Origin of the sequence: Bifidobacterium coryneforme, from assembly GCF_000737865.1 — a bacterium.
In the GTDB taxonomy this organism is placed as follows: Bacteria; Actinomycetota; Actinomycetes; order Actinomycetales; family Bifidobacteriaceae; genus Bombiscardovia; species Bombiscardovia coryneformis.
In genome coordinates this window covers 115,343-230,685 of sequence record NZ_CP007287.1, presented here as the reverse complement: position 1 = coordinate 230,685, position 115,343 = coordinate 115,343, and the positions used below count along the sequence as shown (strand labels likewise).

Annotated in this window: 72 protein-coding genes, 2 tRNA genes and 6 rRNA genes (2 of these 80 running past the window's edge); 21 read left to right on the top strand and 59 right to left on the bottom strand. The window is 61.4% G+C overall.

What is annotated here, in order from left to right; genetic code table 11:
* From bcor_RS00815 to bcor_RS07700, 4 genes are all read left to right on the top strand, one after another.
* On the top strand, positions 1 to 863 hold the 3' portion of the coding sequence (locus tag bcor_RS00815; RefSeq protein WP_033498161.1) for a glucose-6-phosphate dehydrogenase assembly protein OpcA. 169 nt of this gene lie to the left of the window's left edge; 863 of the gene's 1,032 nt are visible here — the last part of the coding sequence; its start codon lies off the left edge, out of view; the stop codon is at positions 861 to 863.
* 56 nt (positions 864 to 919) lie between these two features.
* A complete protein-coding gene (gene pgl, locus bcor_RS00810; RefSeq protein WP_033498142.1) occupies positions 920 to 1,720 on the top strand; it encodes a 6-phosphogluconolactonase in 801 nt (266 codons plus the stop codon).
* Between the two features lie 332 nt (positions 1,721 to 2,052).
* Positions 2,053 to 7,389 (top strand): RCC1 domain-containing protein, encoded by a 5,337-nt coding sequence (locus bcor_RS00800; protein ID WP_081870295.1) that lies wholly within the window; start codon positions 2,053 to 2,055, stop codon positions 7,387 to 7,389.
* A gap of 358 nt (positions 7,390 to 7,747) precedes the next feature.
* Positions 7,748 to 12,970 carry an RCC1 domain-containing protein gene (locus bcor_RS07700; RefSeq protein ID WP_038459056.1) on the top strand — a complete coding sequence of 1,741 codons (5,223 nt, stop codon included), beginning with the start codon at positions 7,748 to 7,750 and terminating at the stop codon, positions 12,968 to 12,970.
* Between the two features lie 127 nt (positions 12,971 to 13,097).
* Here bcor_RS07700 and bcor_RS00790 read toward each other — a convergent pair whose 3' ends face one another.
* On the bottom strand, positions 13,098 to 13,640 hold the full coding sequence (locus tag bcor_RS00790) for a FadR/GntR family transcriptional regulator (RefSeq protein ID WP_206537940.1): 543 nt from the start codon (positions 13,638 to 13,640) through the stop codon (positions 13,098 to 13,100).
* A gap of 339 nt (positions 13,641 to 13,979) precedes the next feature.
* Here bcor_RS00790 and bcor_RS00785 point away from each other — a divergent pair, with 339 nt between their 5' ends.
* From bcor_RS00785 to gnd, 3 genes are read left to right on the top strand one after another with little or no spacing between them, the layout of a single operon-like run.
* On the top strand, positions 13,980 to 15,446 hold the full coding sequence (locus bcor_RS00785; protein WP_238548559.1) for a GntP family permease: 1,467 nt from the start codon (positions 13,980 to 13,982) through the stop codon (positions 15,444 to 15,446).
* 36 nt (positions 15,447 to 15,482) lie between these two features.
* Positions 15,483 to 16,157 carry a gluconokinase gene (locus bcor_RS00780; protein WP_081870294.1) on the top strand — a complete coding sequence of 225 codons (675 nt, stop codon included), beginning with the start codon at positions 15,483 to 15,485 and terminating at the stop codon, positions 16,155 to 16,157.
* 24 nt (positions 16,158 to 16,181) lie between these two features.
* The gene (gene gnd, locus bcor_RS00775) at positions 16,182 to 17,060 is read left to right on the top strand and encodes a phosphogluconate dehydrogenase (NAD(+)-dependent, decarboxylating) (RefSeq protein ID WP_033498726.1); all 879 of its coding nucleotides are present in this window, start codon (positions 16,182 to 16,184) and stop codon (positions 17,058 to 17,060) included.
* A 7-nt stretch (positions 17,061 to 17,067) separates the two neighbouring features.
* Here gnd and bcor_RS00770 read toward each other — a convergent pair whose 3' ends face one another.
* From bcor_RS00770 to bcor_RS00755, 4 genes are all read right to left on the bottom strand, one after another.
* On the bottom strand, positions 17,068 to 17,994 hold the full coding sequence (locus bcor_RS00770) for a family 43 glycosylhydrolase (protein ID WP_051875568.1): 927 nt from the start codon (positions 17,992 to 17,994) through the stop codon (positions 17,068 to 17,070).
* A 101-nt stretch (positions 17,995 to 18,095) separates the two neighbouring features.
* Entirely contained in the window at positions 18,096 to 18,974 is an 879-nt protein-coding gene (locus tag bcor_RS00765; RefSeq protein ID WP_045920986.1) for a carbohydrate ABC transporter permease, read from the bottom strand.
* Complete coding sequence (locus tag bcor_RS00760; protein ID WP_081870293.1) at positions 18,971 to 19,948, bottom strand: carbohydrate ABC transporter permease; 978 nt, start codon at positions 19,946 to 19,948, stop codon at positions 18,971 to 18,973. Before bcor_RS00760 ends, bcor_RS00765 begins: the two co-directional genes overlap by 4 nt.
* A 47-nt stretch (positions 19,949 to 19,995) precedes the next feature.
* Complete coding sequence (locus tag bcor_RS00755; protein WP_033498725.1) at positions 19,996 to 21,249, bottom strand: ABC transporter substrate-binding protein; 1,254 nt, start codon at positions 21,247 to 21,249, stop codon at positions 19,996 to 19,998.
* A 217-nt stretch (positions 21,250 to 21,466) separates the two neighbouring features.
* Here bcor_RS00755 and bcor_RS00750 point away from each other — a divergent pair, with 217 nt between their 5' ends.
* Complete coding sequence (locus tag bcor_RS00750) at positions 21,467 to 22,501, top strand: LacI family DNA-binding transcriptional regulator (RefSeq protein WP_033498724.1); 1,035 nt, start codon at positions 21,467 to 21,469, stop codon at positions 22,499 to 22,501.
* 51 nt (positions 22,502 to 22,552) lie between these two features.
* Here the strand turns inward: bcor_RS00750 and gndA are convergent, their stop codons facing one another.
* The 3 genes from gndA to bcor_RS00735 all read right to left on the bottom strand — a co-directional run bounded on the left by gndA (position 22,553) and on the right by bcor_RS00735 (position 27,784).
* The gene (gndA, locus tag bcor_RS00745; protein ID WP_033498723.1) at positions 22,553 to 24,019 is read right to left on the bottom strand and encodes an NADP-dependent phosphogluconate dehydrogenase; all 1,467 of its coding nucleotides are present in this window, start codon (positions 24,017 to 24,019) and stop codon (positions 22,553 to 22,555) included.
* Between the two features lie 140 nt (positions 24,020 to 24,159).
* Entirely contained in the window at positions 24,160 to 26,520 is a 2,361-nt protein-coding gene (locus bcor_RS00740) for a KUP/HAK/KT family potassium transporter (RefSeq protein WP_420796640.1), read from the bottom strand.
* A 307-nt stretch (positions 26,521 to 26,827) separates the two neighbouring features.
* Positions 26,828 to 27,784 carry a TatD family hydrolase gene (locus tag bcor_RS00735; protein ID WP_033498722.1) on the bottom strand — a complete coding sequence of 319 codons (957 nt, stop codon included), beginning with the start codon at positions 27,782 to 27,784 and terminating at the stop codon, positions 26,828 to 26,830.
* Between the two features lie 116 nt (positions 27,785 to 27,900).
* Here bcor_RS00735 and bcor_RS00730 point away from each other — a divergent pair, with 116 nt between their 5' ends.
* Positions 27,901 to 28,947, top strand: a complete 1,047-nt coding sequence (locus bcor_RS00730; RefSeq protein WP_033498721.1) for an alpha-arabinofuranosidase — start codon at positions 27,901 to 27,903, stop codon at positions 28,945 to 28,947.
* Positions 28,948 to 29,023: 76 nt separating this feature from the next.
* Here the strand turns inward: bcor_RS00730 and bcor_RS00725 are convergent, their stop codons facing one another.
* A complete protein-coding gene (locus tag bcor_RS00725; RefSeq protein WP_051875567.1) occupies positions 29,024 to 32,044 on the bottom strand; it encodes an HAD-IA family hydrolase in 3,021 nt (1,006 codons plus the stop codon).
* A gap of 335 nt (positions 32,045 to 32,379) precedes the next feature.
* Positions 32,380 to 34,254, bottom strand: coding sequence for a methionine--tRNA ligase (metG, locus tag bcor_RS00720; RefSeq protein WP_033498720.1), 1,875 nt, complete (start codon positions 34,252 to 34,254; stop codon positions 32,380 to 32,382).
* Positions 34,255 to 34,443: 189 nt separating this feature from the next.
* Between metG and bcor_RS07155 the strand changes: the two genes are divergently transcribed.
* Both bcor_RS07155 and bcor_RS07605 read left to right on the top strand, forming a co-directional pair.
* A complete protein-coding gene (locus bcor_RS07155) occupies positions 34,444 to 35,166 on the top strand; it encodes a hypothetical protein (protein ID WP_148303924.1) in 723 nt (240 codons plus the stop codon).
* Complete coding sequence (locus tag bcor_RS07605) at positions 35,166 to 35,555, top strand: variant leucine-rich repeat-containing protein (protein WP_238548558.1); 390 nt, start codon at positions 35,166 to 35,168, stop codon at positions 35,553 to 35,555. The genes bcor_RS07155 and bcor_RS07605 overlap by 1 nt, the downstream gene beginning before the upstream one ends.
* A gap of 62 nt (positions 35,556 to 35,617) precedes the next feature.
* Here the strand turns inward: bcor_RS07605 and rsmI are convergent, their stop codons facing one another.
* Positions 35,618 to 36,604 carry a 16S rRNA (cytidine(1402)-2'-O)-methyltransferase gene (gene rsmI / locus bcor_RS00705; RefSeq protein ID WP_051875759.1) on the bottom strand — a complete coding sequence of 329 codons (987 nt, stop codon included), beginning with the start codon at positions 36,602 to 36,604 and terminating at the stop codon, positions 35,618 to 35,620.
* Between the two features lie 202 nt (positions 36,605 to 36,806).
* On the opposite strand from rsmI, the gene bcor_RS00700 reads away from it, so the two are divergent.
* Complete coding sequence (locus bcor_RS00700; RefSeq protein WP_033498729.1) at positions 36,807 to 38,366, top strand: dolichyl-phosphate-mannose--protein mannosyltransferase; 1,560 nt, start codon at positions 36,807 to 36,809, stop codon at positions 38,364 to 38,366.
* An 87-nt stretch (positions 38,367 to 38,453) separates the two neighbouring features.
* On the opposite strand, the gene bcor_RS00695 is transcribed toward bcor_RS00700, so the two are convergent.
* Entirely contained in the window at positions 38,454 to 39,893 is a 1,440-nt protein-coding gene (locus bcor_RS00695) for a glycoside hydrolase family 1 protein (protein WP_033498718.1), read from the bottom strand.
* A gap of 308 nt (positions 39,894 to 40,201) precedes the next feature.
* On the opposite strand from bcor_RS00695, the gene bcor_RS00690 reads away from it, so the two are divergent.
* Together bcor_RS00690 and bcor_RS00685 are read left to right on the top strand one after the other, a co-directional pair.
* Positions 40,202 to 40,909 (top strand): DedA family protein, encoded by a 708-nt coding sequence (locus bcor_RS00690; RefSeq protein ID WP_033498717.1) that lies wholly within the window; start codon positions 40,202 to 40,204, stop codon positions 40,907 to 40,909.
* A 165-nt stretch (positions 40,910 to 41,074) separates the two neighbouring features.
* Positions 41,075 to 41,147, top strand: a tRNA-Ala gene (locus tag bcor_RS00685).
* A 98-nt stretch (positions 41,148 to 41,245) separates the two neighbouring features.
* Here bcor_RS00685 and bcor_RS07475 read toward each other — a convergent pair.
* The 7 genes from bcor_RS07475 to dnaK all read right to left on the bottom strand — a co-directional run bounded on the left by bcor_RS07475 (position 41,246) and on the right by dnaK (position 50,052).
* Positions 41,246 to 42,286, bottom strand: a complete 1,041-nt coding sequence (locus tag bcor_RS07475; RefSeq protein WP_148303923.1) for a hypothetical protein — start codon at positions 42,284 to 42,286, stop codon at positions 41,246 to 41,248.
* A 360-nt stretch (positions 42,287 to 42,646) separates the two neighbouring features.
* On the bottom strand, positions 42,647 to 43,495 hold the full coding sequence (locus bcor_RS07150) for a DUF4190 domain-containing protein (protein WP_148303922.1): 849 nt from the start codon (positions 43,493 to 43,495) through the stop codon (positions 42,647 to 42,649).
* A gap of 146 nt (positions 43,496 to 43,641) precedes the next feature.
* Positions 43,642 to 45,336 carry a DEAD/DEAH box helicase gene (locus bcor_RS00665; RefSeq protein ID WP_033498715.1) on the bottom strand — a complete coding sequence of 565 codons (1,695 nt, stop codon included), beginning with the start codon at positions 45,334 to 45,336 and terminating at the stop codon, positions 43,642 to 43,644.
* Positions 45,337 to 45,546: 210 nt separating this feature from the next.
* Positions 45,547 to 46,116, bottom strand: a complete 570-nt coding sequence (locus bcor_RS00660; protein WP_033498727.1) for a heat shock protein transcriptional repressor HspR — start codon at positions 46,114 to 46,116, stop codon at positions 45,547 to 45,549.
* Between the two features lie 120 nt (positions 46,117 to 46,236).
* Positions 46,237 to 47,256: a DnaJ C-terminal domain-containing protein gene (locus bcor_RS00655; protein WP_033498714.1), complete on the bottom strand. Its 1,020-nt coding sequence runs from the start codon at positions 47,254 to 47,256 to the stop codon at positions 46,237 to 46,239.
* A gap of 143 nt (positions 47,257 to 47,399) precedes the next feature.
* A complete protein-coding gene (gene grpE, locus bcor_RS00650; protein ID WP_033498713.1) occupies positions 47,400 to 48,176 on the bottom strand; it encodes a nucleotide exchange factor GrpE in 777 nt (258 codons plus the stop codon).
* 1 nt (position 48,177) lies between these two features.
* Complete coding sequence (gene dnaK, locus bcor_RS00645; protein WP_033491733.1) at positions 48,178 to 50,052, bottom strand: molecular chaperone DnaK; 1,875 nt, start codon at positions 50,050 to 50,052, stop codon at positions 48,178 to 48,180.
* A 447-nt stretch (positions 50,053 to 50,499) separates the two neighbouring features.
* Here dnaK and bcor_RS00640 point away from each other — a divergent pair, with 447 nt between their 5' ends.
* The gene (locus tag bcor_RS00640; RefSeq protein WP_033491734.1) at positions 50,500 to 52,275 is read left to right on the top strand and encodes a glycoside hydrolase family 13 protein; all 1,776 of its coding nucleotides are present in this window, start codon (positions 50,500 to 50,502) and stop codon (positions 52,273 to 52,275) included.
* A gap of 87 nt (positions 52,276 to 52,362) precedes the next feature.
* Here bcor_RS00640 and bcor_RS00635 read toward each other — a convergent pair whose 3' ends face one another.
* The 8 genes from bcor_RS00635 to bcor_RS00600 all read right to left on the bottom strand — a co-directional run bounded on the left by bcor_RS00635 (position 52,363) and on the right by bcor_RS00600 (position 60,789).
* Positions 52,363 to 53,199 carry a carbohydrate ABC transporter permease gene (locus tag bcor_RS00635; RefSeq protein WP_038459051.1) on the bottom strand — a complete coding sequence of 279 codons (837 nt, stop codon included), beginning with the start codon at positions 53,197 to 53,199 and terminating at the stop codon, positions 52,363 to 52,365.
* Positions 53,196 to 54,050 carry a carbohydrate ABC transporter permease gene (locus bcor_RS00630; RefSeq protein WP_038459048.1) on the bottom strand — a complete coding sequence of 285 codons (855 nt, stop codon included), beginning with the start codon at positions 54,048 to 54,050 and terminating at the stop codon, positions 53,196 to 53,198. Before bcor_RS00630 ends, bcor_RS00635 begins: the two co-directional genes overlap by 4 nt.
* Positions 54,051 to 54,147: 97 nt before the next feature.
* Positions 54,148 to 55,461 (bottom strand): ABC transporter substrate-binding protein, encoded by a 1,314-nt coding sequence (locus bcor_RS00625; protein ID WP_081870290.1) that lies wholly within the window; start codon positions 55,459 to 55,461, stop codon positions 54,148 to 54,150.
* Positions 55,462 to 55,639: 178 nt separating this feature from the next.
* Positions 55,640 to 57,034, bottom strand: coding sequence for a glycoside hydrolase family protein (locus bcor_RS00620; protein WP_033498781.1), 1,395 nt, complete (start codon positions 57,032 to 57,034; stop codon positions 55,640 to 55,642).
* Positions 57,035 to 57,210: 176 nt separating this feature from the next.
* Complete coding sequence (locus bcor_RS00615) at positions 57,211 to 58,263, bottom strand: LacI family DNA-binding transcriptional regulator (RefSeq protein ID WP_033498780.1); 1,053 nt, start codon at positions 58,261 to 58,263, stop codon at positions 57,211 to 57,213.
* Between the two features lie 11 nt (positions 58,264 to 58,274).
* Entirely contained in the window at positions 58,275 to 58,949 is a 675-nt protein-coding gene (locus bcor_RS00610; protein ID WP_051875563.1) for a DUF624 domain-containing protein, read from the bottom strand.
* 152 nt (positions 58,950 to 59,101) lie between these two features.
* A complete protein-coding gene (locus tag bcor_RS00605) occupies positions 59,102 to 59,938 on the bottom strand; it encodes a carbohydrate ABC transporter permease (protein ID WP_038459044.1) in 837 nt (278 codons plus the stop codon).
* Positions 59,935 to 60,789 carry a carbohydrate ABC transporter permease gene (locus bcor_RS00600; RefSeq protein ID WP_033491750.1) on the bottom strand — a complete coding sequence of 285 codons (855 nt, stop codon included), beginning with the start codon at positions 60,787 to 60,789 and terminating at the stop codon, positions 59,935 to 59,937. The genes bcor_RS00605 and bcor_RS00600 overlap by 4 nt, the downstream gene beginning before the upstream one ends.
* Before the next feature lie 266 nt (positions 60,790 to 61,055).
* Between bcor_RS00600 and bcor_RS00595 the strand changes: the two genes are divergently transcribed.
* Positions 61,056 to 62,069 (top strand): LacI family DNA-binding transcriptional regulator, encoded by a 1,014-nt coding sequence (locus bcor_RS00595; RefSeq protein WP_033491755.1) that lies wholly within the window; start codon positions 61,056 to 61,058, stop codon positions 62,067 to 62,069.
* Positions 62,070 to 62,083: 14 nt separating this feature from the next.
* On the opposite strand, the gene bcor_RS00590 is transcribed toward bcor_RS00595, so the two are convergent.
* Together bcor_RS00590 and bcor_RS00585 are read right to left on the bottom strand one after the other, a co-directional pair.
* Positions 62,084 to 63,421, bottom strand: coding sequence for an ABC transporter substrate-binding protein (locus bcor_RS00590; RefSeq protein WP_033498740.1), 1,338 nt, complete (start codon positions 63,419 to 63,421; stop codon positions 62,084 to 62,086).
* Between the two features lie 280 nt (positions 63,422 to 63,701).
* On the bottom strand, positions 63,702 to 64,403 hold the full coding sequence (locus tag bcor_RS00585) for a histidine phosphatase family protein (protein WP_033498741.1): 702 nt from the start codon (positions 64,401 to 64,403) through the stop codon (positions 63,702 to 63,704).
* A gap of 63 nt (positions 64,404 to 64,466) precedes the next feature.
* Here bcor_RS00585 and bcor_RS00580 point away from each other — a divergent pair, with 63 nt between their 5' ends.
* Both bcor_RS00580 and bcor_RS00575 read left to right on the top strand, forming a co-directional pair.
* Positions 64,467 to 64,829, top strand: a complete 363-nt coding sequence (locus bcor_RS00580; RefSeq protein ID WP_052109111.1) for a DUF4235 domain-containing protein — start codon at positions 64,467 to 64,469, stop codon at positions 64,827 to 64,829.
* Positions 64,830 to 65,041: 212 nt separating this feature from the next.
* Positions 65,042 to 65,887 (top strand): nitroreductase family protein, encoded by an 846-nt coding sequence (locus bcor_RS00575; RefSeq protein WP_081830725.1) that lies wholly within the window; start codon positions 65,042 to 65,044, stop codon positions 65,885 to 65,887.
* Between the two features lie 37 nt (positions 65,888 to 65,924).
* Here the strand turns inward: bcor_RS00575 and bcor_RS07365 are convergent, their stop codons facing one another.
* From bcor_RS07365 to bcor_RS00505, 14 genes are all read right to left on the bottom strand, one after another.
* On the bottom strand, positions 65,925 to 66,170 hold the full coding sequence (locus bcor_RS07365) for a hypothetical protein (RefSeq protein ID WP_033491753.1): 246 nt from the start codon (positions 66,168 to 66,170) through the stop codon (positions 65,925 to 65,927).
* Positions 66,171 to 66,213: 43 nt separating this feature from the next.
* Positions 66,214 to 67,152 (bottom strand): aldo/keto reductase, encoded by a 939-nt coding sequence (locus bcor_RS00565; protein ID WP_033498742.1) that lies wholly within the window; start codon positions 67,150 to 67,152, stop codon positions 66,214 to 66,216.
* A 10-nt stretch (positions 67,153 to 67,162) separates the two neighbouring features.
* Positions 67,163 to 71,260 carry an Ig-like domain-containing protein gene (locus bcor_RS00560; protein ID WP_051875562.1) on the bottom strand — a complete coding sequence of 1,366 codons (4,098 nt, stop codon included), beginning with the start codon at positions 71,258 to 71,260 and terminating at the stop codon, positions 67,163 to 67,165.
* Between the two features lie 456 nt (positions 71,261 to 71,716).
* Entirely contained in the window at positions 71,717 to 73,741 is a 2,025-nt protein-coding gene (locus tag bcor_RS00555) for a glycoside hydrolase family 36 protein (RefSeq protein ID WP_158332613.1), read from the bottom strand.
* A gap of 138 nt (positions 73,742 to 73,879) precedes the next feature.
* Positions 73,880 to 74,947, bottom strand: a complete 1,068-nt coding sequence (locus bcor_RS00550) for a LacI family DNA-binding transcriptional regulator (protein WP_033498744.1) — start codon at positions 74,945 to 74,947, stop codon at positions 73,880 to 73,882.
* 80 nt (positions 74,948 to 75,027) lie between these two features.
* Complete coding sequence (locus bcor_RS00545) at positions 75,028 to 75,921, bottom strand: carbohydrate ABC transporter permease (protein WP_081870288.1); 894 nt, start codon at positions 75,919 to 75,921, stop codon at positions 75,028 to 75,030.
* Positions 75,921 to 76,808: a carbohydrate ABC transporter permease gene (locus bcor_RS00540; protein WP_179943878.1), complete on the bottom strand. Its 888-nt coding sequence runs from the start codon at positions 76,806 to 76,808 to the stop codon at positions 75,921 to 75,923. Before bcor_RS00540 ends, bcor_RS00545 begins: the two co-directional genes overlap by 1 nt.
* Positions 76,809 to 76,894: 86 nt before the next feature.
* Positions 76,895 to 78,040, bottom strand: a complete 1,146-nt coding sequence (locus tag bcor_RS00535) for an ABC transporter substrate-binding protein (RefSeq protein ID WP_238548557.1) — start codon at positions 78,038 to 78,040, stop codon at positions 76,895 to 76,897.
* A gap of 648 nt (positions 78,041 to 78,688) precedes the next feature.
* A 5S ribosomal RNA gene (gene rrf, locus bcor_RS00530) occupies positions 78,689 to 78,805 on the bottom strand.
* A gap of 172 nt (positions 78,806 to 78,977) precedes the next feature.
* Positions 78,978 to 82,041: ribosomal RNA gene (locus tag bcor_RS00525) — 23S ribosomal RNA — on the bottom strand.
* A 410-nt stretch (positions 82,042 to 82,451) separates the two neighbouring features.
* A 16S ribosomal RNA gene (locus bcor_RS00520) occupies positions 82,452 to 83,976 on the bottom strand.
* A gap of 1,049 nt (positions 83,977 to 85,025) precedes the next feature.
* A 5S ribosomal RNA gene (gene rrf, locus bcor_RS00515) occupies positions 85,026 to 85,142 on the bottom strand.
* Between the two features lie 172 nt (positions 85,143 to 85,314).
* Positions 85,315 to 88,378, bottom strand: a 23S ribosomal RNA gene (locus tag bcor_RS00510).
* A gap of 410 nt (positions 88,379 to 88,788) precedes the next feature.
* Positions 88,789 to 90,313 (bottom strand): 16S ribosomal RNA (locus bcor_RS00505).
* The 16S, 23S and 5S rRNA genes sit together here, the layout of an rRNA operon.
* Positions 90,314 to 90,979: 666 nt before the next feature.
* On the opposite strand from bcor_RS00505, the gene bcor_RS00500 reads away from it, so the two are divergent.
* Entirely contained in the window at positions 90,980 to 91,741 is a 762-nt protein-coding gene (locus tag bcor_RS00500; RefSeq protein ID WP_033498583.1) for a Sir2 family NAD-dependent protein deacetylase, read from the top strand.
* Here the strand turns inward: bcor_RS00500 and ilvA are convergent.
* The 6 genes from ilvA to bcor_RS00470 all read right to left on the bottom strand — a co-directional run bounded on the left by ilvA (position 91,735) and on the right by bcor_RS00470 (position 101,012).
* Positions 91,735 to 93,000 (bottom strand): threonine ammonia-lyase, encoded by a 1,266-nt coding sequence (gene ilvA / locus bcor_RS00495; protein WP_033498584.1) that lies wholly within the window; start codon positions 92,998 to 93,000, stop codon positions 91,735 to 91,737. The two genes, bcor_RS00500 and ilvA, sit on opposite strands and share 7 nt — an antisense overlap.
* Positions 93,001 to 93,179: 179 nt before the next feature.
* A complete protein-coding gene (locus bcor_RS00490; protein WP_051875561.1) occupies positions 93,180 to 95,630 on the bottom strand; it encodes a bifunctional alpha,alpha-trehalose-phosphate synthase (UDP-forming)/trehalose-phosphatase in 2,451 nt (816 codons plus the stop codon).
* Between the two features lie 175 nt (positions 95,631 to 95,805).
* Positions 95,806 to 97,716 (bottom strand): alpha-glucosidase, encoded by a 1,911-nt coding sequence (locus tag bcor_RS00485; protein ID WP_033498585.1) that lies wholly within the window; start codon positions 97,714 to 97,716, stop codon positions 95,806 to 95,808.
* 161 nt (positions 97,717 to 97,877) lie between these two features.
* Positions 97,878 to 98,771 carry a carbohydrate ABC transporter permease gene (locus bcor_RS00480; RefSeq protein WP_033498586.1) on the bottom strand — a complete coding sequence of 298 codons (894 nt, stop codon included), beginning with the start codon at positions 98,769 to 98,771 and terminating at the stop codon, positions 97,878 to 97,880.
* A gap of 1 nt (position 98,772) precedes the next feature.
* Positions 98,773 to 99,690, bottom strand: coding sequence for a carbohydrate ABC transporter permease (locus bcor_RS00475; protein WP_051875560.1), 918 nt, complete (start codon positions 99,688 to 99,690; stop codon positions 98,773 to 98,775).
* Positions 99,687 to 101,012, bottom strand: a complete 1,326-nt coding sequence (locus bcor_RS00470) for an ABC transporter substrate-binding protein (RefSeq protein ID WP_420796637.1) — start codon at positions 101,010 to 101,012, stop codon at positions 99,687 to 99,689. The genes bcor_RS00475 and bcor_RS00470 overlap by 4 nt, the downstream gene beginning before the upstream one ends.
* 195 nt (positions 101,013 to 101,207) lie before the next feature.
* Here bcor_RS00470 and bcor_RS00465 point away from each other — a divergent pair, with 195 nt between their 5' ends.
* Positions 101,208 to 102,503 (top strand): ROK family protein, encoded by a 1,296-nt coding sequence (locus bcor_RS00465; protein ID WP_158332612.1) that lies wholly within the window; start codon positions 101,208 to 101,210, stop codon positions 102,501 to 102,503.
* Between the two features lie 77 nt (positions 102,504 to 102,580).
* Here bcor_RS00465 and bcor_RS00460 read toward each other — a convergent pair whose 3' ends face one another.
* From bcor_RS00460 to bcor_RS00445, 4 genes are all read right to left on the bottom strand, one after another.
* Positions 102,581 to 104,872: an alpha-galactosidase gene (locus bcor_RS00460; RefSeq protein WP_033498587.1), complete on the bottom strand. Its 2,292-nt coding sequence runs from the start codon at positions 104,870 to 104,872 to the stop codon at positions 102,581 to 102,583.
* Between the two features lie 169 nt (positions 104,873 to 105,041).
* Positions 105,042 to 106,019: a ketopantoate reductase family protein gene (locus bcor_RS00455; protein ID WP_162472398.1), complete on the bottom strand. Its 978-nt coding sequence runs from the start codon at positions 106,017 to 106,019 to the stop codon at positions 105,042 to 105,044.
* A gap of 191 nt (positions 106,020 to 106,210) precedes the next feature.
* Positions 106,211 to 106,702, bottom strand: coding sequence for a nucleoside deaminase (locus bcor_RS00450; RefSeq protein ID WP_274518302.1), 492 nt, complete (start codon positions 106,700 to 106,702; stop codon positions 106,211 to 106,213).
* 60 nt (positions 106,703 to 106,762) lie between these two features.
* On the bottom strand, positions 106,763 to 109,561 hold the full coding sequence (locus bcor_RS00445; protein ID WP_051875558.1) for a cation-translocating P-type ATPase: 2,799 nt from the start codon (positions 109,559 to 109,561) through the stop codon (positions 106,763 to 106,765).
* A gap of 567 nt (positions 109,562 to 110,128) precedes the next feature.
* Here bcor_RS00445 and bcor_RS07145 point away from each other — a divergent pair.
* Positions 110,129 to 112,570, top strand: coding sequence for a cation:proton antiporter domain-containing protein (locus tag bcor_RS07145; RefSeq protein WP_420796636.1), 2,442 nt, complete (start codon positions 110,129 to 110,131; stop codon positions 112,568 to 112,570).
* Here the strand turns inward: bcor_RS07145 and bcor_RS00435 are convergent, their stop codons facing one another.
* The 6 genes from bcor_RS00435 to htpX all read right to left on the bottom strand — a co-directional run.
* The gene (locus tag bcor_RS00435; protein WP_051875556.1) at positions 112,571 to 113,353 is read right to left on the bottom strand and encodes an alpha/beta hydrolase; all 783 of its coding nucleotides are present in this window, start codon (positions 113,351 to 113,353) and stop codon (positions 112,571 to 112,573) included.
* A gap of 226 nt (positions 113,354 to 113,579) precedes the next feature.
* Positions 113,580 to 114,059: a hypothetical protein gene (locus bcor_RS00430; RefSeq protein WP_148303921.1), complete on the bottom strand. Its 480-nt coding sequence runs from the start codon at positions 114,057 to 114,059 to the stop codon at positions 113,580 to 113,582.
* A complete protein-coding gene (locus tag bcor_RS00425) occupies positions 113,969 to 114,400 on the bottom strand; it encodes a hypothetical protein (RefSeq protein ID WP_038459032.1) in 432 nt (143 codons plus the stop codon). The genes bcor_RS00430 and bcor_RS00425 overlap by 91 nt, the downstream gene beginning before the upstream one ends.
* Positions 114,401 to 114,534: 134 nt before the next feature.
* Entirely contained in the window at positions 114,535 to 114,768 is a 234-nt protein-coding gene (locus bcor_RS00420) for a DUF2188 domain-containing protein (protein ID WP_033491456.1), read from the bottom strand.
* Positions 114,769 to 115,047: 279 nt separating this feature from the next.
* Positions 115,048 to 115,118 (bottom strand) — tRNA-Gly (locus bcor_RS00410).
* A 90-nt stretch (positions 115,119 to 115,208) separates the two neighbouring features.
* Positions 115,209 to 115,343: the end of a zinc metalloprotease HtpX gene (gene htpX / locus bcor_RS00405; RefSeq protein ID WP_033498592.1), read on the bottom strand. 810 nt of this gene lie beyond the right edge of the window; 135 of the gene's 945 nt are visible here — the last part of the coding sequence; its start codon lies beyond the right edge, outside the window; it ends in the stop codon at positions 115,209 to 115,211.

Below are 115,343 nucleotides of genomic sequence, written 5' to 3'. Positions count from 1 at the left end.
AACACCCCTGCCGGGTGATTGCCATGGTGACCGATGCCGAGGGGCACACGGCCACCGAGCCGGGCCCCGAGGAATCCGCGCCTGCCCGTCAGATCGACCCGGATGACGAGTGCATCTCCTACAAGGCCACCGAGCACGGGGGTGAGCACACCCTGGATGCCGAAATACGGTTCGGCTCGGACGCCGGGGCGGGCGAAGTGGTGGTGCTGAAGCCGGTCACAGCGCTCCTGGACCACTCCGATGCCCTGGTCATCCCCCTCCTGGTTCCTGATGCACCCCTGGTGGTCTGGTGGCCCGGAAACCCGCCACAGGACCCATCCAAGGACCCCATTGGAGCCATGGCAACCAGCCGCATCACCGATGTCATGGGATCCGATGACCGCCAGGCCGCCTTCGCCTCGCTTCTGGAGCACTCCGGCGCGGAAGACGTGGACCTTTCCTGGACAAGAACCACCATCTGGCGGGCTCTGCTCGCCTCCATGGTCGACCAGCCGCCCCACCTGCCCATCACCTCCGCACGGGTGACCGGCCAGTCCCACTACCTGCCCTTGGAGCTCCTGGCCTCATGGCTGGCCCTGAAACTCCATGTGCCGGTAAGTGTGGAACGGGACTCTGAAGCCCGTGCCATCACAGGCGTGTACTTCGAGCGCAGCGACGGGACCATGAGCATGGAACGACACAAGACGGACCAGGCCAGGATCAACCAGCCAGGCCAGGCAAGCCAGGCCATCTCCATGCCTCTGCGCACGGCCGTGGACTGCATGAGCGAGGAACTTGGCCGTCTCGACCCCGACGAGGTCTATCAGGACGTGATTCGGCAGGGCTGGCCCATGGTCGACCACAACAGCCAGGACCAACCCTGATTCATTCAGGCAGCCGGAACCCGCGCACGGTCGGTAATGACCATAAGGAGAATCGTATGAACGAGCGTCAAGTCATCGTCTATAAGGACACCTATGCGATGAACAGTGCCGTGGCCTACCGGGCGGTGCTGGAAATGGGCGATGTCATCGCCAGGAGGGGACGGGTCGACGTGGCCCTGACCGGCGGGCGAGACTCCGTGGACATATACCTCAAGATGGCCTCATTCCCCCAGAAGGACCTGCTGGATTGGAGCAAGGTCCACTTATGGTGGAGCGATGAGCGGTTCATCAGCGCAGAGGATGGCGAACGCAATTCCCTGCAGGCCCGACAGTGCTTCGACAAGGACGTCTTCAGTGAGGGCAACGCACTTGCCGAGGAGCATATTCACGAGATGCCCGCCGACCCCCGCACCCCCGAGCAGGTTGCCGCCGCGACCGACGAGGAAAACGAGGAGTACCTGATTCGGGCCGCCCATTCCTACCAGGACGAGATCATCAAGGAAATCGGCCCTGACGGACACATGGACCTTGCCGTCTTCGGGGTGGGCCCCGATGGCCACTACGCTTCGCTCTTCCCTGACCGACCCGAGGTCCTGATCACCGACGAGAGCAAGCTGGTGGTCGGAGTGAGCCACTCCCCCAAGCTCCCCCCGCTCCGGCTGACCATGACCAACCCCTTCATCCGCCGAACACCCAAGGTCTGGCTTTTCACCTCTACCAAGGAAAAGGCCCGGGCTGTGAGCCAGGCCCTGGCAGGCGTGGATAATCCGCACGTCCCCTCTTCCTTCGCACGGGGCACCGAACAAACACTCTGGCTCCTGGACAAGGATGCCGCTGACGAACTGCAGCACGTGTAGGCCTACCACCGGTTCCGCCGATACGGGAATACCGGCCAGACCGGGGCCGCTCGACCCTCACTCGGTATTACGACGTGGCTCCGGCTACAACCACTCGTTCTGGCGGCATCATTCAGCCCTACTCACCGTCGACAGGGCTGGTGCACCTACAATTCACTACCAGCGTGAAACAATTTGTTTCATCCTGCGGGTCGACCGCAGGGTGCAATGGTACGGTATACCTCTAATCTGATGTTGGGATAGCCCTTGATCCGGTCCTGATTCGCCACGGGGGAGGCGAATCTGTCACCGTTGATCGGACGGGGGTGTGAATTGATGAGGAATCAACACGCATGCGTATGTGGAACGTGTTCCAGAGCCGTCGTCGTTTGGCTCGCCCGGTGGTTGCCGTCGTGTCGGTGATGACGGTCTTGAGTGCCGGCCTGGTGTCCATTGCGCAGGCGGTTGATTCCCCGGTGTCCGCTGGGGCGGCACCCGGGGTCCTGGCCCCTGCCGACGGCGGCCAGGCTCGCCCCATCCAGGTGGATGGTCCGGATCGGGTCCCTTCCCCGTCGCCCGATGCCTCGTCGTCCTCTTCTTCCGATGCCTCGTCGTCTTCGTCCGGTGGCTCCCTGTCTTCCGGCGTGTCCTCGTCGGGTGGCCCCACTGTTTCGGGTGTGTCCTCTTTGTCGGCTGCCGGCCGGTCCCGTGTGGTATTGCCTTCGGGTCCGGCAGGGTTGGCGACGTCGAGCCCCTTGTCGTCCCACGCCGCGGACGCCCCTTCCGTGCAGACGGCGGTGGGTGTGGTGCATACGGTGTCGTTCTCGTCGGAGGCAGACAGCACGGGCGTGCCGGGGGCGCAGTCGGTGCCGGACGGCGGCACGGCATCCTGGCCGCGTGAGGACCCGTCCCGGCCGGGGTGGACGTTCAACGGGTGGTTCCTGGGCGACGCCGCGTACGACTTCTCCGCGCCCGTGACCGGCGACGTGACGCTGACCGCCCGGTGGGGACGCCGGTCCGTGACCCCCGACCGGGGCCCCTGGCAGGGCGGCACCGACGTCAGGATCTCCGACGCGGCCGACGGGGTGAGGTTCGCCCAGGTCGCCGCCGGGGCCGGGTTCTCCGTCGCGCTCGGCAGCGACGGCAAGGCCTACACCTGGGGCGGCAACACCACCGGCCAGCTCGGCGCCGGCGACGACGCGGGAGCCCACCGCGCCGCCCCGGCCATGGCCGCCATGCCCGACGGGGTCGGATTCACCGCCGTCGCCGCCGGCGCCTCCCACGCCATCGCCATCGCCCGCGACGGCACCGTCTGGACCTGGGGCGACAACACCACCGGCCAGCTCGGCCGCGGCACCACCGGCGGCACCTCCACCCGGCCCGCTCCCGCCGCCACGCCCGCGGGCGTGAGGTTCGCCGCCGTCAGCGCCGGATCCCACCACTCCATGGCCCTCGACACCGACGGCGGGGTATGGACCTGGGGCGACGCCAACCTCGGCCGCTCCGGCGACGGCGCCACCCCCGGCAGAGTCCCCACGCCAGCGGGCACCGCCTTCACCGCCGTCAGCGCCGGATCCCACCACTCCATGGCCCTCGACACCGACGGCGGGGTATGGACCTGGGGCGACGCCGCCGGCCCCGTCGGCCACGACGGCCCCCGGGACACCCCCGCCCGCGTCGACACCACCCAGCGCTTCACCGCCGTCAGCAGCGGCAACGACCACGCCATGGCCATCGCCCGCGACGGCACCGTCTGGACCTGGGGCGGCAACGACCACGGCCAGCTCGGCCGCACCCCCGACACCGCCAACCCCGCCAACCGGCCCGGACAGGTCCCCGGACCCGCCGGCGCCACCCGCGTCAACGCCGGCACCGGCGTCTCCACCGCCATCACCCCCGACACCGCATGGGCATGGGGCCTCAACAGCCACGGCCAGCTCGGCGACAACACCACCGACGACAACACCGCACCCGCACGCACCCCCGCACCCGGCGGCGCCGCACCCGGCTTCCGCTACACCGCCGCCGCACCCGCCACCGGCACCCCGGGCCACACCCTCCTCCTCGGCAACGACGGCCGCACCTACGCCTGCGGCGACAACACCACCGGCCAGCTCGGCGACAACACCCGGAACCCCGCCAACCGGCCCACCACCACCTGGCAGCCCACCCACCTGCAACCCACCGATGTCCTCTTCGGCCAGTCGCACAACCTTGCCACACCCCACCGCGAAGCCGACGGATGGCACACCACCTCGCCCAGACACCCCATCGGCACCACCACCCTCACCATCAGACACACCCGCAACGGCACACCCCAACCCGACGACACCAGCCAGCGCTTCACCTACACCGGCGACACCGCCACCATCACCTACCAGACCGACCACGGCACACCCCCACCACCCCAGACCGTCGCCAAAGGCGACACCGCCCCACGACCCGACGACCCACCCACCCACGACGGATGGACCTTCAACGGCTGGTTCCAGGCAGACACCGCCTACGACTTCTCCCAACCCGTCACCCACGACCTCACCCTCACCGCCAAATGGGCACAATGGACCACCACACCCACACAAGGACCATGGCAAGGCGGCACCGAAGTGCACCTTAGCCGAAGCACCTCCGAGGTACGATACGCCCAAATAACTGCAGGCAGGAACTGCTCTCTGGCCGTCGGCAGCGACGGCAACGTATACGGATGGGGTTACAACCACTACTCGCAAGTAGCCGAATATGAAAAAAACGACCTGCCTGCCCCGATACCGGTCTTCACGCCTGAGGGAGCGAAAATCATTCAGGTATCCGCCGGTTTTTATCACGTCATGGCTCTCGACAGCGAAGGCAGAATCTGGACCTGGGGATTCGACTCGGACGGACAGCTGGGCCGCACTCCCACCGCGGCAACCCCTGCAAGACGACCAGGCCTGGTCGCCGCACCCAAGAACGTAGGTTTCATCGCTGTCAGCGCCGGGCGGACACACTCTGCAGCCTTGGACCAGGATGGCAACATCTGGACCTGGGGAAATAACGCCTACAAACAGCTGGGGCGCGACACCAGCGGTACCAACGATGCAACACCTGAGAAAATAAGGCCATCGAGGGGAACCGCATTCACTATGGTCAGTGCCGGCTTCACGCACTCCATAGGCCTATCTGCAGACGGAACCGCATGGTCCTGGGGTGGCGGCATCGACAACAGCTACATCAGCACCGACACCGTACTCGGTCACGCCGGCGGCACCGATCTCGCCCCGGTAGATACCGACCTACGATTCACAACCGTCAGCGCCGGCTACTACCACTCCCTGGCAGTTGCTCAGGACGGCACCGTTCAGTCTTGGGGAACCTGGTCGACCAGGCAGCTGGGCCGATCCCCAACCACCACCACACCCGCCAACCGGCCCGGACGGGTCCCCGGCCTCACCGGAGCAACCGGCATCAGGGCCGGCCGCAGGTACTCTATCGCCATCACCGGCACCGACGTTTGGGGATGGGGCCTCAACGCCCAGGGCCAGCTGGGCACCGGTACCAACAACGGATCCAGCAGCGGTGTCGACACCCCCGAACGCATACCGGCACCAGAGGGGACACCCGCGGGGTTCGTGTATACCAACGCCGTCGCCAGCATGACGGGCGAGCACACACTGACCATCGGTTCCAACGGCGAAGCATATGCGTTCGGAAGTAACGCCAGCGGGCAGCTCGGAGACAACACCATCAATAAAGCGACTGTTGGCCTGGCAGGGGCAAATAAACCGACGATGGTCTGGCATCCAGTGGGCGCCTCAATCACGAGTGTTCTGTTCGGCACCAAACCGAATATGGGTAAAGTGGAGCGCACCGCGAGCGGGTGGCTTGCCGTCTCGCCCCGGCACAGGCCTGAGACCGTCTCGCTGACCGTCAAGTCCTCCACCGGCATTCGCTCAGCCCCAGTCAGAACCGAGGACACTGGTCTGACGTTCACTTTCACGGGCAACATCGTTACTCTGAGCTTCGTGTCCGATCACGGCGCCCCCACACCCGCGCAGCAGGTTGCCGCGGGAGAGCCCACCCAACGCCCCGCGGACCCGTCCGAGGAGGGGTGGACCTTCGACGGGTGGTTCAACGGGGACGTGGCCTACGATTTCGCCGCGCCCCTGGAGCACGACCTGACCGTGACCGGACGCTGGCACCGCACCGGCCGGTGGGTCCTGAGCCCGGACCACGGCAGTGAACACGGTGGTGACACGCTTACCCTGACCGCACCCGCAGCACCCGGCCTCCGTCTGGCATCCGTGGACACGGGCGGATCGTCCTCCCTGGGCGTCGGATCCGACGGCAACTTGTACGCATGGGGAGACAACACCCAAGGCCAGCTCGGCGACGGAACCCGCATCCGACGCACCACACCCACCCTGATTCCCCGCCCAGACGGCACCGACACCGGGTTCTTCTGGGTGCAGGCCACGGCCGGACGCACCCACAGCGCCGCCGTCGGATCCGACGGCAACTTGTACGCATGGGGAGACAACACCTGCGGGCAACTCGGAGACGGCACCAACACCCAACGCACCACACCCGTCAAGGTCATACGCCCTGCCGGGAACGGGTTCACCTGGATTCGGGTCGCAGCCGGCGACGGATACACCTTGGCGATCGGGTCAGACGACAACCTGTATATCTGGGGCAGTCTGCCCGGTGGACTCGGTGACACCAACGGCACCACCGCCAGCACCCGACCCGTCATGGTCGCCCTGCCTCAAGGCGTGCCACCCACGTTCCGCTTCGAGAAAATCGCTGCCGGTGACAGGCATGCTACGGCGATCGGGTCGGATGAGAACCTGTATACCTGGGGATCGAACACACATGGGCAGCTCGGCCACGCCGACACCGGAGTACCTGCCGCCGCAGCCACACCCACCGTGGCCGCCTGGGACGACCCGCAGCAGCCCGTAGGCTACGTTCAGGCCAGCGCCGCAGGCGACCACACTATGGCCATCGACCTGCGGGGACGCCTCTGGGTCTGGGGCGATCTCGCCGACGGCACCGACACTGCAACACCCGCACGCATTTGGCCCGCAGGCACGAACGATACGTACCGGTTCACCCACACGTCCACCGGGCGCGCCCACTACACCGCCACCGGAGAAGACCACCGCACCTGGACCTGGGGCGACAACACCAATGGACAGCTCGGGCACGCCACCAGCACCCCAACACAGCCCACGACCATACCCGGTCTGAATACCACCGTCACCGCCAGCATGGCCGACACCACCATCGCCATCGACACCAACGGCAACACCCAGGCATGGGGCGACAACTCCAACGGGCAGGGCGGACACGGAGACACCGGCGAAACCCCCACGCCATGCACCTCCGCCATTCCCTCTCACCCAACACCCACCGACCTGACCATCGACTCCACCACGCTCCCCCTGCACCGGACCGGACCGAACACCTGGGAGGCGACCACCACGGCCCACGACCCCGGGGCTGTGCCCGTGCGCGTCAGATGGACCCTCGCCGGACAGGCCCAGCCCGATGACACCTCCAACACGTACACCTATCTGCACATCTTCACCCTGCCCAATGCCGGAGGCACAGGCATCATCCTCCTGATCATCGCAGGCACCCTTATCCTTGCCGCCACCACAGCCAACCGGCAGCGGCGCATCCCCAAACACCACCAGTACTTCACATGAGTAAGAGGCCACACCAAAAGGGGTCCCAACCCCCTGGCCACCGGAGGCGGTCCGCCCCCACACCCCAACAACGGACCGCCTCCACCCCCTCCACATCAAACCGACCCACGACTCGCAGCTGAGCGTGTATACCTTTGGCCGGGCTGTTCCGCGTCGTGAGCGCCCACGTTCGCTTGTTTTGACTTGCCTGGTTGTGTCAGCCCATGGTCCGTGTTGCGTGTGGGGACTGGGGGATGGTAGGGTCAAGTAAGTTTACTTTTGAAGGGGTGATCCTCGGTCCGGGCTGTTCCGGTTTCGTCATGGGGGCGATTCGGCGGCTGTCATCCGGGCGGGGATATGAGTTGGTGAGGTTTGTCGTATGCACACTTGGAACACGTTCCATGGTCGTCGTTTCGCGCGCCCTGCCGTCGCGGTCCTGGCGGCCCTGTCCATCATGGGCGGCGGCCTGGCCGCGGGCGCTCAGGCCGCCGACACCCTCCAGACGACCGCCGCCCCCTACTCCCAAATCAACGGGGGGGGGGGTCAACCCGCAGCCGCGGATGACGGCCTGACCACACCCACAGGAACCACCACACCGGCCGCGACCCCGTCACCCTCGGCCACACCGCAGTCCCCGGCAGCAGCGACGCAGCCCACGACAACCACCGCGACACCCACCACCCTGGCCACACCCAACCCGCTCACCACCAGGCAGACCACCACACCAGCACCCGCCGGAGCGCAGGCCCCCGGACCGCAGGCCAGGACCGGCAGCCACACGGTCACCTTCACCTCACAGCCCGACACCCAGGGCATGCCGGCAGGCCAGACCATCCCCGACGGCAAGACCGCCACATGGCCACACGACGACCCCACCAGGCCAGGATGGACCTTCAACGGATGGTTCCAAGGCGACCTCGCCTACGACTTCAACAAGCCCGTCACCCAGGACCTGACCCTCACCGCCAAATGGGGCAAATGGACCACCAGCACCGACACAGGGCCCTGGCAGGGCGGCACCAACGTCAAAATCGACACCCCCACAGACCAGGTACGCTTCAGCCAGGTATCCGCAGGCCGCAACTTCTCCCTGGCCTTGGGCAGCGACGGCAACGCATACGCATGGGGGTCCAATGGTTCCGGGCAGCTCGGACAGACTATCCGTGGTGATTCGGTGGCTCCACGGATAGTCGCCATGCCGGAAGGTGTGAAGTTCACCCAGGTGTCCGCCGGATATAACCACTGCGTGGCCCTGGACCGGGACGGCAGAATCTGGACCTGGGGCAACAACTTCGGCGGCACTCTCGGCCGCCCCACCACCGATCTCCTATCTAATCCCCAACCCGGTCTGGCCGTAGTGCCGGAGGGCGTGAAGTTCACCGCCGTCTCCGCAGGCGATGAGAGTTCCATGGCCCTCGACAGCAATGGACAGGCTTGGACTTGGGGATACATAGACGCAGAGACACCCCACAAGCTGGATATGGACGGAGGGACCGTCTTCACCGCCATCTACACCGCATTAAATTGGTGGACAAACGGATATACGGCCCTCGACACGGACGGCAGAATCTGGACCTGGCATTCCACCTACAAACCCACCACCGTCGATACCGATGTCAGGTTCAAGGCCTACAGCGTCGACAGGTGGGGTTTTCATCTCATCGCCATCGCGCGGGACGGGACCGTCTGGACCTGGGGCAAAAACGAAAGCGGACAGCTGGGACGCACCCCCGACAACGCCAACCCCGCCGACAAGCCTGGCCGGGTCCCCGGCCTGACCGGAGCCACCCAAGTCGATGCCGCTACCACTGGATCAGTCACAGAATACACTTCCTTCGCCATCACCGACACCGGCACATGGGCGTGGGGAAAGAACCCGTACGGCCAGCTCGGAACCGGAACAGGCGAGATCACGGCCACCCCAGCCCGGGTCGCAAACCCCGCCGGGGCCCCCACAGACTTCCGCTACACCAGCATCGCAGCCAGCAATCAGCACACGGTGTTCCTCGGTTCGGACGGTGAAACATACGCGTGCGGAGACAACGCGAGCGGCCAACTCGGCAACGGCAGGAGCAGCATCGCCAGCAACACCGCCCCCAGCATCGAACGCAGCCCCTTGCCTGTCATGACGTTGAGACCCGTCGTCACGGAGGTCACGAAGGTCCTGTTCGGTGAGGCCCGCAACATCGGCGGCCCCTACCGAAGGTCCGACAGGTGGCACGCCACCTCGCCCAGGCACGGCCTCGGCACCGTCACCCTCACCATCCAATCCACATACAAGGGCGTCCCCCAGCCCGACGGCACCAGCCAGCGGTTCACCTACACGGGCGACACCGCCACCGTGTCCTTCAAAACGGAACACGGCTCCCCCGTCCCGTCCCAGCAGGTCATCGTCGGCGACACCGCCCGACGGCCCGACGACCCGACGGCGGACGACGGGTGGACCTTCAACGGATGGTTCCAGGGCGACAAGCCCTACGACTTCACCAAGCCCGTAAGCGGGGACACGGTCCTGACCGCACGCTGGGGCCGGTGGAAGGCCGACCCGGCCCAGGGGCCCTCGCGGGGCGGCACCGACGTGCACCTCGACACCCCCACCTCCCGGGTACGGTTCGCCCAGGTATCCGCCGGACAGTCCCACTCCCTCGCCGTCGGCAGCGACGGCAACCTATACGCATGGGGCAACAATAAGGACGGCCAGCTCGGCGACGGCACCACCACAAACCGGACCGCACCAATCATGGCCGCCGCACCCGCGGGGGTGAAGTTCGTCCAGGTGTCCGCCGGGGACAGCCACTCCATGGCCCTGGACCGGGACGGCCACTCCATGGCCCTGGACCGGGACGGCAACATCTGGACCTGGGGAAACAACCGCTCCCGGCAACTCGGACGCAGCACAAGCAGCAACCCCGCCAACAGGCCCGGCAAGGCAGACACGCCCGCCGGCATGACGTTCATCGCCGTCAGCGCCGGGGCCGACCACAGCATGGCCCTGGACCGGGACGGCAACATCTGGACCTGGGGATACGACACATACAAGCAGCTGGGTTCTTCCTCCTATTCCACACCGACGCCTACGGGTGTGGGTGTGCCCGAGGCAGCCTTCGCCTCCGTCAGCGCGGGCCCCAGGCACTCCATCGGCCTGGACGCGAACGGGACCGCCTGGACCTGGGGCGGCAGCAAATCCGCCGGAAACGACGATGACCTGCTCGGCCATGCCGGCTACAAGCCCGCCCCCGCGGACACCACCCAGCGGTTCACGGCCCTCAGCGCCGGGGCCGACCACAGCATGGGCATCGCCCGGGACGGCACCGTCTACACGTGGGGGCACAACGAGAACGGCCAGCTAGGCCGCACCCCCACCGGCGCCGAGCCCGCGGGCAGGCCGGGCCCGGTCCCCGGCCCGTCCGGCGCCACCGGCGTCAGCGCCGGACGCACCCACTCCACCGCCATCACCGGCTCCGGGGCCTGGGCGTGGGGCGGCAACCAGTACGGCCAGCTCGGCACCAGCGACGGCGTGGCCCCTGCCCGTATGCCCAACCCCAAGGGCGCACCCTCGGGGTTCGCATACACCGGTGCCGTCGCGGGCACAGACATTACGCTGGCCGTCGGCTCGGACGGAGACGTGTATGCGGTCGGTACCAACAGTGCCGGTCAGCTCGGCGACGGCACCACGTCCACCACAGCCCACCCGGACCCGACCATGGTGTGGCGGCCTGTGAGTTCCCCCGTCACCGGGGTCCTGTTCGGCGCCAAGCCGAGCGCGGGAGAGGTGCGGCGCCGGGCGGACGGGTGGCACGCCGCCTCCCCCAGGCACCGGCCCGAGACCGTGCCCCTGACCATCCGGTCCGCCACCGGGCAGGCACGGGACGAGGACACCAGCCTGCGGTTCATGTACACCGGCGACACGGCCACCCTCACCTTCACCACCCAACACGGCCATGCCCCCGATGCGCAGCAGGTCCCCGCGGGCGAGCCCACCAGGAGGCCCGCCGACCCGTCCGAAAACGGGTGGACGTTCGACGGATGGTTCGACGGGGATGTCGCCTACGACTTCACCCGGCCTCTGGAGCATGACCTGACCGTGACGGCCCGCTGGCACCGGACCGGCAGGTGGACCCTGAGCCCGGACCACGGCAGCGAATACGGCAAGGACACCGTCACCCTCACCGCACCCGCCGCACCCGACATCCGCCTCGCCTCCATCGACACCGGCGGCACCACCAGCCTCGGCATCGGATCCGACGGCGGCCTGTACGCCTGGGGAGACAACACCCAAGGCCAACTCGGCGACGGCACCACCACCCGACGCACCACCCCAACCCGGGTCGCCAAGCCCGACGGCACCGGTGACGGATTCACCTGGGTGCAGGCCGCGGCGGGACGCAACCACAGCGCCGCCGTCGGCAGCGACGGGCAGCTCTACACCTGGGGAGACAACACCCAGGGCCAGCTCGGCGACGGCACCACCAGCCAGCACACCAGACCCGTCAAGGCCGCCCGCCCCGACGGCACCGACACCGGGTTCACCTGGATACGGGCCGCAGCCGGTGACGGCTACACCATGGCCCTCGGCTCCGACGACAACCTGTACGCGTGGGGCAGCCTGCCCGGCGGGCTCGGCGACACCGGCCGCACCGCCAGCAGCAGCCGGCCCCTGCCCGTACGCATCCCCGACGGGACACCCCCCGCGTTCCGGTACGAGCAGATCACGGCGGGCGACACGCACGCCGCGGCGATCGGATCGGACGGCAACCTGTACACGTGGGGAGACAACACCCACGGCCAGCTCGGCCACGACCCCACCGGCACACCCGCAGCCGCAGCCGACCCGCAGCAGCCCGCAGGCTACGTCCAGGCCAGCGCCGGAGGCGACCACACGCTCGCCATCGACCGGCAGGGACGACTCTGGGCCTGGGGCAGGCTCGCCGACGGCACCGACACCGCCACACCCGCGCGCATATGGACGGCGGGCACGGCCGACACGTACCGGTTCACCCACGTCTCCACCGGACGCAACCACAGCGTCGCCACCGGACAGGACCACCGCACCTGGGCATGGGGAGACAACACCAGCGGCCAGCTCGGCCACAACACCGGAACCCCCGGCACACCCACCGTCATAGCCGGCCTGAACACCACCCTCACCGCCAGCGGCGGCGACACCACCATCGCCATCGACACCAACGGCGACACCCAGGCCTGGGGAGACAACACCAACGGACAGGCAGGACACGGCGACACCAACCCGGTGCCAGGGCCGCGCGCGGCCACCATCCCCCCACAACCCACACCGGCCGGCCTCACCATCGACAACGACACACTCCCCCTCAGGCAGACCGGCGCGGGCACCTGGCAGGCCACAACCACCGCCCACGCCCCCGGAACCATGCCCGTACGCGTCCAATGGGCCCTCGCCGGACAGGACCAGCCCGACGACACCAGCAACACCTACACCTACCGGCACACCGGCAGCCTGCCCAACGCCGGAGGCGCAGGCATCATCCTCCTCATCACCGCCGGCATGCTCGGCATCGCAACATCCGACGCCAACCGACAACGACGCGTACCACCCACAACCACCAATACTTCACACGAGTAAGAGGCCACATAAGGGGGTCCCCAACCCCTGGCCACCCGGAGGCGGCCCACCCAACATCCCAATATCGGGCCGCCTCCACCCAACACCATAAACCGGCACTACAACAATCCGGCTGTTTCTGAACCGTTCAGTCCCGACTCCCTGGCGCGCGCGAGCACAGACGACGCGCCATGGCCCGATCCGATTCATCGACGATTCGTGTCATGGCCTGGCGGGCCGCCTCACCGTCACCCTGGCGTATCAAGGCCGCCACGTCGCCATGAAGTCTCAGAGCCTGTTCATTGGCCTCATGGGGCATGAGTTCGTGCCGGGTACGACCGGCCAGCACGGATGCAACCACGTCGCCCAGAGCGGCGAACATAGCATTGCCCGAGGCCTCCAGGAGTGCCCGGTGGAAACGCTCGTCGGCCTGCAGATAATCCGCCTGGTCGGCATGGTTGGCGTGGGCCACCATGTCGATGGCGGCCTGGGTCAGGGCCGCCCACTGCCCGGGCCTGGCCCTGGTGGCGGCCAGGCGTGCGGCCATGGGTTCCACGCTGGCCCTTAATTCCGAGAGCTCATGGAGGACCCGGTCCCTGTCGGGGCCACGCAGCCGCCACTCAATCACCCTGGGGTCATAGATGTTCCAGGCGGTCATCGGGTTCACGGTGGCCCCAGCCTTCCGCCTCACGGTCACCATTCCCATGGATTCCAATACCCGTGTCACCTCGCGGGTTACCGTACGCGATGGCACTTCATGATCCAGGGGCGGGACCGACAGACGCTCCCCCCTCGCTGATTTCCCCTGTGACGATGCCCATACCCCATTGTTCCAGGAGCCTATCGTGCAGCGAAGGTTCTGTACTCATAAATCCCACTCTAGCAATGCACAAGGGCGGGAATTGTCTGTAACCTCACTGCCCACACGGCAGGGGAACCCCAATCGGAAGGTCATCCCGTGTACACTTGTATACGTATAAGACATACGTAATATCACACTGCCGATATTATGCCATGCAAAATAGGAGCCATGGGCGTACGTCCTGACTTCGTTCCTATCCTCAGAGAAGAGGCAGCCATGCATACAGCACTGCTCGCGGCAGGAGAGGCCGTACAGCTCAACAGCACCCGACTGGGCATCAGTCTTGTTCTCAGCCTGGTGGTGCTCATCTTCCTGGTCACCGTCGTTAAACTCCACCCCTTCGTGTCCCTACTGGCAGCCGGCATGGTGGTCGGCATCGGGTCGGGTTACGGACCAGTGGCCACACTGACCAGCTTCACCGGTGAATTCGGCTCCACCATGGGGTCGGTCGGCATTCTGATTGGTCTCGGAGCCATGATTGGCAAGGTTCTGATGGACACCGGGGCCACCGATCAGGTGGTCAACACCCTGGTATCCAAATCGTCACCGGCCACCATTCCATGGATCATGGCCCTGATAGGAGCCCTGATAGGCCTGCCCATGTTCTTTGAGGTGGGGCTGGTCATTCTGGTTCCGGTCATCATCCTGGTAGCGCGCAAGACCGAGCTTCCCCTGATGAGGGTGGCCATCCCCACCCTGGCAGGCCTCTCCATCATGCACGCCTGCGTGCCGCCACATCCCGGCCCCCTCGCCGCCCTGAGCCAGTTCAAGGAAACCGGCAATGTGGGTCTCACCATGATGTTCGGCATACCCATAGCCCTGATCACCCTGGTGATTGTCGGCCCTCTCTTCTCCAAGGTGGCGGCTCGCTGGGTCCCCATCGAGGCCCCGGCGGACTTCGCGGCCAAAAGCGAAGAGGCCGCCAAGGAGGAGGCCAGGCTCCCCTCCTTCGGGCTCTCGGTCTTCTGCATCATCCTCCCGGCGATCCTCATGCTCCTCACCTCCGTTTTCGAGATAACCTCACCCGACTTCCGTACCCGGACCGACGGGCTCGCCCAGACCATCAACTTCATCGGCAACCCGGTCATGGCCCTGGCCATAGCCCTGATTGTCTCCATGCTGCTCCTCAAGGCCGCCTCGGGCATCTCCTGGAAGACGGTCAACGACTCCCTGGGCGCTTCACTCCCTGCCGTGGCGGGCATCCTCCTGATCGTCGGCGCAGGTGGAGGTTTCAAAGGCGTCCTGGTCTCCACCGGCATCGGCAAGATCATCGGCACCTTCGTCGAGACCTCCAACGTCTCCATCTTCCTGCTGGGCTGGCTCATCGCCGTCTTCGTCCGCGTCGCCACCGGCTCGGCCACGGTCTCCATCCTGACCACGGCCGGCATTCTCAGCAACGCCATGACCATGATGCACGCTACCCCCATGGCCACCACACTGCTGGTCATCGCCATCGGGGCTGGGTCCATCTTCCTCTCCCACCTCAACGATGCCGGCTTCTGGCTGATCAAGGAGTACTTCGGCATGAGCGTGGGCGACACCCTGAAGACCTGGTCTGTGTTGGAGTGCCTCCTCTCGGTGGTGGTGCTGATTCTGGTCATGATCGCCAGCATCTTCGTCCCCATCGCAGGCTGAGCCCCAACACGGCGCACTCATTCAGAAAGGAAACGCATGGTAGACACACTGTCAACGAACGCCAAGGGGTTCGATGAACACTCCATTCCCTCGGCGGTGGAGAATACGGTTCCCGCGGATTACCTCAAGGACCACACGCCAATCCTGGTCATCATGGGCGTCTCCGGCTGCGGCAAGACCACGATGAACACCCACTTGAGCGAAAAGCTGGGCTGGGACATGGCTGAGGCCGATGACTTCCACCCCCAGGCCAACATCGACAAGATGGCCCACGGAATTCCCCTGAATGATGAGGACCGCTGGCCCTGGCTCGACAAGATTCACGACTGGATTCAGGACCACATGGACAGGAAGGTACCCGGCACCGTTACCTGCTCGGCCCTGAAGAGGGCCTACCGGGACAGGATTCGAATGCCCGGGGTGGTGTTCATCCACCTGAGCGGTGACTACGACTCCATCATGGAACGGCTCTCGCACCGCCAGGGGCACTTCATGAAACCCCGGATGCTCAAGTCGCAGTTCGAGACCCTGGAGCCTCTAGGCAAGGACGAGATTCACATGACCATCGACGTGGGCCTGCGCATGGCCCCCGAAATCGAGGCCGAGGAGGTCATCGACACCCTGGGATTGCAGTGCGACGTCAAGGCCCACACCACGCAGGTCAAGGCCGAGCGGGCCCGTCAGGCCGCCAGGAAAACCGAACAAGACTGAACGAAGCAGGAAGGAACCAACATCATGAAGATCGGAATGATAGGCCTAGGCCGCATGGGCAAGAACATGGCCGACCGCCTGCGCACAGGCGGTCACCAGGTCGTCGGGTACGACATATCGCCCGAGTCGGGCAGGGACGTGGACAGCCTCCAGGCCCTGGTCGACTCCCTGGAGGCACCCCGGGCCATCTGGGTCATGGTGCCCGCAGGCAAACCCATCGAGTCCACCCTTGACCAGCTGGGCGACCTGCTGGACCGCGGCGACCTGGTCATCGATGGGGGCAACACCCGATTCACCCAGGACCAGGCACATGCCAAGGCCCTGGGGGCGAAGGGCATCGGCCTGGTCGACGTGGGCACCTCCAATGGCATCTGGGGCAGGGAGAACGGCTACGCCCTGATGGTCGGTGGATCGGACGAGGATGTTGCCCCGATTCAGCCCATACTCGACACCCTCAAGCCCGAGGGCGATTTTGGCCTGGTCCACGCAGGCGGCACCGGGGCCGGCCACTATGCCAAGATGGTCCATAACGGCATCGAGTACGGAATGATGCAGTCTCTGGCCGAGGGCTATGCCGTCCTGGAGGCCTCCGATCTGATTCAGGACCCCGGCGAGGTCGTCCAGTCCTGGCGAAAGGGGTCGGTCATCCAATCCTGGCTCCTGGACCTCCTGGCCAAGTCCCTCCAGGAGGACCCCCACCTGGCACACATCGCCGGTAAGGCCGAGGAGACCGGTGAGACCAAGTGGATGGTTGATGATGCCCTGGAGCTCGGCATCCCCACCCCGGCCATCACCTCGGCCCTGTACGCCCGCCAGTCCTCGCAGATTCAGGACCCCATGACCATGAAGGCGGTCTCGGCCCTGCGCAACGCCTTTGGCGGTCACCCCATCGTCAAGGAGTGACCTCCCCCTATCGTTGCGTTGATGGTGCCGGGCACCAATACGACCCGACCTGCGGATGGACCTGCTCCATACCCCCTTCATCATCGAAGGCCAGCGGGGCACAGACGATCTCGCGATGGCAGCCATCACCGTGCCCGTCCATGGCGAACCGATGGTAGGCGATGATCCACTGGTCCGTGCCGGGCACCTGCAGGATGCAATGATGACCGGTACCCAGGATTCCCTTGCCCTCATCCTTCTCGACCAGCACCTGCGGCTGCCCCCATGGTCCGTCCAGGGAGTCGGAGACCGCATACCGGACCCGGTATTCAGGATCCCTGGTGTCGTTTTCGGACCAGGAGGCGTAGTACCTCCCCCCGTGTCTGCTGATGGTTATGGCCTCGCGGAAGTTGTCGGGAACCCAGGTTTTCAAGGTCGCATCCACTATGGCCGTACCGTCGTCGCTCAGGGCCGCCATGTAGACCCTTCCGTTCCCCCACAGTAGGTAGGTGGTACCGTCCTCGTCCACGAATATCGAGGGATCGATTGTCTGGCAGTCATATGCATCCGCACGGATCAGGGGGGTTGCGGCCGGCGTGAAGGGGCCGGTGGGGGTCGGGGAGGTCGCCAGACCTATCTGCCCGTCCGCCACGAAGTAGAGCACGAACCCGTGCGCGGTCTCCAGCATGCACGGCGCCCAGGCGCCCTGTTTGCCCTCCCACCAGGGAACGTCGTGCAGGTCGAGAATCCTGTGCTCCTGCCAGTTGCAAAGGTCAGTGGATTCGTAGACGCTCATCACCGTGGACGACCAGCCGGGCAGACCGTCCTGGGTGCAGTACATATACCACCGTCCGTCCACCATCTTGAGATCGGGATCGGCACAGTACCCGCGAAGGGGATTGGTGGGAACCTGGATCCTCTGACCCTCCGTCTCTCCCTTACATCCCTTATCCATACAATCGACTCCAGTTCTCTTGTCAAGGGCGTTGCGAGGCCGCACCTGGCAGCCGCGCAACGCCGTATTCCTTCAAGCCGGCAAGGCCCGACGCGTATCCGTCATCCCTTCACGGCACCGGCAACCAGGCCGGAGACGATCCACTTCTGGCAGAAGATGAAGAAGACGAAGACCGGTATAAGCGCCAGGACCGTGATGGTCATGAAGCTCGGCCAATCCGTGGTGAACTGACCGACCGCGTTGTAGACCTGGAGCACGATGGTCCGCAGGTCCGAACTGCTGATGAAGACGTTGGCCGTCATGAAGTCATTCCATGTGGTCATGGTCTGGAAGACGATCACCGTGGTCAGGATGGGCCTGATCAGGGGCAAAACGATGTTCCAGAATATCCTCAAGGGCCCTGCCCCATCGATGCGGGCGGCCTCTATCACCTCGAAGGGGAGGGACTGCATGTACCCGACGATGAGGAAGTAGCAGAACACCGCGCCGCCCAGGTACATGACAATCAGGCCCAGCAGGGTATTGACCAGGCCGACCGCCGACTCCATCCGGTACAGGGGAATCAGCGTCGACTGGGCTGGGATGACGAAGGCGATCATCAGGACGACCCCGACGGTCGATGTGAACAGGGACTTGCGCAGAATCATGCCGTAGGCGGCCAGGGCTCCGATCAGCACCTGGAAGAGCACCCCGAAGAAGGTGACGATCAGGGTGTTGACCAGGCTGCGCACAATGGGCACGGTGGCAAAGGCATGGCTGTAGTTCTTCAGGGTCCATTCCTTCGGCAGACCCAGTGGATTGGTGGCCATGTCCGGCACGGTCTTGAAGGTGTTGATCAGGATGTACCAGAGGGGCACGGCGCAGATGAGCGCTATGACCAGCACCACGATGCTTCTGACGATGGAACGACGCCGCTCGCGCTGCTCCAGGGTCGGGCCGTTCCCCGCTCCCGATACCACTTGCTGACTGCTGGCACTCATTGGAACCTCCTCGAAATCAGACCGGCCACGCCCATCTGGGTGAAGACCACCAGGGCCGTCGCCAGGGTGAAGAGGACGGCCAGGGCCGAACCCAACCCGTACTGGGACTGACCTATGCCCTGCTGGATAATCGACTGGGTCACCGTATAGGTCGAGTAACCGGGCCCTCCCTTGGTCATCGTGTATGGCAGGTCATACACCTTCAGCCCTCCCGACATGAGCAGGAAGCTGGATGTGACGATGCCCGGAATCAGCTGGGGCAGGGTGATGTGGATGAACTGCTGCCGCCTGGTGGCACCATCCACGGTGGCCTGCTCGTAAAGGTCACCGGGAATGGACTGCAGGAAGGCCAGGTAAAGGGTGGCGTGCCAACCGATCTGGGCCCAGACCGCTATGAAGATCACACAGCACCGGGCCAGAATCGAGTTGGAGAGCCAGGGCAGCGGGCCGAGCCCGAAGGCACCCAGGACCGTATTGACCACGCCCGACTTCATGGGCGAGAAGATGTACTTCCAGACCATGCCCATGATGGCCAGCGAGGGCACGCTGAAGAAGAAGAACAGGGAGCGCGCGAAGTTCCTCCCCCAGAACTTCCTGTTCAGGGTCACCGCCAGGGGTATGGCGAAGACGGTGACCAGTATGGTCTGGGCGAGCGCGTACACGATGGTGAACACGAGACCCTGCATGGTTGAGGGGTCCGTGAACACGCTACGGTAGTTGCTCCACCCCACATAGTGCATGTCCATGCTGTACCCGTTGAAGTCCGTCACCGAGTAGATGGCGGTCTGCACCAACGGCACCGCGAAAAGGATGACGAAGACGGCCAGAATCGGCAGGAGAAACCAGAACGAGGTCAGGTCCTCCCTCAGCCCCCGAAGGCGCTTGCGACGGGCGTATTCACGCTCTTCCGGTTCATTTGCCTTCGACCTATCGGCCACGGCACGCACCCCTTGCACTCCACTGTCAACAGCCATATGTCACCTCTTCCGACCCATCAGGTCCGACGTTCCCTGTCCGACCCTCATTTCACCGAAGCCATCTTGTCGTCGATGGCCTTGGCCCACTGGTCCACGGATACAGAGCCCTGCACCAGTTGCTGCGTCTCCGACTGCCGGACCGTGGTCAGCACATCGGGCTTGGCGTAGAAGTTCATGACCAGGAAGTAATGGCCCGTCCTGACGTTCTCCTCATACACGGTCTTGTACTCGTCCTTGACCTTGGACTTGAAGCCCTCGACGGTGATGGCGTCACCGTTCTCCGTGCTCTTCTGGAGCGCCCACTCGCTATCCATAAAGGTCAGGAACTTCTGAGCCGCCTTGAGCTTGTCCCCCTTGAGCTTGGAGTAGATGGCGTAGGCGGGCGAGGGTGATCCCTGGGCGTAGTTGACCTGACCCTTGCTGAGCACAGGCATCGGGGCCATGCCCCATTCGAGGGAGGACTCGGAGAAGGAGGGAAGATCCCATGGACCGGTGCAGATCATCGCCACCTGCCCGTTGATGAACTGGGTCTTCATGTCATCCCCGCTGATGCCCACCGTGTCCCTGGTGACCAGGTCCTCGTCGTAGAGCCGCATCCAGGCCTTGACGGCCTCTTTCTGATCGGTGCCCGGGGTCTGGGGGCGCTTGTCCACCAGGGTGGTGACATCGACCTTGTCCTGCTCGAACTGCGAGCCCAGGAAGGCATCGGGGATTCGGCTGGGGCCATCGGCCACGGTCTCCAGGAACGGGGTCACACCGGCTTTCTTGAGCTTCGCACAGAGTTTGAGGAAGTCGTCCCAGTTGTCCGGAACGCTCTTGGCACCGACCTTGGCCAGGAGGTCCTTGTTGTAGATGATGCCCGAGGCCCAGGAGGAGACGGACATGCCGTAGACCTTCCCGTCACGGCTGACGAAGTCCTTGTTGGCCTGCGAGATGTTCTTCATGAAGGGTTCATCGGTCAGGTCACGCACGTACTGGTTTGTGATCAGGTCCGCCTTGTTTTCGGAGGTGATGATGAACACGTCGGGTGCCTGGTTGCCAACCAGCCTGGTCTGCAGGGTCTGGATGTACTCGGGGGTCGGCGGCGAATAGCTGAAGTCGACCTGGATGTCGGGGTTCTCCTTCTCGAACTCGTCCAGATAGGGCTTCATGGTCTGCTCGTTGTTCCAAGAGAGGAAGGTCAGCTTGGTCTTGTCGGCATTGGCGCCGCTTCCCCCGCCACAGGCCCCCATGGCCACAACCATGGCTCCGGCCATGGCCGCAACCGCCGCCTTCTTCAGTGTTTTGTTCAGCTTCATGACTCCTCCTTGTAATCAATCCTCTGAATTCCTTGCGGTATTCAACATCGAAACCGACACAGTTGACACGATTCAATTCAACCGTATTCAGATATAGCACCCCATTTGAATCGTGTCAAACCGAGCGATGTACTACCATCGAGTTGTGACCTGACACGATTCACTTTTCTTCACGGCCACAGAATCCACGGGCAGGAAGATTGGAGCGAGGCACGATATGGTGACAATGAGCGACGTGGCCAGAGAGGCCGATGTTTCACGGGCCACCGCCTCGTATGCCCTCAGGGGGGATACCCGCATCGCCGAAAAAACCAGATCGAAGGTCTTGGCAGCTGCGAAGAGGCTCAACTACTCCGCCAACCTCTCGGCCAGGAGCCTCAGGTCCGGGCGGAACGGGGTCATCGGGGTGGCGATCTTCGAATTGGACAAACCCTACCCCTCCCAGATGAGCGCGGCAATCTCCAGGGAGATCAACGCCCACGGCATGCAGGCCATCATCCAGCAGACCATGAACTCCCGAGAGGACGAGGTCTCGATTCTGCGGCGGGTCACCAGCCAGCTCTGCGACGGGACCATTTTCAGCCCGGGCAATGTCTCCAACGAGGAGATGAAGGCCCTCACCCACGGCAAGCCGATCGTCCTGCTTGATGACCCCTCGGTCCGGCCGGTCTTCGACAGCGTCATGACCGCAAGTCGGGAGGGGGCCAGAACGGCCGTTGCCCATCTGCTCGCCCAAGGGTGCCGCCGCATCGGGGTTGTCGGATCCGACCTGGCCATCCTCGACGAACCTTCCATGAAGAACTCCGTCGCAGCCAGGAGATTGAGCGGATGCCTGGAGGCCCTTGAAGAGGGCAAGAGGACCCTGTCTCCGGACTCCTTCATAGGGCTGGAACCCTGGGATGAGGATTCCGCCCGGTCACTGGCCCACTCCCTGGCCGCCCAGGGGGACTTCCCCTTCGACGGGGTGTTCTGCATCACGGATTCCATGGCCCTGGGCATGATTCGCGGGTTGCATGAGTGCGGAATCTCCGTCCCCCGGGACGTGGCCGTCATCGGTTTCGACGGCATCAACGAAAGCGCCTCGTACATCCCCTCACTGACGACCATCAGCACCGATCGCGAAGACCTGGCCCACAAGGCCGTCTCCATCCTGCTGGGTGATCTCAACCAACCCGACAGGCACCCCAGGCCCCGGCGGCAGACAGCCAAGTTCAGACTGGACGTGCGGGAATCCACCATGCTTGGCCGATAGGCCGCAGGAGGCCGGCACGACCCGGCCGTCAGGGGTTCCGGGACTGGCTGCTCAGTCCTGCTTGATCTCGGACTTGTCTCCGGCCCAGAGCGTGTGGAAGACGCCGGGCTGGTCCACGCGCCCATAGGTGTGGGCACCGAAGAGGTCGCGCTGGCCCTGGATCAGGGCCGCGGGCAGCCGCTTGGAGCGCAAACCATCGTAGTAGGAGAGGGAGCTGGCGAAGACCGGAATCGGAATGCCGGCCTGGGTGGCCCGGACCACCACGCGACGCCAGGCATCCTGGGCATCCTCCACGGCCTTCTTGAAGAAGGGGTCGAAGAGGAGGGACCCGAACTCATCACCGGAGGCGTAGGCATCCGAGATTCTGTTCAGGAACTTGGCCCTGATAATGCAACCGCCGCGCCAGATGCGGGCGATGGCGCCCATGTCGAGCTTCCATCCGTAGACATCGGCCCCCTCCTGCATCTCGTTGAAGCCCTGGGCATAGGCCACGATCTTGGAGGCGTAGAGGGCCTGGCGCACGTCCTCGATGAAGGCCTTGCGCTGGTCGGGATCGGCCGCCAGATCACCCAGGATGGCCTGGGGCTCGGGGCCGGACAGCCCCTTCTGTTCGGCTTCCTTGCGCAGCTCGGGCGATGAGGAGAGTCCGCGGGCGAAGACGGCCTCACCTATGCCGGTAACGGGCACGGCCAGATCCAGGGCGGTCTGGACGGTCCAGGTGCCGGTCCCCTTCATGCCGGCCTGGTCGGTCACGATGTCGATGAAGGGCTTGCCGGTGGCGGCATCGGTGTGGTGGAGCACCTCGGCGGTGATTTGCACCAGGTAGGAGTTCAGGTCGCCCTGGTTCCACTCGTCGAACACGTCGGCTATCTGCTGGGGCTCCATGCCCAGGCCGCGGCGCATAAGGTCGTAGGACTCGGCGATGACCTGCATATCCGAGTACTCGATGCCGTTGTGGACCATCTTGACGAAGTGGCCCGCCCCATCACTGCCGATGTGGGTCACGCAGGGTTCGCCCTCCGCCTGGGCGGCAATGGTCTTGAGAATGGGCCCCAGGGTCTGCCAGGACTCATCGGTGCCACCGGGCATCATGGAGGGCCCCAGGAGGGCCCCCTCCTCGCCACCGGAAACGCCGCAGCCCACAAAGTGCAGACCACGGGCGCGAATCGCCTTCTCGCGGCGGATGGTGTCCTTGAAGTAGGCGTTGCCGGCATCGACGATGATGTCGCCGGGCTCCATCAGGTCGGCCAGGTCGTCGATCATCTGGTCGGTCGGCTCGCCCGCCTTGACCATGATGATGGCAGTGCGGGGCCTGGTCAGGGAACCGACGAACTCCTGAAGGGTCTTGGCGGGAACGAACTTCCCCTCGTCGCCGTGCTCCCCGATCAGGGTCTCGGTGCGTGAGTAGTGCCGGTTGTATACGGCCACGGTGTTGCCGTGCCGGGCCAGGTTCCTGGAGAGGCTGGCGCCCATGGCGGCCAGGCCCACAACACCGATATTGGCTTGAGCTTCTGTCATCACTTCACCTTTCGAACGACCTCCCGGACATGGCCGGGTCTGGGTTCTTCACCAGGCCAATTCTATGGCTCAACCCCGATATGGGCGGGCTTGTTTCCATACCGGGGAGGCCGTGTCGGAAGGTCAGGCAGTGATTTTGCTCACTCCTCGGGCTGCTGGGCCTGGGGTTGCTCCGTGTGCTGGGCATGGTCGGAGGCCTTGGTTTTGCGCGGATGCAACCTGACCCTGGTCAGCTTGGGTACCGACCGGGTGGAGACGAAGAGGGGCTGGACCTCGACGATCGGATTGTAGGGGGCCAGACCGAACCATTTGATGGGCGAACCGGCCAGCTTCCTGATCGCATACTTGACCTTCAGCGACAGGGCGCCACGGGAATCGATCTTGGACTCGGGCATCAGGGCCTTGTGGACCAGGACGTAGGTGATGGTCCCAATCTGGGGATCCTCGTCCACCTTGGGGTAGATCGAGGGCTGCTTGGGCAGCTCCCCACTGTCGATCAGCTCGTGCATGATCTGGTGGAGGTAGGTGGCCACGTTCTGATCCACCTTGAAGCCCAACTTCATCCGCACCCTGAACAGGTAGTTGGTACCGAAGTTCTCAACCGAGTACTTGCGGGTGTATGGCGCATCGGTGGTCTGCACCGACACGGCCCACCAGGCCCGGGCCCGCTTGGGGTGGTTGGCGAAGATCGAGAAGAAGATGTCCGTATCCAAGCGCCGCATCTCCGCATCCGAGGTCAGATAGACCAGGTTGTCGGCGAAGTAGGGGATGCGGAAGTCGTTGTGGAGCATATCCAGGGCGGGCAGGCACTCCTTGGCCGTCATATGCCGACGCTGAGAACGCTCCACCTTGGTGCCCTGGTCCCAGGTGTACATGATGTACAGGATGGCCGCGGTCAGGAGCATGGTGAACCAGCCGCCGTGCATGAACTTGGCCATGGAGGCCATGAAGAAGAGAATCTGGATGGCTAGGAAGATTACCGCGAAGACAACCGCCCCCACCCGCTTCTTGTCGTGCCAGAGGTAGTCCGCCAGGAGCACCGTGGTGGTGATCATGGTCACCGTCAGGGCCAGACCGTAGGCGGCCGAGATGTGCTCGGAGTCCTTGAAGAGGACCAGGACGGTCAGGGTGGCCACGCAGAGTACCCAGTTGATGGTCGGGATGTAAAGCTGGCCCCTGGTCCTGGCAGGGTAGCGCACCTGGAGATGGGGCATCCAGTTCAGACCGGTCGCCTCGGAGACCATGGTGACTGCACCGGTAATCAGGGCCTGGGAGGCGATGACACCGGCCGTCACCGAAAGGATGACCGCCACGTACCGCACGGTGGTGGGCATCATCTGGAAGAAGGGGTTGAGCCCGTCCACACCCTGCAGGGCCGGGTTGTTCTTGTTGCGCAGAATCCAGGCGCCCTGCCCGAAGTAGTTGCAGACCAGGGCGATGTTGATGAAGGGCCAGGTCGCGTAGATGTTGCCACGGCCCACATGCCCCATATCGGAATAGAGGGCCTCGGCTCCGGTGGTCGAAAGGAAGACCGTGCCCATGATGGTCAGCCCGACCGGATTCTGGGGGCTGAAGAGGAAGCGGATGCCGTAGACCGGGTTCAGGGCCTCGAAGATGGACCAGTCATTGCCGATGCAGTACAGGCCCATCACCGCCAGGAAGGCGAACCAGACCATGACCACACTGCCGAAGACCTTGCCGATTCGCTCGGTTCCACGCGACTGGACGGCGAAGAGGACCAGGATGATCACGAAGGTGATGACCATGGTCAGGTTCCCGTTTTCACGGAAGACCGGCTCCAGTACGGGTATGGTCTTCAGACCCTCCACTGCGGAGGATATGGAGACCGCCGGGGTCAGCACCGAATCGGCCAGGAAGGCGGCCCCACCCAGCATGGCGGGGATGGCCAGCCACTTTCCGTAGCGACGGACCAGGGTGTAGAGAGCGAAGATGCCGCCCTCCCCCTTGTTATCGATCCGTAGGGCCACCAGAACGTACTTGACCGTGGTGATCAGGGTGATGGACCAGAAGACCAGGGAGAGCATGCCCAGAACCGCAGCCCGGTCCACGCGCTGGATGCCGCCCTGCCCGGCCACGAAGGTCTGGAAGGTGTAGAGGGGGGAGGTACCGATATCGCCGTATACCACTCCCAAGGCCACGATGCACATGCCCAGGCTGATCCGGTCGGGCGATGCCTGGACCTTGCGCCACCAGCGCCCCAGGGGACCACGCGGCGGGGTGTGCTGACGGGCGGCCTCACGCTGTGCCTCACGCCGGGCACGCTTGAGCTCGTCCTCCTCCTCGCGGGTGCGGGCCTTGGCCGAAATTCTGGGGGCCTTGGTGAAGCTCTCCTGGGGAAGGATGGAATCCTGTTCGAAAGCCAGCCGGGTGCCACCGGCCCTGTCGGACTCCGTCTCGTGCTCCGTGCCCGTCTCGTTCCCCTCGCCGGACCTGGAAGGTGTCCGGGATGTCACATCCCCGGTTTCCTCCCTCTCCAACATCCGATCCGACCGGCCGTCACGCTCGGGCGATCCGGATAAGCCAGAGGTCTCTTCAGTCCCCTCGGCCCCATCCTCGATCGACATCTCATGCCGCTCACTAGCCATACAGCCCTCCATAGGCCAAAGCCTTCTTCTCGAACGCACGCGGGCAACACTGGGCTCCCGCGCATACCGCGACGACTACCGTAGCACCTTTTGCCTCGCTTGGCGCAACTTCCACGACGGTTTCAGCTCAGGTGTCAGCGAGCGCCCCACAGGTCGGGCCCGACCTCCACCCCTGGATGCCGTTTCGCCGTCCGGCCGCCGGTCAGATCCCGTAAACCCGCCTGGTGGTTTCCCTCGTGGCCCGGGCGACCTCCTCCACGGGCAGGTCCAGGGCGTCGGCCATGGCGCGGAGGGTGTAGGGAACCATGTAGGGGGCATTGGTCCGGCCCCTGTATGGCATCGGGGTCAGGTAGGGGGCGTCGGTTTCGACCATGATGTGGTCAAGCCCCACGACGGACAGTGCCCGGCGGATGCCCTCGTTCCCCTTGTAGGAAACCGTTCCCGAGAAGCTCAGATACCAGCCGTGCTCGGCCGCCACCCGGGCCATGGCCTCATCGCCGGAATAGGAGTGGAAGACGGTCCGCTCGGGTGCCCCGTCAGCCAGGAGGGTTTCGATGACCTCCTGATGGGCATCCCGGTCATGAATCTGCATGGGCAGGCCGAGTTCCTTGGCCAGGGCCATATGGTCACGCAGGGCCTGGCGTTGGATATCCATGGCGTCCCGCCCCGTGCGGAAAAGGTCCATACCGGTCTCGCCGATGGCCACCACCTGGTCCGGGTTGCCCTTGGCCAGGCGGCGCACCTCCTCCATGGCCTCCTCGAAGGAGGTGTCGTGCCAGGGCCTGTAGGTCACGGGCAACCCGTCCGGCCCCGGCACCCCACGATGACCGTGGAGCACGGCCTCGTTCGGGTGGATGGCCAGGGCGGCATGGACCACACCCGGATGGGCCTTGGCCAGGTCGACCGCCGCCTGCAGGTTGGGCAGCTCGCACCCCACTTCGATCGCCCCGACCACACCCACGGCCCGGGCCTGCTCCAGCTGTTCGTCCACCCCATAGACCGGGACCGGGGCCTGTCCCCGCTCCCGGGCCTCCCGGTCCATCCTCCTGGCGAAGGGAATCACCGCGGACATGTGCGTATGGTCATCGATGACGCCGACTCCCTGGGGAAGTGCCTCAGGTGCCGGTGCCCAGCTGCGATTACGATGATGCTTGCTCATGGTTCACAGTCTAGGAACCGCCCCGGCCAGTCGGGCGAACCACAAGTCGTGGTTTAGAATCATGACGTGCAGCGATGCACGGATACATGCGCAGCCAACAAGTCGGAGAGACAGTGATGGTCACAGGAAATCCCGATTGCCGAACCGAGGCCTACCTATTCGTTCATTTCACAGGAGATGAAGAGGCGGCCACGGATGAACAGCTGTATTTCGCCCTCAGCCGTGACGGCATCCATTGGACCGATCTTCGCCGCCGTGGGGACCCCATCCTGACCTGGACCCAGGGCGAGCGGGGCGTTCGAGACCCCTTCATCACCCGGGGACCCGACGGGATCTTCCACATTCTGGCCACCGACCTGTCCATATATCATCGCGGTGGGTGGAGCGAGCAGGCCTCAGTGGACGGGTCCACAGGGCTGGTCATATGGGAGTCAAGCGATCTGATCCACTGGGAGGAGCCCCGCCTGGTGGATGTCGCCTCCACCATCCCCGGCGCAGGCATGGCCTGGGCACCGGAGGCCAGCTGGGACAGCCTGCAACAACAGTGGATTGTCTATTGGTCCACCCGTGCAGCATCGGACCCGCCGGACCACCCCCTCGCCAACAGCCTGGGTGAAGCGGTCAACATGTACTATGCGGTCTCGAAGGACCTGCGGACCTTCAGCGCCCCGGTCAAGTGGATCGACCGCAGGGCCGACATCATCGACACCACCATGATCCAGACCGAGGACGGCTGGTGGTACAGGGCCTCGAAGGACGATCAGATCAGCATCGAAAGGACACGGAACCCCTATGCCGTCAGCGGCGAGGTGGTCCGCACGGACGATTCGGAACAGTGGTCGTATGTGGGTTCGCTGACCGACATACTCGGTCGCGGCAGATATTCCTCCCGCTACCTGGAGGGTCCGGAACTCTTCCTGTACAACGAACGGGATGCGGCCGACCCCGACCGGGGCCCCATGCCCTTCGGTCTCATGTGCGACCAGTTCGAGGAGGCGCGCGGGTATCTGACTTTCAGGTCAGCGAACCTGGCCTCAACCGATTCCCGAGACTGGCAGGTGCTGGATGGAATCGACTACGGCAACCTGAAGAAACGCCACGGGGCCATCATGCCCATCACCACCGCCGAATACCAGGCCCTGGAGGCGGCATTCCGGCGCTGATAAACGGAGGTAATCCGGTAAGGCAAGGCGGTTTCAAGAAGTTCACCGCCTTGTACTGACCTCCTTTTTCCTAATCTCACACCGTCCGCGGGTGGCCCTGCACCTTGACGACGAGTTCAGGTCCGGAGAGCCTTTCCAGGTCCACGCCCTGCCTGGTTATGGAGACCCTGAACCGGGTATCGCCCACGGCCAGTTGGTAGGACAGGGAATCCCAGTCCTCGGGCAGGTGGGGATCGATGCTCAGGCTGGTTCCACCGGTGTCGCGCAGGCCGCCGAAGCCGCAGACCAGGCTGGACCATACCCCACCGCAGGCCGCCAGGTGAATCCCGTCGGCAGTATTGGCGTGGAGGTTGGACACGTCGGTGAACAGGGACTCACGGAAGTAACGCATGGCCAGGTCATCCCTGCCCACCTCGGCGGCCACTATGGACTGCGAGGCGGCGGAAAGGGTGGAATCCCCGGTGGTCAGCGGATCGTAGTAGTCAAAATCGGCCCGCTTCTGTTCCGGCGTAAACCAGGAGCTGAGCAGGTAGAGGGCCATGACCACGTCGGTCTGCTTGAGCACCTTGTGCCGGTATATGACCAACGGGTGATAGTAGAGCAGGAGAGGGCGGGCCGTGAACCGGTCGAAGTGCCAGATGGGGCGCTCCATGAACTGGGCGTCCTGGGCGTGCACCCCCTCGTTGTTGTCGTAGGGAACGAACATGGCCTCGGCCGCACGGAGCCACTCCTGGGCGTCCTCGTCGGTGAAGTGCAGACGGGCGCGGATGGAACCGATCATCTCCACCCGGCTCCTGCGCAGGTACTCGTAGGCCCGGTAGGCGGCCATGAGATTGAACTTGGCCATCGCATTGGTGTACAGATTGTCATCCACCAGGACGGTGTACTCATCCGGTCCGGTAACACAGTGGATATGGAAGCGCCCATCGGCCTTGTAGCGCCCCAGGCTCATCCAGAGACGGGCGGTCTCAACCAGGATGTCGATTCCCTCGGTCTCCAGGAAGTCCTGGTCATCGCACACCTGCACATACTGGGCCACCGCATAAGCCACGTCGGCATCGATATGGTACTGGGCCGTACCGGTCGGGAAGTAGGCCGAGGATTCCTCCCCGTTTATGGTCCTCCACGGGAAGAGCCCACCGCCCAGGTTCAGCGCGGCGGCCCTGCGACGTGCCGCCGGCAGCATCAGGTAGCGGTAGTGGAGCACCTCCCTGGCCCTTTGGGGGTCCGAGTAAATCAGGAAGGGAAGAATGTAGATCTCGGTATCCCAGAAGTAGTGTCCGCTGTATCCGGATCCGCTCAGCCCCTTGGCCCCGACACCATTGGTTATATGGGCGGTGGACTGGGCGAGCTGGAAAAGTTCCCAGTGCACCAGCTGCTGGGTGCGGCCCTGGTCCCCGGCACCCACGCGGATGTCCTCACGCTCCCAGAACCTGTCGAGCCACTCGCGCTGGCGGTCCTTCATCTCCTGAAGGTCCAGGCCTGCAACCCTGTCGAGGCTGTCGCGGCACTCCTCGACCAGATTCCGGGTGCCCTCCCCGCGCGTCTGAACAACCAGACCGTTGCCGATGGTGCCCTGGGGCAGGATGGGATGGCTCTGGTAGACGGCGTATCGGACCAGACTGGCCGAGCCGCCCCTGCCTATGTCCAGCCGCCAGGACTGGCCATCGACCGGCTGCCCGTTCTGGGTCTGCCGGACACCCAGGGCCACACTCAGGCGGGAGTTGTTGCAGCGGTAAACCCGGCAGTCCCCGTCCGCTTCCGGGTACACCTCATTGTCGAGGACCTCATGCACACCGCACCCGTCGACGATTTGGGACTTGCGGGGGTCGTCGGTTACCGAACGCCGGGGCATGTCGGCATTGATGGCTCCATCCACCACCACGGTCATGTCACGATCGGGGGAATCCACCTTGACCGTGTACACGGCCAGGTTCCTGTCGAAGAGACAGGCCATCCGGTCCAGATCAACCTTGAGACGGGTGCCGTCGTCCAACCGGTAAAGGTGGGTGGTGGTGCAGATGCCGGCGCGGAAGTCCAGGCGCTGCCTGGTCTCCTCGGGGTGGGGCAGGGGAATCCCGTCGACCTTCAGGGTGAAGTCGGAGGCATCCGGCACACCCTGGATCAGCTGACCCACCTTGGCATACCCGTATCCTCCCTCGGGATGGTTGATGTCGAAGGTGTCGTGGAAGCCGCTCAGAAAGGTGCCGTTGCCCAGACAACGGGTGTCGTCGCCCTGCCCGCGTACGCCGATGTTGCCGTTGGTCACCGAAAAGTTGGTGGCGCTGACCGCATCAGGGTCGCCCACCTCGGTGAAGCTCCACTCGTCAATGGGGTACCGGTCCGGGTCCAGGTCGGGGTTTTCCTTGAGCCTGCGCTCACCCCCGTCATCCTCAACCAGCTCGATCAGGTTGTCGATAACGGTATCGGCCCCCGCTTCCAGCAGGTCCTGATGACCAGCCCCCCGGTCAACACCCACCACCAGACCGAACCGGCCGGCATGGCCCGCGGCCACTCCTGACAGGGCATCCTCCACGACAATGGCATCCTGGTTACGCAGGCCGAGTAGCTTGGCCGCATAGGCATAGGTATCGGGGGCGGGCTTGCCCTTGAGTCCCAACTCAGCCTTGGTGTTCCCGTCCACCACGGTGCTGAAGAACCCGGCAATGCCCGCGGCCTCCAGAACGGTGGCCGTGTTTTTGGAACTGGAGACCACGGCCAGGCGCTTTCCCCCGGTGGTCAGGTGGCGCAGGACATCCACCGTGTCAGGGTAGGGCTGGATGCCTTCTTCATTGAGAAGACGTTCGAAAGTCGTGTTCTTCCGGTTGCCGTACCCGCAGACCGTCTTGGCATCGGGGCCGTCATCCGGGCTGCCCCATTCCAGGTTCACACCCCGGCTTTTCAGCAGGGCATCAACGCCGTCATAGCGGGGCTTGCCGTCCACATAGGTGTAGTAGTCCTGCTCGGTGTAGGGCTCGGATCCAGCAGGCAGGACCGCATCGAAGAGCTGCTTCCACGCTTCTTTGTGGAGCTTCGTGGTGGGAACGAGCACCCCATCCAGGTCGAAGAGGACACAGGCGAATCGGGTGGTTTTCATAAGGCTCAATCCTATTGCTCGCATGTGACGAGCAATAGCCCACAAAACAGGATCTGGACCCCGCCAGGCAAAAAAGAACCTGGCGACCGGGGAAGACCGCCAGGTGAGAAGAGAGAAGAAGGGATTCAATTATGGGGCCTGCAGTAACCCCATCGGCCAGTACTTCAACCGACAGTTCTTATATAAGCAGCCCTACCTTAAGGGAAGACCCCTAAAACCTAAAAGTTACCTGTGAATCTGCGGTTGAGCCTTGACTGCAAGACCAAATGGCGTGCAGAGCCAGTACAGGCCTCAGCCGAATGCCCTCGTCCGAGGCCCGAAACAGGGATGCCCGATCAGCCTTCGGATTGCTCCTTGAGCTTGGCCTGCTCGGCTTCGAATCTGGCCTGTTCCTTCGCCTTGCGCTCATCCAGCTGGTTTTGGAAGCGGTCCAACTCCTCCTGAACGGCCTCCTTGGGAATCTTGGCGAAAATCGGGGTGGGCTTGGCGATTGGAGTACCGTCCTTGATGTCCTCGCGGGACCAGGGATGCACATTCTCGCCCAATATATAGGTGCCGGTGATGATCGGGTAGGTGAAGCCCGGCTTATCCAGGTCCTCCACCTCTTCCAACCGGGGCAGGGGCGAAAAGGTACCGGTGCCGCCCATGGCCTCGTAGACCTTCTGGGAAGCATGGGGCAGGAAGGGGGCCAGCATGGTGTTGGCATCGCAGACGACCTGGGCGGCGGTATGCAACACCGTAGCCAGACGGTCGGGGTCGTCCTTGATCTTCCAGGGTTCCTGGGCCGAAATGTACTTGTTGATGTCACCCACCAGGCCCATGGCCTCACCCAGAGCCGCCTTCTGGCGGTGGCGTTCAATCAGCCCGCCGACCGTATCGAAGGCTTGCAGACCCTTGTCAAGGAGGGCCCGGTCCTCCTCCGTCAGCCAGGAATCCTGAATCTCGGGGATGCAGCCGAAGTCCTTGTTGAGCAGGTTGGCAACACGGTTGACCAGGTTCCCCCAGGAAGCCGCCAGCTCCTCGTTGTTGTGGCGCACGAATTCCGACCAGGTGAAGTCGGAGTCCGAGGTTTCAGGCCCTGCCACCGAGATGTAGTAGCGGACCGCATCCACCGGATAGCGGTCCAGGATGTCCTTGACGTAAATCACGATGCCGCGGGAGGAGCTGAACTTCTTGCCCTCCATGGTCATGAACTCGCTGGCCACCACCTGCTCCGGCAGGTTGAGGTCGCCGTACCCGCCGGCCTCGCCTCCCTTCGACCCCTTGCCGTTGTACGCCAGAAGCTCGGAGGGCCAGATCTGGGAATGGAAGGTGATGTTGTCCTTGCCCATGAAGTAGTACCCGGGGGCTTCCGGGTCGTTCCACCACTTGCGCCAGGCCTCGGGATCACCCTGGCGGCGGGCCCACTCGATGGAGGCCGACAGGTAGCCGATGACCGCATCGAACCAGACGTAGAGCTTCTTGTTGGGGTTGTCGATCCAGCCATCCACGGGTACCGGTATGCCCCAGTCGATGTCACGGGTGATGGCTCTGGGCTTGACCTCCTTGAAGAGCCCCAGGGAGAAGTTGAGGACGTTGCTCCTCCAGCCCTCCCGAGTCTTCAGCCAGGCAAGGTTGGCCTCGGCCAGGGCAGGAAGGTCCAGGAAGAAGTGCCGGCTCTCCTCGAAGCGGGGGGTCTCACCGTTGATCTTGGAAACAGGGTTGAGCAGCTCGTCCGGGTCCAGCTCGTTGCCGCAGTTGTCGCACTGGTCGCCACGGGCCCCATCGGCACCGCAGATGGGGCAGGTTCCCTCGATGTAACGGTCGGGCAGGGTACGACCGGTCGATGGCGAAATGGCGACCTTCTGGGTGCCCTCGTAGATGTATCCGTTCTCCAGGCACTGCTTGAAGAGCTCCTGGACCACATGCTCATGGTTGCCCGTGGTCGTGCGGGTGAAGAGGTCATAACTCAGACCCAGGTTGCAGAGGTCCTTGGCGATGACCCGGTTGTAACGGTCCGCGATTTCCTGGGGGCCCACACCCTCGGCATCGGCCTCGACCAGGATGGGGGTGCCGTGTTCATCGGTCCCGGAGACCATGAGGACGTCGTTGCCCTTCATGCGCTCATATCGGGCATATACATCGGAAGGTACGCCGAATCCGGCCACGTGACCGATATGACGGGGCCCGTTTGCGTAGGGCCAGGCGACGGAAACAAGAATATGACTCATAGTTGCAAGGGTATCGTTTTCGGCCTACAACCGGGCGGTCCCGACGTGGGTTTCAGCCTTTCATCCACAGGGTTTCTTCCCTGCCTCGTTCCGTACACCGCAGCCACTTTTGCCGCCGGACTTATCCACAACCGCCCTTCCCTCAAGCAACCTTCGAACCACCCTGTAATCTTCCGTAGGGTCGTGGCCATGACTCGCGAACACGTTTTCGGGGGAAACCGGACCTTGTCACCAGTCGGGGCGAATCTTGCCTCCAGCCAATCAACCGGAACGGCAACCAGGTCAGGTAGGGGGACAGGAGCACACCAGGGAACCGCAACCGGCCCTGCCGACGCGCCCCCTGATACGCCGGCTCTCCCCGCACAGCCAGGGCTGATACACATTGACGACCTGCCAGGGCGACTGAGCCTTGCCCTGCTTGTCCGGCTTGGCATCGTCACCGTCCTCGACAGGTCAACCTGCTATCTGAACGAGGCGGCAGGTGGCATCTTCGGTCGGGCCTCAATCGTCAACCCCCTACTCCCCTTCGGGGCGGCCGCCTGCGGGTCCCTGGCCCTCTGGGTCTGGATGAGCGGAGAGTTCCCGGAGGCACTCGACATCATCTCCAACTCCCACTTTCGCGCACCAGTCCTGGGACGCCCCCTCCGGCCCCACAACCGTAAGCTCAACCCCCAATACCTGATGCGGGTGGGCGAACTCTGGGTGACCTCCCCCTTATGGACCGCCTGTGACCTGGCCTGTGAGGAGGCCGACCCCCTTAACGGGTTCTCCCGCAAGGAGCGGATTCTTGAACTCATGGACCGTTACCGGATCAGCTGCCCGGAATGCCTGGACCTGTTGTCCGCCAACCCCCGATGGCCCGGCCACGCCACTGGAGTGCGAATCTTCACGGACCTGAAGGACCTCCTCTGATGTCCGGCCGCCACCATCGGCAGGGGTCCGGTCGCCGGGCCACCTCGCTCTCAACCCTCTTGGGCCGAGGCCACCTGAATAACCGTCGCGGGAGGAATCATCAGAACAGGGCCGAGAGGATTTCAGCGGTCGGCAGGGCCACCTACGCCCAACCCGACAGGAGTCCCGGACCCGGGCCTCCGGAACCGCCTCTGGTACCCACTCCCGTCATGGCCACCGACCCGGATACCCCACCGGAGGTCCTCTGGTCCATAGCCCAAAACCACCCCGAACTACGCCGTTGGCTGGCCGCCAATCCGGCCGCCACCCCGGCACTGCTGGAAACCGTTTCCCAGCTCGGAGGCCCTGGGGTCAAACGGTCCCTTGATATCCTCCTCGGGAACTCATAAGGATGCGGTCGTACCAGGCGCCGACCGCATCACTTTCGACCGCAAGCCACGGTCGCCGCTCCCTAATTTTCCTGGCGGTCATCCAGGGTAGCCGCGTAGACCTTCTTGCGGTTGGGAAGGGAACCGTCCGGCAGTGGATGCTCGGCCACCACCCGAGCGATGGCATCCTTGATCCTGATCCCCTCCTCGTCGGCCCGCCGCTTGGCCAAGGCAGCCAGGGCCTGATCCGAGAGGACTTCAGGACTCTCCGCCCTGACCTGGTCGGGGTCGGCACCAGCCACCACCAGAACCATCTCGCCCCGGGGCGGGTCCTGGGTCAGGGATTCGACAATTTGGGCAAGGGTCCCCCGCCGAACCTGCTCATGGTCCTTGGTCAACTCCCGGCAGAGGGCCACGGGTCGATCCGCACCGAAGACCTCCTCCAAATCCTCCATGGCCTGGTCAATCCTGTGGGTGGTCTCGTAGAAGACCATGGTCCGCGGTTCATTCCGCAGCGAGCGCAGATGGCGGAGACGTTCACTGTGGCGCCTGGGCAGGAATCCCTCATAACAGAATCGGTCCGTGGGCAGTCCGGAAAGGGCCAGGGCATCAAGGACGGCGCTGGGCCCCGGTGCGCAGGTGACGGGAATCCCCCGTTTGATGGCCTGCCGGACAATGGACATACCCGGGTCGTTGATGGTGGGCATACCAGCATCCGAGACAACCAGGGCGCAGGCCCCATCGGACACCTGGTCCAGAATCGGGTCGGCCATGTGGTCCTCGTTGTGGTCATGGTAGGCCACCACCCGTCCTGATACCCGTACGCCCAGCCTGTTGGCAAGGTCGTAGAGCCGGCGAGTATCCTCGGCAGCCACCAGGTCGGCCGACTCCAGAAGGGCGGCCAACCGGGTGGAGGCGTCGCCGACATTGCCTATGGGAGTGGCCGCAAGGACCAGTGTTCCGCCGGGGACATAGGCGGATTTGCCCTCCGGTTCCGTACCCGCCACCACGCCCTTTTCCGGCAAGGATTTGTTGGTCCGGGAAAGAGATTGTTCTTCATGCCTCATCATGATTCCAGTATGCCTACTCTTGGTGATGATGACAGCCACCGTCAGTTATTCTTCGCAGCATCACTCCGCCAGACATGGCCGGCGTGCCGCCCGTCGCATGGGTTCTCTACCCATGTCCGGACGGCGGTTCCGACAGCTGCGCGGAATCCGGAGTCTGCAGAACCTGACGGTACGGCAGCGAGAATGGCTGGGATGCACTCTCATGGCCCTCTTCGGCGGCCTTCTTCGATTCATTAGACTCGGCACCCCACACGCCATCGTCTTCGACGAGACCTATTACGTCAAGGACTCCTGGGCGATGTTGCAGACCGGAGAACCCCGGAACTGGCCCAAGACCCTATCTCCCGGCAACATCCCCATCGACCAGGCCTTTGCCCAGGGCAATGTGAACCAGTGGTTGAATTCCGCCGAATATGTGGTCCACCCACCTGTCGGCAAGTGGTGCATCGCCCTGGGGCTGAAACTCTTCGGAGGGGCCGAAAATCCCTTTGCCTGGAGGGCCGCCACCGCCCTTGCCGGCACCATCGCCATTCTTCTTCTCTGCAGGGTGGCTCTCAGACTCTTCCGCAATCTGCCCATCGCCATGATGGCGGGCTTCCTCATGTCCATCGATGGCCTGGGCATCGTCATGAGCCGCACCAGTCTCCTGGACAACTTCCTCATGATCTTCGCCCTGGCCGCCTTCCTCTGCCTCCTGGGGCACCGCGACTGGGCCCGGGCCCGACTTCGCGCCTCCTGGCGGGTGGACTGGCGAATCGAGAAGATTCACTACCGGGTCCGCACCGCCATCCCCTGGCTCACGGAGGAGATGGACGAGGACAGCAAGGCCCTGTACACCGACACCACCGGCCCCTTCATCGCCTGGTCCTGGTGGAGAACCTGGGCCGCCATCTTCCTTGGCCTGGCAACCGGCACCAAGTGGTCCGGCGCCTACCTCTTCGCGGCCTTTGCCCTGATATCCGTAATCTGGGACGCCTGGGAGCGGCATAAGGTCGGTTATGGAGGCTGGTTCAAGGCCGGCATCTTCAAGGACGGGATTCCCGCAGCCCTGGTCATGATCCCCATCTGGGCCGGCACCTATCTGGCATCCTGGACCGGATGGTTCAGGCACGACGATTCCTACATGCATGGGTGGGCGGCCAGCCACCCCGGACAGGGCCTGACCTGGCTGCCTGAGGGGTTGCGATCCCTGGTCGAGTACCACCGGGAAATGTGGCGGTTCCACACCACCCTGGATGCGGCGCACCCCTACATGTCGAGCCCGCTGACCTGGCCCCTGCAGACACGGCCGACCAGTTTCTACTGGCAGAAGCTCACCGACCACCCCGGTCTGTGTGCCATCAGCCCGGACTCCCCGTGCGTCGTGGCTGTCACATCCCTGGGCAACCCCCTGATCTGGTGGCTGGGTTCCATCTGCATCGTTCTCGGCATCGGTCTCTGCCTGCGCGCCGACAGGAGCGACTGGCGACTCTGGGCGACCATGGCCGGCCTCATAGGAGGGTGGCTCCCCTGGTACCAGTACCTGAACCGGACCACCTTCACCTTCTACTCCATCATCATCCTGCCCTGGATGGTTCTGGGAATCTGCTACATGGCCAACTGGGCCCGCCACAACATCAGCCGCACGCTCTATCGGCAGATGATGTGGACGACACTGATCATCATTGGATTGACCTCGCTCTTCTTCTACCCCCTCTGGACCGCGATGCCGGTTCCCTACTGGTTCTGGCGCATCCATATGTGGCTGCCCAGCTGGATATAGTCCATCAACAAGGCCCGCTACGTTCTCCGACCCGAGAACCTGCCATCGGGTCGGAGAACGTAGCGGGCCTGACCGGAAATCCGCAGCCTAGATGGCGTTGTCCCTGACGATTTGCGTGTACCTGAGACCGGAGTCCTTCCAGATTCGCTCCTGGGTCGGGTACTCCACACGAATCAGCCCAAACCGCCTGGTGTACCCCAGGGCCCACTCAAAGTTGTCGAGCAGGGACCAGGCGAAGTAACCGGTTACCCTGGCCCCGTCCCGAATGGCATCGGCCACAGCTCCGACATGCTGCTCCAGATAGGCCACCCGCTTCGGGTCATGCACAATCCTCCCCTTGGCCTGCGAGGAATCGGGGCTGACCTCGTCCTCCCAGGCGGAACCGTTCTCGGTCACCATCAGGTCCAGGTCCGGGAATCGGCGGGAGACCTCCAGCAGGAGGTCCGCCAGACCTTGGGGTTCCTGATTCCAACCCATGGCCGTCAGTTCACCTCGGGGCGGCAGGGTCTCCACCGACTCCTGGGCCGGCATGGCATTGGCCTCCTGGTCGGGCAGGCTTCCCTGGGGACCGACCGCCGCCCTGGCCGGGCTGTCTTCACCATGGCTGGCCTGCACGTACGTGGTTGAGTAGTAGTTGATACCGAGCACGTCGAGCGGCTGGTGGATGGTCTCCAGATCGCTCTCCTGGACGAATCTCCAGTCGGTGATTCCCTGGGCCGCCTCCCTGATGCGCGGGTCATAGGTCCCGGCAAGCATGGGGCCGAGCCAGACCTCATTGGCAAAGAGGTCCGCCCTGGTCTTGGCCGCACGGTCCTCCTCGCTCTGCGACTGGGCCCGAGTTACCTGCAGGTTCAAGGTGACCGAAACACGGGCCTTGTCGCCCAGCTCGGCTCGGATGGACTGGGCCCCCAGCCCATGGGCCAGGTTCAGGTGATGAACGGCGGCCAGGGTCTGGTCATAGTCCCGTATCCCCGGTGCATGAACGCCGTTCCCGTACCCCAGATAGGCCGTGCACCAGGGCTCGTTCAGGGTGGTCCAGGTATCGACGGAGTCGCCGAAGGACCTGGCAAGGACTCCGGCATATTCCGCATACCGCTTGGCTGTGTCCCGGTTGGCCCAACCTCCTGCATCCTGAAGGTACTGGGGCAGATCCCAGTGGTAGAGGGTCACCACCGGCTTGATGCCCTCCTCACGGAGCATGTCGAGGACCCGGCGGTAATGGTCCAACCCGGCCTGATTCACCCCACCTCGGGCGCTGGGGAAGATACGGGGCCAGGCCACGGAGAAACGGTAGGCACCCACCCCCATCTCCTTCATCAGGGCGATGTCTTCGGGGTAGCGATGATACTCGTCACAGGCCTGATCCCCGTTCGACCCGTCGAGGATTCTCCCCGGTTCCCGGCAGAAGGTATCCCAGATGGAATCCGCCCGGCCCTCCTCCCTGGTGGCCCCCTCCACCTGGAAGGAGGCTGTGGCCGTCCCCCAGGTGAAATCCGACGGGAATGCAAACCTACTCGTCTCGCTCATGCACACACCTCTTCCTTGACAGTGCCAGCCCTTTTATCGTCCTTGTACCTGGAACCGGAGGGCCGATCGGTTTCAACCATGCAATCGATGCCACGTCTTCATCAGCGCAGCATCGACCTCGCGGCCTATTGTCCCACCGAGCAGGCCTCCGAGTCTCAAATTTCGATTCCTTTCGCCCGGAGAAGCGGCCGGTTGTGTTGTCCCGGCAAGGATATGCACCGAAACCAGCGGACATGGAGGACACCTTGTTAGAGTATGAGTCGGTTTTGCATTTCGAGGACTTCGACTGACAGGACGGTGTCTTATACATGGGTGTCATCAACTGGCTCTTGAACCTACTCAGGGACCCCCGCAGTGCCATTGCCGGGTGGATCGCCATGGGACTGGGGCCGACCTACACCTTCATCTTTCTGATCATCTTCATAGAGACTGGCGTAGTCTTTATGCCCTTCCTGCCCGGCGACTCACTCCTTTTCGCGGCAGGGGTCTTCGCGCACGATCCCTCCAGCGGGCTCAAGCTGGACATCCTCCTGCCCATCGTATGGTTGGCCCCCCTCATCGGCGACCAGAGCAACTACTTCATCGGGCACTTCTTCGGGCGGGCCATCGTCCGCTCCGGCAAGGTCAAATCGCTGACGCCGGAGCGTATCGCCAAGACCGAAAATCTGATTGACAAGTGGGGACCCCTGGCTGTTGTGCTGGGCCGATTCCTCCCCTTCATCAGGACCTTCATGCCCTTCATCTCCGGTATTTCAGGCATGAAGTGGCGGCGGTTTACCCCCTTCAGCATCCTTGGTGGCCTGATCTGGTCGACCATCTTCACCCTTCTCGGCTACTTCTTCGGCGGCATACCGGCCGTTCAGGAGCACTTCGAGCTGGTCATCATCCTCATCCTGGTCATCTCCGTCCTCCCCACCGTCATCGGACTCCTCAAGGCAAGATTCGGCAGGAAACGCGAGGACGTCGAAACGGCGGAACCGGAATCGGCAGAAGAAGCGGCCGACCAGATCCGGTAGGAACAGCACAATCAAGTAAGGCCCCGCATAAGCGGGGCCTTACTGTACCTGGCTGAACCATCTGGGTCCGCGGCCACCTCTCGGTGCCTTCCGGCCCCGAATTGCGTTTGGGCGGAGCCCGCGCTAAAGTAGCCTCTGTTGTTCGGCTAGGGTCGGGCAACGATTGGGGCTGTAGCTCAGTTGGTAGAGCGCTTCGTTCGCATCGAAGAGGTCGGGGTTTCGACTACCCTCAGCTCCACAGGGCCTTTGTCCAATCAGCCGATTCCGGCACCTTCCTGATCAGCACGGCCGGCAACATAAGTACCGACCGCGCCAACCATGCCTGGCCGACTGCCTCTAGGCAGCAAACTCCAACCCATTGCTCAGATCACAGATGGGTTCTACTTCAGTATGCTCGGAATACTGGAGTCCGCTCTCCCAGTCGTCGTCAGAAGTCAACTCGCTACTACTATCGTCGTAGACGCTCTGGGAATTGCTCTCACTGGTCTTTTCCGATATCTGCTTCCTATGCTCTTTGTCCATAGTAACCAGCCCCCATACGACGAAGATAAGGATGAGCAGCCAGACAAGGCAGAGCGCCGAGGCGACCTGTGAAAGTCTTTTGCTGGCCTTGTTCTTCGCGGTGTAGAAACTGATAGGCGCGACAAATAAGGCAATTGGCCAACAAGTCAGGGACAGCACCAGTGACGTGATGGCGAGACCACTGGCCCCCTTGCTCTCCTGGTCGTCAGGCGGCGCAACCTGCTGGGGCTGACCCATATAAGGGTTCTGAGCCATGTATGGAGCCTGGGCCGGGTAAGGACCCGGTGCAGGATAGGCAGGCCTTGCCGCATTGGGTACGAAAGGAGCAGGACCCGCTCCATTCTGCGGCCCTTGGAAGCGCTGACCGCCAGGCTGGGCAACCTGTGGATACCCAGGTTGAGGTTGCGCACCTACCGGAGCAGTATGCGGCATGGCGGCGGGCCGTCCCTGGCCCTGAGGAACAGCAGGACGGGAAGCGGCATGGGGGCCGCTGACATTCGAGCCTGCCTGCGGAGCTTTGGCCTGAGGAGCCCCGACCCGTGGCTCACCCTGAGGGGCAGCCGGTCGCGAATTGACCGGAGGGGGCGTAGGCATTGAACCAGCCTGCACAGCTGCGGGCCGCGAATCAGCCGCCACTGCATCAAGTCGGGCACCCTCCCCTTCCGAGGCAGGCAGGCAATCCCACGTATAGGCATCATCGGACACTTGCCCACCCGATTCGACAGAAGAGGCATGCTGCTGCTCTGCCTCCAGGTTGGAAGTGGTCGCCGGGACACTGCCGGAATCAGTCAATCCTTGGGCATCATTCGCCCCGGCATTGATGTTCTGCGGGTCCATGGTCGAATCGTTGTTCATCTGCTTCTCTTTCCGCCAGTGCGACGATGTGAATCACAATCGGAGCAACAAGCTGTTTCCATCACAGGTATTGCCACAGGCATCAGGTTGCCCGTACTGCGTATACAGAGCGAACAGCAGGATGCCCAAACCGGCCCAGTCAGGAGCGGCGGACATCGACGGATTTATTCCCCTACCGTCAAGACGGCGCAAACCAGCTTCCTTGGTTTCCCCTCTCCTGCACACCATTCGATGCACAACCCCGGAAGCACCTGAGCACCGGATACGCCGATGCACGCGGCCATATGGCAATACTACCATCGGTAATATGAAAGAGGCCGGGACAACCAGTGTGGTATGCCCGGCCTCTCAGAAATTCAATCAGGACACTTTGCCATTCTCATCGTTGACCTGGCTGGCGCTGAAGGAGTTGTCTGCCGTGTGTACGACAACCTCGACAGTGGGGTGCTTGAAGCCCTCCTTCTTGAGTTCCTTGGCCAGCTGTGTCATGTTCGTATTCAGAGCCGGCTGGTCCAGGATCTGATCGGCGGCATCGCTGTCAATCTCCTGCCCTTCAGGCAGTTCCATGCTCAGGTCGATGACGAGTTTCTCGTCCCCATCGGCCTTCAGAGTGGCGGTGACGTTCTGCTGCTTGAGCTGTCCGCCCATGGTGGAGTAGAACTCCTGCACATCAGGAGACCTGTCGATCCAGTCCTGCATGTTCTTGTACTTACCAGTACTGCTTCCCCCGACTGACTGGCTGATTGAATGGGAGACCTGATCCATCGTCTTGTTCATGACGTTGTAGACGAGGATGTTGGAGCCGATCATCATGATAATGGAGATGACCAGGGCCGCGATCGACATGCCCTTGCCCTTGCGACGATCCCCCTTGTTGAACTTGACCAGGCTGACAATCGCCAGGATCAGGCCAACCAGAGGCAGGAGGAAGGCCAGAACGAGGGCGGTGATGGCCATGCCGCTGTAGGAGTCGTCCTTCGGAGCAGCCTGGGGCTGACCGTTGAACTGAGGGTCGCCCTGAGGCGGATACTGGACGGGATCAGCGCCATAGGCGGGCTGCCCGTAGGCCTCTCCGGCCATAGGAGCCGAAGACTCCTGCCCATACCCATATTGACCCGCACCTGTTGCCGGGTAGGTGGGTGCGTCGGAATCGGCTGGATTCTGGCTGCCATATCCCTGGTTATCAAAATTGTGCGAATCTTCGCCCATTATTCTCTCTCCCCAGCGCGTCTCTCTTGACACGCTCATCGGTTTTTGTTCCGGTGACCGGATCCGGTCACGAGTTGCAATGCTACCAGGTCCCCATACGCAGAGGAACCGGGGCCAATGGGCAGGCCCCGGTTCCTCTGGTACAATCAGCGGCTACGTGAGGAGCGGAAGGGGTTGGAGTCCCTGCGATGCCTATGGGGTCCATGCTGGAAGCCACCCGACCTGCTGGAGGCCCTGTCACTGCCAGCGCCCCGGCCACCCCTGCGGCCACCTTGGCCACGTCCGGAACCGTCCGACCAGGCCGCCCCGTCTCCGCGGCGGTTCCCTCCACGACCCCTACGGGTGCGGGCATCGATGGGGCCTTCCTGGTTTGCAAAGTCATCTTCCCTGCGCGAACGTCCGGAACGGTCACCCCTTCGACGGGAACCACCATCGCGGAACTTCCTGTCCTGACCACGATCGCGCCCACGGTCACGATTACGGTCACGGTCACGCGAGCGACCCCGACCTCCCGACGAGCGGCCGCGGGAGCCTTCCTTGCGACCCCCTTCGGAGCGACTTGGGGTTGAGGACTCCAGGGACCATCCCTGAATGGGATCCGCCACAGCGCCTACGAGTTCCCCGACCTCGGGAGAGGAAGCCGTGACGTGAACGGGTTTGGCATCGATATGGGCCATCCGGAGCAACCGCTTGGTGTCGCGACGTTGGTTGGGCAGGACCACGGTGACCACATCACCGGCTTTTCCGGCACGGGCCGTACGACCGGAACGATGCAGGAAGGACTTGGGGTCCGCGGGCGGATCCACCTGTACCACCAGATCCACATCGCTGATGTCAACACCCCTTGCGGCCACATCAGTGGCCACCAGTACGCGGACGTCACCCCTGGAGAAGGCCTCAAGATTGCGGTCACGCTGGTTCTGGGAGAGGTTGCCGTGCAGCTGGGCGGCCGGGATGCCATTGGTGATGAGGTTCTTGGCCAGCTTCTTGGCCTGGAACTTGGTGCGGGTGAAAAGGATGCGCTTGCCCTTGCCCGAGGCCAGACGGCGGACCAGGTCGTGCTTGGCGTCCTGAGTGGTCTCAAAGATGTGATGCGTCATCTGGTCCACTTGCTGGGTGGCCGAATCCACCTCGTGGACCTTGGCGTTCTTAAGGAAGCGCTTGACCACGGCATCCACCCCATGGTCCAGGGTTGCGGAGAAGAGCATACGCTGACCACCGGGCCTCACCTGGGTGAGTATGCGCTCGACCGCAGGCAGGAAGCCCATGTCGGCCATCTCGTCGGCCTCGTCCAGAACGGCGATGCTGACGGATTCCAGGGAGAGCACCCTCTGCTGGAGGAGGTCCTCCAGGCGGCCCGGGCAGGCCACGACAATCTGAGCTCCGCGCTTCAGGGCATCGACCTGCCGGCCCTGCTTGACCCCGCCGTATACGGTGCAGGTCCTCATGTGATAGGCATTGGCCAGGGGCGTCAGGACCTCATCGATCTGGTTGGCCAATTCACGGGTGGGAGCCAGGACCAGACCCCTCGGATGCGGAACGTTCTTCCGGCCCCGGCCACGGTCGGAGTCGCTGGATTCCTGTGGCAGGGTGGTCTCGTCGAGAGCCAGGCGTGCCACCAGGGGAATCGTGAATGCCAGGGTCTTGCCGGATCCGGTCCGGCCACGCCCCAGAATGTCGCGTCCGTCCAGGGAATCAGGCAGGGTGTCCTCCTGGATGGGGAAGGCCTCGGTCTTCCCATCGGCTGCGAGCACCCTGACCAGGGCATCGGGAACGCCCAGGTCGGCAAAGGTCGTGCCGGCCTTGGACCCTGCGGTAGTTGAAGTTTCAGTTTCAGGCATGACGTGAGATGTCAAGGATGGCCTTTCGAGTGGGAAATACGACGGGCACATCGGTTGATAGCCCGCGAGCCGCGAGCAAAGCAGAGGATTTCGCGGAAGCAATCAGCATTTCCCGGCAATCACAGCATTCAGGCGACGATCAACCGCATTCCTGAGTGGAAGCGGCTAACCTGTCAACAATACCACAGAGCAGGGAACCGACTCGGCAGGTCAGGAGTGCATCCCCCAGATAATCAGCGACTTGGAGGTGGTCATCTGCGGCTTGTCGCCATGGGTGGAAGCACCGGTCGAGTACTGCCCGTATTCGTGCGTTATCTCCTGTCGCCACAAGCGGGCGCTATCGGAACGTTTGATTTCGACCACCCGGCCATCCGCCGCGGCAGCGAATATGCTGGGGCCTTCGGCCTGCCTGGAACGTCTGAGTTGCCGCCGCAACTGGCGGTTCTCCTCGGCCAGGGCCAGGATCCTGGTCACCCCTGCCAGGTTGATGGATTCATCCTGACTCAGATGCTGGGCCTGGGTCAGCCGGTCCAGGTCACGCAGTGAGTAACGCCGCGCTCCCCCCTCGGTCCGTTCGGGCACAACCAGGCCCAGGCGGTCATACTGGCGGAGGGTCTGCGGGTGGATGTCGGCCAGGGTCGCCACCTGACCCACACTGAAGACCGGAAGCTCGATGTCCATGCCGGCGTCATCAGCCGCATCCAGGTTCACCTGGTCCCGGACCAGGGCCTGGGCACAGGCAAGGTACATCTGCCTGGTCTCCCTGTCTATCCGTGTCATGATCTTCATCCCCTTTCCGTTCCCCCACACCACAATCGGATCCTCTCCGCACAACCTGTGCCAGCCCCTCTCCCGGAGGGGACCGGGAGGGGCTGGTACAGGTTGCCGATGAATCGGCCTTCAGATCTTCATGCGGTCATCAGCCACCTGGGCATCAAAGTCCTGGCTGGCCTTGGCGAATTCACGCATGGCCTTTTTCTGGGCCAACCCGAGTCTGTCGGGCATCCGTATCCTGATTCTGCCAACCAGATCGCCGTTGCCACGCCTGTCCTGTACCCCCTGGCCGGACACCCTGACCTGATCGCCGCTGGACGATCCGGCAGGCACCTTGAAGGTGACCACCTGGTCATCCACATCACGTACCTGGACCTTGGCCCCCAAAGCAGCCTCGGAGACGGTGACGGGGAGGTCCATGACCAGATCCTTGCCATCCATCCCGAAGCGGGCGCTGGGCTCGACCTTGATCTGCAGGTAGAGGTCACCGTTGGCGCCCCCGTTGCTACCGGGCCGACCCTTGCCGGGAAGACGAATCCTCTGCCCGTCATGCACCCCTGCCGGAATGTGGGTCTTGAACTTGGACCCGCCCACGCTCAACGAGACCGTGGCACCTTTGACGGCCTGCCGGAAGGAGAGACTGATTGAGGAGTTACGGTCCTGCCCCTTGACGGGCCTGGCCTCCTGCCGGGTCTCGTACCCGCTGAATCCCGTCGGGTTGCCGCCCGCGGCCCCTCCGCCACCGAAGGTGGAGAAGATATCGGAGAAGCCGGGCTGACCCCCTCCTGCACCGAAGTGGATTCCACCACTACCCGGTGCTCCACCGGCCCCGAACATGGAGCCGAAGATGTCGGAGAAGGCATCGGTACTGAATCCGCTCTGACCTGATCCTCCGGAAAAGCGAGCGCCTCCCATGCCGAACTGGCGGATGGCATCATACTTCTGACGCTGCTCCTTGTTGCTGAGCACGTCATAGGCTTCGGAGATTTCCTTGAACCTCTCCTCGGCCTCCTTGGTCTTATTGAGATCGGGATGGTATTTGCGGGCAAGCTTGCGGTATGCCTTGGTGATTTCCGCATCGCTGGCGTCCTTGGAGACACCAAGGACCTTGTAATAGTCCTTGCTCAGCCACTCATTCTCAGCCATCCATGTCTCCTTTCCTCATAAGTAACGAATATCGGATTGAGAACCGTCATCTGTGCGCGCGGCGGCGGGCGGAGATTCCCGCCTCGCCGCCGCACACTCCGGACGTCGGTTCGCCATGTGGATCGTCCACAATCACCGGTCGCCTATTGCTCTGGCGATACCACCACTACCCTGGCAGCCCGAATCACCCTGTCTCCAATTCGATAGCCGGCCTCGACGACCGTGTCAACGGTCTCCTTGCTGGCCTCGGAATCCGGTTTGTGCAGGATGGCCTCGTGCCTGGTGGGGTCGAAGTCCTCGCCCTTCTCGCCGAACTTCTCGACCCCGAACTTCTCGAAGGTCTTGTCGATCTTGGCGGCGACGGCCTGGAAGGAATCGTCCATCTGGCCGTGCTCCCTGATCCGATCGATGTCGTCCAGGGCAGGCAGGAGGGCGGTCAGGACATCGATGATGCCATGCTGGCGGAAGAGGTCCTGTTCCTTCTTGGTCCTGTTGCGGAAGTTGACGAACTCGGCACGCTCACGCTGCAGGGCATCCAGGTAGTCGGCCGCTTCCTTCTTGGCCTTACCCAGTGGGGTCAGGTCGTCTTCACCTGCGGATTCACCGGCCTGACCCTCATGGCCCTGTCCGGAATCCCGGCCTGCGCCATCACCGTCCGATGCTCCGGCATCCGCCGCGGGAGCCTGATGCCTGCCCCTTGCCTGGGCAGACGAGGCCTGGCCTTCGGAAGTCTGGGCATCGGACTCCTGACCCTCTGCCGGCCTGGCGGCATGACGCCCCCTGCCGGCCTGGTCATCCGAGGACTGCCCGGATCCGTTGTCAGGCGCACCCCCGGCCCGGCCGGATGATGCCGTGTCGCCCTTGAGCGACTCGGCATCATCCATGCCACTCAGATAGTCATCCTTATCGAAGGCTGACATATCACTCGCCGTCCTTCTTCTTGTCGTCATCCACGACCTCGGCATCAACCACGTCGTCATCGGACGAATCGGAGGCCTGGGCGGACCCGTCCCCGGCGGTTCCTGCGGCCTGCTCAGCCGCCTGCTGGGAGTAGAGGGCCTCACCGATCTTCTGGGCAGAGGTCATCAGTTCGCTCTGAGCGTTCTTGACCTTGTCCATGTCGTCACCCTTGAGGGCCTCCTTCAGGGCGTTGACCTTGTCGGTGACCTCCTTGGCGACCTCATCGGAGATCTTGTCCTTGTTGTCGTTGACCAGCTTCTCGGTCTGGTAGGCGGCGGACTCGGCGGCGTTGCGGGTGTCGGCATCCTCACGGCGCTGCTTGTCTTCAGCCTCGTGGGACTCGGCCTCCTTGACCATGCGGTCGATCTCGTCCTTGGGCAGGGCAGATCCGCCGGTGATGGTCATGGACTGTTCCTTGCCGGTGCCCTTGTCCTTGGCGGAGACGTGCACGATGCCGTTGGCGTCGATATCGAAGGTGACCTCGATCTGAGGAACACCACGGGGTGCCGGGGCGATACCGGTCAGCTCGAAGGTGCCCAGGGGCTTGTTGTCACGGGCGAATTCACGCTCACCCTGGTAGACCTGAATCAGCACGGAGGGCTGGTTGTCCTCAGCGGTCGAGAACACCTCGGAGCGCTTGGTCGGGATGGCCGTGTTGCGGTCGATCAGCTTGGTCATGATTCCGCCCTTGGTCTCGATACCCAGGGAAAGCGGGGTCACGTCAATCAGGAGGACATCCTTACGGTCGCCCTTGATGACGCCCGACTGGACGGCGGCACCGACGGCCACGACCTCATCGGGGTTGACGGTCTGGTTGGCCTCCTTGCCGCCGGTCAGTTCCTTGACCAGGTCCTTGACGGCGGGCATACGGGTGGAACCACCGACCAGCACCACGTGGTCGATGTCCTGGATTGCGATGCCGGCATCGTGCAGCACGTTGTTGAACGGTGTGCGGCAACGACCCAGCAGGTCGGAGGTCATCTCCTCGAAACGTGCCCTGGTCAGGCTCTCGTCCAGGTGGACGGGGGTCCCGTCGGGGGTCATGGCGAGATACTGCATGGAGATGTTGGTGGAGGAGGAGGAACTCAGCTCCTTCTTGGCCTGCTCGGCCGCTTCCTTCAGCCTCTGCAGGGCAATCTTGTCCTTGGAGAGGTCCACGTTGTACTTGTTCTTGACCTCGCCGACCAACCAGTCGATGATCTTCTGATCCCAGTCGTCACCACCCAGCTTGTTGTCGCCGTTGGTGGCCTGGACCTGAATGGTCGAGAAGCCGTCGTCGTCCTTGCCGATCTCCAGCAGGGAGACATCGAAGGTGCCGCCACCCAGATCGAAGACCAGGATGCGCTCGTCCTCCTTGCCCTTCTCCAGGCCGTAGGCCAGGGCCGCGGCGGTGGGCTCGTTGATGATGCGCAGGACGTTCAGCCCGGCAATCTTGCCGGCGTCCTTGGTGGCCTGACGCTGTGCGTCGTTGAAGTAGGCAGGGCAGGTGATGACCGCGTCGGTGACAGCCTCGCCCAGGTAGGATTCGGCATCCCTCTTGAGCTTCATCAGGATCTGGGCCGAAATCTCCTGGGGGGTCCACTTCTTGCCGTCGATTTCGACGGTCCAGTCGGTACCCATGTGGCGCTTGACCGAGCTGATGGTCCTGTCGACGTTGGTGACGGCCTGGCGCTTGGCCACCTCACCGACCAGAATCTCGCCGGACTTGCTGAATGCCACCACCGACGGTGTGGTGCGGGCACCCTCGGCGTTCACGATGACCGTGGGCTCGCCACCTTCAAGTGTTGCAATGCAGGAATTGGTGGTTCCCAGATCGATGCCAACTGCACGTCCCATACTCATGACCTCCTGATGAGTTCCGGTACAGGGCCCATGCCCTGCACCAGGTGTCTTCTACGTTTTCCACTCGCGCTTCGTTCGTGGTCCCGATGGCCGACTCGCGTCGGTCCCGGCAAGCAGCCAACCTGACCACTCCGAAACTTGAGCCTACATCACTCAACTTCCTTACGCAAATATTATTCCCGCCTTTCACCAGTCCTCCCGGAAACGACTCCTCCCAGGTCGATTTTCTGCAATAGACAACGTTTGCATTAGGGATAGCCACGGTTGCTGAATTCCGTACTGCACTCCAGATTGCAAATGGGCAAGCATAGCCAGTAAATAGATAAATCATGGAGACTCCACACCGCTGCTTCCTGGATGGGTACAGCACTTGATATCGTTGTCAGCAGTCGGGGCACCCTCGCATGTCAACCCAACTGGATTTCAAGGAGGAAAACAGCAATGACAGACAATAACCTCAGCGATGACTGGTGGAAGCAGGCAGTCGTATACCAGATATACCCGCGGAGCTTCAAGGACGTGAACGGCGACGGAATCGGCGACATCCGCGGAGTCACCGAGAAGATGGGGTATCTGAAGGACCTGGGGGTTGATGCCGTGTGGCTCTCCCCCTTCTACCCCTCCGAACTGGCCGACGGCGGCTACGACGTGATGGATTACAAGAACGTGGACCCTCGGCTCGGCACCATGGACGACTTCGACCAGATGGTCCAGGCTGCCCACGATTCCGGACTCAAGATCATCGTCGACATAGTCCCCAACCACACCTCGGACCAGCACAAGTGGTTCCGCCAGGCCCTGGCCGCAGGGGCGGGCTCCGCGGAACGAGACCGCTATATCTTCCGCAAGGGCAGGGGGGAGCACGGCGAGCTGCCCCCGAACGGGTGGATGTCGCTCTTCGGCGGATCGGCCTGGGAGCAGGTCGACGACGGCGAGTGGTATCTGCACATCTTCGCCAAGGAACAGCCGGACCTGAACTGGAAGAACCCTGATGTCCACGAGGAATTCAAGGACGTGTTCCGCTTCTGGTCGGATCACGGCACCGATGGTTTCCGCATCGACGTGGCGCATGGTCTGGCCAAGGACCTGGACAGCAGGCCACTGGCGGAACTGGACCGTTGGCCCATCCAGCAGCAGTCCGAATACCACAACTACGAGCACCCCCTCTGGGACAGGCCCGACGTACACGAGATATATCGGGAGTGGCGGCAGGTGTTCAACGAGTACCAGCCCCACCGGTTCGCGGTGGGCGAGGCATGGGTCGTGCCCGAACATCAGCACCTCTATGCATCCGAGGAGGAGCTTGGGCAGGTATTCAACTTCGAGTTCGCCAAGGCCAACTGGGAGTGCGATGCCCTCTACCGGGCCATCGATGAGGGCCTGGTCTCGGCCGACGAATCGGGATCGACCACCACCTGGGTCATGAGCAACCACGACGTGATCAGGCAGGCCACCCGCTACGCCCTTCCCCAGGTCGACAGCGTCAACTACCACCAGCTGGGCAAGGACTGGCTCCTGCGAAACGGGCAGTCCTACAGGGAGGATCGGCCCCTCGGAACCAAGCGGGCCAGGGCCGGATTCGCGCTGGAAGCAGCCCTGCCCGGCTCCGTATACATCTACCAGGGCGAGGAGCTGGGTCTGTTCGAGGTTCCCGATATCCCCTGGGACCGCCTGGAGGACCCCACTCCGCACCGGACCAGCCGGCAGTATATCGAAAAAGGCCGTGACGGTTGCAGGGTTCCCCTTCCCTGGGAGGCGGGGGACAAGCCCGCACCGAGCGACTGGGATCCTGCCTTCGGACAGGGTGCATCCTTCGGGTTCTCGCCCGCCAAACGCTCCGATGGTTCGGACTGCGCAGACCCCCACCTGCCCCAGCCGCTATGGTTCGAGGACTTTGCAGTGGACCATGAGGATCAGGACCCCGAGTCCATGCTCAATCTCTACCGCAGGGCCTTGCAACTGCGCGCCCAGCTGCTCACGCCGACCGGGGACACCACCGTGCAGGCCCTGACCCAGGAGGCCGGCATCCTCTCCTATCGGCGTGCGGCGACGATGAACGGAGCAGCGGGGGAGCTGGTCTGCCTGACCAACTTCTCGGAAGAGCCCGTGGACCTGCCCGAGGGCGAACCGGTCCTGACATCCGGTCCGCTTGAGAACGGCCGACTGCCCCAGGACACCACCGCCTGGGTTCTTCGCCCCGCGGGCGAGAACCGATAAGACGGTCCGTTACAGAGTTCAAGGAGGGGCGGCCCCGGGGATATTCTCCGGGGCCGCCCCTCCTTGAACCACCAACCAGGAAACCGCTCAGCCTTTGACGGCTCCTGCGAGGACTCCCTTGATGATGTACTTCTGGCAGATCAGATAGAAGACCACGATCGGGATGATGGCCAGGACCAGGCAACCCATCATCGCACCCATGTCGACACTGCCGTACCCGCCCTTCAGATACTGGATGGCGATACTCATCGTCTTGTACCTGCGCATATCCAACGTCAGATACGGCAACAGGAAGTCATTCCAAATCCACATGGCCTCCAAAATCGCCACCGACACAATCGACGGCTTCATAATCGGAACCACGATGCCGAAGAAGGTTCTCGGGATGCTGGCGCCATCAATCATGGCCGATTCCTCCAGCTCCTGGGGTATGCCCTTGATGACACCGGTGAAGATGAAGACGGCCAGACCCGCACCGAACCCCAGATATACAATCCAAAGACCCCAGGGGGTATTGAGCCCCAACATGTCTGCGAGCTTGGAAAGCGTGAACATGACCATCTGGAAGGGCACGATCATGTTGAAGAGGAAGAGCAGATACAAGCCTTTGGCGACCCAGTTGTTGACCCTGACGATCCACCAGGCGCACATGGAGGCGCAGAGCAGGATCAGGAGGACGGAACCGACGGTCACCACGACCGTCCAACCGAAGCTGGCCAGGAGATTGGTCCGGTCCACTCCCCTGGTGTAGTTCTGGAAGCCGACGAAGGCCCGTCCGGTCGGCATGGAGAAGGCATCACGGGATATGTAGGCCTTGTTCTTGAACGAGTTGATGACCACCAGAACAATGGGGAATATCCACAGCAGGGACACCAGGGTGAAGAAAAGGGTCCAGAGCCAGGAGTGCTTGACCTTGCCGCTCATGCCGCCACCTCCTTACTGGTGGTGAGTCGGTTCTGAATGACCGCGATGATGGCCACGATCACGAAGAAAATCACGGCCTTGGCCTGACCCACGCCCTCGAAGCCCGTCCGTCCGTAGAAGGTCCGGTAGATGTTCAGGGCCAGCAATTCGGAGGTATTGGAGGGGGCACCGTTGGTCAGGGCCAGGTTCTGGTCGAACATCTTGAAGCCGTTGGTCATGGTCAGGAAGGTGCACACCGTGATGGAGGGCATCATCAGCGGCAGGGTGATATGGAACAGACGCTGCCGCCCATTGGCCCCGTCGACCGAGGCGGCCTCGATCACGTCACCCGGCAGGGACTGCAACCCGGCTATGTAGATGATCATCATGTAGCCTATCTGCTGCCAGCAGTAGAGCATGACCATGCCCCAGAAGCCATATACCCCCGAGTAGGTGATGGAACGCCCCCACCTGCCGAGGACCCCATTGAGCAGGAGTAGCCAGATATAACCCAGGATGATGCCGCCTATCAGGTTGGGCATGAAGAAGACCGACCTGAAGATGTTGGCCCCCCGGATGGCCTTGGTCAGCATGTAGGCCACAGCGAACCCAAGGACGTTGATGATGACGGTGGTCACGACGGTGAAGGCCAGCGTATAGAGCATCGAATGCCAGAACTCAGGATCCGAAAGGGCCTGGGAGTAGTTCCCCAGACCGATGAAGGAGGCGTCGGTCACCGTCGTGAACCGACACAGGCTCAGCCAGATACCCATGACGAACGGCACCACGAATCCAACGACGAAAGCCGCCAGGGTGGGGATGGTGAAGAGCGCCCACCAACGCCTGATTGATTTACCTACCATGGAAATCATGGGAACCTCCCAATCTTCTCAATGAAACACCACCCGATAAAGAGGAGTCCGGATCGGCCGGCCGCACAGTGCCCGGCCGACCGATCCGGCGGATTCCTCAGTGCGTGGTCTTGTACTCGGTGGCCCAGCCGTCCACGAAGGCGGTATTGACCTTGGCCCAGTCACCGGTCCCCTGGGCGTACTCCAGCATGGCGTCGCTTAGCGAAGCCACCCACTGGGCGGAGGGCAGAGGATGGATGACCGTGTCGTAGTCGCCGGCCTTGGCATAGGCATCATTGGCGCGCTGGACCGGGTTCTTGGACTTGAAGCCGGCCTTTTCGTAAGACTTGAAGGGGGTTTCGAAGCCCATATCATCGGTCACGATCTTCCTGGCATCGTCATTGTTGAGGATGTAATCGAGGAACTTGTTCGTGGCCTCCTTGTCCTTCTCCGAGGACTTGTTGTTGGTGGCGAAGTACATGAAGCTGACGGTCAGACCCTGCTTCTCCTCACCGGGCACACCCATGTAGATGGGGAGCACACCGATGTCCTCATCGGGAACATCCTGGTCCTTGATCTGGGGATATCCCCAGGAGCCGTTCTGGAGGAAAACGGCCTGCTTTGTGGAGAACTCGCTGTTGGAGTCATCCATGGTGGCGCTGGAAAGCTGGGAGGGCTTGGTGGTGGAGTCCTTCAGGTAGAGATCGAAGATATCCTTGAAGTTGTCCATGTACTTGCCGGAGATGGTCGGCGGCTCTTCCTCGGTGTTCTGATCCCTGTACTCGTAATAGACCGGGATATGGGCCAGCTGATCGCCGAAGCGCTTGCTGGAGCTGGAGTCGAAACCGGCCGAACTGAAGGCACCCTTGACACCCAGGGCGTCCTTGTGATCCTGAATCTCATCAGCGACGGTCTTCAGGGCCTTGAAGTTATCGATTTCCTCGATGGACTTGATCGAGGACCAGTCTGCGGAGAAGTACTGCTTCATCAGGGACTTGTTGTAGATGATTCCGTAACGCTCCATGACGTAGGGCACCGCGATGACCTTGTTGTCGAGCTTCAGAGCGAAGTCCTGGTTCTTCAGATCCTTGTAGATGCCGGTCTTGGACATGTCGTTGTAGTACCCGGACCAGTTCTGGAAATCGTTGTTGTCCACATCGAACATGGTCGGGGCGTTGGACTTGGCCAGCTCGCTCTTGAGCGACTGTTCGTAGGTGCCGGAAGAGGCCACCGACACATCGACCGGTATGCCGGTATCCTTGGTGAACTGCTTGGCCAGATCCTTGAATTCATCCTGCTGCTCGGGCTTGGCGCTCAAGTAGTAGACGTGCCCCTTGTCGGCGCTGGCCTGGGAACCACCGCAGGCGGCCAGGCCGCTCACAGACATGGTCAGTACCCCAAGGACAGCCAGGGCTTTGATGCTTTTCCTCATGATTCACTCCATCACTTTTGTGACCGACTACCTTATCGGGCGAATTACTCCTGACCGTCATGGTCATGAATAAACGCTTAAGCTAAATAGACACAGGCACTGATGCCGGCCTGTGTGAGATGGGCCGGTGTCGGACTTCATCGACGGACACCGGCTCCGCACGGCTTTTCTCCGGGTCTTACCCCTCCTTCAGTTTGGTGGATACGGATACGTTGGACACCTGCAGGCCACCTTCCGTGACGAACAGACCCAGGCTGTCACCATAGTGGTGGTACATCCTTGCGTTGAGGGCCACCCCATCCACATAGAGTGTGGCGATGGTGTCGTCAACGACAAGCTGCAGGTGGTAGTCCCGGCCCGCCTCAAGTTGAATGGGGCGCTCCAGGCCGATGTTCATGTTGGTGAACCAGGGATAGTTGGGATTGCCCTCGAACAGGTAGCGGTTCTCCCCCACCTTGAAGTGGAACTGATAGGATTCCCCGGTTTCCTCGTTCTCGTAGATCCGCAACCCCAGGGAACGCGTACCTTCGGAAAAGCGCACGTCCGCCTCCAGGGCGATCAAGTCACCGCATCCACGAGCCAGGACCTGCTCGGTCCTGCCACCATCGGAGTGCAGCTCAAGATCGGGCAGGGACCGGCGGTCGGCGAAGGAATCCCAAAGCGTATCCACCGGTTGCACACCGAGGGATCCATCGGGACGCTGGTAGACCTGATGCGGCACAAAGGTGCCACCCCACTCATAGTTGGCGGCATCATCGTCGTTCTCCTTGGTGGCCACCCAGCCGAAGAGAACACGCTTGCCGTTGAGCTCGAAGGTTCGGCCTGCGTAGTAGGCGCTGCCATCGAAGGCATCATCGACCGGAGCCGTCCAGGGTCCCTCAAGATCCCGTGCCATCCGATAGACCATGCCATGCTTGTCGCTGTACTCGGTCACGATGTGGTACCACCAGTCGCCGATTCTGAAGAGATCCGGCATTTCATGCATGGTGTACAGGTCCGGGGCCCAGAAATCACCCTCGAAGGTCCAGTGTTCAAGGTCCTTCGAAGTGAAGGCCACCGTCCGGCCGGTCTGCCGGGTCTTGGGCCCCTGTTTACGGGCCCCCAGAATCAGCAGGTACCTGTCGTTCTCCTCATCCCTGATTACCCAGGGATCGCGCCAGTCATCGGGATCGTATCCCTCCTGGGGGGTGAAGGTCAGGGCATCCTGGGTTTTGGTCCAGCGATAGAGGTCGTCGCTTACCGCATGCATGAGGACCTGGGATGCCTTACCCTGCGCCGGGTAGTCCCGGTTGTACCCCGTATAGAAGGCATGGTAGCGGCCCTCACCCTGGAAGATGCTGCCTGCATAGATGAACTGGTCCTGCTCATCGTCACCCCCACGGGGGATGGCGATACCGCAGTCCTTGTAGTGGACGAAGTCCTTGGTGGTCGCCAGCGCCCAGCCGAAAGGCTGCCCGAAGGGAATGGGATCGCGGTCATCCCTCTGATGGAAGAGGAAGAACTCGTCACCCTTGCCGAAAGGCATGCAGTCTCCGAACCAGGTGCCGGGGAATTGATAATACAGTTTCGTCATTGCGCCCTTTCCGGTACAACCATGGACCCGAAATACTTGATATCCGCCTCAACAGCCAACCGGGGAACTAGGCCCCTCACACCGTTTAAGCGATTAAGCAACAATTATAGATAGCGGCCGTCAAATGTCAACTCAACTGAGTCGGCCCTCGAATGGCGGCAGATGGACAGGCCGCGTCAGACCTCGGATACCGGTGCCAGATTGCGGATGGAACGCCTCACGACCGTTGGGCAGGTGACCCGGATGGGCTTATAGGCAGGAGCGGAGCCCCCTGCATCCTCAGCGTCCTCGGCACCTTCCTCCCCGCCCCTCTCAAGGAGGGTCCTGATTCCCAGAACACCCAGGTCATACTGGGGAAGCCCGACCGTGGAAAGGGCCGGATGCAGGTGGGCGGAGATGATCTCCTGGTTATCGAAGCCGACCACCGACAGATCCTCGGGCACATGAAGCCCGCGCTCACGCAAGGCGTCAAAAAGCCCCATGGCGGTGCGGTCATTGTGGCAGAAAACGGCCGTGGCCCCCGTGGCCAGAACCTGCTCGACGACTCCGTACCCACCCTCCTGATCGGCGGCACAACGAATCACAAGATTGGGGTCATAAGCGACACCGGCAGCGGTCAGGGCATCGCGATACCCCTGTAGTCTACCCTGCGAGGCCGGCGAGGGGTCCGCGGCGTTGACGAAGGATATCCGCCGATGACCGGCCTGGAGAAGAAGGTCCGTGGCCGCCCTGCCGCCCTGGACCTCGTCGGGGACCACGGCGGGGAAACGCCCCTCCGAATCAAAGCAGTTGACCAGCACCGAGTTCACCTTGTCCAGATCCCGCGGCGGACGAACCGCATGATGGACCCAGGAGGAGTATGCAATCCCCTCCACCTGCCGCTCCAGCATGAAGGAGCAGGCCCGACGCTCCATGCCGGCATCACCATTGGTGTCCACCACCAGAAGAATCTTCCCGTTGCGCCAGGCCTCATCCTGGGCTCCTTGAATGACCTGCCCGGCAAAGGGGGAGGTGGCGACCCCATCACTGATGAAACCAATCAGGTCAGACTGACCCCTCGCCAGACTTCGGGCCATGGCATTCTGCCGGTACCCCAGCTCCTGGGCGACCTTGCGCACCTTGCGTCTGGTGGATTCCGGTATTCTGACGTTCTTGTTGTCATTGACCGCCCAAGATGCCGTCGCGATCGAAACACCTGCCGCCCGCGCGACATCCTGAAGTGTGACCATACCCGTCAATCCTAATCGCGGTCAGGGATGCCCTCGACTCCCGCACTTGTTTCCCGGGAGGGGTCCAGCCCTCCGGAAGCAGTGGCTTTCCCGACATATCGGACGAACACCCCCTCCAGAACAGGGGTATGAAGCATGATCAGGGTCCCATACCCCAGAACAATCAGCAGGAACAGCCCCTGGGGCATATAGACCCAGGAGGCCGCCACAAGAGCCAGATAGACCAGGTCCATACCCACCAGAGCCAGGGTTCTGCCGATATTGGACAGGCCGAAAATCCACGCATTGAGCATGGTGTGGCCGGGGTCGTTCTCGAATCGGGCCTGCAGGGCCCATACCCATTCAAAACCGATGACCCAGATGATGGTGAGGGCGAATTTGACAATAAGCAGGGGCGTGATCTGCAGGACCACCCAGGCATAGACCAGTGCCGCCAGGGTCGACCCGAAAACCAACCAGATCAACGTGGCCTTGACGAAGTTGTCCTTGAAGGCACGCAGGTAGTTGGCCGTTACGTGCCCGATACCGTCGAGATCCCGCCTGGCAGCATCGAACCCCGCCGAAAGGGCGGCGCCTATGGTGAACAGGGGAATGCTGCATACCAGCATGAGGATGTTGATCCATATCGCATCGATGGCATCCGATAGACCACGCATGAATCCGGAGTCCGGAGACAGGAACTGCATCGTCACCTCCTAGGGGTGGGCCGGGAACCAGGAATGCCGGCAACCTGCAGGCGGGCGAACCGGGATCGTTATCCATCCCATCTCACCCGCAACCAAAGACCGGGACCGACGATGGGCATGAGCCCTCGTCGATCCCGGCCGCCATCGTGGGCTCAGCCTTTGACGGCTCCTGCGAGGACTCCCTTGATGATGTACTTCTGGCAGATCAGATAGAAGACCACGATCGGGATGATGGCCAGGACCAGGCAACCCATCATCGCACCCATGTCGACACTGCCGTACCCGCCCTTCAGATACTGGATGGCGATACTCATCGTCTTGTACCTGCGCATATCCAACGTCAGATACGGCAACAGGAAGTCATTCCAAATCCACATGGCCTCCAAAATCGCCACCGACACAATCGACGGCTTCATAATCGGAACCACGATCTGGAAGAATATCCTGGGCACGCTGGCCCCATCCATCATGGCGGACTCCTCCAGCTCCTGCGGGATTCCCTTGACGACGCCGGTGAAGATGAAGACGGCCAGACCCGCACCGAACCCCAGATAGATGATCCAGAGACCCCAGGGGGTGTTCAGACCGGTCAGATCGGCCATCTTGGAGAGGGTGAACATGACCATCTGGAAGGGAACCACCATGTTGAAGAGGAAGAGCACATACAGGAACTTCGCGAAGTGGTTGTTGACCCTGACGATCCACCAGGCGCACATGGAGGTGCAGAGCAGGATCAGGAGGACGGAACCGACGGTCACCACGACCGTCCAACCGAAACTGGCGAAGAGGTTGGTCCTCTCGACGCCACGGCGGTAGTTCTCCAAGCCGACGAAGGTCTTGCCGGTAGGTATGGAGAAGGCGTTGCGGGATATGTAGGCCTTGTTCTTGAAGGAGTTGGCCACGACCAAGATGATGGGGAATATCCACAGCAGAGACACCAGGGTGAAGAAAAGGGTCCACAGTTTCGAGTGCTTGACCTTGTCGCTCATGCCGAGACCTCCTTGCTGGTGGTGAGCTTGTTCTGGATGACCGCGATGATGGCCACGATGATGAAGAAGATCACGGCCTTGGCCTGGCCCACGCCCTCGAAGCCGGCACGCCCGTAGAAGGTCCGGTAGATGTTCAGGGCGACCAGTTCGGAGGTATTGGAGGGGGCACCGTTGGTCAGGGCCAGGTTCTGGTCGAACATCTTGAAGCCGTTGGTGACCGAAAGGAAGGTGCAGACCGTAATGGAGGGCATCATCAATGGCAGGGTGATGCGGAAGAGGGTCTGCGTCCTGCTGGCCCCATCGACCGAGGCGGCTTCAAGCACGTCACCGGGCATGGACTGCAACCCGGCTATGTAGATGATCATCATGTAGCCTATCTGCTGCCAGCACATAAGGATGACCATTCCCCAGAACCCGTACGTGCCCGAAAAGGTGATGGACTTCCCCCAATGCTGGAGGACACCATTGAGCAGGAGCATCCAGATGTAACCCAGGATGATGCCACCGATCAGGTTGGGCATGAAGAAGACCGACCTGAAGATGTTGGCCCCCCGGATGGCCTTGGTCAGCATGACCGCAATGGCGAAGGCCGCCACATTGACGATCACCGTGGTGATGATCGTGAAGGCGATGGTGTACCAGAGCGCATGCCAGAACTCGGCATCCGCCAGGGCCGCCGAGTAGTTCCCGAACCCGATAAACTTGGCGTCGGTCACCGTGGTGAACCTGCACAGACTCAGCCAGATGCCCATGATGAAGGGCACCACGAAGCCTATGACGAAGGCTGCCAGGGTGGGCAGTGAAAACAATGCCCACCACTTCCGGATCGTCTTCCCTGCCATTGTTGTCATAGTTCTGCTCTTGTTGTGCAAGATTCCCTCCCTGCTCTCAGTGGGTCAAGCATGGTCATTTCGTTTCCTCCCGCAGTCCTCGTTCTGCTTTTCATAATCCAGGGCTACACCTCAAACGCCGCCTATGGCGGGCCGGATACCATCCCCATCACCAGACCGGCCCCGGTATATCTCCACCCCGGTGAGATATCATCGACCTACCCGGAGAGGAGCCCGGCAATCGTTTGCAGGAAGTTCCATCCCGGCATGCAGATGAGGAGCACTTCATGGAGTCGACCATCCAGGACGTGGCCCGCCAGGCCAAGGTGTCCGTATCGACCGTCTCCCGGTCCTTCACCCGGCCCGACCTGGTATCGGAACGGACGCGGGCCAAGGTATTGGCCATCGCCGATGAGTTGAACTTCTCCATATCCAGATCGGCCACGGCCCTCAAGTCCGGGCAATCCCTGCGGGTGGCCGTCCTGATCAACGACCATCTGAACACCTGGTTCAACTCGACCATCATGGAAGGGTTCAACTCCGTTTTCCTCAAGGCGGGGTACGACATATCCATCTGCCAGATCACAAGCGGGCAGGCGCGCCGGCGCTTCTTCGAGGAGCTGCCGGTCAAACGCAATGTGGATGCGGTCATCGTCACCTCCTTCGATATCGAACCGGTTGAAATCTCACGCCTGATCAGTGTCAATGTGCCCATCGTCAGCCTGAACGTGACCGAGGAGGACGGCTTCATGGCCTCCACCCGCATCGATGACGAGCAGGGGGGCAGACTGTCGGCCGAGCACCTGATGGCGCTGGGGCATCGCCGACTGGCGTACATCCGCTCCACCCCGGTCGCCTCCTTGCACTTCAGCATTCAAGCCCGTCTCGATGGATTCATCACCGCCTGCAGAAGCAGGGGCATCGAGCCCACCGTCCTGGCGGCACCCGCAGACGACAACCCCATACCCCAGGTCCTGACCCAGTTGATGAATCTGGACCAGAGGCCGACCGGCATAGCCTGCCAGGAGGATTCCCTGGCTGTTCCGCTGATATTCCAGCTTGAACGGTGCGGTATCAAGGTGCCCGGCGACATGTCGGTCATAGGGTACGACGACAGCCGCTTCGCCGAGGACATAGGGCTGACCACCATTCGGCAGCAGCCCTATGACATGGCCGTCTCCCTGGCCGGGAAGACCTTGGAGCTGATCGAGGGTCGGGAGCTTGAACACCCACACGACCTGGTCAGCCCCACACTGGTCCTCAGATCATCCACGGCCGCACCAGGCGGAACCAGCGACTGACCCGGCAGCCCACATCACTGCTTGTTGGCCTGGTACTCCTTGGCCCAGTTGTCCACGAAGGCCTTCTCGACACCTTCCCAGCCGGCTGTTCCCTGCGCATACTCCAGCATGGCGTTGCCCAGGTCATCCTTCCAGCGCTCGGAGGGCACCATGGTGAAACTCCAACCCACACGGTCCTTATCGGAGTCCATATCCTTGTTCATGGCCTCCACCAAGGGGTTGTCGGTCTTGACCTTGTCGAAGGTCTCGAATGGCGTGGTGAAGCCCATGTCCTTGGCGATGGACTCTTTGCCCCGCTCGGAGGTGATCATCCACTTGAGGAAGTCCTTGGTGGCTTTGAGGTTCTTGTCCGTCGCCTTCTTGTTCAGGCACCAGTACTGGGCGGAACCGGTGGCCAGACCCTGCTTGGCTTCATCGGGCATACCCATGTAGATGGGAATCATGCCCACCTGGTCGGCCTCCATTCCGGCGTTCTGCAGGTCCGTCCAGGACCAGGTCCCGTTCTGGTAGAAGGCGGCCTCACCAAGGGCGAATTCCGAGTTGGCATCATCGCTGGTCTTTCCGCTCAGCTGCGAGCGCGGAGTGGTGGAATCCGTCAGGTACAGGTCGAAGATGTTCTTGAACTGGGGCATATAGGTGCCCTTGACGGTGGCGGGCTCCGCCGTGATTCCGTCGTCCTTGAACTCCCTGTCGAGCGGCATGTTGGCCAGGTGGGTGTCGTAGCGCCATATGGAGCTCGAGTCGAAACCTGCCGAGGTGAAGGCGCCCTTGATGCCCAGGTCATCCTTACGCTTCTGCATATCGTCGGTGACGGCCTTGAGCTTGTCGAAGGAGTCGATGTCGTTCACGGACTTGACCGCTGCACCGGGGAGCTTGACGTACTTGGCCAGGATGTCCTTGTTGTAGATCAGACCGAAACTCTCGATGACGAAGGGGACGCCCACCGGTTTGCCGGTTTCGGCCGACTTGAGTGCCAGGGCGGGATCCTTGAGCTGCTTGTAGATGTCCGTGTCGGTCAGGTCGGCGGTGAAGTCCTTCCAGGTCTCCAGGTCCACGGGGCCCGACAGCTGGAAGAGGGTGGGCGGTTCGGACTTGGCGAACTCGGACTTCAGGGTCTGCTGGTAGGTTCCCGCGGCCGCGGTCTCCACCGTAACGGGCACACCGGTCTCCTTGGTGTACTCCTCCGCTATCTGTTTCCACTGATCCGATACTTCGGGCTTGGAGTTGAGGAAGTAGACCTTGCCCCCATCCTCGTTGGCCGTAGTGCCGGACGACCCGCACCCCGACAGGGCCCCCACGGCCATGGCTGCTGTGGCCAGTACCGTGACCACTTGTCTTACGTGATGATTCATCTTCGAACCTTTCTCTTCGGCCGCCCGCTCATAAGCGACCAGTCCATAAGGCCGGAAGGCCTTCTTTGGTTTCCAGGATCCTTCGGTACCTTATATTTTCCACATTATTCCAGGAAATGCAAACGCTGGCATTTCCTTGTGTGCTGTTCTCCCTATATTCAAAGCCATTCGGAGAGCGGCTTCACGGATGCTCGCAAGAAGTTCATCCAGCTTTTCTACAAACGTTTGCATAACTAGGTGGACCGAACCGGTTGCCTTCCTGCCCTGCCTTCATTCACTCTCAGCAGTTCCAGGTCTTGAGAACCCTATCCCCCTGGTAGTTCCCCAGAACTCCGTAATGCGCCGTATAGAGTCTCATCAGTTTCGCCGCAGAGGGGTTCAGCCCCATCCACTGGGTGGCCAGCACCCTCAAAATGTGCGCGTGGGAGACCAGAAGAACCCGACGGCCCTCATCGACCAGAGGTGCCACCCTCTCGATGATTCCGCGCGTGCGGGCAGCCGCCGCAGCCAGGCTCTCTCCCCCGGTGACCCGAACCTGGACCAACGAACCGTCCGGCAAGACCTCCTGCCGGTCACCACTGCCGTCATGGGTCAGGACCGAAGGGTCATCGGTCCATACATCCCAATCCCGTCCGAGATGACGCTGGATGTCCCGCCTTCTGCGTCCTTCAGCGTGGCCATAATCCCGTTCAACCAGTTCAGGCATGATCTCGAACCGGTCGAATCCGGACAGCCGGGCCGTCTGCCTTGCCCTCATCAGGGGGCTGACGAACACGCAACCGGCATCGAATCCTTCGGGGAAGTCCGACGAAAGTCGAATCCCCGCAGCAGCCGCCTGCCGCTCACCCTCCTCGGTCAGGGGGATGTCCGTTCTGCCGGTGTATTGTCCACTGAGGCTCCAGGCCGTCTGCCCATGCCTGAGCAGTACCAAACAACCGGTTTCCGAGGCCTCCTTGCCTGCGGCTTGATCTACAGTAGCCATGGTGCAACTCTATCACCGGCTTCAACGCCACCGCTCCATCCACATCCGTGGAATAATGGCCATATGAGCATGGCAGAGCATGAATCGGGCAATCAGGCCGACCACCTGGTCGGCGTATTCCACCGTATAGATGACAAGGTGAACCAAATGCGCTCTTCAGTCGAGTCAGATCCGGAAACCCTTATGGACAAGGTCATGAAGTTCGCCCTCCCCAGCATCGCAGGTCTGGTGGCCGGCAAACTCTTCCAGGCCTTTTGGGGCAGTCTGGTCCGCAAGCGCAATGGTGGCGTGGACACCGAAGAGGGCGACCAGGAGAGCGCGACTGCCGGACTGCTCTTTGCGGTACTTTCGGCGGCCGTGACCACCCTGGCATCCGAGCTGATCGGACGCGGCTCCCAGGCCCTGATCGACAAGCGCCATCGGTAAGCCCCGCGGAGTACCCGCACTGCCGCGACCTGCCCACCAAGTATCGGACCGGTATAGGTCTCGCGTGGCGGCTTCCATGTTCTACGGCAAATCCGATTCAAGGCGCAGCCGTCAGGGGCACCGGGCGCAATTGGATATATGTCACTATTCTCTGAGCAAGATTAACCTCTCGGTTCTTGTGTCCCTTCTGCCGCGATGGTCACAATGACACCATGACCACTTCAATACAGTCTCCCGGTGAGGCCGGGAAGGGCGGAGAATCCGCCGAATACGAGAGGACCGTCCGCAACCGGACCATCGATACCCTGCTCAACCGCAGGACCATCCGCTCCTTCACCGATGAGGCAATCGACCCTGACACGGTTGCCGTTCTGGAGGAGACGGCCCAACATGCAGCCACCAGCCGGTACTTCAACGAATGGTCCGCCATCCGCATCACCGATTCCGACAAGGCCCGGGCCATTGCCGACATGGCCCACCAGGATTACGTGTCCCAGGCACCCCTTCTGTACATCTTCCTTGCCGACCAGCGTCGCAATGCCGACCTGGCCCGGCAGGAAGGGGTTGACATCGATGCAGATACGTTTGTGCTCAATACGGGATATGCCTTCCTGCAATCCCAGAATGATGCCGTTCTTGCCCTGCATGCCATGGAGACGGCCGCCAACTCACTGGGCCTGGGCTCCGTCATCCTGGGCAGCGTCATCAACGATGTGGAAGGACTGATCGACCTGCTTGACCTGCCCCGCCTGGTCTACCCGGTGCTGGGCCTGGCCATCGGCCACCCCGACCAGGACCCGCCATTGAAGCCGCGCATGCCACGGGCCGCGCAGATATTCCTCAACTCCTATGGCCAGTCCGAGAGGCCCGGCGAGGCCGAGCGGGCACTTAAGGACTTCGATGAAGCGGTCAGACTCTATTACCGGGACCTGCGCCAGCTGGATGCACCGCGCAAGGCTTTCAGCCAGATCATGGCCGATAAATCCTGCAATCCTAAGGGGGACCATGAGCCCATGCTCCCCTCCATCCAAGCCCAGGGTTTCGATATGAACCGCTGACCGGCCGGGCAACACTGCACCGACCGGACCTCATATTTCAACGTCTTGGTTTGTACCCCTTCTTCCGCGAATGCGGTTTCAACTGCTGATTGAGGGGCACCCGGGCGTAGGATCCCGGCTCACGGCTGGTCAGATGCCAGGTACCGCAGTACTGGCATCGGTACACCCAGAGCCGGGCACCTCGCTCGACCAGACTCTGATCGGCGGCTCGAAGCGCCTTCGTCTTGTCGTGATACATGATTTTCGACGTGCTGGCGCATCGCTTGGGAGTGAAGTAGTGCATGGAATACCTTGAAGACCGAACCTCTTAACCTGCCGAAATCGCCTTAAGGAAGGTCGTTCCCGGCAGACAGGTAGAGGTCATACCACTCCTGGGCGGTCAGTTCCACATCTGCCCCGCCGGCCATCTCGGTAATGCGGGATGGGGTCATGGACCCTAGCAGAACCTGCATGCCGGCGGGGTGACGAAGAATCCAGGCCACAGCGATGGCGCTCTTGCTGACGCCGTACTTCCCGGCCACCTGCTCCAGGCGGTCATTCAGCTCCGGGAACTTGGGATTATCAATGAAGACCCCCTCGAAGAACCCCGTCTGGAAGGGACTCCATGCCTGAATGGTCATGTGCTTCAGGCGGGAGTAGGAAATCAACCCACCATCATGATCCAGGCTGGGCGCATCAATCATATTGACGTGGAATTCCTGCTGGACCATACCGGTGTGCCCCAGCCCGAACTGCAGTTGGTTGACGTCCAGCCTCTGACTGACCGCGCTCTGGAGAAGTTCGACCTGCATGGGGTTGACATTGCTGACACCGAAATGGCGAACCTTCCCCGAGGCCTGCATGACATTGAAGGCCTCTGCCAGCTGGTCCAGCTCGACCAGGGTATCCGGCCTGTGCAGGAGCAGGTAATCGACGTAGTCCGTCTGGAGGTTCTCCAGTTCCTGGTCAACGGCCGCAATCAGATGCTCGGCCGAGAAGTCATACCTGGTGATCTTGTCACTGTCCGGGTCACGGAAGATGCCGACCTTGGTCTGGATGCCGACATCTGACCGGTCGATGCAGAGATCCCTCAGGGCCCGACCCAACACCCTGCTGCTCTCGCCATTGTGGTAGCAATCCGCTGTATCGAAATAGTCGATTCCCGCATCCAAGGCCGATTGGACGATCGCGGCGGCCTCTTCGGGCGACTTGGTGTCAATCCGCATGGCCCCCAGAGCCACGCGAGAGGCCTTTACACCCGAGACCCCGATATTCATATATTTCATTGTTTCTTCCTTAGAAATCCAGCTGGTGCAATCCTATCGCCGCACCCCTACGATTTGCGCTCATCCGCAAGGTGCCCACTTGACAAGAGGGCCGCATCCCCGGAAGGGTTGCATCCAGGGAAGGCAGGACCGCCTCGGAATCGTCGCCGAGTCGTTCAACATCGACCAGGGCGGCCCTCGATGCAACATCACCGGCAGCCATGAGCCGGTGGGCTGCCGAGGGGGTGACGGCCCTGGTTCGGTTCAGCTTCTGCGTCAGAGAAGCCTTGCCGGACCGGGCAACCACACGAATCTCAACGGACCCCGAAACCGTCGCGATCCGGGTGCTGGTTACCGTGACCCTATAGGACCCCAGAGGCGTATCCCGATAGGTCCGCACCCGCCCGCGAGAGTCGACCGTGGGCAGGTTTTGCCGCAGCCCCTGGCCTGTCCCCACGGGCGTAATGGTCCAGACGACCCCCTTACCCCAATCATCAAGCTTCGGAAAAGGGGCCGCCGCGTGAATCTTGAAGGAAACCCGGGCCGTCTTGCCACGGATAACCTCAGGGCGTTTCACTCCCAACTCCACAGTTTCTGGCCTGGGGTGGGTACGGACCTCCTGAATCGGCTTCAGGTTCAGGGGATTGCTGATACCCATGGGCAGACTGACACCCCCCGGGAAGCGATAGGTGCCTGGAGCGCTCTTCTCCGTGTAGTTGGAGGGGTCATCGTCCCAGCCGGTCACGGTCAGTTCAACCCGTTCGCCTGATGCCAGGTTGGCCTTGACCTTCGTGGGCATACCCAGCTCCTGCCTTGCCAGCCCAACGGGCTTATCCAAAACGGGAAGGGGTTCGAAGGAGGTGATTGGATCCGACTTGACCGTGACCTTGGCCCCGACCATGGTGGTATCGCCCCGGATCCTACCCTGCACCGTATAGACACCGTCCTTGGTAAGCAGGGACGGGTCGACCTTCCAGTCCACAGCCTCCCTGGCGAACTTACCATCGGAATAGCCGACCATGATGGTATCCGGCAGATTCGGCACCTGGCCAGGCTTGGAGGTGACCGAAACGGCCCCCACCGAGGTGATGTAGGCATCGGAAACGAGGAGCTGCGGTGCCAGACTGTGTTCATCGGTGGGCTTGTTCACACCGGCGGGAACGGTCAGCAGACCGCTCTGGAAGTCGGTATAGGCCTGCCGGGCCCCTTCCACCGAAAAGGCATCGAAGCCACCATTATCGCGATTGAAGTTCGGGGTATCACTCATCGGTATGTCGACCAGGAAGCTGACCGGACCCGTAAGCCGTGATCCGCCCATGCTTCGGACAATCGAGGTCACATCGATGTCGACGGCATACCCGTTGTCGATGATCTCCTTATTGGTGAAGACCTGATGGGCTCCAGGTCGGAGTACGGCGTAGTCAGGGATGGTCTCACCTGAACCCAGCGGACGATGGTTGGCTTCGGTCACCTCGGCATTGAGCGGACCGTTGGCCCAGGTCAGGGTGCTTTGGTCCCAGCCGGGATCGGTCTTGTAAACGTCGACACTGAAGGCGGTGTTGTTCAATCTTTCCGCATCAGTGCTCCCCGCGCTGTTGTTGATGTCGAACCTGGACAGGTAGACCCGCAGCTTGGCCTTCTTGATCTGGTCGGCCTGTCCGGGATAGGCGGAGGGATCGACCTTGACGTAGAAACGACGGTTGTAGGAGGCCGAAGACGAGTTCTTCAGCTTCAGGACCAGGTTGTTTGAATAGGAGACACCGAATGGGTACTTGTCCCCCGTGGCCTTGGACGAGGTCCCGGGCTTGGCGCCTATGGCCTCGCTTGAGCCACGTTCTACAGTGGCCGCTTGACCAGCCAGGGACCTGACGTCCCTGTTTCGGCCCGAACCCACCTGCCCTGTCACAGTCACGGAGGCTTTGGCCTGGTCGGGAATGCCCGGAATCCTGCCTGCAACCGTAAACTCTCCCGCCTGACCGAACTGGCTGAGGTTGAGCTGGTCCCAGGTAACCGGCATGTTGGTCACCTTCTCGGTGCTGGTTCCACCGGACGACTCCCTGACCGTCACCTTCAGGGTCTCCGGCAAGGCAGGGTAGACCCCTGCAAAGGTGTTGACCCTGGTCTCAGGAATCTCATACCTGGTGGCGATCTCGTGGTTGGAGACCTGGGTGGCCCCAATATCGACGCCCCGGTCTTTCGTGCTGCCTCCGAACATATCCCGATCCGGTGCGCCTTCCATTCTGATACCGGCCGCAACCGCGGAGCTGTCCGCCTGGATCCTGAAAAGGGAAGCCCGCGTACGCATCCGGTCGACCTGGTCAGACCAGGGAAGAGACGTTTCAGGGTTGGAAAGGGTGGTGCCGAGTTGGTTCCGGATCGCCTCGGCTGCATCTGAGTTCTGGTCAATGACCAGCTTCGGGGTCTGGAAGACGTTCCCGGCCGCCTCCAGTTCCTCAACGGTGGTTCCGCTGGCGGCGGTTGGGACGGTGTCGGGCCAGATCAGATTGTGCTTGATGAAGTCACCCGGGTTGCCATGCAGTCTGTGCTCTATGGGCCGACTGCCGTCAGGCGGATAAGCCGCCAGGAACTTCAGACTTCCCGAGCCTGTCTTGTAGAGGATGTTGTTGGTGAAGTGGGCAATGGTGCCGGAATTGTCGCCGGAGTTGCCCTCCCCGAAGAGGGAGGTCGAGACCCCGTCACCCACGTAGAAGGTGTTGTTGTATATCTGCGGCATGCTGGCACCCGGATCGGAAATCCAGTAATGGAAGAGGCTCTGCTCCTTGTAATCGTAGGAGCCGTGACCAGGTCCGGCCGCATTGGTGCCCGAGTTCCCCGCCCCGTCGTTCACCGAGATGTTGTAGCGGATGACGGAGTTGGTCTGGTTGCTCATGAGGAGCATGAAGCCGCCACCGTTGTTGTGGCTGTAGTTGTATTGGTAGGTGATTCGGTCGCAGCCCATATCGATGTCGAAGGCCTCACCGTCGTTATACCCATGGGTATTGCCGTAGACCTCGTTGAACTGGAGGAGGACGTCCTTACTTGCCATGGCCCAGATGGCCGCGTAGTTCTCGGTTCCATAGTCCGCGTTGCAGGCCCGCACCACGGTATTGCCCTCAACCAGCCCCTGCGCCTTGTTCTCTGAGATGACAATGGCATCGCCGGCAATATCCTCCAGGTAGTTGTTCCTGATGGTGACCTTCTCGAAGAGCCCAGGGGATGAGTCATTGGAACTGTCCGCCTTGGTCCGTATGCCTTCGAGGCCCACCCGTTGAACGATATTGCCCTGTATGGTCAGGTCGTGGAAGCCTGTATTGGTCACTCCTTTACCCAGGGTTCGCCCATCCGGATCGGCCCAGTGCCCCAAGGCGATGATGCCTCCCACGGCCTTGAGGGTCTGCGGTTTGCCTTCCCTCCTGGCCTGGAGGTAGTACTCCGATTGCACATCATGGACGTAGCAGTTCTCGACCGTATCGGATTCAAGCATCCTGTTCTGCCCGAATCCCAGCAGGAGTATCCCGACCCTCTGGGCATCCCCATGCTTCTTATAGCCCTCAGGGTTGTTCGGTTCCGGGGAATTGGTGACCTCAAGATTCCTGATGGTCCAATACTCCTGGTTTGTCAGTTGCACCGCACCCGACACGTACCTTTTGAAGGATCCCGAACCGTAGGTTCCCCCACCATTGATGACAGGGCGTCGCCCCGCCTCATATGATGCGGACCCATCCGCCTTGCGGGTGTAGAAATCCAGAACAATCCGTTCGGAACCATTCCCATCCCCCTTCGGCCGTACCTGCCCCTGCCAGGTCGACCCCGACTCAAGGAGGATATGGTCACCGGGAACGAACGTCGTTGCGGAGACCTTGCCCAGGGACTTCCAGGCCCGCGTCGGTTCCAGACCATCATTGGCGTCATTGCCGTGCAGAGAATCAACGTAATAGGTCCTGCCGGTCTGTGACACACCAACCGAGGTAAAGGTCCGACCATCGCCGCCCTCAGAGGGTACGCCACCAGCGGCCTCATCAGCGGCCGCGGCATGGACGGGACCAATCAGCCCTGTAAGCACCAGGGAAACCAAGGTGGCTAGTACAGCCAGGATTGCAGGGAACGAACGGGCCGTCCGCCGCAGCACTTCTCCTTTGGCAGTCAGCCAATCTCGATCTCCTGGCCCCGTGTGGATATTCCTATTCCCATTCATGCCTGTTCCCCCCTGAACTTCGCAATGGATATGCTTCACCTGTTATTGGAATCATGCGGTTTCAACATTGAGCACCGCACTACCGTCAAGAATTATATGATGTCCTTCACTTCAAAGCCCGGCTTTTTCATTCTGTTGCACCACCGCTTCACTGCATCAGAGCATCAACCTGGCGGACCCATACGGCTGCATCGGAACCCGCAGCTGCTTGCGTCTCATTTGACGGGTGCCTCGGAAAGGCACCAGGCAAAGAGAATCACTCAGGAGCGAGCGCCCCTGACATCACCGGCGACGCGGATTAAAGGGACCTGCGACCCAACACCGCCAATCCCAATACCCCAAACGACATATGGGATGAGCCAATCCTTGCGGCCCACCCACAGACAATCGTTATTTCACGTCGTGGATCAGGGCCACAGCCGCCGAGAAAGCGCTGAGACCATCTATCCGCAGGGCACCTTCACTGAAACTGAGACTGGTGTCCTGATCAGCGAAGAGTTCAACTCGACCCATTGGGCCATCAAACGGAATCGCCACAGATGAGGGAGCGTCGGCGAATGCGTGAAGGACAAGCAGGTAGTCATCGGATTGAGTGGATTTTCTGAGCACCGCCTGCCACCCCTCGGGCTCGCGGTAGCTTCCCATCTTGGTTCCGAAAAATCGGCTTTCCCCTGAGGCGATGATCGGTGCCGCATGCCCGTACAGACTTGTGGCCTCATCAATCAGTCCCCACTGCGCCGACGACAGGGTCTCCATGTTCCCCGAAAGGCAGAGCCTGCCCAGGAAGCCCGAAGCCAGGCGGTAACGTGTCTGATCCTCCGAGAGTTCCGGCCTCATCACAGCCCAGATCTGGGATTGCCTTGGAAGAATCATCCGGTGCATGTTTGCGGCAATCAAAGGGATCTCTATGCACTCGTGCGCATCGGAGAAACTGCCCATGGCGCCCAGCTCCATAAAACTCTGAACCAGGCGATGGCCTCCAGAAGAGCAGACTTCAATGACGACTTCAGGCAACTCGTCGCGAATCTGCCTGATGAAACTCAGGGTCGCTTGAATCTGGTCGTACAGTCCCTCCCCGAGAGATCTGCCCGGCTCACCGGGGGTCTCGCAGCCGATACCTATGGTTTCGTTATAGTCGATTTTCAGGTAGTCAAACCCGTTCGACCGCAAAAAATCGATTACCTTGTCATGAAGGTATGAGCGCACACTGGGATTCCTCATATCAAGGAAGCGCCTGTCACCCGAGGTTATCGGAATTCCATCCCGGTGCAGCAACCAATCGGTTTTCTCGAAGCACTCAATCTCCTGGCGACCGGCCACTTCGAATTCAAACCAGATTCCGGCCTTCATGCCCGCCTGATGGATCGCATCCACCACATACTTCATCCCATGGGGGAAGGCTGTCTTGTTCACCTGCCACTTGCCCAGCCGACTCGAATCGGTGAACGACTGATCATCAAACCAACCGGCATCTATAACAAGATAATCGACGCCATGGTTCTTCAGCTCGTTCATCTGTGACAAGACACTGAGCTCAGAGGGCTTACCCCAGGTCGAGCAGAACTCGTTGAAGACGATAGGCAACTCGTCACGCTCGCTGTCCGGCAGCTCCAGATTCTCTTTGATATGCGAGGCCAGCACCTGGCCCGCCTCATCCACGCCGCCTCTGACGACGGTCAGCACGGCCGCCGGTGCGGTGAAGATTGCCCCAGGCCCCAGAGTATGCATCCAGTGGCCAAATTCCCTGTCGGCCAGACCGCCGGACAGGGACAGACCCTTGCTCTTCCTGCTGACCTCCAGCTGCCAGCTGGAGCCCTGGGTGGTGGATGCCGCCCACGTGATGCCATTGACCACATCCTCCACAGCAACAAAAGGAGCCCAAACGCGTACCGGGAAGGAGCCCACAGCCCCGAAGCGCAGGGTGTTCGCCACATGCTCCTGCCAATCAGGTTCCAGCTGCAGTTCCTCGACACTTCGTGTCTCGAGTCGCCCCTCCGCGCTCCAGGTGCTCCGCAACCGATGGAGCTTCAAGGCACCAGTGGAGATGCCCTCCAAAAACGGCGACAGGGACCCCAGAGTAAAACTGGACAGCATTTCCAGGGTTATCGGTAAGTTCGTGTGGTTGATGACCGAGGTCCGAATCTGAACAGTCGAAGAGATTCGTCCGAATTCGAGCTCATGGACATACTCAAGGCCACGATCATCGTTCATATGCGTCGTCACCAGGACGGCACCACGGTCCGTTCTGGATACCTGCTGAGCGGCCATGTGCAGATTCGCAATGGTGGGCGAATCACGCATCGTGCGGCCCTGCGCGTAGCCACCGGCGTAGTCGTCTCCGATTACCTTTGCCTGGACCAGGGGTTCCGGGGGGCAATCGTCCCTTATCACCTTGTCCTCAAGCCCCTCGGGCACAAGGAGCAATTCCGAGACCTGAGAATCTGCATCCTTCCGGAATATCGCACTTAATCCCGCGTTCGAAACAGTATTGGTTACTATGCGCATAGCTTTCCTCTTGAGTATGGGCGGATGCAAATATAAATGGCTTCTGGTTTACTTCATTGATCCATGTGAACTCGGCGGCGGTGCCGTGGATTCCCTGACGACAAGTTGCGCGGAATTATCTCCAATGTTGTATGGCGCATCGTTCTCCACCTCGGCAGACCCGTTCACCCGATTCAGGATCAGCTTGACCGCACCTGCACCGAACAATTCAAAGTCCTGCCTCCACGTCGTCAACGATGGGATGGAGAGACCGGCTATGGGATTGTCATCAAACCCGGCAATGCTGATATCCTCGGGAACACGTTTCCCGACCGAATGCAAGCCGCGCATCACACCCATGGCTATCTCGTCATTGCCGACAAAAACAGCTGTGACTCCGTCCTCCTGGCCCAGTTCCCATCCGATCTTTTCCGCATCCTTCGGATCCCAGCTGGCTATATACGGGGGCGGGACCGGTATACCCTCCTCTTCAAGCGCCTTGCGCCACCCCGATTGCCTCGTTTGTGCTTCGTCGTTCTCCGGCACAGCCACGTGGTGCACCACCTGGTGCCCCAGGGAGAGCAGATACTTGGTAATGGCATAACCACCCTCGTCATCATGGGTGAACAGCTGGCACTGTCCGGGACGGCGATTGCCTCCAACCAGGACAACGGGGGTATCTTCCGGCGCATCACGCAGTATCTCATCACACGCCGCTCCATACCTGGGTTGGTTGATGATTATGCCCAAAGGGTTCGTACTCAAGGTCGACTTGATGGTCTGGCTGATACTGTCAAAATTCTGCTGCTCATCGAACAGCACCACGTTGACCATTGCACCGGCCTTGATGGCCGCATCCTCAACACCCCTGATGCAGTCGACCACTCCGTACAACAAGTCCCTGCCAGCGAAGAATGCTATGGTGTTGGACCTGCTGTTGGCCAGCCCCCGCGCCAATATCGACGGATGGTAGTCAAGCATCTGAATGGCCCTGGCGATGCTCTGCTTTTTACCGCTCGTCAGGTGCTCCCCATTATTGAGATACCGAGAAACCGATGAAATTGAAACGCCTGCAAGCGCGGCGACATCAGAAATCGACGGGGACTTCTTTTTACCGATATCCGTCGGCTCACCCATAACACCCTCCTAACAAGAACCCATCAGACATACAGAGAACCAGCCTTCTCTACAAGCCGGTTATATACAGATTTCCCGTATCACTTCACTGCTCCCCCTGTGATTCCGCTGATGATCTTGCGCTGAGCAACGGCGAAGATAATCAGGAGAGGCAGACTCATCAAAATAATATAGGCGAATATGAGATGCCAGTTATTGAGATACAGGCCAGCACTCGCCACGTTGTACAGATTCAGAGGCAAGGTGTTCATCTTCCCAGAGAGTATGAACAGGGCGTAGAAAACATCATTCCAGATATAAAGTATCAGCAGAATTGTAGCGGTGGCGATGGTTGGGGCGAGGAGCGGGAGGATGAGGGTGAAGAAAATCCGGGCCGGAGAGGCACCATCAACCCTCATTGACTCCTCAAGTGAGTTCGGTATTGTCCTGATGAAGCCTGTCACGAAGAAAACGACGGTCGAGAGGTAAATCCCGACATACACGCAGATCATACCAATCGCAGTGCCTGATAATCCGATCATTTTCAGCAGCATCATGACTGTCACAACCGCAGGGGGAAGGATGAGCCCGGATATCGCCAAGGCATAGCAGAATGACATCGCCTTCGTCGTACGGCGGGCAAATATCCAAGAGGCCATGGATCCACACAAGATGGCTATCAGGACAGCGGGAAGCGTCACGACGACGGACCCTATGAAGGCCTGAACCATCTTCCCTTCTCTGATCACCGTAGCGAAGTTCTCGAACAACAGCCACTTGCTCGGTGGTGCCATGTTCAGCCGCAGGGCCTCGGACTGGCTCTTCCCAGCCGTCACTATCAGCAGCCAAAAGGGCACAGCAAGCAGAAGGAACATGATCACAATAACGAGAACATCATGGGCCACACGACCGATATGGCGACCGCTTCCGAATCTGCCGGTCCGGCGCCCTGCCTCGGTCTTCTTTGCAGTACTACGCACAGCATTGCCAGTCATCAGAAGATGCTCCTTTCCCTGCGGCGTAGGAAGTATATAAGTGGGAGTGCGATTACCGCCACCAAGATGAACAGCACCAGGCTCATGGTTGTTGATTGGGAGTACAGCCCCTGTCCGAAGGTTCTCCAGACAAAGATGTTGAGGATCTCCGTCGAACCGCCCGGTCCGCCCTTGGTCATGGCCTGCACCATATCGAATCCGTTCAGGGACCCCAATAGGCTTGTTGCAACGTTGAAGGTGAAGGCAGGTGCCAGGAGGGGGAACTTGATCGACCGGAAAATCTGGAACTTGTTCGCGCCATCGATTTTTGCCGCTTCCAACACATCCGGGTCAATCGTTTTCAGCCCGGCCAGGAAGATAAGCATGGATAGACCCATCCACTTCCAGCCTTGAATCGCCGCCACGACCACAATGGCCCAGGTCGTGCTCCCCAACAATCCCGTCACCACCGAGTGCCCGACCAGCGAGGAGAGTATCTGGTCCAAGGCACCACCCGTCTTCAGTATTGCCTGCCAGATGTACCCCACGGCCAGGGCGGACATGATGACAGGTATGAAGAACATGACCCTCGCGAAGCGGTTGAGATGCGTATCATCTTCAAGCAGAAGAGCCAGCAGTAAACCGAAGGTGTTCTGGAAAATCGCAATGCAAACGGCATACACGATGGTGATTCGTATATCCTTGAGCAGGGTGCCGTTGCTGAACAGGGTAATGAAGTTCTGGAGCCCGTTGTAGTTGATTGTGTCCTTGAAGGCAGACCAGTCGGTAAAGGCATACACGAAGTTCATTACCGTGGGAACAATAAAGAAAATCACCAGCATGATACCCGCGGGCATCAGGAACCGCAGTGGGTAGTTCTTTTTCATGAGAGCACGCTTCTGACCCATACCTCAACTCCTTACATCAGTGACCTTGATAGGGTGCGGACCGATGCCTTTCCGGAGAACTGCACGATCCGCACCTACCGCCTGGGTCAGAACCCACTTACACCTTGTGCTTTGGCTATCTGGTTGAACTGGTCCTGTGTGGTCTTCGCCACCTGTTCAGGCGTTTCTGTCCCGTTGATCATGTTGGCGAGATTGATGTAGAGATCAGGGTTCGCCACAGCCGCCGACTGCATGGACGGCGCACTTTCGTCGAGCGAGGATGCAGCGTCAAGCAGGGCCTGCGGTACATTCTTCGGAGACTCCACCGTCTTCAGTGCAGAGACCAGCCCTCGATCATTGACGAAGTTCTTATACCCGTCCGACATCCAGTAATTCAGGAACTGTCGAGTAGCGGCTTCCCTCTTGGAATCTCCGGTTTTGAAAGCCACCACAGCGCTTGAGGCACCGGGCGAGAGAGAAGAGATGTTACCATCCTTGGAGATGGGCAGGAACCCTAGGGATTCATCAAGCTTGGCCTTGTCGTTCTTGGCCAGGGCAGCAGCCACATTGAACTGGGCATTGTTGCCGAACACCATTCCCGTTTTCCCGGAGTACAGGGCCTCGGCCTGCTCATCCAGGGTTGCGGAACCAGCGTCCTTATTGAACAGGCCCTGGTCCAGTAGGGACTTGTAATTCTTGATCGCCGTCAAAATAGTGTCATCGGTGAACTTCTCTTTACCGGTATTGACGCGGTCCCAAAGCCCGTCTTTGGCTGCCTCTGCAAGCTGCACCTGAACAGCCCATTGCGTGCCCCACTGCGATCCTCCCATCTCAAAGAATGGCGAATCAGCAGCATTCGTGTCCTTAATCTTCCTGGCGGCCTCAACGACTCCGTCCCAGCCCTTCGGATCCTCGGTTATCCCCGCTTTCTTGAAGACGTCCTTGTTGTACCAGACCCCCATAACGTTGACAGGAGACACCAAGGCGGCATATCGATGCCCCTTTGTCTGCCCGAGTTTATCGATGCCGGGGTTATAGTTCTTGACCCATGGAGCACCGTCCAGCTTTTGCAATTTGTCGGTAGCAACAAACCCGGCCAGCATGGAGTTTGTGGGCTCCCAGGTCGCCAGGTCAGGCATGTCTCCAGTGGTTATTTTCGTCTGTACGTTGTTCTCGTAGCTATCAGGTATGGTCTGCAGATCAATCTTCGCACCGGTTTCCTTCTCGAAATCGGCAATGACCTTGAGTGGCATCTTGTTATCAGACTGACCAATCCAGAATGTCAGCTTCGTTCCATCAAGTTTGCCGCTCGCAGCGGGCCAGTAATCAGCCGAGCCGACCTCTTCTCCCCCGGAGTTGTTAGAAGCGGCCGGGTTCCCACACCCTGACAGCAACAACCCAGCAGCTAGAATCCCTGCAATTGCCAGCCTCCCGGCTATTTGTCTTTTCATCTGAACTCCTTCGTTACTGATGACATCCGGATTGCCTCATCACTGAGAACAACCGTAGAGAAGATACTAGCACAGTTTGGTAGCGCTTTCAAAAAACAAGGATAAAACACTCTCGTTGCTTTTAAAGGGGTTTCTGAGAGGTAAACAGAAAGTCCAACAGATATCTTGGTACCGTTTGCACAGCTACGCAAGAACTCTCCATAAATTGTTGAGTAACACAGTTGTTGCTGATTCCAGCACCTACGGTGCCGGCAGGCACCTTGCCGGTGACGGTGGGGGCCGATGCAATCGTACGCAGTTACTGTTGCAGAGCCTCAGAGAACCTACGGCGTACGTTGTCGTGCCGGTCTTGCCGTGGTGCCGAGTGCGCTTCCGGGTGTGTGTTCGTGTGTGTATGTGGAAGGGGTCCCGTGCGGCGTGTGCCGTGCGGGACCCCTGTCCGATGTTGTGGAGCGGCGGTGTGCTACTCTCCCACACCCTTCCGAGTGCAGTACCATTGCCGTGCTGGGTCTTAGCTTCCGGGTTCGGAATGGGACCGGGCGTCTCCCCCAGGCCATGACCGCCGCAAATTCTGTTGTACCGGCCCTGCGCTTGGCGCGGCGGGCGGGTCGTGGTGACGGTTCGGGGACCGGACGGTGGACGCGTGTTTCGTTGTCGATCGCCTGTGGCCGTTCGTGTTCATTGCCGCAGGTCTCGTTCGCAGTGGTGTCGATGCCTCCACCCCTCGACGGGGGTGGGTGTTGTGTTGTCTTCGACCATTAGTGCCGGTCGGCTTCGCCCCTTGCGGGGTTTCCACGTCCGGTCTATCGACCATGTGTTCTGCATGGGGTCTTCAGGAACCGAGGTTCCATGGAATCCTTATCTTGGAGGGGGCTTCCCGCTTAGATGCTTTCAGCGGTTATCCCATCCGAACGTAGCCAACCGGCCGTGCCGCTGGCGCGACAACCGGCATACCAGAGGTTCGTCCACCCAGGTCCTCTCGTACTATGGGCAGGKCTCCTCAAGATTCCAACGAGCGCAGAGGATAGAGACCAAACTGTCTCACGACGTTCTGAACCCAGCTCGCGTGCCGCTTTAATCGGCGAACRGCCGAACCCTTGGGACCTGCTCCAGCCCCAGGATGCGACGAGCCGACATCGAGGTGCCAAACCATCCCGTCGATATGGACTCTTGGGGATGATCAGCCTGTTATCCCCGGGGTACCTTTTATCCGTTGAGCGATGCCGCGTCCGTACGCCGGCACCGGATCACTATCTCCGACTTTCGTCCCTGCTCGACCCGTCGGTCTCGCAGTCAAGCTCCCTTGTGCGATTGCACTCAACACCCGATTGCCAACCGGGCTGAGGGAACCCTTGGGCGCCTCCGTTACTCTTTGGGAGGCAACCGCCCCAGTTAAACTACCCGCCAGGCACTGTCCCTGACCAGGATGACTGGTCGAGGTTAGAGGCCAGATGAGGACAGAGCGGTATTTCACATTTCGGCTCCACGGATGCTGGCGCACCCGCTTCGAAGCCTCCCGCCTATGCTACACAGTCCGCACCTAACGCCAATACCAAGGTATAGTAAAGGTCCCGGGGTCTTTTCGTCCTTCTGCGCTTAACGAGCATCTTTACTCGTACTGCAATTTCGCCGAGCTCCTGGTCGAGACAGTGGGGAAGTCGTTACGCCATTCGTGCAGGTCGGAACTTACCCGACAAGGAATTTCGCTACCTTAGGATGGTTATAGTTACCACCGCCGTTTACCGGGGCTTGAATTCACCGCTGCCCCCCCGAAGGGGATGACGGATCCTCTTAACCTTCCGGCACCGGGCAGGCGTCAGTGCATATACAGCGACTTTCGTCTTCGCATGCACCTGTGTTTTTGGTAAACAGTCGCTACCCCCTGGTCTGTGCCACCCCCCTCGGCTCCGCGCGCTGGGCGCCTCACCGCAAGGGGTCTCCCTTATACCGAAGGCACGGGAGTGATTTGCCGAGTTCCTTGACCAGGATTCGCTCGATCGCTTTGGTATACTCTACCTGACCACCAGTGTCGGTTTAGGGTACGGGCGGCGACAGCCCTCGCACCGAAGCTTTTCTTGACGGAACGGCACACCGGATTCGGGGCACGAGGCCCCCCATCATCACACCTCACGCTCATGCCGGACGGATTTGCCTGCCCGACGCGCCACATGCTTGACCACGGATAACCACCACCGCGGCCCGGCTCCCGTTCCGTGTCACTCCTGTGCTACCCGCCACGCATCCACACACCGGTCCCGCACCATCGGACGGTCCGAAGACCGCCGCCCGATACGGGTAAGGGCATGCTTCCACGTCTTGGATTGGGCGGTCTGACGCCGGTAGGAGAATATCGACTCCTTCATCCATTCGACTACGCCTGTCGGCCTCGCCTTAGGACCCGACTCACCCGGGGACGACGAACGTGGCCCCGGAACCCTTGGTCATCCAGCGGACGGGATTCTGACCCGTCTCTCGCTACTCATGTCTGCATTCTCACTTCCACACGGTCCACGGCCGGCTCACGCCGCCGCTTCGCCCCATGCGGAACGCTCTCCTACCCAGTACAGCAACTGCACTGCCGCGTCTTCGGTGGTGTGCTTGAGCCCCGCTACATTATCGGCGCGGAACCACTAGACCAGTGAGCTGTTACGCACTCTTTCAAGGGTGGCTGCTTCTAAGCCAACCTCCTGGCTGTCTATGCGACTCCACATCCTTTCCCACTTAGCACACACTTAGGGACCTTAGACGACGATCTGGGCTGTCTCCCTCTCGACGACGGAGCTTATCCCCCGCCGACTCACTGCCGCGATACACCTCACACGTATTCGGAGTTTGGCTGCTGTCGGTACCCGATACGGGCCCTCAAGCATCCAGTAGCTCTACCCCATGGAGACATTGACGCGACGCTGCACCGAAATGCATTTCGGAGAGAACCAGCTATCACGGAATTTGATTGGCCTTTCACCCCTAGCCCCAGGTCATCGGCCCGGTTTTCAACCCAGGTSSGTYCGGTCCTCCACGCGGTCTTACCCRCGCTTCAACCTGCYCAGGGCTAGATCATCCCGCTTCGGGTCCAGGGCACGCGACTCAAACGCCTTTTAAGACTCGCTTTCGCTACGGTTGCCCCACACGGGTTAACCTCGCCACGCACCACTGACTCGCAGACTCATTTTTCGATAGGCACGCCGTCACCCCGAAAGGCTCCGACGGATTGTAGGCACACGGTTTCAGRAACTGTTTCACTCCCCTCCCGGGGTGCTTTTCACCTTTCCCTCACGGTACTCGTACGCTATCGGTCAGACAGGTATATTCAGGCTTACCCCACGGTCGGGGCGGATTCACACGGGATTCCACGAGTCCCGCGCTACTTGGGAACAAGGATCGGCAGACGACGCGTCTTCGACTACGGGGCCATCACCCTCTACGGCCGGGAATTCAATCCCGTTCGTCTCACACGTCGTTTTATCACTGCCGCCGGGTCCGTCGGAACCCGGGCACCAAATCCCACAACACCCATGCCGCAACCCCCGACGGGTATCACACGGCACAGGTTTGGCCATCATCCGCTTTCGCTCGCCACTACTCACGGAATATCTCTTCCTGCAGGTACTGAGATGTTTCACTTCCCTGCGTACCCCCCGCACGAATGCGGTGCCAGCCCATGACGGCTGGCGGGTTTCCCCATTCGGACACCCTCGGATCAAAGCCCTGTCGGCGGCTCCCCGAGGCCTATCGCGGCCCCACGCGTCCTTCATCGGTCCTGTCTGCCAAGGCATCCACCATGCGCCCTTACCGACAACACGACCACAGGCCATGCCACGGCAACAACAACTGCGAACTGCCAGACGACAAATCATCACACTAATAGATCACAAAACGATCGACCCGAACCCACCATGTGGGCTCGGACGAAACAATACAAGCGGACGGACAGGCACAAAGCCAGCCATCCACTCGCGTCCACTATCCAGTTCTCAAACCACCACCACACCACCAGGACCCGCCACGGGACGACACCCGCACAGGAACCCGATGGGCGACAGGAACACCACCCACAAGGGTGGCGGTCCGGGAACCCAACAGCGCATCCATGCCACAGCCCATTCGACCGTTCCACGCCAGCACGCCCACACCATCCGACCGACCGGCCGGACCCATGGACACGACCCCACGACCCAGACACGGGCGGGGGATTTTACTCATATCTCCGTAGAAAGGAGGTGATCCAGCCGCACCTTCCGGTACGGCTACCTTGTTACGACTTAGTCCCAATCGCGGACCTCACCTTAGACGGCTCCCCCCCAAACGGGTTGGGCCACCGGCTTCGGGTGCTGCCCACTTTCATGACTTGACGGGCGGTGTGTACAAGGCCCGGGAACGCATTCACCGCGGCGTTGCTGATCCGCGATTACTAGCGACTCCGCCTTCACGGAGCCGGGTTGCAGRCTCCRATCCGAACTGAGACCGGTTTTMAGGGATCCGCTCCATGTCGCCATGTCGCATCCCGTTGTACCGGCCATTGTAGCATGCGTGAAGCCCTGGACGTAAGGGGCATGATGATCTGACGTCATCCCCACCTTCCTCCGGGTTAACCCCGGCGGTCCCCCGTGAGTTCCCGGCATGACCCGCTGGCAACACGAGGCGAGGGTTGCGCTCGTTGCGGGACTTRACCCAACATCTCACGACACGAGCTGACGACGACCATGCACCACCTGTGAACCGGCCCCGAAGGGAAACCACGTCTCCGCGGTCGTCCGGCACATGTCAAGCCCAGGTAAGGTTCTTCGCGTTGCATCGAATTAATCCGCATGCTCCGCCGCTTGTGCGGGCCCCCGTCAATTTCTTTGAGTTTTAGCCTTGCGGCCGTACTCCCCAGGCGGGATGCTTAACGCGTTAGCTCCGACACGGAACCCGTGGAACGGGCCCCACATCCAGCATCCACCGTTTACGGCGTGGACTACCAGGGTATCTAATCCTGTTCGCTCCCCACGCTTTCGCTCCTCAGCGTCAGTAACGGCCCAGAGACCTGCCTTCGCCATTGGTGTTCTTCCCGATATCTACACATTCCACCGTTACACCGGGAATTCCAGTCTCCCCTACCGCACTCCAGYCCGCCCGTACCCGGCGCAGATCCACCGTTAAGCGATGGACTTTCACACCAGACGCGACGAACCGCCTACGAGCYCTTTACGCCCAATAATTCCGGATAACGCTTGCACCCTACGTATTACCGCGGCTGCTGGCACGTAGTTAGCCGGTGCTTATTCGAAAGGTACACTCACTCTCGCTTGCTCCCAATCAAAAGCGGTTTACAACCCGAAGGCCGTCATCCCGCACGCGGCGTCGCTGCATCAGGCTTTCGCCCATTGTGCAATATTCCCCACTGCTGCCTCCCGTAGGAGTCTGGGCCGTATCTCAGTCCCAATGTGGCCGGTCGCCCTCTCAGGCCGGCTACCCGTCGAAGCCTTGGTAGGCCATCACCCCACCAACAAGCTGATAGGACGCGACCCCATCCCATACCGGTAAACCCTTTCCCACACCATCATGCGATGATGCGGAACACCCGGCATTACCACCCGTTTCCAGGAGCTATTCCGGAGTATGGGGCAGGTTGGTCACGCATTACTCACCCGTTCGCCACTCTCACCAGACAGCAAGCTGCCTGGATCCCGTTCGACTTGCATGTGTTAAGCACGCCGCCAGCGTTCATCCTGAGCCAGAATCAAACCCTCCACAAAAAAACAATGAAGAAGCCGAAACGACTCTCATAATAAATTGACGGATCCGCTTCCATAAGGAGGAAACAGACCCACGAAAAACCCCGACACCCCTCACAACGCTCCCGCGTACCCGGCAAAACCGGGCGGGCATCGGACTGGCAATCAAAAAAGCTATAAAAGTAGCACAAACACGCTCTTGAGTTCTCAAACCACCACCACACCAACAAGCAGTCCACGCTCTTCTTGGAAGAGGAACCGCCGTGTTGAGCAGCAAGAGATAAACTTACCACGCATGCGTCATTCCGCAAATCAAAAATTATGGAGACCGTCGTTAATCCAGTAATTCCAGTCCTCGTATCGGCGTGTCGGAAAGATGATTATCATCATCTGCTTTGTCCTGTCGGCCCTTTTCCCCGGTGCAGACCCCCTAATCTGAGCACATTTTATTCACATCTGTCCCTTTTAACTTCCGCATGACGGCGTGTTTCCAGGACCGTTTCGGTTATGACATTGCCAAGGTGCCGACCGTGGTAATCGGTACCTACGAACCATGCATATATCCAACCTTCAATTCGGGCCTTGGCGAATCCGTCGATAGCTGCAGCGATGCAGGGGGGGGGGGCATCAAGACCCGGGCGGCTCCCGGGATTGCCTCATCACTGAGAACAACCGTAGAGAAGATACTAGCACAGTTTGGTAGCGCTTTCAAAAAACAAGGATAAAACACTCTCGTTGCTTTTAAAGGGGTTTCTGAGAGGTAAACAGAAAGTCCAACAGATATCTTGGTACCGTTTGCACAGCTACGCAAGAACTCTCCATAAATTGTTGAGTAACACAGTTGTTGCTGATTCCAGCACCTACGGTGCCGGCAGGCACCTTGCCGGTGACGGTGGGGGCCGATGCAATCGTACGCAGTTACTGTTGCAGAGCCTCAGAGAACCTACGGCGTACGTTGTCGTGCCGGTCTTGCCGTGGTGCCGAGTGCGCTTCCGGGTGTGTGTTCGTGTGTGTATGTGGAAGGGGTCCCGTGCGGCGTGTGCCGTGCGGGACCCCTGTCCGATGTTGTGGAGCGGCGGTGTGCTACTCTCCCACACCCTTCCGAGTGCAGTACCATTGCCGTGCTGGGTCTTAGCTTCCGGGTTCGGAATGGGACCGGGCGTCTCCCCCAGGCCATGACCGCCGCAAATTCTGTTGTACCGGCCCTGCGCTTGGCGCGGCGGGCGGGTCGTGGTGACGGTTCGGGGACCGGACGGTGGACGCGTGTTTCGTTGTCGATCGCCTGTGGCCGTTCGTGTTCATTGCCGCAGGTCTCGTTCGCAGTGGTGTCGATGCCTCCACCCCTCGACGGGGGTGGGTGTTGTGTTGTCTTCGACCATTAGTGCCGGTCGGCTTCGCCCCTTGCGGGGTTTCCACGTCCGGTCTATCGACCATGTGTTCTGCATGGGGTCTTCAGGAACCGAGGTTCCATGGAATCCTTATCTTGGAGGGGGCTTCCCGCTTAGATGCTTTCAGCGGTTATCCCATCCGAACGTAGCCAACCGGCCGTGCCGCTGGCGCGACAACCGGCATACCAGAGGTTCGTCCACCCAGGTCCTCTCGTACTATGGGCAGGKCTCCTCAAGATTCCAACGAGCGCAGAGGATAGAGACCAAACTGTCTCACGACGTTCTGAACCCAGCTCGCGTGCCGCTTTAATCGGCGAACRGCCGAACCCTTGGGACCTGCTCCAGCCCCAGGATGCGACGAGCCGACATCGAGGTGCCAAACCATCCCGTCGATATGGACTCTTGGGGATGATCAGCCTGTTATCCCCGGGGTACCTTTTATCCGTTGAGCGATGCCGCGTCCGTACGCCGGCACCGGATCACTATCTCCGACTTTCGTCCCTGCTCGACCCGTCGGTCTCGCAGTCAAGCTCCCTTGTGCGATTGCACTCAACACCCGATTGCCAACCGGGCTGAGGGAACCCTTGGGCGCCTCCGTTACTCTTTGGGAGGCAACCGCCCCAGTTAAACTACCCGCCAGGCACTGTCCCTGACCAGGATGACTGGTCGAGGTTAGAGGCCAGATGAGGACAGAGCGGTATTTCACATTTCGGCTCCACGGATGCTGGCGCACCCGCTTCGAAGCCTCCCGCCTATGCTACACAGTCCGCACCTAACGCCAATACCAAGGTATAGTAAAGGTCCCGGGGTCTTTTCGTCCTTCTGCGCTTAACGAGCATCTTTACTCGTACTGCAATTTCGCCGAGCTCCTGGTCGAGACAGTGGGGAAGTCGTTACGCCATTCGTGCAGGTCGGAACTTACCCGACAAGGAATTTCGCTACCTTAGGATGGTTATAGTTACCACCGCCGTTTACCGGGGCTTGAATTCACCGCTGCCCCCCCGAAGGGGATGACGGATCCTCTTAACCTTCCGGCACCGGGCAGGCGTCAGTGCATATACAGCGACTTTCGTCTTCGCATGCACCTGTGTTTTTGGTAAACAGTCGCTACCCCCTGGTCTGTGCCACCCCCCTCGGCTCCGCGCGCTGGGCGCCTCACCGCAAGGGGTCTCCCTTATACCGAAGGCACGGGAGTGATTTGCCGAGTTCCTTGACCAGGATTCGCTCGATCGCTTTGGTATACTCTACCTGACCACCAGTGTCGGTTTAGGGTACGGGCGGCGACAGCCCTCGCACCGAAGCTTTTCTTGACGGAACGGCACACCGGATTCGGGGCACGAGGCCCCCCATCATCACACCTCACGCTCATGCCGGACGGATTTGCCTGCCCGACGCGCCACATGCTTGACCACGGATAACCACCACCGCGGCCCGGCTCCCGTTCCGTGTCACTCCTGTGCTACCCGCCACGCATCCACACACCGGTCCCGCACCATCGGACGGTCCGAAGACCGCCGCCCGATACGGGTAAGGGCATGCTTCCACGTCTTGGATTGGGCGGTCTGACGCCGGTAGGAGAATATCGACTCCTTCATCCATTCGACTACGCCTGTCGGCCTCGCCTTAGGACCCGACTCACCCGGGGACGACGAACGTGGCCCCGGAACCCTTGGTCATCCAGCGGACGGGATTCTGACCCGTCTCTCGCTACTCATGTCTGCATTCTCACTTCCACACGGTCCACGGCCGGCTCACGCCGCCGCTTCGCCCCATGCGGAACGCTCTCCTACCCAGTACAGCAACTGCACTGCCGCGTCTTCGGTGGTGTGCTTGAGCCCCGCTACATTATCGGCGCGGAACCACTAGACCAGTGAGCTGTTACGCACTCTTTCAAGGGTGGCTGCTTCTAAGCCAACCTCCTGGCTGTCTATGCGACTCCACATCCTTTCCCACTTAGCACACACTTAGGGACCTTAGACGACGATCTGGGCTGTCTCCCTCTCGACGACGGAGCTTATCCCCCGCCGACTCACTGCCGCGATACACCTCACACGTATTCGGAGTTTGGCTGCTGTCGGTACCCGATACGGGCCCTCAAGCATCCAGTAGCTCTACCCCATGGAGACATTGACGCGACGCTGCACCGAAATGCATTTCGGAGAGAACCAGCTATCACGGAATTTGATTGGCCTTTCACCCCTAGCCCCAGGTCATCGGCCCGGTTTTCAACCCAGGTSSGTYCGGTCCTCCACGCGGTCTTACCCRCGCTTCAACCTGCYCAGGGCTAGATCATCCCGCTTCGGGTCCAGGGCACGCGACTCAAACGCCTTTTAAGACTCGCTTTCGCTACGGTTGCCCCACACGGGTTAACCTCGCCACGCACCACTGACTCGCAGACTCATTTTTCGATAGGCACGCCGTCACCCCGAAAGGCTCCGACGGATTGTAGGCACACGGTTTCAGRAACTGTTTCACTCCCCTCCCGGGGTGCTTTTCACCTTTCCCTCACGGTACTCGTACGCTATCGGTCAGACAGGTATATTCAGGCTTACCCCACGGTCGGGGCGGATTCACACGGGATTCCACGAGTCCCGCGCTACTTGGGAACAAGGATCGGCAGACGACGCGTCTTCGACTACGGGGCCATCACCCTCTACGGCCGGGAATTCAATCCCGTTCGTCTCACACGTCGTTTTATCACTGCCGCCGGGTCCGTCGGAACCCGGGCACCAAATCCCACAACACCCATGCCGCAACCCCCGACGGGTATCACACGGCACAGGTTTGGCCATCATCCGCTTTCGCTCGCCACTACTCACGGAATATCTCTTCCTGCAGGTACTGAGATGTTTCACTTCCCTGCGTACCCCCCGCACGAATGCGGTGCCAGCCCATGACGGCTGGCGGGTTTCCCCATTCGGACACCCTCGGATCAAAGCCCTGTCGGCGGCTCCCCGAGGCCTATCGCGGCCCCACGCGTCCTTCATCGGTCCTGTCTGCCAAGGCATCCACCATGCGCCCTTACCGACAACACGACCACAGGCCATGCCACGGCAACAACAACTGCGAACTGCCAGACGACAAATCATCACACTAATAGATCACAAAACGATCGACCCGAACCCACCATGTGGGCTCGGACGAAACAATACAAGCGGACGGACAGGCACAAAGCCAGCCATCCACTCGCGTCCACTATCCAGTTCTCAAACCACCACCACACCACCAGGACCCGCCACGGGACGACACCCGCACAGGAACCCGATGGGCGACAGGAACACCACCCACAAGGGTGGCGGTCCGGGAACCCAACAGCGCATCCATGCCACAGCCCATTCGACCGTTCCACGCCAGCACGCCCACACCATCCGACCGACCGGCCGGACCCATGGACACGACCCCACGACCCAGACACGGGCGGGGGATTTTACTCATATCTCCGTAGAAAGGAGGTGATCCAGCCGCACCTTCCGGTACGGCTACCTTGTTACGACTTAGTCCCAATCGCGGACCTCACCTTAGACGGCTCCCCCCCAAACGGGTTGGGCCACCGGCTTCGGGTGCTGCCCACTTTCATGACTTGACGGGCGGTGTGTACAAGGCCCGGGAACGCATTCACCGCGGCGTTGCTGATCCGCGATTACTAGCGACTCCGCCTTCACGGAGCCGGGTTGCAGRCTCCRATCCGAACTGAGACCGGTTTTMAGGGATCCGCTCCATGTCGCCATGTCGCATCCCGTTGTACCGGCCATTGTAGCATGCGTGAAGCCCTGGACGTAAGGGGCATGATGATCTGACGTCATCCCCACCTTCCTCCGGGTTAACCCCGGCGGTCCCCCGTGAGTTCCCGGCATGACCCGCTGGCAACACGAGGCGAGGGTTGCGCTCGTTGCGGGACTTRACCCAACATCTCACGACACGAGCTGACGACGACCATGCACCACCTGTGAACCGGCCCCGAAGGGAAACCACGTCTCCGCGGTCGTCCGGCACATGTCAAGCCCAGGTAAGGTTCTTCGCGTTGCATCGAATTAATCCGCATGCTCCGCCGCTTGTGCGGGCCCCCGTCAATTTCTTTGAGTTTTAGCCTTGCGGCCGTACTCCCCAGGCGGGATGCTTAACGCGTTAGCTCCGACACGGAACCCGTGGAACGGGCCCCACATCCAGCATCCACCGTTTACGGCGTGGACTACCAGGGTATCTAATCCTGTTCGCTCCCCACGCTTTCGCTCCTCAGCGTCAGTAACGGCCCAGAGACCTGCCTTCGCCATTGGTGTTCTTCCCGATATCTACACATTCCACCGTTACACCGGGAATTCCAGTCTCCCCTACCGCACTCCAGYCCGCCCGTACCCGGCGCAGATCCACCGTTAAGCGATGGACTTTCACACCAGACGCGACGAACCGCCTACGAGCYCTTTACGCCCAATAATTCCGGATAACGCTTGCACCCTACGTATTACCGCGGCTGCTGGCACGTAGTTAGCCGGTGCTTATTCGAAAGGTACACTCACTCTCGCTTGCTCCCAATCAAAAGCGGTTTACAACCCGAAGGCCGTCATCCCGCACGCGGCGTCGCTGCATCAGGCTTTCGCCCATTGTGCAATATTCCCCACTGCTGCCTCCCGTAGGAGTCTGGGCCGTATCTCAGTCCCAATGTGGCCGGTCGCCCTCTCAGGCCGGCTACCCGTCGAAGCCTTGGTAGGCCATCACCCCACCAACAAGCTGATAGGACGCGACCCCATCCCATACCGGTAAACCCTTTCCCACACCATCATGCGATGATGCGGAACACCCGGCATTACCACCCGTTTCCAGGAGCTATTCCGGAGTATGGGGCAGGTTGGTCACGCATTACTCACCCGTTCGCCACTCTCACCAGACAGCAAGCTGCCTGGATCCCGTTCGACTTGCATGTGTTAAGCACGCCGCCAGCGTTCATCCTGAGCCAGAATCAAACCCTCCACAAAAAAACAATGAAGAAGCCGAAACGACTCTCATAATAAATTGACGGATCCGCTTCCATAAGGAGGAAACAGACCCACGAAAAACCCCGACACCCCTCACAACGCTCCCGCGTACCCGGCAAAACCGGGCGGGCATCGGACTGGCAATCAAAAAAGCTATAAAAGTAGCACAAACACGCTCTTGAGTTCTCAAACCACCACCACACCAACAAGCAGTCCACGCTCTTCTTGGAAGAGGAACCGCCGTGTTGAGCAGCAAGAGATAAACTTACCACGCATGCGTCATTCCGCAAATCAAAAATTATGGAGACCGTCGTTAATCCAGTAATTCCAGTCCTCGTATCGGCGTGTCGGAAAGATGATTATCATCATCTGCTTTGTCCTGTCGGCCCTTTTCCCCGGTGCAGACCCCCTAATCTGAGCACATTTTATTCACATCTGTCCCTTTTAACTTCCGCATGACGGCGTGTTTCCAGGACCGTTTCGGTTATGACATTGCCAAGGTGCCGACCGTGGTAATCGGTACCTACGAACCATGCATATATCCAACCTTCAATTCGGGCCTTGGCGAATCCGTCGATAGCTGCAGCGATGCAGGGGGGGGGGGCATCAAGACCCGGGCGGCTCCCGGCTGATGATCCTGAAACCTGATGGTGTAAGACAAAGGGTATGGGCAAAACAATTGCAGTACTGACCGGCGCAGGCATTTCAACCTCGGCAGGAATTCCGGATTTTCGCGGACCCGATGGGGTTTGGACCATGCATCCCGATCAGACGAGCGTGTACGACCTCGACCTCTTCATGAGTGACAGAGAGGCGCGTGAGTACTCATGGCGTTGGCAGAAGGAGTCGCCGGTCTGGAGGGCCCATCCGGGTGTGGCCCACAAAGCCCTGGCCAGGTTGGAGAAGGCGGGCATGCTGACGCTCCTGGCCACGCAGAACTTCGACGCCCTTCATGAGAAGGCCGGCAATTCCAGCCAGGTAATCGTCAACCTGCACGGGACCATCGGCACCTCGCACTGCATGAAGTGCGGCCAGGAATACCGGACGGCCGACATCATGGAACGGCTGGACCAGGAGCCGGATCCCCACTGCCGCAAGCGCATGCCCTACCAGGGGAATATGCCCTGCGGCGGCATCATCAAGACGGATGTGGTCTACTTCGGTCAGGCCCTGCCCGAGGGTGCCATGGAGAAAAGCATGAAACTGGCCAGCAGCGCCGACGAATTCTGGGTGATAGGGTCCACCCTGGAGGTCTTCCCGGCCGCCTCCCTGGTACCCGTTGCGGCACAGGCAGGCGTGCCCATAACCATCATGAATCTGGGGCAGACCCAGTACGATTCCTTGGCCACACGGCTGATTCATGAACCGATAGAAGAGGCCTTGCCCAGGCTGGTGGACGAGACCATCGCACGGAACCCGGATCAGTAGTTCTGATGAACCTGGAAGCCCTGGCTACGTAGGGTATCCAGAATCTGGGTGATGTGGTCGGGACCATTGGTCTCGACCGTCACCTCAAGGAGGACACCGTTCTCGTAGTGGCCCGAGGACTTGAACTGGTCATGGTTGAGCTCGATGACGTTGGCGCGAAGATCGGCCAGGACCGTGGCGACCTTGACCAGCTGACCCGGGGTGTCAGGAAGCTCGACGCCGAACTGCATGATACGGCCGCGGGATATCATCCCCCGCTGGATGACGGCGCCGATGGTGACCGTATCGATGTTGCCGCCCGAGATGATGGGGACAATCACATGGGGCCCGGGGGCGGCGCGGAAGACATCCGACTGAAGATCGAGCTGCCCCAGGGCGGCCAGGGAGACGGCCCCGGCGGCCTCGACCACCAGCTTGTGCTTCTCCAGCATGAAGAGAATCATCTCGGATATGTCACTCTCGGTGACCTGCACCAGGTCGTCCATGTAATGGCTCAGCAGTGCATAATCCAGGTCGCCGGGGCGCTTGACGGCCACACCCTCGGCCGCCGTGCTGACCTGGTCGGCCGCCACGACCCTGCCTGCGGTCAGGGACTCGCGCCAGGCCGGAGAACCGACCGGAGTGGCTCCGATGACCCGGACATCGGGCCTGAAGGTCTTGACCGCGAGCGCGACTCCGGCACCCAGACCCCCACCACCCAGCGGAACCACGATGTCGGTCACATCGGGCACATCGTTCAGGATCTCCATGGCAATGGTGCCCTGCCCACAGAGAACCTCGTAATCATCGAAGGGGTGAACGAAGGTCATTCCACGCGCGTCGGCCAGATGCCGCGCATAGGCGAAACTCTCGTCGAACACGTTCCCCTTGAGGACCACTTCGGCACCGTAGGCCTTGGTGGCATCCACCTTCAGGGGCGGTGTTATCTGGGGCATGACGATGGTGGCCTGTGCTCCGCGATGCCGGGAGGCGAAGGCCACACCCTGGGCGTGGTTGCCCGCCGAGGCGGTGATGATTCCCCGATCCAGATCCTCCTGGGAGAGGGACGCAATCTTGTTGTAGGCACCGCGCACCTTGAAGGAACCGGTCAGTTGTAGGTTCTCGGGCTTGAGCAGCACCTTGTGCCCCACTCGGTCACCGAGTTCCTGCGAGTGCTCGATCCGGGTGTGCCTGGCCACACCCTCAAGCCGCTTGGCGGCATCCCGCAGGTTGGCGGCATGATCCGCCCTCAGGTCAACATCGACTTCATTGGTATCCATGCTCAATCATTATCCCCGCCCCGCCCACTCGTGACGAGCCGGTGTCAACATGGTGGACATGGTCGCCCGATGAAAAGAAGCTGAATGGGCAAGACAGGGTCGGGAACCTCCATGAAGGCGTGAATATCCGGCCCTACGGGAGAAGCCGAATCGGCTGGAAAACAGGGAGGAGACTCCCTTCAGCCGGCATCGTCGATGATGGTGTGGTCATCTGCGAAACGGGCAGGCGAGGAACCATCATTATCCGAGGGCACCTGGGCCACACCCGCGGCCAGGTCGGCCATGAGGAGGTTGACCGCAACGGGGTCCTCGACCCTCAACCTGGCCTTGGTCTGACCGGGACCGACCTTGAAGGTCCACCCCGAATCGGGCATGACGGCAAACATGGTCTCGTCGGTGTCATCATCACCCAGAGCCATCATGAAGTCATAATCACCGCTGGAAACAAGCGGAAGAACCGCCTGCCCCTTGCTGGTGGCGACCGGGGTCACCTCGACCACCTTGGAGTTCTCCATGATCATCAGCCCCAGGCCCACGACCACACGCCTGAGCCGTTGGAGAAGGTCCTGCCGCTCGGCGTCGGCCACCCCGGCATCACTCATCCGATAGTGCCAGGCCACGGCGTCGGACTTGCTCTCGACGAAGGAGCCGGGCACCCGCTCGGTTGAAACATCCATGATGGGCTTGATGACCTTCTGCCAGGTCTGAGAGTCGGGCAGTCCCTTGGCGCGCTCCCAGACATCCTTCTGCTGACCGGGGCAGTTCTTGCTCCAGGCCCCATGCTCGGCGATGAGACCGACCGGGAGCTGGCTGAACCAGTCCTCCATGATTTCGTGGCTGCGGCCCGAGACCAGAATCATGTCCACATCGGGGTTGGAACCGACCTGGGTCAGGAGCTTGCACAGCGCCCGGGTGGGCCTGGCCCGTTCGGGCTTGCGGACCAGCGGGGTCAGGGTTCCGTCGTAGTCGCACAGGACAAGCCGGCGCTTGGCCTTGTCCCATTGACGGACGATTTCGTTGTGGTGATCCATTCTGAACCTCTTGTCGGTCATGCCGGGGGTGGATACCTGTTTGAGGGTCTCCAGGAAGGAGGTGCACCAGTTGGAGGCCGTGCGGACCTTCAACCGTGCCTGCATACGGATATTCCTTTGGCGGGACTCCTCGGGGGATATCTCCAAGGCGTTGTGGAGGGCCTCACAGACCATGTCGATGTCGTAGGGGTTGACGATGAAGGCATCGGTCAACTCGTCCGCCGCCCCGCACATGTCCGAGAGGACCAGGGCACCATCACGCCCGTCATGGCAGGCCAGATACTCCTTGGCCACCAGGTTCATGCCGTCGCGCAGGGGGGTGACCAGGGCCACGTCGCCGGCTGTGTAGATACCGCAGACCGGTTTGATCGACAGGGACCTGGTGATGTAGTGGATGGGGGTCCAGGCAAGCAGGGAATAGCGTCCGTTGATCTCCCCCACCAGCTGGTCCACCTGATCCTTGAGGCGCTGGTAGGACTCGACGTTTTCCCGGGAGGGGGTGGCCAGGAGATAGTAGGTGACATGCCCCACCCATTCGGGGTACTTGTCAAGCATGCAACCGAAGGCCTTGAGACGCTCGGGCAGACCCTTGGTGTAGTCCAACCGATCAACCGAGACGATGACCTTATTGGATCGGCTCTCTATGGAGGAGGCCGCCTGCTTGGCCAGGGTGGTCTCGGGAATGCCCTCGCTGGCGTAATGGCTCCACCAGTTACTATCGGGGACGCTGGCCTCGGTGGCGGCCACCCCCTCGGCGGTGACCGAGGTCCGGTAGCGGTGGCGGGGCGACTTGCCGCAGGCCTCATCTATGCCCCGGCGCATGGCCCTGGCCAGACCGGAACGGGCCGTGCGGCTGTACAGGTTGTAGTCGATGCCTATGGGAAAGGCGTCAATGGCGGCCCGATGCCCGTCGGGCATCTCGACCACCCCATCCTCATTGACCGGAATCTCAGGCAGAAGACGGTGCAGGGAGGCCAGGAAGCTGGCCGAGAAATCCACGGTGTGGAACCCAATCAGGTTGGCCCCCAGCACACCTTCCAGAATCTCACGGCTCCAGGGCAGGGATCGGAATATCTCGGCACTGGGGAAGGGGACATGCAGGAACCAGCCGATGGAGGCATCGGGGTAGCGCTCGCGGAGCATCTTGGGCAGGAGCATCAGATGGTAGTCCTGAATCCAAATTGTGTCCCCCTTGCGAATCAGGGGTTCCACCACCTGGGCGAAACGCATGTTGACCTTGCGGTACATGTCCCAATCCTGCTGTTTGAAAACGGCCTCATGGGAGAAATCATGGAAGAGGGGCCAGAGGGTGTTGTTGGAGAAACCGGCATAGTACCCGTTGAGCTCATCCTTGCTGAGGAAGACGGGGATGCACCGGCTCTCCCGATATGCCTTGCGGATGTCCTGAAGCTCCTTGTCGGAGTACTGCTCCGGGTCGATGCCGCTCCAGCCTATCCAGAGGCAGTCCTTGTGGGCGCGGTGATAGGGGCCGATGGCCGTGGCCAGACCGCCCACGTTCTGCCGTAGCGTATAGGATCCGTCATCCGTGGCCTCAAGTGACATGGGAAGCCTGTTGGAAACAATGATCAAACGAGACATACGGCACCACTCTCCTGTCCGGACCGGCCAAGCCAATGCCGGTCTACCTGTCGCTCCCCGGTCCGACCCGACCATCAGGGGCGGGCAGGTGAAAACCACGACATATAGGTTCCACTGTAGCCGCATGACCAGGTGGTTGCCATAAATTGACCGGCCGGAATATGGAGTGCGAGACTCAGAGCCGGTAGACGAAGCCCTCCCAGGGGGCCAGACGGCCGGTCAGGAGAGAACCGACGGTTTGCTCGGGCTGGTAGGTGGAAATCATAATCCTGTCAACGTCCCCGACCCCCAGGGACATGGAGGTGGCGGCAACCTGGTCCATCCCGAGGAGGGCGGCCGTCTGTTCAGGCAGACCTGCGGGCTTGCTGCTCAGGTTGACCACGACCAGGAGACGCTGGCAGGGCACGGCATCCTGGATGCTCCTGGCCTCCGGGCCGGACTTGCGCTCGGGGGCCTGGTCCAGGGAACGGGTAAAGGAATAGACCTGCTCCGCTTCCGGATCCAGGAGGGAGAAATCACCGGCAGCCACAACCGGGTTGGCATGACGGAGGCGAATCAGCTCCCGGTAAAAGGCCAGGACCGAATCCTGGTCGCGCAGCTCACTCTTGGCATTGATCTTGTCATGGTTGGGGTTGACGGACAGCCAGGGCTCCTCGGGGGCATAGGGGGCGGTGAACCCGGCGAACTTGGTCGCATCCCACTGCATGGGGGTCCGGGCGTTGTCACGACTCATATAGGCCAGGGCGTCCATCATGGATTCCGGGCTCTGCTCGTGCGCCTGGTCAACCCGCTGATGATAGAGGTTGATGGTTTCGAGATCGCGATACTGGTCGAGCCGGGTGAACCCGGCGTTGGTCATGCCCAACTCCTCACCCTGGTAGATGTAGGGGGTGCCCCGGTGCATATGGGGGAGAAGGCCCAGGGCCTTGGCGGACCGGGTACGAAGCTCCTCGGTAGAGGTGTCACCCCAGCGGGAGACCACACGCGGCTGATCGTGGTTGTTGAAGTAGAGGCTGGCCCAGCCCGCCTTGGCCACGGCCTCCTGCTGCCTACCCATGGCATCCTTGAGCCTACTTGCCTGGAAGGGACGGATGTTCCATTTACTTCCATCGGAGTCGATACCGGTCTGGGTAAAGAGGAAGAGCATATCCAGTTCGCGATTGTCCGGGTCGGTGATGGCACCGCTTCGCTCGGGTGGAAGGTCCGGGGCCTCACCCACGGTCAGGTAGCCCTGGCGCCCCTCGAAGACCTCCCGACGCATCTCCTTCAGGTACTCATCCAGCCTGGGACCGTCCACGCAGAAGGGCACCGGAGAGGAATATCCCTCCGGGCCCACCGGCCCGTCCTGGATGGCCGCCCCCTCTTCGCCCGGCAGAAGACCCTGGTCGTCGACCAGCTTGGAGATCATGACAATCACGTCCATGCGGAAACCATCGATACCCCGGTCCATCCACCAGTTCATCATCCGGTAGACGGCCTGACGCACCTGAGGGTTCTCCCAGTTCAGGTCGGGTTGCTTCTTCGAGAACTGGTGGAGGAAGTACTCACCGCGGTGAGGGTCGTACTCCCAGGCGGAGCCGCCGAAATATGACCCCCACCGGTTGGGTTCCGCGCCCGGGGTTCCCGGTTCATGGCCGGCCCTGGCAGGGCGCCACCAGTACCAGTCGGCATGCGGATCGCCGGTGTTGCGCGAGGCCTGGAACCAGGCGTGCTCGTCGGAGGTGTGGTTGACGACCAGGTCCATGACCACCTTGATTCCCCGGCTATGGGCCTCGTCCAGAAGCTCATCCATATCGTCCATGGTGCCGAAGATGGGGTCGATGTCCTGATAGTCGGAGATGTCGTACCCGTTGTCATCCTGAGGGGATCGGTAGACGGGGCTGAGCCAGATCACATCCACGCCCAGGTCGGCCAGGTAGTCCAGCCGCTGGGTGATGCCCGGCAGGTCGCCGTAGCCGTCACCGTTGGTGTCCTGGAAGGATCGCGGGTAGATCTGGTAGACCACGGCATTGGTCCACCAGGGGTTGGGGGTGGCCCCGTTGGTCCGTATTGCATCGGATAGCTGCGCGCGCTCTTCCTGGGTCATGGCTTTCCTTCCACAGGCTGGATTCGTAGGACTTCCTTGTTCTGCAACTCCCACTATACGGGCTGTCTTCGCCCGCTCCAGAGGAGGGGTTCCGTAAGGTGGGCGCAATCAACGATGCCCCGGCCGTTCAGACAATCGAAGACCGGAGCACCAGGATGGGGCTACTTGACGGCACCGCGCATGACGCCGCTGATAACCCACTTCTGGGAGAAGAGATAGACGATCAGAATCGGGGCCAAGGCCATCAGATAGCTGGAGAAGGCCATCGGATAGTTAGTGGCGAACTGCGAGCTGAAGACATACTGGGCCAGTGGGATGGTCTGGCTGGATTGGTCGGTCAGGACAATCAGGGGCAGGAGGAAATCGTTCCAGGCCCACAGCGCCGTAGTGATGGCGATGGTGGCGTTAATCGGTCCCATCAGTGGGAAGATGATGGTCCAGAAAATCCGCCAGGTCCCGGCTCCGTCGATTCTGGCGGCCTCTTCCAGAGCCGTGGGGATGGACCTGATGAACCCTGTGGCGATGAAGAGGTTAGTGCCCAGGCCAAGAACCACATAGAGGAGGATCAGTCCGATGACGTTGTCCATGTGCCAGCTGCCGAACTGCTTGGCGATGGGGAGCATGACCACCGGGAAGGGCACGAACATGGCCGCGATGAAGAAGTAGTAGAGGAAGCGGAAAAAACGCTTGTCCATGTTGCGGGCCACCGCATAGGCGACGAAGGTGTTGGTCAGCAGGGTGATGACCACGGCGCAGACCGTGACGATGCCCGAGTTCAGGGCCGCCTTGGGGTAGTTGACCTTGTTCCAGGCATCGGCAAAGTTGTGCCACTGCCACGAGGTGGGGAGGCTGAAAGTACCGGCCTCGGCAGGGGTCTTCAGGGCCGTGACCACTGTGAAGTACAGCGGCACCAGGATGGTCAGGGAAAAGACGGCGACGACGGCTGTAAGCCACCAGTTGATGTTGCGCAACCGGTCCTTCACCGCGCTCCTGCGGCGCGGTAGGGAAGAGGGTCGGGGTTTGGGCGATGATTCGATTTGTTGTGTCTGGCTCATCTCAGACCTTCTCTCCTCTTCTGGAAATACCCAACTGGATGAATGCGACCAGGGCCAGGACGATGAAGAACATGACCGCATTGGCCGTCTGATAGGCATACTCGCCCCCGGTAAGGCCACCCTTGTAGATGAGGTAGGTGACCGTCTCTGTCTTGGAATCCGGTCCGCCGGCCGTCAAGGCCACCACCTGGTCGAAGGTGTTGAAGGCGTTCTTGAGGGTCAGGACCAGGTTGATTGTGAAGAAGGCACCTATCAGGGGGAAGGTGATCTTCCAGAAGGACTGCCAGGCATTGGCCCCATCGATGGAGGCGGCCTCGTAGACCTCGGCATCGATGGTCTGGAGACCGGCCAGGTAGATCAGGGTGGAGTAGGCCACCGCCTGCCATACCGAGAGGAAGACGATGGGTACCCATGCATAACGCTCGCTGGTCAGCAGGGACTGGGAGAGCCAGCCGATGTGCAGGGCCCGGCCCAGAGCCGGCAGGGGTGTCATGAAGATGTACTTGAAAACGTACCCGATGACCAGTACGGAGAGGGTGTAGGGGATGAAGTAGATGGCCCGGAACCCTTTCCTGAAGGCAATCTTCCCGTTCAGGGCCACGGCGATGAAGAGGGCGATGAAGTTCACCAGAACGGTAATCACGATTGCGATCAGGAAGGTGAAGATGTAGGCATGACCTACACGCGCATCCTGAAAAAGGGCCCCATAGTTCTTGAAACCAATCCAGGAGAATTTGCCGTACCCTTGGGAGTTGGTGAAGGAGTATGCCACGCCCTGGAAGAAGGGCACATACAGGAAGAGGGCGAAAATCAGGGCTGCGGGAACGGTCATCCAGTAGAAGGCCCTGTCGACCTTCCGCCTGGAATGGCCTCCCCTGCCCGACTTGGACTGCTTCATATCTGATTCCTGGCCTTTCATTGGAAGTTCCTTGCCTGCACCTTGTCCCACTCGGTCTGCATGGAGTCGATGAACCCGTCCACGTCACCCTTGGTCACCATGGTCTGTAGGTAGCCACCGATGTTGATGGAGGAGGGAATGTAGTGGTCGCAGAAGTCCGCCAGCCGATTTTCCCGGAAGAAGGGCAGGACACCATTGAGCGCCGGATCGCCGGCCTCGACCGTCCTGGTGGGCATGAAGGCCGTTTGGGCCTTGGCGTAGGTACGCAACTGCTCAGGCTTCATCAGGTATCGAATCAGCCTCATGGCCTCCTTGGGATGACTGGTGTTGGCACCCATGGTGAGCATCACATCGTCACCGGCGGTCAGAATCTGCTCGGAGGGTGAATCACTGGCCGGCATCTGGGCGAATCCCAAATCGACATCAGGATTGATCATCCTGATCTGGGGGATGGCATAGGTGCCCAGCGGCAGGACGGCCACCTTCCCGTTGGCCATGTTCTGTGTGCCCTGCTGGTAGGTCACCCCCTTGTCACCGGTGGAATGGCGGAAGAGCTCCACCTCTCTCCTAGCGGGGTCCGACCAGATGGATCTGAAATCCGTCTCACCTGTCATCAGGTCTGCATATCTGCTCTCGGGAACCATGGTCCCGGCCAGGGAAGCCAGGGGGGCCTGGGTGGTCCAGGAATCCGAGAGAGTGGCCTGAACAGGCTCGATGCCCTGGTCCTTGAACCGGTCAAGCATGGCCGTGAACTCGGTCCAGGTGCGAGGTGGGTTCTCCGGATCCACACCAGCCTGACGCCAAAGGGTCTTGTTGTAGATGTAGCCGCTTGCATTCCCGGCGAAGGGGAGGCCATAGAGACGCTTACCCTCGGGATTCTTGGTCTGCACCAGGTTCTTGGCTATGGAGACCATGCCCGGGTTGAGGTCGTCGACCAGGGGGTCATCGGTGAAGTCATGGAAGACTCCTGAGGCGGCGAACATACCAAAACTGATGTCACCGTTGAAGGTGATCACATCAGGGACCCTGTTCTTGACCAGGCGGGTGCGCAGGTCGGTCTGGGAATCTGCCGAGTTGTTGATCCTGACCCTGATATCAGGGTTCTCCTTCTCGAACTGGGCGACCATGGCCTTGAACTGGTCGGCGGCCTCGAACTTGAACTGGAAGAAGTCCAGAGTGACCACCCCTGATTCGGTGGCCCCGCAACCAGCCAGTCCCACGACCGTCAAGACGGACAGAGCGGCGGCCAAACCGGTCTTCAACCAGGTCAGCATCCGCTTGGTGGGCGTGGAGGAAGCCCGGGGACCTGCCCAGGTTCGTCCGCCACCGTGTGCATCAGACATATACGGCTCCTTTACCATTCAGATGGGCATCAGTGCCTCATTGCTTCTGCGGCCCAGCATAGGGTCGACCTCATTTTCATTCCCACCTTCGGCGAGTTCCTTTCGTTCGGAAAGTAATAGGGGTACCATGAGCGAAAAGCGGTTTGACAGGCGGAAAGAGGCCCTATGAGAATCGTGCCCAATCAAACACGCAGCATGACTGGTGACACGGAGACCGAACCCTTCCCCACCTGGTTCAGCGCCTCCAGCTTCACCCACCGGATAGCTGTGGACATCCTTCAGAACGGCCCAATCTCCCGCGTATCCCTGGCTCGGCGGTTCGGCCTGACACAAGGGGCGGTGTCGCGCATCACCAGCGACCTGGCACATTGGGGAGTCATCGAGACGGCAGGGCTTCTTCCGACCTCAAAGGAGGGGCAGACCGAAGACCCGGGGACGAATCAGGACAAGACCGAAGGGGATTTCAGTGAAACCGGCGCCGCCAGAACACGACTCCGGGCAGGCAGACCCCAACAAGCCCTGGTCATCCGACATGACGCCAAGACCTTCATCGGCGTCAATCTGCATGGCGCGACTGCCATGGCCGTCGCCGTAGACCTTGCATGCCAGCCGGTGGGGATGTCCCACCAGAAAGAAATCCAGCACCGGGGCCCCGGCCAGGTGACGGAGGTTCTGACCGGTCTGGTCCGTGACTGCATGGCAGAAATCAGGCAGGCCGGCCTGCCTGAACCATCCGGACTTGGCATCTCCCTGGGAGGGCGGGCCGCAGGAAACCGGGTGGTCACCTACGCGCCCTTCCTGCAGTGGAGCGAACATGTCGACCTGGCTGCGGCCATGGAAAAGATCTGTGGCCTGCCCTGCCTGGTCTTCAACGACCTTGATGCCCTGGCCCTCTATGAGGGTTGGTTCGGGGCCGGAATCGGACTGGACCGGTTCGTTCTCATCACCATCGGGTCAGGAGTGGGGTACTCCCTGGCCGAACACGGTATGCCCGTTTCATCCTCGGACGAGGGGTATGGACTAATAGGACACCAACTGGTTGACCCTGACGGGCCGACCTGTTATCTGGGCCATCGGGGCTGTGCACAGTGCCTGACCACCGGGTCGCTCGTGGAGCAGTACTCCCGCAAAATCGGCCGGGCGGCCACCGTAGAGCAGTTCGTTCACGACCTGGACCAGGACCTGCCCCAGGCCAACACACTCCTCAACCTGACCGGGTTCCGGCTGGGGGTCCTGATTGCCTCGGTGGCCAATGTGACAGTACCCGAGAAGATCCTTATCGGCGGAGAAACCTCATACCTGATGAGGCGGTGCAGCGAGTCCATCCGTAAGGGAATCGACTCCTACCGCCACAGTCAGATGGCCGAGGTATCCCTGCAGATCATTGACAATGACTGGAACCGCTGGGCCCAAGCCCCGGCAGCCAGAGCCATCGCCTCCTACCTCATGGCACCGGACGGGGCCGACGGGCCACAAACCAGGTACGCCTGAGATTACCGAGGGGCAAGGCGGAATACGCGAGCGCCATTGGAGCAGCACGGCCAGGCTGCAGCCGTGCCAGGAAGTCGCTAGATACGCTCCACCTGGAAGACCACAGCTTCCGCCGGGTGAATAACCGGGGGACGAAGTCCCTCATCGACCAGGACGGCGCCGGGCAGCACGGCCCCTTCGCCCTCCCACCAGGCCAACGGGCTCTGCCCACCGCCAATCACCGCCAGGGACCTGCAGACCTCCAGAGGCCTGACCCTGTAGTTCTCTTCGGGATTCAGACCGGGTAGGGCGACGGTCTGGGCCGGGTAGTTGACCGAGGAGGCGAGCTGGGTAAAGCGGTAGACGGCCGAGGAACCATCGGTCGCAATAACCCCGTCAAGCCTGATTGCCGGGTCGAAGGCATCTCCATGCACCAGGCGTCCGGTCCGGAAGAGTTCGCGTCGCTCCTTATATACCGCAATCCAGCAACCCAGTTCGTCCAGTTGTTCCTGGGAAACCTTAAGCAAATCCCATTCCACACCCATGTGGCCGAAGAAGGTCATGGCCGCACGGAGCTGGAGCGATGTCGCACGCCCGGTCGAATGGGCCGGGGAATCCCCCACATGTTCCCCCATCATCTCCGGGGGAACCAGGAGGGAGGTGTAGCGCTGGATATCGGCTCGCTCCACCGGGTCCACACAGTCGGAGACCCAGACACGATCGGTATACTCCAGGATGCCCAGATCGATGCGGGCACCTCCTGAACTACAGGTTTCGATTTCCAGATTCCCATGTCTGGTCTTCAAATCGCGCATGATTCGGTAGACGGCCTCTGTCTGCTCGTGGACCGCCGGGCGGCCACTCAAGGGGGAGCACGCCTCAATGACGTAGCGGTTGTGATCCCACTTGATGTAGTCGATGCCCAGGCGGGAAACCAGGGAATCCATGGCTTGGAAGACGTGGTCATAGGCTTGGGGATTGGTCAGATCCATGACCTGCTGACTGCGGCCTTGGACGGGAAGACGTGAGTTCAACGGTTTCATGACCCAGTCGGGATGCTCCCGGAAGACCACGGAATCGGGGCTGACCATCTCCGGTTCGAACCAGAGCCCGAACTCCATGCCCAGCTGATGAACCTTGGAGGCCAGGGCCTCCAGGCCCTGTGGCCCCTCAGGCCAGACCCCGGTATCGATGGACCAATCCCCCAAGCCCGATTCATCCGACCGCCTGCCGGCGAACCAGCCGTCATCAACCACGAACCGTTCAACTCCGGCCAAGGCCGCCTTATCCGCCAAGGCAGCGAGCTTCTTATAGGAGTGGTCGAAGTAAACCGCCTCCCAGGTATTAAGGGTGACCGGACGGGGGCGGGTGGCGAACCCCGGATGAAGAGAACGCAGGTGTTCGTGGAACCGCTGCGCCACCTGGTTCAATCCCTCTCCCCAGGAGCCGTAGAGCCAGGGAGTGGTGTAGGTCGGTGGCGTCCGGTCGCGAGCCGACGCGGGTGGAAGGACCATTTCGCCCGACAAGAGGACCTCACCACCACCAATAAGAGCGGGGGCCGACGGGATGCGCTCGACGTTCAGCCCGCCGTTGCCGCTCCACCCGAGGTGGACGGCCCTGACGCTTCCGCCCTCGAAGCCAAACCCTGGCGTCCCCGCACAGAGGAGAAGAGAAGAATCAAAATCAGGCCTACCTACAAAGGTGGAACGCTCCATCCGGCCGACATTCAGAGGTTGGCGTTGGGGACTACGTTCCCTCAGGTGATGACCTGTAGTCGTCATGACCTCGCAGTCCCTAGGTGGGAGGGGAAAGCCCAGCTCCAAACGGTTGACAGCCAGGGAGCGGGTCGGATCAAGATTGATAAGGCCCATCCGCTGACGAATCAACCCGGATGCCAAAAGCTGGCAACTCCAGGTCAATCCCACCCCCTGGTCGGCGTCGGCGGCCTTGACCGTCAGCGTGGGGACCCCGGAATCACCGGAATCCGTGCCTTCATCTTCGCATTGGCCCAAGGGAGACCCGGCAACCTGCTGTGCCAAATCGGTCGCTTCGACTTGGAAGTGGCAGAAGACCTCTACACCCTTTCGGCTGATACCGAGTCGGGGGGCACCGGTCCAGGCCTCGGACTGTGCGGGCAGGATGCTGGGCCAGGCAGTCTGGTCAAGACCACCGGAAACCCGCTGGGGGGCCAGGGCATCGTAGGCACCCAGAAGGGCTGAAGGATCGGACAGCCGACGACCCCAATGAACGATTCGGGGCAGTTCCCGGCCGGACAGGAGTATACCCAACCCCACATCGGCCTGCTCCATATACACCAGGGTCAAGGTTGTACCGTCTGCAGATCTTCCCAGATAGGACTCCACCCCGGCCCTGTCCCGCTGAACGTCCATGACACCTCCGTCACAAGCCCATGGCCCGACCGGTCCTCATGGGCCGGACGAAGCACATCCACAGTCAGGGACCATGCTATGAATTGACAACTAACTTGTCTCGCTGTGCGCGTTTTCCTGTTTTCGGAAAGTAATTCCGGGGGAAGAGACCGTGACAAGGCCCGTCGGTTTACTTGACAGTTTCCTCCCGGTGGACCTGGAAGGCCAACTCGGCCAGGTGGACGCCATGGGTCAGGAACTCCTGGGTCCGGCAGACGTAGTCGTTCTCACGGCCAAGCCTGGCTATGTACCCATTGATGTAATCCACCTCGGTCTTGCGCCCGCGCGACATGTCCTGGTACATGGATGGGTAGTGGAGGGGGTTGCCCACGCGGCTGACATAGTCCACCTCGTCCAGGGTGGCCTGTCGGGTCTGAATCAGCTGCTTGCCGGCTCGCTCGCAGGCATCATAGGCCTCATCAATCAGCTGTCTGGCCATGTCCATTGCTCCCGGGTAGGAGATGAACTGGCCCATGGTGATCTGGTACATGGTGCAAATCGTGTTGACCACCGAATTGAAGATGATTTTTGCCAGACAGGTCCCCTCGAAGTTCTCGGTAAGGATCGGGTTCAGGTTGGCCGCTTTGAAGTCGGAGGCCATCTCCCGCTCCAGATCCGTGGTCTTCTCGGTCATGGCACAGAGGTGCATGGAACCGGCCCCGGACTTGCCTATGAAGTCCACATCCCCCGGTCCGTTCAGGACCGTGCCAATCATGGCCGTGCCCCCGTAGATTCGTTCCTTGGGGAAGTACTTGAGCATCTTGTCGAAGTGACCCCATCCGTTCATGGCCGAGAAGACGACCTGGTGGTCCTTGAAAAGGTGGGCGCACCTGTCCAGGACCTCCTCCAGTTGCATCTGCTTGAGCATGATGATCCAGACATCAGGGTCGCCCTGATAGTCCTCCGGAGTGAAAATGTTGATGGGAACCAGATGGCGGCCTTCATGATCACGTGAGACGTAGACCCCGCCTTGATCGCGCACCTTATCGACATTGGGCATCCAGGTATCGACGAAGTCCACCTGCAACCCCGCCTGCTCCTGGAGGAGCACACCCAATCTGTATCCCATGGCACCGGCACCCATCACCGCGTACTTCATTGCAATCAGCCTTCTTCGCTATTGATAGTCTGTGCGGATAAACGTCCCCGGAGCCATCAGACCCCGGGGAGTTACTGGCAGTATGCAGACGGCGGAGCGAACAAGGTCGGGGTCCGTTCGGATGTTGGACGGAATGGTCAATTAGGCAGTTCTGAAAGTCACACCGGCGCTGGTGGGACGAAACCACGCAACAGCCCCGCTCAGGAATTCTGACGGCGGGCCTTGAAGAAATGCGAGAGGAGGTCGGCACAAGCCCCCTCCTCCACTCCGCCTATGACCTCGGCCGTGGGTCCGGTGTGGGGGTCGCGGGGAATATCCCAGACCGACCCGCAGGCACCCATCTTGGGGTCCCACGCACCGAAGACCACACGGTCGAAATGACAGGCCAGGATTGCCCCTATGCACATGGGGCAAGGCTCCAACGTGACGACCATGGTGCAGCCCGACAGGTCCCAACCCCGGTCACCGTCGGTCCTGTCGGCAGGGCCATGGGCCGAGGCGGCCTGGGTGATGGCCTCCATCTCGGCATGAGCCAGGGGCCTCCCCTGGGCTTGCCGACGGTTGCAACCTCGACCCGCCACTTGCCCATGAGCGTCCAGGACCACGGCCCCCACAGGGACGTCGCCCTGGTTGGCCGCCTGTCCAGCCAGATCCAGGGCCTGGCCCATGGCCCTCTTCCAAGATTCGTGCACAGGGCCAGTCTGGCAGTCCAACCTGACAGGCTCCACCGGACCGGCCCCGTGCTTTTCGACTCAGGACCGGCCGCTCAACATGTCGGCGATGCTGCGCCGCACATGGCGGAAGTGGTTGGCCCGACCGTGCTGCCCGTAGCCATGCTTGGCCAGGAAGGATCGAATCAGCTTGTCGCCCTCACTGAAGATGAGGGCCGTCAGGCCGATGCCCAGGCAGATCAGCCACTGCGTACCGGTCAGCGGGGCCATGCCCAGCACGGACGCCACCGGAGCCAGGTACATGGCACCGGCGTGAATGCCCAGGGCCACGAACGATGCAACCAGGAGGAACTTGTTGTCGAGCGGATTGAGCTGGATGATCAGCTTCTTCTCGGACCTGGCGGACATGGCGATGAAGAAGTTGAAGAGCACCAGGAGGGTCAGCGCCATGGTCCGGGCCACGGTCAGGCTCATCCCCCTGTCGAGGTTGGACCGGAAGAGGACCAGGATGCAGGTGGCCATCCAGAGGCCGCAGACCGCCAGACGAATCCAGAGGACACGAGAGAGCAGACCCTCTTCGGCCGAGCGGGGCGGGGATTCCAGCTCGTCCCCGTCACCGGGCTCAAAGCCCAAGGCGATGTCCTGGACACCGTTGGTAACGAAGTTGATCCAGAGCATCTGGAGGGGGAGGAAGAGGAGCGGCTCCTCGGCGATGACATTGACACCGACCGCAATCATGGCAGCGGCCGCCGTGGAGAGGAGGAAGTAGGCTGAACCACGTATGGCCTTGAAGGTGGCCCTCCCCTGCCGGACGGCCTGGGTGATGGTGATGAAGTTGTCATCGGTCAGAACCACATCGCTGGCCTCACGGGCCACGTCGGTGCCGGATTCACCCATGGCGATGCCCACCGAGGCGGCCTTGAGGGCCGGGGCATCGTTGACACCGTCACCGGTCACAGCCACCACGTGCCCCTCGTCCTGGAGGGCTTCGACGATGCGAAGCTTGTCCTGGGGCGAGACCCTGGCGGCGATGGAGGTCTCGCGCAGACGGGCACGGAGAACTTCGTCACTCATCTCCAGCATCTCACTGCCGGTCAGGGTCTGCTCGGTGTGTTCCAATCCCAGGCGCTTGCCGATGGCGGCGGCGGTCACCGGGTGGTCACCGGTTATCATGACGACCCTGATACCGGCCTTGGCGCAGTCGGCTATGGCCTCGCGGACACCGGGGCGGGGCGGATCCAGCATTCCTTCCAGACCGAGGAAGGTCATGTCGTGGGCCTGCTTGTGGTCTTTCAGGTCTTCATCCGGGTCGATGGTCCGGCTGGCAACGCCGATGACGCGCAACCCCTGGGAACCCATCATCTCGTAGGAGGCATGGACCGCATCCTGGTCCAGAGGAATCCGATTCCCGTCCGGGCCGACCATGGTCGTGCTCATGGACATGATCGCGTCGGGCGCCCCCTTGACGTACTGGGTCAGAGTCCCGTCCGGATTGCGTCGGATGGTCATGGAATGGAGAAGTTCAGGTTCATAGGGGGTCTGGGAGGCGATCGGGGAATCCAGTTCCTCCCAGGTCACGGCCCCTGTCTGATCGGCGACCCGGGCCATGGCCATATCGACCGCATCACCGCTGTACCGGATTGTTCCATCCTCGTCGGCCTGTCGGTGGGCCTCGTTGGTCAGGGCTCCTCCGCGCATCAGAGCCATGAAGGCCCGGGTACGGGGATCGTCGGCACCGTCAGCACCGATCTGATCGACCTGGATCGGATCTCCCCCTCCCAGGGTGCACTGCTCAACCGTCATTCGGTTCTGGGTCAGGGTGCCGGTCTTGTCGGAACCAATCACCGTGATGGACCCCAGGGTCTCAACGGCCGGCAGGGACCGCACGATGGCGTTGTAGTCGGCCATCCGGGAAACACCCAGGGCCATGGCCACGGTCAGAACGATGGGCAGGGCCTCGGGCATGGAGGCCACGACCAGGGAGACGGCGGAAAGGAAGGCTTCGGTCGCATCCCCGTTGATGATGGCCCCACCGATGAAGACGAAGACGGCCACCAGGATGACCGCCACGGCGATGCCGACCTCGGTGCGGTGGATGATTCGCTGGAGCGGGGTACGCCCCTTGGCCACATGGACCAGGTCGTTGATCTCGCCCAGCTCGGTGTCCGAACCGGTGGCGACGACCAGTCCCCTGCCGCGTCCGCTGGTGACCATGGTGCCCGAGAAGGCCATGCACTTGCGGTCGCCCAGGGAGGCATCCTTGTGGACAGCGTCCGTACTCTTCTTGGCCTCATCGCTCTCGCCGGTCAGCATGGCTTCGTCGATGCGGAGTTGAAGGGCTTCAACCAGCCTGAGATCGGCTGGGACCCGGTCACCGCTCTCCAGCACCACCAGGTCACCGGGAACCAGGTCGGCCGCATCGATGTCCTGAAGCCGTCCGTCGCGCATGACCCGGGTGGTGGGCGTAGCCAAGGAGGTCAGTGCCTCTACGGCCTTGTCCGCCTTGGATTCCTGGTAGTAACCGATGATGGCATTGAGGAGGAGGACGATGAAGATAGCTGCTGCATCGACATAGTGTTTGAGGAAGATCGTGACGATGCCGCAGACAATCAGGACGGCAATCAGGGGGCTGGTGAACTGCTCCAGGAAGAGTCGCCACTTGGGCTTGGTCTCTGCCTCGGCCAGGGTGTTCTGCCCGAAGATATCCAGGCGGCGACGACTCTCCTGTTCGTCCAGGCCCTGATCGGTGGTTTTCAGCGCGGTCATGGCCTCGCTGGCGTCGAGGCTGTGCCAGGCCGTATCTTGCAGTTGGGTGTTCCCTGTCTGCTCCAGGGATGTGTTCCGTGGTTCGTTGGTTGGCGGGTTAGTCGGATCTGTCATATCAGCCAGGCCTTTCCATGTGGATTGGTCGTACTGTCCGTAGTGCGTAAGGCATTCGAGAATGCCTTGGTGAGGGGCCCAGGTGGCCAGTTACCATTCAGCTGACGCGGGCGGGTTGGAGCCCAGGCGTCCTGAGGACATGTTGTTGTCTGTCGGTTCGGTTTGCAGCCGGCCCATCATACGGGGGTCATGATGGATATGGAGTGCGGCGGACTTGTTTGTGAAAGCCGCCGGTACACGTTCGGGGTCCAGCGCCTTGACCGACCCTTGCAATGGTACAGATTCAAGGATTCAGGATGAGCGCCGGGGCTTGAAGGCAGTCCACATCTTCACACATTTACGCCCGTCGCGAGCGCCGGGAAACCCTGGCGACCGACACCGTCCGAATCGGCCCGACAGACAAGTTGCGGGTTTGGCACCGATACGCAGAATTTTCCCTCTGTGGATAATTCAATTCCGTATACTGAAATAGGTAAGGTACGGGAACAAACTCCTCCCTGCTGGTTCGGCCCCATCCCAAGTTTCATCCCGGGCACGATGATATCGGGAATCCGCCAGACGCATGGCATGGGTGGGGCTTCCGAGCGAAGGAGGCAGCCAGTGGAAGTGTTCGTCCTGATTCTGTGCGTGGTGGCCGCCGTCCTTATATCCTCCTTTGTTTCACGGTTCATCCCCAGGGTCTCGACTCCCCTGGTACAGATCGCCCTCGGTGCGATCATGGCCTGCCTGCCGGTTTTCCCGGAAATGCAGCTGGACCCGGAACTCTTCATGGTCCTCTTCATCGCCCCCCTGCTCTACCTCGAGGCCCACACCATCAACAAGGTGGAACTCCTCAAGGACATCCGCTCCTCCTTGTCCCTGGCAATCGGTCTGGCCGCCCTGACCATGGTCATGGTCGGGGTCATCCTGCACGCGGCCTGGCCCATGTTCCCCCTGGCCGCAGCCGTGGCACTCGGCGCCGCCCTGGGACCGACCGATGCGGTGGCCGTTTCATCCCTCGGCAAGAGCGCCGACCTGACCGCCAGTCAACGGTCCACCCTGGCCGGCGAATCCCTCTTCAATGACGCCACCGGAGTCATAGGCTTCCAGTTCGCCATTCTGGCTACGGTCACCGGCTCATTCTCCATGACCCACGCCCTTCTGGAGTTCGTCGTGGAATTCGTGGGCGGCATTGGATTCGGCGTCATCATGGGCTTCCTGGTCAATTGGATCTTTGAATCCGCCCGCCGAATGGGGTGGGAGACCACGACCACCAGAATCCTCCTGGAGCTCTTCCTGCCTTTCGTGATCTACCTGGTCGGACAGAACGTTCTGCATGTCTCCGGGGTCCTGGCCGTCGTGGCCACCGGCCTCATGGCCCGGTTCGACCACACGGGCGTCGGCCCCAACACCTCCAAGGCCAACATCGTCTCCACCAGCGTCTGGAAGGTCCTTTCCTTCAGTCTGAACGGGGCCGTCTTCATCATCCTGGGCATGCTCCTGCCCACGGCGATGGGCACCAGTTGGCGTGACCGCCGGGTCAGCAACTGGATGCTCGTAGCCACCATCGTCGTAGTGGCCCTGACGGTCATCCTCCTCCGGTTCCTCTGGGTGACGACCGTACTGGTTTTCGCCAGGGACAAGGAGACCGGGAGGCGCCGCCCCATGACGGCCCGGCGCTGGCGGTCGGCCGCCGTCATGACCTTCGGAGGCCCCAAGGGAACCATCACCCTCTCCCTGGCGCTGACCATCCCCTACACCATCTCCAACGGGAGCCCCTTCCCCATGCGCAACGAGCTGATTTTCGTAGCCGCTGGGGTCATCATCGTCACCCTGGTCCTGGCCAACTTCGCCCTGCCCCTGCTTGCGCCCTCCCGTCAGACAGAGGTACCTGCCCAGCAGGTGGAGAAGTCCATCGACGTTCTGCGCAGAACCATCAGGGAGCTTTCGACCAGGATAAACGACGAGAACCGCCTGGCCATCCAGCACGTCATCAAGCAGTACAACCATCGAATCGCCAAGCTCAAGTCGGAGATTGGACAGTACTCCCCCAAGGAATTCGAGGACCTACAGGTCCAGACCATGGAGTGGGAGCAGGATTACATGGCCGAGCGGCTGAGCCGGATCGAGGATGCCGCCGACCAGATTGAAACCCGCCTGAACCTGGAGCCGAAAGGTAACCAGGAGAAGAGTGCCCCGGCAGCTGCAGATATCTTGAACGACGCAGCCGACGCACCCTCCGCTGCGGTTGGGGCCGATACGGAGGATGCCGCGGCCAGGGTCCCCCAGTCCGAGGAAAGGACCGTGCCCGAAGCCGGGACCCCCTCCCCCGCGGTCGATGATGCTGCGCCGACCGGCCAGTTGCCTGCGGGCACCGCCGCCGACCGGGATGCCGATGCGGACATGACCCGCAGCCTGCAGAAGGCCGAACAGGCTCGCGATAACGCCGAAGGGGAAATCCGCAGGCCCGAGGAAATCCAGGCGAGCGAGGATCAGAACCGTCTCTTTGAGCTACGCTGCCAGGAGCAGGCCGCCAGGAAAATCCTGTCAACCATCTCCTCCTCCCTCTTCCATCTGGACAAGGGCGGGGAGATTCGCTGGCGCACATATACAGCACACAGGCGGGTACGCGGCCTCGTTCGCAGCATCTTCTACCGCCTACGGCACAAGACGTTCAAACTCAGCGAAAACAAGGTCTTCCTGGCGGGACGCCATCTCCAGGCGGAGATGAACCATTTCCTGATTGAGAAGCTCTACGCCGAGCTGGGCAAGGGACGGTTCAAGACCGAGGACCTCCTGACCACCATCATCAACCACCAGATGATCGAGTCCTCCGCTGAGGGCCGGACCGATTACTCCGGCATGCCCGCCGTCAGGGATAACGTGGAGGAGGCCAAGCACGAGGGCTACGCCATTGAACTGGGCCAGATACAGGACATGTTCGAGGCCGGTGAGATCTCCCGCTCCCTTGCCAAGGAACTGCGCCGCAACGTATACGTCATGCAGGTGGATGCGGACTCGGCCCTCTGATTACATGAGTCCCGAGCTAACGTTGATGTCTGCCAGCCACTGACGCAGGTCGTTGAGCTCACGGATGTCAACACTATGGTCCAGGTGGTCGTACTCATGGGCCTGCAGCCAGGTGTGCTCGTCCAGCCAGGCCGCCAGGGCCCTGAACTCATACTTGGGAACGACCGTGTCCTCGGAACCGAAACCGAAGAAGACCGGCTTCTCCAAATCCGCCAGGCGGGCATCGGCAGGGGCCGTGCCCTCCACCAGTCCGGGGGCCAGGAATCCTGAAAGGCAGACCGAGGCCCGGTAACGCTCCGGATTGACCCTCAGCAGGTGGACCGCCAGCATCCCTCCCTGGGAGAAACCCATGACCACAATCTGCCTGTCGGCGGGAATGTGCTCTCCCACCCACTCGTCTATGGCCTTGGCCGCGGCATATCCGTCCCGGTCCAGGTCCTCCCGCTCCGGGCGCATGTCGTGGAACCAGGTGTATCCGGGGCCGAACATCCCCTTTTCACTGCCCGGCACCATCATGGGGGCCCTGAGGGAAATCGAATCATTGTAGGGGGCCACATAGCGCATCAGATCCGCCACGTCCTCCTCGTTGGAACCCCAGCCATGCATAATCAGGAAGAGTGGACGGCTGGTATTGGCAGCGGCCTCTTTACGGGAATACAGGACGTACTCCACTGTGAGCGGGTCGCCGAATCGCCCGGGAACCGCTGTGGACTCCCTGCCAATCAGGCCCGTCCGGTCTTCTGCGCCTTTTCCACCGTCACTGATTGCTTCAGCATTACCCATACCTCCACGATACCGTCCGCCGGAGGTGAATGCACGATAGGACCGAACGGCAATCCTGGTTGTCGCACAATGCAGCGCGCCCGATGCGGAGGCAAGACAATCGACAATGAGGCAGCGCAAATGGCAGAGCAGACAAGACGGCATAACTCACTGAACGGATGAAAATCGAGACGGCGAAGAGAACCGGATCCAGGTCAGCGGTGATTTGAAACCTTGTCTTTTGGTTTTAAGGCTCGGATTCCAGGGATTGGATCTGTCCACCCCAATCCGCCTGGAGCCTGGACATCTGGTCCGCGTTACCGATGACCACCCACCGTTTGCCCGAAAGCAGTCGCATATCCGAAACGGAAAGAGCCTCACCACCACCGAATCGGTCCAAGAGATTCGCGGCCTGGGAACGAATGGGCCCCTTGGCCAGGGACGCAGCGGAATCATTGTTGAAGACCGCATATGCAACCTTGTTGCTGGCGCAGTACCTGACGTGGGAGACCCCGACGAACCTGTCCGCACCGGCTTCCTGCCATCCCGAAGAACAGGAGCCCACAGCCCGATCTATGCCCTGGGTCATGGCCTGGGCTGAATCAATCGGAGCAGCATCGACCTCCTTGGCCTTGATCAGCCCCTGCGGATGCCCCTCGGCGATGACCAACCCCGCAACCGTGAAGAGGACCCCACACAGGAGGAGGATGATTCCACCCGAGCCCACAGAACGGTGCCGGCCCGCAGGCATATATATGTGTGCCTGGCAACAATGACCAGGACCACCGTCAGGAGGGCAAACCCCAGGGAGGCACCCGCCCAGGCGGAAATCGCAACCCGACCGATGACCCCCAGCCTGGTCGGCGCAACGGCATGGGCCAGGAGGGCAAGCCCGGCCAGGACCGAGACCAGACCGGTAATGATGGCGAGCCTGGCCCAGATGTTGGCATGTTGAACCTGAACGGGACGCTCGTCGACATAAGGGCCGGGAGGATAGGCAGCGGGCAAGCCCTCGCCGTATTCGCCGTCCGTCAACTGCTGATCGAGCTGGTTGAATCCATCAGCCATACGACTCACCGCCCTTCCGCCCAGGCTTCATCGACTTTCGATACTGCCCAGTCTATGGTCGGTACGCGCATGAAACCCTCCAGGCGGGCAATGATTCACCATCCTGTCAATTCCGCCGACGAACGGGGCGCGGCTCAACCCTTGGTGGAGCGGGGGTCCTCCTTGCCGATGGTCCTCTTGTCGCGCACCTGATTGGCTCCCTTCTTGTGGACGTTGACCTCGCCGCCACCGGACCTGTCCGCATAGACCTTGGCCTGCTTTGCTGCCTCCGCCTGGGTGGCAAAGGTCTTGGAGGCGCGTGAGGCCCCGGCCCTCTTGACGCTCCAGACGTCACGCCCCTTCTCGAATTGCACGTGATAATCAGCCATGATGACTTCCTTTCAGTACCTCGCTGTACTTACTCATCATCCACCGCCGACCCAGGGCGCAAGTGCTCCGACACGCCTGCCTCCGAACGGAACTCGTCGGGCAGATTCGCCACATTCCACGAGCCTGGACTGGCCGCCCAAGCAGATTTAGACCGGCGCATATCGCAATCCGCCACAGATAGGCACGATTCCCCAATTGAGCAGGCCAAGAGATACAAGAACAGAAACTGAATATAAAGGAAGGGAAAATCGAACCACGAGGGAAATGAAATCTCCGAGAGCGGGCGACGGGAATCGGACCCGCCTCTGAAGCTTGGGAAGCTTCCATTCTACCAATGAACTACGCCCGCAGTCGCGCCGTCAGTACTTCGCATGAACAGCACGCAAGTCTTTATGATAGCAGTTCCTGAGGATACGCGCGAGTCCGCGCCCCAGACGGTTCAGTAGCCGATTTGGCTACCCGCTCCGCTTTCTGCATCCACCTGGGTCTGGCCCATCTCCTGGCTCATGCGCATAAGGCGGGCGATGCGCTCATCAGTGGGCGGGTGGGTGGAGAAGAGTCTGCTGAATCCCTC

What these genes read in the sequence shown, in the direction of transcription:
- pgl (WP_033498142.1), top strand. Translation starts at nt 920, where the DNA reads ATGAACGAGCGTCAAGTCATCGTCTATAAGGACACCTATGCGATGAAC.
- bcor_RS00800 (WP_081870295.1), top strand. Translation starts at nt 2,053, where the DNA reads ATGCGTATGTGGAACGTGTTCCAGAGCCGTCGTCGTTTGGCTCGCCCG.
- bcor_RS07700 (WP_038459056.1), top strand. Translation starts at nt 7,748, where the DNA reads ATGCACACTTGGAACACGTTCCATGGTCGTCGTTTCGCGCGCCCTGCC.
- bcor_RS00785 (WP_238548559.1), top strand. Translation starts at nt 13,980, where the DNA reads ATGGGCGTACGTCCTGACTTCGTTCCTATCCTCAGAGAAGAGGCAGCC.
- bcor_RS00780 (WP_081870294.1), top strand. Translation starts at nt 15,483, where the DNA reads ATGGTAGACACACTGTCAACGAACGCCAAGGGGTTCGATGAACACTCC.
- gnd (WP_033498726.1), top strand. Translation starts at nt 16,182, where the DNA reads ATGAAGATCGGAATGATAGGCCTAGGCCGCATGGGCAAGAACATGGCC.
- bcor_RS00770 (WP_051875568.1), bottom strand. Translation starts at nt 17,994, where the DNA reads ATGGATAAGGGATGTAAGGGAGAGACGGAGGGTCAGAGGATCCAGGTT.
- bcor_RS00765 (WP_045920986.1), bottom strand. Translation starts at nt 18,974, where the DNA reads ATGAGTGCCAGCAGTCAGCAAGTGGTATCGGGAGCGGGGAACGGCCCG.
- bcor_RS00760 (WP_081870293.1), bottom strand. Translation starts at nt 19,948, where the DNA reads ATGGCTGTTGACAGTGGAGTGCAAGGGGTGCGTGCCGTGGCCGATAGG.
- bcor_RS00755 (WP_033498725.1), bottom strand. Translation starts at nt 21,249, where the DNA reads ATGAAGCTGAACAAAACACTGAAGAAGGCGGCGGTTGCGGCCATGGCC.
- bcor_RS00750 (WP_033498724.1), top strand. Translation starts at nt 21,467, where the DNA reads ATGGTGACAATGAGCGACGTGGCCAGAGAGGCCGATGTTTCACGGGCC.
- gndA (WP_033498723.1), bottom strand. Translation starts at nt 24,019, where the DNA reads ATGACAGAAGCTCAAGCCAATATCGGTGTTGTGGGCCTGGCCGCCATG.
- bcor_RS00740 (WP_420796640.1), bottom strand. Translation starts at nt 26,520, where the DNA reads ATGTTGGAGAGGGAGGAAACCGGGGATGTGACATCCCGGACACCTTCC.
- bcor_RS00735 (WP_033498722.1), bottom strand. Translation starts at nt 27,784, where the DNA reads ATGAGCAAGCATCATCGTAATCGCAGCTGGGCACCGGCACCTGAGGCA.
- bcor_RS00730 (WP_033498721.1), top strand. Translation starts at nt 27,901, where the DNA reads ATGGTCACAGGAAATCCCGATTGCCGAACCGAGGCCTACCTATTCGTT.
- bcor_RS00725 (WP_051875567.1), bottom strand. Translation starts at nt 32,044, where the DNA reads ATGAAAACCACCCGATTCGCCTGTGTCCTCTTCGACCTGGATGGGGTG.
- metG (WP_033498720.1), bottom strand. Translation starts at nt 34,254, where the DNA reads ATGAGTCATATTCTTGTTTCCGTCGCCTGGCCCTACGCAAACGGGCCC.
- bcor_RS07155 (WP_148303924.1), top strand. Translation starts at nt 34,444, where the DNA reads ATGACTCGCGAACACGTTTTCGGGGGAAACCGGACCTTGTCACCAGTC.
- bcor_RS07605 (WP_238548558.1), top strand. Translation starts at nt 35,166, where the DNA reads ATGTCCGGCCGCCACCATCGGCAGGGGTCCGGTCGCCGGGCCACCTCG.
- rsmI (WP_051875759.1), bottom strand. Translation starts at nt 36,604, where the DNA reads ATGATGAGGCATGAAGAACAATCTCTTTCCCGGACCAACAAATCCTTG.
- bcor_RS00700 (WP_033498729.1), top strand. Translation starts at nt 36,807, where the DNA reads ATGGCCCTCTTCGGCGGCCTTCTTCGATTCATTAGACTCGGCACCCCA.
- bcor_RS00695 (WP_033498718.1), bottom strand. Translation starts at nt 39,893, where the DNA reads ATGAGCGAGACGAGTAGGTTTGCATTCCCGTCGGATTTCACCTGGGGG.
- bcor_RS00690 (WP_033498717.1), top strand. Translation starts at nt 40,202, where the DNA reads ATGGGTGTCATCAACTGGCTCTTGAACCTACTCAGGGACCCCCGCAGT.
- bcor_RS07475 (WP_148303923.1), bottom strand. Translation starts at nt 42,286, where the DNA reads ATGAACAACGATTCGACCATGGACCCGCAGAACATCAATGCCGGGGCG.
- bcor_RS07150 (WP_148303922.1), bottom strand. Translation starts at nt 43,495, where the DNA reads ATGGGCGAAGATTCGCACAATTTTGATAACCAGGGATATGGCAGCCAG.
- bcor_RS00665 (WP_033498715.1), bottom strand. Translation starts at nt 45,336, where the DNA reads ATGCCTGAAACTGAAACTTCAACTACCGCAGGGTCCAAGGCCGGCACG.
- bcor_RS00660 (WP_033498727.1), bottom strand. Translation starts at nt 46,116, where the DNA reads ATGACACGGATAGACAGGGAGACCAGGCAGATGTACCTTGCCTGTGCC.
- bcor_RS00655 (WP_033498714.1), bottom strand. Translation starts at nt 47,256, where the DNA reads ATGGCTGAGAATGAGTGGCTGAGCAAGGACTATTACAAGGTCCTTGGT.
- grpE (WP_033498713.1), bottom strand. Translation starts at nt 48,176, where the DNA reads ATGTCAGCCTTCGATAAGGATGACTATCTGAGTGGCATGGATGATGCC.
- dnaK (WP_033491733.1), bottom strand. Translation starts at nt 50,052, where the DNA reads ATGGGACGTGCAGTTGGCATCGATCTGGGAACCACCAATTCCTGCATT.
- bcor_RS00640 (WP_033491734.1), top strand. Translation starts at nt 50,500, where the DNA reads ATGACAGACAATAACCTCAGCGATGACTGGTGGAAGCAGGCAGTCGTA.
- bcor_RS00635 (WP_038459051.1), bottom strand. Translation starts at nt 53,199, where the DNA reads ATGAGCGGCAAGGTCAAGCACTCCTGGCTCTGGACCCTTTTCTTCACC.
- bcor_RS00630 (WP_038459048.1), bottom strand. Translation starts at nt 54,050, where the DNA reads ATGATTTCCATGGTAGGTAAATCAATCAGGCGTTGGTGGGCGCTCTTC.
- bcor_RS00625 (WP_081870290.1), bottom strand. Translation starts at nt 55,461, where the DNA reads ATGAGGAAAAGCATCAAAGCCCTGGCTGTCCTTGGGGTACTGACCATG.
- bcor_RS00620 (WP_033498781.1), bottom strand. Translation starts at nt 57,034, where the DNA reads ATGACGAAACTGTATTATCAATTCCCCGGCACCTGGTTCGGAGACTGC.
- bcor_RS00615 (WP_033498780.1), bottom strand. Translation starts at nt 58,263, where the DNA reads ATGGTCACACTTCAGGATGTCGCGCGGGCGGCAGGTGTTTCGATCGCG.
- bcor_RS00610 (WP_051875563.1), bottom strand. Translation starts at nt 58,949, where the DNA reads ATGCAGTTCCTGTCTCCGGACTCCGGATTCATGCGTGGTCTATCGGAT.
- bcor_RS00605 (WP_038459044.1), bottom strand. Translation starts at nt 59,938, where the DNA reads ATGAGCGACAAGGTCAAGCACTCGAAACTGTGGACCCTTTTCTTCACC.
- bcor_RS00600 (WP_033491750.1), bottom strand. Translation starts at nt 60,789, where the DNA reads ATGACAACAATGGCAGGGAAGACGATCCGGAAGTGGTGGGCATTGTTT.
- bcor_RS00595 (WP_033491755.1), top strand. Translation starts at nt 61,056, where the DNA reads ATGGAGTCGACCATCCAGGACGTGGCCCGCCAGGCCAAGGTGTCCGTA.
- bcor_RS00590 (WP_033498740.1), bottom strand. Translation starts at nt 63,421, where the DNA reads ATGAATCATCACGTAAGACAAGTGGTCACGGTACTGGCCACAGCAGCC.
- bcor_RS00585 (WP_033498741.1), bottom strand. Translation starts at nt 64,403, where the DNA reads ATGGCTACTGTAGATCAAGCCGCAGGCAAGGAGGCCTCGGAAACCGGT.
- bcor_RS00580 (WP_052109111.1), top strand. Translation starts at nt 64,467, where the DNA reads ATGAGCATGGCAGAGCATGAATCGGGCAATCAGGCCGACCACCTGGTC.
- bcor_RS00575 (WP_081830725.1), top strand. Translation starts at nt 65,042, where the DNA reads ATGACCACTTCAATACAGTCTCCCGGTGAGGCCGGGAAGGGCGGAGAA.
- bcor_RS07365 (WP_033491753.1), bottom strand. Translation starts at nt 66,170, where the DNA reads ATGCACTACTTCACTCCCAAGCGATGCGCCAGCACGTCGAAAATCATG.
- bcor_RS00565 (WP_033498742.1), bottom strand. Translation starts at nt 67,152, where the DNA reads ATGAAATATATGAATATCGGGGTCTCGGGTGTAAAGGCCTCTCGCGTG.
- bcor_RS00550 (WP_033498744.1), bottom strand. Translation starts at nt 74,947, where the DNA reads ATGGGTGAGCCGACGGATATCGGTAAAAAGAAGTCCCCGTCGATTTCT.
- bcor_RS00545 (WP_081870288.1), bottom strand. Translation starts at nt 75,921, where the DNA reads ATGACTGGCAATGCTGTGCGTAGTACTGCAAAGAAGACCGAGGCAGGG.
- bcor_RS00540 (WP_179943878.1), bottom strand. Translation starts at nt 76,808, where the DNA reads ATGGGTCAGAAGCGTGCTCTCATGAAAAAGAACTACCCACTGCGGTTC.
- bcor_RS00535 (WP_238548557.1), bottom strand. Translation starts at nt 78,040, where the DNA reads ATGCCACTCAAGGTCATTGCCGATTTCGAGAAGGAAACCGGTGCGAAG.
- bcor_RS00500 (WP_033498583.1), top strand. Translation starts at nt 90,980, where the DNA reads ATGGGCAAAACAATTGCAGTACTGACCGGCGCAGGCATTTCAACCTCG.
- ilvA (WP_033498584.1), bottom strand. Translation starts at nt 93,000, where the DNA reads ATGGATACCAATGAAGTCGATGTTGACCTGAGGGCGGATCATGCCGCC.
- bcor_RS00490 (WP_051875561.1), bottom strand. Translation starts at nt 95,630, where the DNA reads ATGTCTCGTTTGATCATTGTTTCCAACAGGCTTCCCATGTCACTTGAG.
- bcor_RS00485 (WP_033498585.1), bottom strand. Translation starts at nt 97,716, where the DNA reads ATGACCCAGGAAGAGCGCGCGCAGCTATCCGATGCAATACGGACCAAC.
- bcor_RS00480 (WP_033498586.1), bottom strand. Translation starts at nt 98,771, where the DNA reads ATGAGCCAGACACAACAAATCGAATCATCGCCCAAACCCCGACCCTCT.
- bcor_RS00475 (WP_051875560.1), bottom strand. Translation starts at nt 99,690, where the DNA reads ATGAAAGGCCAGGAATCAGATATGAAGCAGTCCAAGTCGGGCAGGGGA.
- bcor_RS00470 (WP_420796637.1), bottom strand. Translation starts at nt 101,012, where the DNA reads ATGTCTGATGCACACGGTGGCGGACGAACCTGGGCAGGTCCCCGGGCT.
- bcor_RS00465 (WP_158332612.1), top strand. Translation starts at nt 101,208, where the DNA reads ATGACTGGTGACACGGAGACCGAACCCTTCCCCACCTGGTTCAGCGCC.
- bcor_RS00460 (WP_033498587.1), bottom strand. Translation starts at nt 104,872, where the DNA reads ATGGACGTTCAGCGGGACAGGGCCGGGGTGGAGTCCTATCTGGGAAGA.
- bcor_RS00445 (WP_051875558.1), bottom strand. Translation starts at nt 109,561, where the DNA reads ATGACAGATCCGACTAACCCGCCAACCAACGAACCACGGAACACATCC.
- bcor_RS07145 (WP_420796636.1), top strand. Translation starts at nt 110,129, where the DNA reads ATGGGTGGGGCTTCCGAGCGAAGGAGGCAGCCAGTGGAAGTGTTCGTC.
- bcor_RS00435 (WP_051875556.1), bottom strand. Translation starts at nt 113,353, where the DNA reads ATGGGTAATGCTGAAGCAATCAGTGACGGTGGAAAAGGCGCAGAAGAC.
- bcor_RS00425 (WP_038459032.1), bottom strand. Translation starts at nt 114,400, where the DNA reads ATGGCTGATGGATTCAACCAGCTCGATCAGCAGTTGACGGACGGCGAA.
- bcor_RS00420 (WP_033491456.1), bottom strand. Translation starts at nt 114,768, where the DNA reads ATGGCTGATTATCACGTGCAATTCGAGAAGGGGCGTGACGTCTGGAGC.